The following is an 85,628-nucleotide window of genomic DNA, read 5'->3' as shown; positions in this document are numbered from 1 at the left end:
AAAGGCCCGCCTCTCTTTGCTTGTCCGGATGGCTGTGCCGGCGCCGCGTTCGGCGTCGCACAACAACTGCCGCAAAATAGCACTTGGCTACCGGTGCCTCTTCACGCGATTCTCGAAGGAAAAATTGGGACGGGAATTGATTCGCGGGGACGTGGGACATGCTGGATGCCATCCAGATCAGCTTGGCACTTTGGGCTATGATTGTTTGTGGGGGGATCAAGATGGGGCAGGTGATGCACTGCCTGCTTTAGCTCACGATCCCGGCGGCAAGCCTTGCTCGGGAAAGCGCCTTGCTCGTGACCAGGCCAGTTGCCTTCCGTCAAGCCACGAGCCAGTTGAAGAACGCCAACGCGCCCCAGACCAGGCCGGTAAGCCAGGCCAGCATCACGATGCCGATGGTCCCGAGATAGGCAATTCCCAGCAGATCGATTCTCAGAATGATCCTTGGCCGTCGCGTCGGGACGTTTGCTGAGGCTGCTGCTTGTTGTGCCATGACGGAAACCAACCATCGATGCGATCGCGCTCCCTGACGCGTCGAGACATGGTCTAACCGAGATGCCAGGCCAACACTGTGACGCCATTCACAGATTGGCTGAATGCGGCCAGCCTCACGGCTTCGTCATTGTTGCATGCTTGTAGTGAGGGTGGTGCCGCGGGGGGCAGGCGTCACCCCGCAATCATACGGACGAAATTGCCATTCCCTTGTCCAGATGGCGGGCTAGGGTCCGCCGCATGTGTACCAAGTACGATCCACAGCGTGAGGCCGAGGCCGCAATGAAGCAGGCCGCGGCATCGGAAGGCGCCGACCGGCAGCGCCTGATCCAGCTCGCTTTGGCCTGGCACGAACTGGCTCGCGACCGGCGCAATGTGCAGACGGACTGAAAACCTTCTCCAAGACAATTGGCGGCACGGCTTAGCCCGGCCTGCATGAGAAAGCCCCGTGCTCGGGGGACAAGCACGGGGCCTTTCAAAGCCGATCGGGGCTGGCTGATCGGCACCACTCGATTTCATGCCAACAACGCACCGGTCGCGATCTCGTTCCGCTCGGATGAGCGGGCGTTGCGCGGGGCGGCGCGCTTCGATCGCGCTGACATAGGAACCTCCGTTCCCTTCGGGGCGTTGGTCGGCCATGACCGACCCCGAGTTACGCGCACAGTCTTTCGAGATTGCCTGGAAATATCTCGACCGCTCGGGTCTGCTGACGGGCGAGCCCAGGGAGTCAGCCCGCTTCATCCTGAACAGGATAGATCGCATGATGCTGCGAGGAGAGCGGCGCAGACTGCTGCTGTCGAACGCTGCGATCGACGCGTACCGGTTACGGCCGGTGCTCGTGACGGTCAGCGCCTGAACAAACTGGATGGAGGAAACGCCACATTAAGAAAAGCGCCGTGTTGATTTCTCCGGTTGCGATTCGTGCTTTGCGAACGAAGCGGAGTCGGACCGTGAACAAACGAAAGGCCCCCAAGGGGCCTCGCTTGTCAGATAGCCCGGAAGGACGACTTGATCAGTCGACCGCCAGGCAATGCTCCACAACGGGCTTTTCGTGGGTTTCGTTGTTGGCGTGGCTGGGACGCGCCCACTCCTGAACGGCGAAGGCAAGGTGATGCTGGCCCATCGCAGCGCCAACGATCGAGGCCTGAGCCACCTTGATGGGCTTCGTGACCACATTGGTGTTCACCACGCCTGCGTCGATGGCCAAATAAGACATCGCACCGATCGCCACCACGGAGGCGATCGCCATTCTGGTCAATTCGGATTGCTGCATCAAGAAACCTGTCGGGCGCAATTCGCCCGCCGCATAGATAGGGCTGATCGGCGCCGGTCAAAGGCCGGCGTATGGCTACCCACGCGTTCGTGAAGGCGGTTGATCGGCGAATGCGACTGGCGATCCCGGCAGGAATCGAACCTGCAACCCTCAGAGTAGAAATCTGATGCTCTATCCAGTTGAGCTACGGGACCGTCTTTTGCCGCCCCGGTTTGGGGGCCGGCTGGTCATCTATCATGCCAATAGGAAAAATATCGTCTTTCGCCAAGCCTGAACCGAACCGTTTTGCTGAATGCAGCGACAAAGCGAGACGGTGGCATGTCAGGGTGCCGGGTTGAGCGGCAGCGGACTGGACGATGGATCACATCGCCGGGAACGCTGGCCAGCTTCCGGGACGTGGCCGTCGGTCGACGGGTCGGGTATTGCTGCGCCATCAGGACGGCGTGTGCGGCGGTATCTTGATCGGTCTCCTCTGGGCTTGCCTTTCCATGGCGAATGCGACGATTTGCACCTTTGGTTCCATCGCCTTGAGTCCGTCACCTTTCCGCGCATTTCATGCTGCCTGCGGGCGGCTGTCCGCGATTTCCGGGAGTCCATCATGATCGGTCTTGTTCGCGCCGTCACAATCTGCGCCGCGCTGGCGCTCGGCCTCAGCTCAGCGCAAGCTGCCGACAAGGCGTTCAAGCGCGACGATCTCGCCGATTCCGCGACCAAGCTGGAAGCGCAGATCAAGAGCGAGGCGGGGCCGGTCGCCAAGACCAACGCGACCCTGAAGACGGACGCCGACGCCGCGTTCCGGCGCAATGATTTCCGCACCGGCCTGTCGGTGCTCGGCCAGATCGCGGCGACCACGCCGGAGGATACCGGCAACTGGCTGCGGCTGGCGAAGGTCATCTTCCAGATCTCGCCGAAGAGCTCGAGCGAGCAAACCTTCCTGCTGGAGCGCGCCTCGACCGCGGCCTACATCGCCTACCAGCGTGCCGGCAATCCGGGCGAGGAGGCCGAGGCGCTCGCCGTGCTCGGCAAGTCGCTGGCCGAACGCAAGCTGTGGCGGCCGGCGCTGGATGCGCTGCGGCTGTCGCTCGACATGCGCGAGGTCGCCGACGTCCGCGGCCAATACGAGAAGATGCGCGATGAGCACGGCTTCCGGCTGCTCGATTACACCGTGGACTCGGATTCGGCGAGCCCGCGGGCCTGCTTCCAGTTCTCGGAGGAATTGGCCAAACGCACCGACTTTGCGCCATTCCTGGCGCTGGCGGGCCAGGACAAGCCGGCGCTCTCGGCCGAGGGCAAGCAGCTCTGCGTCGACGGGCTGAAGCACGGCGAGCGCTACAACATCAATTTGCGCGCCGGCCTGCCGTCCACAGTAAAGGAGGGGCTGCCGAAATCGGCCGAGTTCAACATCTATGTGCGCGACCGCAAGCCGTTCGTGCGCTTCACCAGCCGCGCCTATGTGCTGCCCCGGACCGGCCAGCGCGGCATTCCCGTGGTCAGCGTCAACACGCCCGCGGTCAACATCAACGTGTTCCGGATCGGCGACCGCAACCTGATCAACACGGTGGTCGACAGCGACTTCCAGAAGACGCTGTCGAAATACCAGCTCAGCGACCTCGGCGACGAGCGCGGCGTCAAGGTCTGGACCGGCGAGCTCGCGACCGCGATGACGCTGAATCAGGACGTCACCACGGCATTCCCGGTCGACCAGGCGCTCGGCGAGCTTCAGCCCGGCGTCTACGTGATGACGGCCGCCGCCAAGGGCCCGGGCTCAGACGACGAGTACCAGCTCGCGACGCAATGGTTCATCGTCTCCGATCTCGGCGTCACCGCCTATTCCGGCAATGACGGCATCCACGTGTTCGTCAATTCGCTGGCCTCGACCGATCCGGTCGGCAAGGCCGAGGTGCGGCTGGTTGCCCGCAACAACGAGATCCTGGCAACCCGCAAGACCGATGATTCCGGCCACGTGCTGTTCGAGGCGGGCCTTGCGCGCGGCGAGGGCGGCCTGTCGCCGGCGATGCTGACGGTCACCGGTGAGAAGGCCGATTATGCCTTCCTCAGCCTGAAGACCTCCGCCTTCGACCTGTCCGACCGCGGCGTCTCCGGCCGCGCAGTGCCTGCGGGCGCCGATGCCTTCGTCTATGCCGAGCGCGGCGTCTATCGCTCCAGCGAGACCGTCTACCTCACCGCCCTCCTGCGCGACGGGCAGGGTAACGCCGTGACCGGCGGCCCGATGACCCTGGTGATCGAGCGCCCCGACGGCGTCGAATTCCGCCGCGCCGTGCTGTCCGACCAGGGCGCCGGCGGCCGCACGCTGGCCGTGCCGCTCAATTCGGCCGTGCCGACCGGGACCTGGCGGGTACGCGCCTTCACCGACCCGAAGGGCTCTTCGGTCGGCGAGACCACCTTCATGGTCGAGGATTACGTCCCTGACAGGATCGAATTCGACTTGTCCGCCAAGGACAAGCTGATCAAAGCTAACGCTCCTGTGGAGCTTAAGGCGGACGGCCATTTCCTCTATGGCGCGCCGGCCTCGGGTCTTGCACTCGAAGGCGACATGCTGATCGCGCCCGCGACTGAGCGTCCCGGCTTTGCCGGCTACCAGTTCGGCGTCGCCGACGAGGAGACCAACTCGAACGAGCGCACGCCGCTGGAGAACCTGCCCGAGGCCGACGCCAATGGTGTCGCGACCTTCCCGGTGACGCTGGACAAGCAGCCGACCTCGACCCGTCCGCAGGAGGCGCAGATCTTCGTCCGCATGGTCGAGACTGGCGGCCGCGCGGTCGAGCGCAAGATCGTGCTGCCGGTCGCGCCCAGCGTGGCACAGATCGGCATCAAGCCGCTGTTTGGCGACAAGAACGTCGCGGAGGGCGACAAGGCCGAGTTCGACGTCGTGTTCGTGTCGCCCGAGGGCGAGAAGCTGCGCCGCGACGGCCTGCGCTACGAGCTCCTGAAGATGGAGTCACGCTATCAATGGTATCGTCAGAACAATTACTGGGAGTACGAGCCGGTCAAGTCGACCTCGCGCATCGCCGACGGTGACGTGACCATTGCCGCCGACAAGCCGGCGCGGATTTCGCTGAGCCCCCAACCCGGCCGCTACCGGCTCGATGTGAAGTCGAACGACGCCGATGGCCCCGTGACCTCGGTGCAGTTCGACGTCGGCTGGTATTCCGACGGCAGCGCCGACACGCCGGACCTGTTGGAGACCTCGATCGACAAGCCGCAATACGCTTCCGGCGACACCATGACGGTGTCGGTCAACGTCCGCAGTGCCGGCAAGCTCACCATCAACGTGCTCGGCGACCGCTTGCTGACGACGCAGACCATCGACGTCAAGGAAGGCACCGCGCAGGTGAAGCTCCCGGTCGGCAAGGACTGGGGCACCGGCGCTTACGTGGTGGCGACGCTGCGCCGGCCGCTCGATGCGGCGGCCCAGCGCATGCCGGGCCGCGCGATCGGCCTGAAATGGTTCGGCATCGACAAGCAGACCCGCACCTTGCAGGTGAAGTTGTCCCCGCCGCCGCTGGTCCGTCCGAATTCGACGCTGAAGATCCCGGTCAAGCTCGAAGGGCTCAATCCGGGCGAGGACGCCAAGATCGTCATTGCCGCGGTCGACGTCGGCATTCTCAATCTCACCAACTACAAGCCGCCGGCGCCGGACGATTATTATCTTGGCCAGCGCCGCCTGAGCGCGGAGATCCGCGACCTCTATGGGCAATTGATCGACGGCATGTCCGGCACGCGCGGCCAGATCAAGTCCGGCGGCGACGCCGGGGCCGCCGAGCTGCAGGGCTCGCCGCCCACGCAAAAGCCGCTCGCGCTCTACTCGGGCATCGTCACGGTCGGCGCCGACGGCACAGCCGAGGTGGACTTCGACATGCCGGAGTTCGCCGGCACGGCGCGGGTGATGGCGGTGGCGTGGACCGCGACCAAGCTCGGCCGCGCCAACACCGATGTCGTGATCCGCGACCCCGTGGTGCTGACCACGACCCTGCCGCGCTTCCTGCTCAATGGCGACCACGGCACGGTCAACCTCGAGATCGACAATGTCGAAGGCCAGGCCGGCGATTACGTCATCAACGTGAAGACGGGCGGGCCGGTGAAGATGACCGGCAACCCCGCGACCACGGTCAAGCTCGCCGCCAAGCAGCGCAACTCGTTCTCGCTTGCGGTCGATGCGACCGCAGCGGGGCAGGCGACGCTCGACGTCGACATCAAGGGGCCGAACGGCCTGACGCTGGCGCGGCACTACGCGTTCGACGTCAAGGCGGCGACGCAGGTGCTGGCGCGGCGCTCGATCCGGACGCTGGCGAAGGGCGAGAGCCTGACGCTGACCTCGGACATGTTCTCCGACCTCGTGCCGGGCACCGGCAGCGTTTCGGTCTCGGCGAGCCTGTCGACTGCGCTCGATGCCGCGACCATCCTCAAAGCGCTCGACCGCTACCCCTATGGCTGCTCTGAGCAGATCACGAGCCGCGCGATGCCGCTGCTCTATGTCAACGAGCTCGCGGCGGGCGCGCACCTGGCCATGGACACCGAGGTCGACCAGCGCATCCGCGATGCGATCGAGCGGCTCCTGGCGCGTCAGGGCTCGAACGGGTCGTTCGGCCTGTGGTCGGCGGGCGGTGACGACGCCTGGCTCGATGCCTATGTGACGGACTTCCTCACCCGCGCCCGCGAAAAGGGCTTTGTGGTGCCGGACGTGCTGTTCAAGAACGCACTCGACCGCGTCAGAAACTCCGTCGTCAACGGCAACGAGCCGGAGAAGGACGGCGGGCGCGATCTCGCCTACGGCCTCTACGTGCTCGCCCGCAACGGCGCGGCGCCGATCGGCGATCTCCGCTATCTCGCCGACACCAAGCTGAACAACCTCGCGACCCCGATCGCGAAGTCCCAGCTCGCCGCGGCGCTCGCTCTGGTCGGCGACCGCAACCGTGCCGAGCGGGTCTACGGCGCCGCGCTCGACAGCCTCGCGCCGAAGCCGGTGCTGGAGTTCGGCCGCACCGACTACGGCTCGCAGCTCCGCGATGCCGCGGCTCTGGTCTCGCTCGCCAGCGAAGGCAACGCGCCGAAGGCGACGCTGACGCAGGCCGTGAGCCGGGTCGAGACCGCGCGTGGGCTCACCCCCTACACCTCCACGCAGGAGAATGCGTGGCTGGTGCTGGCGGCGCGGGCGCTGGCCAAGGAGAACCTGTCCATGGAAGTGGACGGCCAACCGGTCAAGACCGCGCTCTATCGCAGCTACAAGGCCGCGACGCTGGATGGCAAGCCGCTGAAGATCACCAACACCGGCGATGCGCCGGTGCAGGCGGTGGTCTCGGTGTCGGGCTCGCCGGTGACGCCGGAGCCGGCGGCATCGAACGGCTTCAAGATCGAGCGCAACTACTTCACGCTCGACGGCAAGCCCGCCGACATCAGCAAGGTCAAGCAGAACCAGCGCTTTGCGGTGGTGCTGAAGATCACTGAGGCCAAGCCCGAGTACGGCCACATCATGGTGTCGGACTATCTGCCGGCCGGCCTCGAGATCGACAACCCGAAGCTGGTCTCGTCCGGCGACAGCGGCACGCTGGACTGGATCGAGGATGGCGAGGAGCCTGAAAACACCGAGTTCCGCGACGACCGCTTCACCGCGGCCGTCGACCGCGCCTCGGATTCCAAGGCGGTCTTCACCGTCGCCTATGTCGTGCGCGTGGTCTCGCCCGGCAAATACGTGCTGCCGCAGGCCTATGTCGAGGACATGTACAATCCCTCGCGGTACGGGCGGACGGGCACGGGAACGGTCGAGGTGCGGGCGGCGAAGTGAGTGACATGAGCGAGATCGCGCCCCAAACTCCGTCGTCATGCCCGGGCTCGTCCCGGGCATCCACGGACTTTGCTGCCGCGACGAAGAACGTCGATGGCCGGGACGAGCCCGGCCATGACGGAGCAAGGGGTGGGGGCCTTCGCGTCCTCTCAGCCGCCGCCTTCATCCTCATCCTCGCCATCATCGGCTTCGTCGGCTGGGTCTACTCGCTCGGTCCGCTCCCGCTCGACGAAGCCCGCCAGGTCTCCACCACCATCGTCGACCGCAACGGCAAGCTGCTGCGGGCCTATGCGATGGCCGACGGCCGTTGGCGGCTGCCGGTCGACGCCAAAGCCAACGTCGACCCGACCTATCTGAAGCTGCTGCTCGCTTATGAAGACCAGCGCTTCTATGCCCATGACGGCATCGACCCGCTGGCGCTGGGGCGGGCCGCCTTGCAGCTCGCAACGCGCGGCCACATCGTGTCGGGCGGCTCGACCATCAGCATGCAGCTCGCGCGGTTGATGGAGCCGCGGCGGCAGCGCTCGCTGTACGCAAAACTGCGGCAGATGGTGCGCGCCATCGAGATCGAGCGGACCCTGAGCAAGGAGCAGATCCTCGATCTCTATCTCGCGCTGGCGCCTTACGGCGGCAATCTCGAAGGCATCCGCTCCGCCTCGATCGGCTACCTCGGCAAGGAACCGAAGCGCCTGTCGTTGGCCGAAGCCGCGCTCCTGGTGGCGCTGCCGCAATCGCCGGAGACGCGCCGGCTCGACCGCCATCCCGAGGCCGCGCGCAAGGCGCGCGACCGCGTGCTCGACCGCATGGTCGAGGAGCAAGTGGTCAGCGCAGACGACGCAAAGCTGGCCAAGGCCGTGCCCGTGCCAAAGCTGCGCAAGCCGATGCCGATCCTGGCGCCACATGCGTCCGACACCGCGCTGTCGACGGTGAAGGATAAGCCGGTCATCAAGCTCACGCTCGATGCGAATTTGCAGAAGGTGCTGGAGCCGCTGGCGCGCGACCGCGCCATTGCGCTCGGACCCAACATTTCGGTCGGCATCATCGTGGTCGATAACGAGAGCGGGGATGTGCTCGCCCGCGTCGGTTCAGCCGATTATTTCGACGAGAGCCGGGCAGGGCAGGTCGACATGACCCGCGCGATCCGCTCGCCGGGCTCGACGCTGAAACCCTTCATCTACGGGCTCGCCTTCGAGGACGGCTTCGTTCATCCGGAAAGCCTGATCGACGATCGTCCCGTTCGCTTCGGCTCCTACGCGCCGGAAAATTTCGACATGACCTTCCAGGGCACGGTGCCGGTGAGGAAGGCGCTGCAATTATCCCTGAACGTGCCGGCGATCGTGCTACTCGACCGCGTCGGCTCGAGCCGGCTGGCCTCGCGGCTGCGCCAGGCCGGCGGCAATCTGGTTCTGCCCAAGGACGAAGCGCCGGGGCTCGCCATGGGTCTCGGCGGCGTCGGCGTGACGCTGCAGGATCTCGCCCAGCTCTACACCGGCTTCGCCCGCCTCGGCACCACCAAGCCTTTGCGCGAGGTCATGGCGGACAAGGACGACCGCGAGCCGCTCCGGCTGCTGGATCAGGTCGCGGCCTGGCAGGTCGGCAACGTGCTTTTGGGCACGCCGCCGCCGGAGAACGCCGCTCACAACCGCATCGCCTTCAAGACCGGGACCTCCTACGGCTATCGTGACGCCTGGTCGGTCGGGTTCGACGGCCGGATGACGATCGGCGTCTGGGTTGGCCGGCCCGACGGCGCGCCGGTTCCCGGCCTGATCGGGCGCGTCGCCGCCGCACCGATCCTGTTCGATGCCTTCGCCCGCACCGGCAAGACGCTGGCTCCCTTGCCGAAGCCGCCGAGGGGAACCCTGGTCGCCAGCAACGCCAAGCTGCCGTTGCCGCTGAAGCGGTTCCGCCCCGTCGGCGAGCTGGTGCGGACCGGCCGCGAGCAGGCGCTGCATATCCAGTTTCCGCTGAACGGCTCGCGGATCGATGTCGATCGCTCCGGGGGGCAGGAGAGTGCAGCGATGCCGGTCAAGGTCGCCGGCGGCGTGCTGCCCATGACCGTCATGGTTAACGGCATGGCGCTTGGCGAGATCGACGGCCGCCGCCAGCGCCTGATCAATCCACCTGGTCCCGGCTTTGCGCGGCTCACCGTGATCGACGCTACGGGCACCGCGGACACAGTCGTCATTCGAATTCAATGACCTTGGCCTTAACCGGTTGTCGGAATGGCGGTTTCAGCGTAAGCGGAACCAATGGCCGAGACCTATCCCAGCCCCCGTTTTGGAGCGCCCCGCGAGCCGAAATCGCCCGTAAATCCGGGCAGCCGACTCGTGAGCATGCTCGACATCGTCACGGCCAGCCATGCCCGCGCCGTTGCCTTCCTGCTGCTGTGTGCGCTGCTGTTGTTCCTGCCGGGCTTCTTCACGATCCCGCCTGTTGATCGCGACGAGGCGCGGTTCGCCCAGGCCACCAAGCAGATGGTCGAGAGCGGCGACTATGTCGATATCCGCTTCCAGGAGGACGTCCGCTACAAGAAGCCGGTCGGCATCTACTGGTTGCAATCGGTTGCGGTTGAAGCTGCCTCGGCGCTGAAGCTGCCGAAGGCTGAATTGCGCATCTGGGTTTACCGGCTGCCGTCGCTGATCGGGGCGATCGGCGCAGTGCTCATGACCTATTGGGCCGCGCTCGGCTTCGTCACGCGGCGCGCCGCGGTGCTGTCCGCACTCCTGATGTGCGCCTCCGTGCTGCTCGGCGTCGAGGCGCGGCTCGCCAAGACCGACGCCATGCTGCTGTTCTGCGTGACAGCCGCCATGGGCGCGATGGCGCGGGCTTACCTCTCCTGGCAGCGCGCCGAGGACGAGACGCATCCGCCCTGGAGCTGGCCCGCGATCTTCTGGACGGCGCTTGCGGTCGGCATCCTGATCAAGGGGCCGCTGATCCTGATGTTCGCAGGGCTGACCATCGTTGCGCTCGCGATCCAGGACCGCGATGCCTCCTGGCTGTGGAAGCTGCGCCCGGTCTGGGGCCTGATGTGGATGCTGGTGCTGGTGCTGCCCTGGTTCGTCGCGATCTTCTGGCGCGCGGGCGATGCCTTCTTTGCGGACTCCGTCGGCGGCGACATGCTGAGCAAGTTAGGCGCCCAGGAATCCCACGGCGCGCCGCCCGGCATGTATCTGGCGCTGTTCTGGATCACGTTCTGGCCGGGCGCGCCGCTCGCGGCGATGGCGGCGCCCGCGGTGTGGCGGGCGCGGCGCGAGCCCGGTGCACAGTTCCTGCTCGCCTGGCTGATCCCGTCATGGATCGTGTTCGAGGCGGTGCTGACCAAGCTGCCGCATTACGTGCTGCCGCTCTATCCGGCCGTCGCCATTCTCACCGCCGGCGCGGTGGAGCGGCGCGTGCTGTCGCGCTCCTGGCTGATGCGCGGTTCGGCCTGGTGGTTCGCAATTCCGGCGGCCGCCTCGATCATCGCGGTGGTCGGCGCGGTGATGTTGACGCGGCAGCCGGCCTTCGTGGCCTGGCCGTTCATCGCGGCCTCGCTGATCTTCGGCCTGTTCGCGTGGTGGCTCTACGACAACAACCGCGCCGAGCGCTCGCTGCTCAACGCGCTGGTCGCCGCGCTGATGCTGGCGGTGACGGTGTACGGCATCGTGCTGCCGTCACTGACGCCGCTATTCCCAAGCATCGAGGTCGCACGCGCGCTTCGCAACGTCACGTGCGTCGGGCCGAAGGCGGCTGCTGCCGGCTATCACGAGCCGAGCCTCGTGTTCCTGACGGGCACGCAGACGCTGCTCACCGACGGCTCGGGCGCGGCGGATTTCCTGCGGCAGGGAAGCTGCCGCTTCGCACTGGTCGAGCAGCGCTCGGAGCGCAGCTTCGTGCAGCGCGCCGAGGCGATCGGGCTGCGCTACAAGGTCGGCACCCGCATCGAGGGCTACAATTTCTCGCAGGGACGCGCGATCTCGATCTCGATCTTCCGGTCGGAAGGCACCGAGTAGAATGTCGGCCTTGAGCAGACCCGCCCCGCGTCCGGGCTATCCTACGCAATTGCTCGCCGTGTCGCGCCGCGCGCTGGCGCAGCTGGTTCGCACGCCCTCGCATTCGCGCCGCGCCGAGGCCGCCCGAAAGCTGGCGCGGCATTCACTGTGGCTCAGCGCGGCGGGTGCGGCCCTCGTCATCGTGCTGATGGTCGCCTTCGACCAGACCGAGATCCAGCTGATGCCGGCGCGCGGCACGCCGAGCCTGTGGCCGATCCGCATCCTCACCGATTTCGGCAAGGACGAGTATCTGCTCATCGCGCTGGGAGCTGCGCTTGTGGTGCTGGCGCTCGTTGCGGCAGGGCTGCACGGCACACGACGCGCGCTGCTGCTCGGGCTCGGCACGCGGCTGCAGTTCGTGTTTCTGTCGATTGCCGTATCGGCATTCGTTGCCGAGATCTTGAAATATGTCATCGGTCGCGGACGTCCGTTCGTTGGTGGCAAGCCCAATCCGTTCAACTTCGTACCGTTCGAGGGATCCGGGGCCTATGCCAGTCTGCCGTCGGGCCATGCCGTGGCAGCGTTCGCCCTGGCGTTTGCGGTATCGGCATTGTGGCCGCGCCTGCGCATGTTCATGTTCACTTACGCAATCGTGATCTTGCTGACGCGGCTGGTGCTGGTTGCGCATCACCCGAGCGACGTCGTGGCCGGCGCCCTGGTCGGCATGGTCGGCGCCATGGCAGTCCGCTACTGGTTCGCGGCTAGGCGGCTCGGCTTTGCCATCCGTGCCGACGGCACCATCGTGCCGCTTCCGGGGGCGGTCTCGGGCCGCCTCAAAAGGGTTGCCCACGGGGCATCCGCCCCATAAAAGCGGCTGCCTGCCGTGGCCCTTGGTTCCCCAGGGGCAGGCCAATGCCAACCACGAGCCTTGATTTGTCGACGTCCCAGCCGGTTTCCCCGCCTTCGGTTTCCATCGTCGTTCCCGTGCGCAACGAAGCCGACAACATCGCGCCGCTGATCGCGGAGATCGACGCGGCACTCGATGGGCGCTGGGCTTATGAGATCATCTACGTCAACGACGGCTCGACCGATGCAACCGGCGAACGGCTTGCGGCCATCATGGCGCAGCGGAGCAATCTGCGTCAGCTCCGCCATGCCCGATCGGGCGGCCAATCCGCGGCCGTGCGCAGCGGCGTGCGCGCCGCGCGCGGGGTGATCGTGGCGACCCTCGACGGCGACGGCCAGAACAATCCGGCCTTTCTGCCCGACCTGATCTCCGCGGTCGAGAAGGGAGCAGGGCGCGTCGGCCTCGCAGCGGGGCAGCGTGTGGGACGCAAGGATACCGGCTTCAAGAAATTCCAGTCGCGCGTGGCGAACGGCGTCCGTAACGCCATCCTGAAGGACGGCACGCGGGATACCGGCTGCGGGCTGAAGGCATTCCGGCGCGAGGTCTTCCTGATGATGCCCTATTTCGACGGGCTGCATCGCTTCCTGCCGGCGCTGGTCCGCCGCGAAGGCTACGACATCGCCTATGTCGACGTGATCGACCGGCCGCGCCATTCCGGCGTCTCGAACTACGGCTTCTTCGACCGGCTGTGGATCGGAATCATGGATCTTGTCGGCGTGTGGTGGCTGATCCGCCGCAAGAAGCCGACGCCAGAAGTGACCGAGGTGAACGCATGATCATCCAATACGGTCAGGCGCTGAGCAACTATCTCTACGACGTCTTCGTCGCCAAGTTCGATTTCTGGCTGGCATTCGGCCTCGTCGCGCAGCTGTTCTTCACCGCGCGCTTCCTGGTGCAGTGGATCGCGAGCGAGCGCGCCGGCAACAGCGTGGTGCCGATGGCTTTCTGGTTCTGCTCGATGGGCGGCGGCCTGATGACGCTGGTCTACGGCGTCGTGAAGCGCGAGCCGGTCATCATCCTCGGACAATCGCTGGCGACGGTGATCTACATCCGCAACATCATGCTGATCCTCAAGAACCGCGGCAAGGCCTCGAAGACGCTGGATCGTTGAGCCGCGGTAGCAAGACGCAGGCCTCTCAAGGTCCTCTCGAACCTGCTCCAAGAATGATGCTTGCCATTTAAAGACCGATCGGTTCATATATAGGCATGCACCAGCAATCCCGAGTGCAATTGCCCCGCGGGCGGCCCCGAGCTTTCGACGTGGAGGCTGCGGTCGAGCGTGCGATGGATGTGTTCTGGTCGCGCGGCTATCACGGCACGGCGCTGCCGGACCTGCTTCGGGCGACGAAACTCTCGCGCGGCAGCCTTTATGCGGCATTCGGCGACAAGCATTCGCTCTTCCTGCGTGCGCTTGATCGCTACATTGCCGATGCCCTGGCGCGGATTGACTTCGAGTTCGACCCGCGCAAAGACCCGGTCGACGGCCTCAGGACTCATCTTGCCGGCTATGTCGAGCGTACCAGCGGGGCCAATGGCCGGCGCGGCTGCCTGTTGGTGGCCACCGCCATGGAACTGGCCGGCAAGGATGCGGAAGTCTGCCGTCGCGTCGCGAGCTTCTTCAAGGCGATGGAGGGCAGGGTGGCGGATGCGCTCTCCCGCGCGAAGGCTGCGGGGAAGCTGGCCGATGGTGTCGAGCCCGCGAGCGCCGCGCGCATTCTCGTTTGCTTCGTCGAAGGGCTGCGAGTGACCGGCAAGACGGCGCCGGCACGGGCCGCGTCGCAAGCGACTGCCGATGCGCTTCTCGATTGCTTCATCAGATGAGCAATTTCATGGACGCGTCCGTTCCTTGGCGCGTCTATATCTGGACTGTTTGGTCTTGAAGGGAGCTGAAAGCGATGTCTGCCATCCAGATCGTCTGCGCCGTCGCCGTTCCCTTGCTCTGGGGCTACCAGTTCGTCGCGATCAAGGTCGGCGTGAGCGAGTTTCCGCCGCTGTTCTTTCTCGCGCTGCGCTTCCTGGTCATCGCCCTGCTGCTGGTACCGTTCGTCGCAAGGCCCACGCGTCAGCAGCTTGGGCCGATCACGGCGATTTCGCTGTTCCTGGGCGGGCTGAACTTCGGACTGTTCTATGTCGGTCTTGGGCTCGGCTCGGGCAGCATGTCGGCCGTTGCCTACCAACTCGCCACGCCCTTCACCGTGCTGCTGGCCTGGCCGCTGCTCGCGGAGAGGCCGTCTCTCGTCACGTCGGGTGGCGTGGTGCTGGCCTTCGTCGGCGTCGTCGTGCTGGCGGCAGGGCCCGGGCTTTCGGGAGATGCGTTGCCGTTGCTGCTCGTGGTCGGGGCAGCATTCGCGTTCGCGGTGTCCAATGTCCTGACGAAGCGTTATGGGCCGTTCGATCCCCTGATGTTGATGGGCTGGTCGTCGTTACTCACCGTCCCGCAAGTCTTGGTGATGTCGTTGCTGCTCGAATACGGGCAGATGGCGAGCCTCGTCACCGCAGACGGACGTGGCTGGCTGGCGCTCGCCTACACGATCTTCATCGGCGGTATCGTCGGGTTCAGCCTGTGGTTCTGGCTGATCGCTCGCTGCTCGATGGGGCGCGTCGCCCCCTTCGGCCTGCTGCTCCCGGTGTTTGCGCTGATGTCGAGCGTGTTGTTCCTGGGCGAGCGCATGACGCCGAAGCTGATCGTCGGCGGGCTGCTTGCGATCTCCGGTGTCGCGCTCACGCAGATCAAGCCGCGCACGCGGCCGGCTTGATTGCCTCAGCGCGGCATTGCCGAGGCCGTGCCAGATGCGGGCACGGCGGCCGTCTCCGCCTCGGTCCGGCGATAAGGCACGCCGGCCGCATCCAGCACGGGGTAGGCGACCGAGCAGATGTGCGAATGGATGCGCCTGAGGTCACGCAGCACGTCGAGATGCAGTGAGGTGGTTTCGATGGTTTCGGGACGGCCCTCGCGCAGGCGATCGAGATGCCGCTCCACCGCGGCGAGCTCGGTGTTGCGCAGCGCCGTCTTCTCCACCAGCAGCTTGCGCGCCTCGTTGGCATCGCCCGACATGAACACGCCGAACGCGATCCGCAGCGAGTCCATCGTGCGCTTGTGGAAGGCAGCGAGCTCGTCGGCCCCTTCCGCCGAGAACTGGAAGCGCCGCTTGATCTTCTTGGTGGCGAGCTCGCTCAGGCTCTTGTCGATGATGTCGCCGATATGCTCGAGGTTGATGGCGAAGGAGATGATCTCCATCGCGCGCCGTCCTTCGCTCTCGTCGAGGCTGCCCCGCATCAGCTTGGTCACGTAAAGCTTGATGGCCTCGTCGAGACCGTCGACGAGATTGTCCATCTTCGAGACCTGGTCGACCAGCGCACGGTCGCCCGTCATCATCGCGGCCATCACCTTGCGCAGCATGACCTCGACGAGATCGCCCATGCGCAGCGTCTCGCGGGCGGCGTCGGCGAGCGCCAGCGACGGTGTTTCCAGCGCGGTCTCGTCGAGATAGCGCGGCCGGGCCGGGTCGGCCTCCTGCACGCGATCCGGCAAGAGGCGGGTGAGCAGGCGCGACATGGTGTCGAGCAGGCCGATGAAGACGACGGCGGTGCCGACATTGAAGGCGATGTGGAAAGCTGCCGTCATCCTGGCGAGATCGGGCTGCCAGGCATGCATGTGCTCGGCGATGGTGCTCAGGAAGGGCAGGACGAGCGCAATCCCGACGACGCGGTTGACGAGGTTGCCGACCGGCAGGCGATAGCTCGCGGGATCGTCGCGCTTGGCGCCCTCGAACACCGGATTGATGGCGCTGCCGAGATTGGCCCCGAGCACCAGCGCCAGCGCCGCGTAGGGCGTGATGAACTGCGAATAGGCCAGCGACATGATCAAGAGCACGCTGGCGACGCTCGAATGCACGGCCCAGGTGACGAGGGCGGCGATGACGATGCACAGGACCGGATCGCCCGTGATGGCCGACATCACGACGCGCACGCCGGGCGCGTTCTCGGCCGGCGCCAGCGTGTCGAGCAGGATGTGCAGCGAGAGGAGCATCAGGCCGAGGCCGATGCAGACGCGGCCGATGTCCTTGATCCGCGAGCGCGGGCCGGAGCGAAACGCGACGAGGCCGAGCACGAACAGGACCGGCGCAACGGCCGCGATGTTGAACGACAGCACCTGCACGATCAGCGTCGTGCCGACATTGGCCCCGAGCATGATGGCGAGCGCGGCGGCGAGGCTGACAAGACCCTCTGCCGCGAACGAGCTGGTGATCAGGGCGGTCGCCGTGCTGCTCTGGAGCAGGGCGGTGAGCCCGAGGCCGGCGGCGAAGGCGCTGACGCGGTTGCTCAGCGCCTTGCCGAGCAGCCGCCTGAGGTCGGGACCGAAGGCGCGCAGAATCCCGCTGTGGACCATGTGCAGGCCCCACAGCAACAGCGCCACGCCGCCCATCAGATCGAGCAGTACCAACGTTCCCATGCTCCGTGTCCGGACGAGAGTCGATTGGTGAGGCTAGCGCCAAATGCTTGAGGATCAAACCTTTTGTTGGCGCGTCGGCGTTAACGTCTACAGGTGGCTCACGTTCCCCCGGCGCACACGCGCGTCCCCGGGCGCGCGGTGGCGCGTGCGCAGGCGCAATGCCCTGTGAGCAGGCTCACATTGCCGCTTTGAGGGCAGCAAAGCCGCGATCGAGGTCGGCCTTGAGGTCGTCGGTGCTCTCGAGCCCGATGTGCAGGCGCAGGGTCGGGCCACCCGGCGACCACTTGGTCGCCGTACGATAGGCGTCACAATCGAAGGGAATCGCAAGGCTCTCGAAGCCGCCCCAGGAGAAGCCCATGCCGAACAGCTTGAGCGTGTTGAGCATGGTGTCGACGGCCTTCTGCGGCGCCGGCTTCAGCACGATGCTGAACAGGCCGGATGCGCCGGTGAAGTCGCGCTTCCAGATGGCGTGACCGGGATCGGTCTCCAGGCCCGGATGCAGCACGCGTGCGACCTCGGGTCTAGCAGCGAGCCAGCGCGCCATGTCGAGGCCGGAGCGATGATGCTGCGCCAGCCGTACCGACAGCGTGCGCAGGCCGCGGAGCGCGAGAAAGACGTCGTCGGGACCGGCGCAGACGCCGAGCAGACGGATGCCTTCGGCGACTGTCGGCCAGGTCTTGGCATTGGCGGAGATGGTGCCGAACATGATGTCGGAATGGCCGCCGATATATTTAGTGGCGGCCTGCATGCTGATGTCGACGCCCTGTTCAAGCGAGCGGTGATAGAGCGGCGTCGCCCAGGTGTTGTCGTCGATGACGAGCGCGCCGCGCGCATGCGCGACGGCGGCGATGACGCGAATGTCCGGCATCTCGAATGACTGTGAGCCCGGCGCCTCCACCAGCACCGCGCGGGTGTTCGGCTTGAACAGCTTGTCGATGCCGGCGCCGATCAGCGGGTCGAAATAGGTGGTCTCGACGCCGTAGCGGGCGAGCATGCCGTTGCAGAAATTGCGCGAGGGCCGGTAGATGTTGTCGACGACCAGAATGTGGTCGCCCGTCTTCAGGACGGAGAGCAGGGTGGTGGAGATGGCCGACAGCCCCGAGGGGACGATGCCGACGCCGGCGCATTGCGGCCCCTCCAGCGCCATCAGCGTCTCCTGGAACGCCTTGGTGGTGGGGGAACCGTGGCGGCCGTAGGTGAACTCGCCGCGATGGGCGTGCAGGTCCTCGGCGGTCGGATAGAGTACGGTCGAGCCATGGAACACCGGCGGATTGACGAACCCCTTCTGCGCCTTGGTGTCGCGGCCCGAGGTGACCAGGCGGGTTTCGGCGTGCTGCTCTTGGGGGTGCGAGGAATCCATGCGTCTGCTTTCAAAACCGCGTTTCCGCCTGACGCGGAAGGCGCCCTGCAGGCCGGCCGATGGCCGTTGTCGTTAATAACAGAACACAGAAGAGTCCCGTCAACCCCTTGACCCGGCACGCCAGTCGTTCTGTGATGCGCAGGTGCTATTCAGTCGCCGCATGTTGAGGGGCCTGCCGCGACCTTCGATCCATCGTCTGACCGAACCTTGCGCCACAGCCAAAACAAGAGGGCGGGCGCCAGCGGCGGGGATTAAGGTATGGCCTCTCGGGATCGGCGAGTGTTCGGCAAGGTTTTTCAGCATGACTCTTGCAGGGCTGGCGCCCATACGCCTGGCCCGGCAGGGATGATCCTGAGACAACGTTCCTTGAGATGACTTTGAAAGGCCCAAAGCCCATGAAACGCGTAACCCTGGCTCTCACCCTTGCTATCGCCGCCGGCCTCTCCGCCCAAGCCGCCGATGCGCAAACGCTCAAGACCGTCAAGGACCGGGGCATGCTGTCCTGCGGCGTCAGCCAGGGCCTGCCGGGCTTCTCCTCGCCCGACGACAAGGGCAACTGGACCGGCCTCGACGTCGACGTCTGCAAGGCAATCGCCGGCGCGATCTTCAACGATCCGAGCAAGGTCAAGTACGTGCCGCTGTCCGCCAAGGACCGCTTCACCGCGCTGCAATCCGGCGAGATCGACGTGCTCTCGCGCAACACCACCTGGACCATCTCGCGCGATACCTCGCTCGGCGCCAACTTCACCGGCGTGACCTATTATGACGGGCAGGGCTTCATGGTGAAGAAGTCGCTCAAGGTGAATTCGGCGCTCGAGCTCAACAGCGCCTCGGTCTGCGTGCAGACCGGCACCACCACCGAGCAGAATCTCGCCGACTACTTCAAGGCCAACAACATGAAGTACGAGGTGATCGCGTTCGGCACCAACGACGAGACCGTCAAGGCCTATGAAGCCGGGCGCTGCGACGTCTTCACCACCGACCAGTCCGGCCTCTACGCCAACCGCCTGAAGCTCGCCAATCCCAACGACCACATGGTGCTGCCCGAGATCATCTCGAAGGAGCCGCTTGGCCCGATGGTGCGCCATGGCGACGACCAGTGGTTCGACATCGTGAAATGGACGCTGTTCGCGATGCTCACCGCCGAAGAACTCGGCGTGACCTCGAAGAACGTCGACGAGAAGGCGAAGCTGGAAAATCCCGAGTTGAAGCGCGTTCTCGGCACCGACGGCAATTTCGGCGAACAGCTCGGCCTGACCAAGGACTGGGTGGTGCGGATCGTGAAGGCGGTCGGCAATTACGGCGAAGTGTTCGATCGCAATGTCGGCGCGGGCTCGCCGCTCGGCATCAACCGCGGTCTCAACAATCTCTGGAACAAGGGCGGTCTCCAGTACGCGCCGCCGATCCGCTGATCGCCCTGATCCGCTGGCGGCGGCATGAGCACCGAGGCCCGAAAACCGCCGCCCCAGATCGCGCTGAAGATCAGGCGCATTCTGGGCGGCAAGGCAGGCTGGAACGGCGTCGCCGTCCAGCTTGCCTTTGCGGCGATCCTGGGCTGGATCGGCTATGAGATCGTCTCCAATGCCCGCGCCAACCTTGAAAACCAGCATATCGCGGCCGGCTTCGGCTTCCTCAGGAACAATGCCGGCTTCGACGTCAACCAGACCCTGATCTCCTATACCGGGTCGGACACGTTCCTGCGCGTGTTCGTGGTGGGGCTGCTGAACACGCTCGTGGTCTCGGTGGTGGGCATCGTCTTCGCCACGCTGATCGGCTTCATCGTCGCGCTGTGCCGGCTGTCGCCAAACTGGCTGTTGTCGCGTGTCGGCGAGATCTATGTCGAGATCATCCGTAACCTGCCGGTGCTGTTCCAGATCCTGTTCTGGTACCTCGCGGTTCTCGCGGCCTTGCCCAATCCGCGCCAGAGCATCTCCCTGCTCGGGATCGCCTTCATCAGCAATCGCGGCCTCGTCATTCCAAGCCCGATCGGCGGCAGCGGCCTGGCGCCATTCCTGGTGGTGCTGGCGTTCGGCATCGTCGCGGCGCTGGCCCTGCGTTTTCATGCCCGGCGCGCGTTGTTTCAGCGGGGGCAGGTGATCCGGATCTGGCCCTATGTGCTGGGTCTGCTCGTTGGCCTGCCGCTCGCCACCATGCTGGTGTTCGGCTTGCCGTTCACCTTCGAGCTTCCCCAGCTCAAGGGTTTCAACTTCGCCGGCGGCTCCCGGATCATCCCGGAATTCGTGGCGCTGACGCTGGCGCTGTCGACCTATACCGCTGCCTTCATCGCCGAGATCGTGCGCGCCGGAATCCTGTCGGTCCACAAGGGGCAGATGGAGGCAGGGGCCTCGCTCGGTCTCAGCCGCGGCGCCACGCTCCGGCTGGTCGTCGTGCCGCAGGCCATGCGCGTCATCGTGCCGCCGTTGACCAACCAGTACCTCAATCTCACCAAGAACTCGTCGCTGGCGGTCGCGATCGGCTATCCCGACCTCGTCTCGGTGTTCGCCGGCACGTCGCTGAGCCAGACCGGGCAGGCGATCGAGATCATCGCCATGACGATGGGCATCTATCTCCTGATCTCGCTGCTCACCAGCGCGATCATGAGCGTCTACGGTTGGCGCGTCAGCCGGAGTCTGGGCGCATGAACGATATCGCCTCGAGCAGCTTCGTCCGCCGGGACCTTCTCGCCGAGCGTCCCGCGCCGGTGAAGACCACGGGCTTCGTCGGGCTGATGCGCACGCGCCTGTTCAACTCGCCGACCAACATCCTGCTCACCGTCCTGGGCGCCTTGCTGCTGTGGTTCACCATCGTTCCCTCGGTCAGGTTCCTGATGGTCGATGCGGTCTGGAGCGGCAAGGACCGCGCAGCATGCCTCACGGAGAACGTCGGCTTTGCGGTCGGCGCCTGCTGGCCCTACATCCAGGCCAAGCTGCCGCAATTGATCTACGGCTTCTATCCCGAGGCCGAGCGCTGGCGGGTCAACCTCACATTCGTCCTCGCGGTGGTCCTGCTGGTGCCGCTGCTCGTGCCGCGTCTGCCGGCGAAGGGACTGAACGCCAGCCTGTTCTTCGTCGCCTTTCCTGTGGTCGCGTTCTTCCTGCTGCACGGCGGCGGCATCAAGGGCTTTGGCCTCAGCTGGACGGCCGGTCTGCTGGAATTGTTCGACGACAGCATCATCGGTGCCGGGCAGGCCCTGCTCGATCTCAGCAAGACGTCGGCCGTCGGACCGCTGTTGTGGGTGGTCGGGAATTTCGTCGTGCTGATCGGCACGGCAATCCATTGGCTGATCCTGCCGCTGACCTGGCTGCGCGATCAGATCCAGGCAGCGGGTCAATCGGTCTGGGCCGATTTCGCCGTCACGGCCGTGATCGTCTCCCTGATCGCCTTCGGCCTCGGCGGCGGCTTGCGCACAGGTTGGCGCGCTCTTGCCTCCAGCATCGTTGCCTTCGTCGCCATCGCCGCCGTGATCAAGCTGATGGGGCTCGATAGCGGCGGCCTGCCGGTCGTGGCGACGAATTTGTGGGGCGGCCTGCTGGTGACGCTGGTGGTCTCCGTCACCGGCATCGTCACCTCGCTGCCGATCGGCATTGCGCTGGCGCTCGGCCGCCGCTCCACCATTCCCCTGATCCGGATCTTCTCGATCGCCTTCATCGAGTTCTGGCGCGGCGTGCCGCTGATCACCGTGCTGTTCTTCGCCACCTACATGCTGCCGCTGTTCCTGCCGGGCAATTTCACCGTCGACGGCCTCGTCCGCGCGCTGATCGGCATCGCGCTGTTCACGGGCGCCTACCAGGCCGAGAACGTCCGCGGCGGGCTTGCTGCGATCCAGCGCGGGCAGGGCGAGGCGGCGGCGGCCCTGGGGCTGTCCTGGTGGAAGACGACCTCGCTGATCGTGCTGCCGCAGGCCCTGCGCCACGTCATTCCGAATCTCGTCAACAGCTTCATCTCGCTGTTCAAGGACACGTCGCTGGTCTCGATCGTGGCGCTGTTCGATCTGCTGGGCTCGCTCAGGGCATCGTTCTCGGACCCGAAATGGTCGACGCCCTCGACCGCGTTCACCGGCTTCGCCTTTGCCGGGATCATCTACTTCATCTTCTGCTTCGGAATGTCGCGCTACTCGCTGTTCGTCGAGCACCGCCTCAACGCCCATCGTCGCAACTGATCGAGGTCCCCATGTCCGACCCCATCGTCAAGATTTCCGGACTCAACAAATGGTACGGCGACTTTCACGTGTTGCGCGACATCGACCTCGATGTCCGCAAGGGCGAGCGCATCGTCATCTGCGGGCCCTCCGGCTCCGGCAAATCGACGCTGATCCGCTGCATCAACGCACTCGAGGAATTCCAGGAGGGCGAGATCGTCGTCGACGGCATCGAGCTAGGGCCCAACCTCAAGCATGTCGACGCGGTCCGCCGCGAGGTCGGCATGGTGTTCCAGAGCTTCAACCTGTTTCCGCATCTCACCGTGCTCGACAATTGCACGCTGGCGCCGATCTGGGTGCGCAACATCCCGAAGAAGGATGCCGAGGCGGCGGCGATGAAATTCCTGGAGCGGGTCAAGATCCCGCACCAGGCCAACAAGTTTCCGGGGCAGATGTCCGGCGGCCAGCAGCAGCGCGTCGCGATCGCGCGGGCCCTGACCATGAACCCGAAGGTCATGCTGTTCGACGAGCCGACCTCGGCGCTCGATCCCGAGATGGTCAAGGAGGTGCTGGACACCATGGTGGACCTCGCCGAGGAGGGCATGACCATGCTGGTCGTCACCCACGAGATGGGCTTTGCCCGCGAGGTCGCCAACCGCGTCGTGTTCATGGACGCCGGCCAGATCATCGAGGCCAACACCCCGAACGAATTCTTTGCGGCACCCCAGCATGCCCGCACGAAACTGTTCCTGAGCCAGATCCTGCGCTGAGCAGCTGCAATCCGGGGGCTACGCCGGCCTGACCGAGCCGCCAGCCTGGCACCAGCGAATCAGCTTTGCCTCTTTTCGGGCGATTCCCCGGAGAGAGACCTTGCAGAGCAGTGTCGGCGCGCGCGCGTACCAGAATGCGCGATTGCAGAAGAAGTTGAGGAAGCAGGCGGACGCCGTCATGTCCTTCGCGATCGAGGCGCTCGGGCAGGGCAGAGTCGCCGAGGCCGAGACACTCTGCCGCGAGATCCTGAAGGAGGTTCCGGATCATTTCCACGCCACGCACCTGCTCGGCCTGCGCGCCTATGAGTGCGGGCGGCTGGAGGAGGCGCAGCAGCTGTTCGAACGCGCGATCGCGCTCGATCCGCGTTCGCCCGATGCTCATGGCAATCTCGGCGCCGTGTATTTCGATCTCCAGAAATTCCAGGACGCCCGCGCAAGCCAGGAGAAGGCCATTGCGCTGAAGCCGAATTGTCCGATCACCCTGACCAATCTCGGCAATACGCTGCTCAACATCGGCCTCGGCGAGCAGGCGATCGGAGTTCACGAACGCGCCATCCGGCTGCGGCCGGACTATGCCGATGCATTCTGCAACCGCGGCATGGCGGAGCTGATGATCGGCCGGCCCGAGCCAGCCAAGGAGAGTTTCGACCGCGCCCTCGCATTCCAGCCGCGGCACGCCGAGGCGCTCGCCGGCAAGGGCATGGTATGCATCGAGCTCCGGCACTACGAGGAGGCGGAAGCTGCCCTCGCAGCAGGGCTCGCGATCAAGCCGGGCTCTCCGCGGATTCTGGCGCAGCGCGGACGGCTCAACTTCGATCTCTACCGGCTGGAGCAGGCGGCGGCGGACTTCGACGCGGCGCTGGCGCAATCGCCGCGGCTCGAGCTCGCGCTCCGCGGGAAAGCGCAAGTCAACCTTCTGTTGGGCAACACGACGCAGGCGATCGCGGCCGTCAAGACCCTGCTCGAGGACCATCCGCGATCCGACTACGCCATCGTGCTTCTCGGCGCCTGCTATGCCAACCAGGGAGATGTCGCGACGGCGCTCGAGCATCTCGACGCGGCGCTCGAGATCTCGCCGGATTATGCGGATGCCATCGCACGCAAGATCTTCATCCTGGATTATTGGCCGGAGGCTGATTTCGCGGTCCAGCAGGCGGCGCGAAAATCCTGGTGGGAGGCGATCGGCGCCAGACTGCCGCAACGGACATTGCCGCCCCGGCAGCTCGACCCGGACCGGCGGATCGTCGTCGGCTATGTCGCGTCGGAATTCAGGAACCATTCGGCAGCGTTCGCGCTGTTGCCGGTGCTGCGTCACCACGATCATTCGAGGTTCGAGATCGTCTGTTATTCCTGTTGGCCGTTGCAGGACGAGGTCACGGAGCGGTTCAAGCCTCTGGCGGACGTCTGGGTGGAGGCCGCACAGCTTTCGGACGACGAGCTGGCCGATCGCATCCAGGCCGACAGGATCGATATTCTGATCGACGTATCCGGGCATACAGCCGGCAACAGGCTTGGCGTATTCGCCCGCAAGCCGGCCCCGATCCAGGTCACGGGCTTCGGACATGCCACGGGCACGGGCCTTCAGACCATGGACTACGTGCTCGCAGATCCCATCTTCATTCCGCCTTCGGCGCGTCCCTTGCTGGCCGAGAAGGTCCATGATCTGCCGTGCCTGATCACGATCGATCCCATCCGGGATGTTCCGCCCTCGGAGCTCCCCATGCTCCGCAACGGTCACGTGACCTTCGGCGTCTTCAACCGCATCTACAAGATCTCCGATGAGGCGATCCGGGTGTGGTCGAAGGTGATGTGCGAGGTGGCTGGCTCGAAGATCATCATCAAGCACGGGCTGCTCGACGATCCCCTTCTGCGTGATGGCCTGATCGCGCGGTTTGTGGCCCATGGCGTCGCCGAAGATAATATCACCTGCCTGGGCTCGACCTCGCGCCATGACCATCTGTTGGCGTTTGCCAAGGTCGATATTTCCCTCGACCCGTTCCCGCAGAATGGCGGCATCAGCACCTGGGAATCCCTCTATGCGGGCGTTCCGGTCGTCGCCAAGCTCGGCCTCGGCGCCTCCTCGCGCGCCGGCGGCTCGATCGTGGCGGCGGTGGGCCTGGACGACTGGGTCGCCGAGGATGACGACGGCTATGCCGCGATCGCGAGCAGATACGCGGCGCAGCCCGCGCATCTGGCGAGGTTGCGCGCGGAGCTGCCGGCCCGGATCGCGGCCTCGCCCGCCGGCAATGTCGAACGGTACACCCGAGAGGTCGAGGCGGCCTATCGCCGGTTCTGGCACGACCATTGTGCCGACGCTTCGGGCATGGAGCCGTAGCCGGATGTTGCGCCGAGCCCCGGAAAACCCCGGGGCCGGTGGCGGTCGGCGAGGCTCGCGAATCAGTTAGACTCTTGCGAGGGCATCCTCCGGAGAGATCACCTTGCAGAAGAGCGGCGGCGGCGCGCGTGCATTCCAGAACGCGCGATTGCAGAAGAAATTGATGAAGCAGGCCGACGCCGTGATGGCCGCTGCGGCGAACGCCTATGGCCAGGGCCGATACACCGAGACCGAGGCGCTGTGCCGGGAGATCCTGAAAGCCCTTCCGGATCATGTCGACGCCCTGCACCTGCTTGGCATGTGCGCCCATGATGGCCGGCGCCTTGAGGAGGCGAAAGAGCTGATCGAGCGCGTGATTGCGCTCGATCCGCGCCTGCACGATGCCCATAACAACCTCGCGACCGTGTACTTCGACCTCGGCAACTACGAAGAGGCACGGCGCTGCCAGGAGAGGGCGATCGCGCTGAAGCCGAATTTCGCCGTTGCGCTGACCAATCTCGGCAACACGCTGATGCATATGGGGCTGTACGAGCAGGCGCTCGAGATGCACGAGCGTGCCATCAAGATCAAACCGGATTATGCCGACGCGCTCTGCAATCGGGGCATGGTCGAGATCGTGCTCGGGCAGATCACGCGCGCCAAGGAGAGTTTCGATCGCGCCTTGCTGTTTCAGCCGCGTCACGCCGAGGCCATCGTCGGCAGCGGCATGGTCAGCATGGAGCTGCGGCACCACGAGGAGGCCGCAGCCAAGTTCGCCCAGGCGCTCGCGATCAAGCCGGGCGCGCCGCGCATCCTGGCGCAGCGCGGGCGGCTCAGCTACGAGCTGCAGCGCCTGCACGAGGCCCTTGCGGATTTCGATGCGGCGCTTGCGATTTCGCCCAAGCTCGAACTGGCGCTGCGGGGCAAGGCGCAAGTCTGCCTCGTCATGGGAAAGACCGCGCAGGCGATGGCGGCCGCGACGACCTTGATCGAGCGCAACCCGCGCTCCGAGATCGGGTTGGCGCTGCTGGGCTTCGCTTATTCGAACCAGGGAGAGATGGAATCTGCGATCGAATATCTCGATCGTGCGCTGGCGCTCCGACCGGACTATGGCGACGCGATCAGAGGCAAGATCTTCCTGCTGGACTACCTTGCGGAGGCGGATTTCGCGGTCCAGCAGGCTGTACGAAAGTCCTGGTGGGATGCGATCGGCTCTAGGATTCCGCAAAGGACGCTGCCGAAGCGGCCGCTGGATCCGGACAAGCGCATCGTGGTCGGATATGTCGCCGCGGAATTCCGGCAGCACTCGGCGGGACTCACCTTGCTGCCCGTGTTGCGCCATCATGATCACGCCAAGTTCAAGATCATCTGCTATTACTCTTGGCCGGGGGCGGACGAGTACACCGCCATGTTCAAGCAGATGGCGGACGTCTGGGTCGACGCTTGGCAGATGTCGGACGACGAACTCGCCGATCGTATTCAGGCCGACAATGTCGACATCCTGATCGACGTTTCCGGCCATACGACCGGCAACCGGCTGCAATGCTTCGCTCGGAAGCCGGCTCCGATCCAGGCCACCGGCTTCGGACACGCGACGGGCACGGGCATGCCGACCATGGATTACGTGCTCGCCGATCCCATCTTCATTCCGCCATCGGCGCGGCATTTGTTTCCGGAAAAGATCCACGATCTGCCGTGCCTGATCACGATGGAGCCGGTGACCAATCTGCAGCCTTCCGAGCTGCCGATGCTCCGCAACGGCTACGTCACCTTCGGCGTGTTCAACCGCATCTACAAGATCTCGGACGACGCGATCCGCGTGTGGTCGCGCATCATGCGGGAGGTGCCGGGATCGAAGATCGTCCTCAAGCATGGTTTGCTCGATGATCCCTTGCTGCGCGACAGCCTGGTCGCACGCCTCATCGCGCAGGGCATTGCGGAGGAGCGCATCACGTGCCTCGGCACCACCTCGCGCGAGGATCATCTGAAGGCCTTTGATCAGATCGACATTTCCCTCGACACGTTCCCGCAAAACGGGGGCATCAGCACCTGGGAGTCGCTCTACAAGGGCGTTCCCGTCGTCGCCAAGCTCGGCATTGGAGCCTCTTCGCGTGCCGGCGCCTCCATCGTGGGCGCCGTCGGTCTTGGCGACTGGGTCGCAGAGGATGACGACGGCTATGTCGAGATCGCCCGCAAATTTGCGTCGCAGCCCGAGTATCTGGCGAAATTGCGCGCGGGCTTGCCGGCCCAGATCGCAGCCTCGCCCGCCGGCAATGTCGAGATCTACACGCGCGAGCTCGAAGCGGGGTATCGCCAGTTCTGGCGCGATTACTGCAGCACGGCCTCGTGAAGCGGCGAGACTGCTGTCCGCGGGGCGGACGCACCTCGCGGTTCCTCAGCCGGATCTGGCGGTAGGCCCCCGGGGTACTCCGGATGGATTTGCCACCCCGCCGGTCGGCTGCGCGAATCAGCTAGACTCGCGGTGGGCCATCTTCCGGAGAGACATCTTGCAGAGCAGCGCCGGCGCGCGCGCATTCCAGAATGCGCGATTGCAGAAGAAACTGAAGAAGCAGGCCGACGCCATCATCTCCGCCGCGGCGAGTGCCTATGGCCAGGGTCGATATGCGGAGAGCGAGGCGCTTTGCCTTCAGATTGTGCAAGCCGTTCCGGATCATTTCGACGCCATGCATTTTCTCGGCCTCAGCGTGCAACAGCTCGGGCGCCTCGATGAGGCCCAGCGGCTGCTCGAGCGCGCCATCGCGATCGAGCCGCGTTCGCACGAGGCCCACAACAATCTCGCAGGCGTGCATCTGGCCCTTCAGAAATTCGACGCCGCCCGCGTCCATCTGGAAAAGGCGATCGCGCTGAAGCCAAACTTCGCGCCGGCCCTGGCCGGCCTCGGCAATACCTTGCTTCAGATGAACCTGCCTGAACAGGCCATCGAGCTGTACGACCGCGCCACCGCTCTGAAGCCCGACAATGCCGATGCACTCTGCAATCGTGGCCTGGCCGAGCTTGGGCTGCGCCAGCTTGATCGCGCCAGGCAGAGTTTCGAACGCGCGCTGTTGTTCCAGCCGCGAAACGTGGAGGCGCTCGTCGGCAAGGGTTTGGTCAATATCGAGCTCAAGAACTTCGACGAGGCAACGGGCGCGCTCGAGGCCGCGCTCGCGCTCAGGCCGGGTTCCGCGAAGATTCTGGCGAACCGCGGACGGCTCAATTTTGAGACGTCGAGGTTGGAACAGGCGATGGCGAATTTTGACGCGGCGCTTGCGATTTCGCCTCGGCTCGAGCTGGCATTGGAGGGGAAGGCGCAAGTCTCGCTCGCCATGGGAAATACGGCGCAGGCGATCCTGGCCTGCACCACTTTGCTGGAGGTAAATCCGGGCTCCGCGGTCGCGATGGCGCTGATGAGCGCTTGTTTTGCGAACCAGGGAGAGATCGCATCGGCCATCGAGCTGCTCGACGCTGCGCTGGCCATCGTGCCCGATGCCAGCTTGATCGGGCGAAAGATATTCTTCCTGGATTATCTCTCTGACGCCGATTTCGCGGTTCAGCAGGCCGCGCGAAAGCAGTGGTGGGACGCAATCGGCGCCAAATTGCCGCAAAGAAAGCTCGCACCCCGGCAGCTCGATCCCGACCGGCGGATCGTGATCGGCTATGTCGCGGCCGAGTTCTGGTACCACTCGGCGGGCTTCACGCTGTTGCCGGTGCTTGCCCATCACGACCACAACAAATTCCAGATCGTCTGCTATTCGTGCTCACCGGTCCGGGACGCGATGACCGCCAAATTCGAATCGCTGGCGGATGTCTGGGTCGAGGCCGGGCGGCTCACGGACGACCAGTTGGCCGATCGTATCGAGGCGGACAAGGTTGATATCCTGATCGACGTCTCCGGCCACACGACCGGCAACAGGCTCCATGTCTTCGCGCGCAAGCCGGCCCCCATTCAGGGCTCGGGTTTCGGACACGCGACCGGCACGGGCCTCAGGACCATGGACCATTTGCTCGCGGATCCGGTCTTCATTCCGGGATCGGCCCGGCATCTGTTCGCCGAAAAGGTCCACGATCTGCCGTGCCTGATCACGATCGATCCGATCCGGGACGTCCCGCCATCGGAGCTGCCGATGCTGCGCAACGGCTACGTCACCTTCGGCGTGTTCAACCGCATCTACAAGATTTCGGACGAGGCAATCCGGGTGTGGGCGCGCATCATGCGCGAATTGCCGGGATCGAGGATCGTCGTCAAGCATACCCTGCTCGACGATCCGCTGCTGCGCGATGGTTTGATTGCGCGCTTCGTGGCGCAGGGCATCGCGGAAGAGACCGTCACCTGCCTGGGCTCGACCCCGCGCCACGAGCATCTGCGCGCCTTTGCAGGGGTCGATATCTCCCTCGATACGTTCCCCCAAAACGGCGGCATCAGTACCTGGGAATCGCTCTATGCGGGCGTTCCGGTCGTGGCCAAGCTCGGCCACGGAGCCTCCTCACGTGCCGGCGGCTCCATCGTCGCAGCCGTCGGCCTCGGCGACTGGGTCGCTGAGAATGACGACGGCTATGTCGAGATTGCCCGCAAGTTTGCCTCGCAGCCCGAGCATCTGGCGAGCTTGCGCGCGGGCTTGCCGGCCCGGATCGCAGCCTCGGCGGCCGGCAATGTCGAGACTTACACGCGGGAGCTCGAAGCGGGTTACCGCCAATTCTGGCGCGACTATTGTGCCGCGGCCTCGGACCGCGGCGACGCGTGTTGAGCCGGATCAACCGGGCCGAGCCCGCAGCCCGGTGACGATCACACGAACGGCGGCTTGATGTTGCTGCGTTTCTCCAGCCATTCCGGCACCGGCAGGTTCTTGGCGCGCATGAAGTCCACGTTGAACAGTTTCGACTGATAGCGGCTGCCGGAATCGCACAGCACCGTGACGATCGTCTTGCCAGGCCCGAGTTGCTTGGCGAGACGCATCGCACCGACGATGTTGATGCCCGTCGAGCCGCCAAGGCAGAGACCTTCATGCTGGAGCAGCTCGTAGATCACGCTGACGGCGTCAGCGTCGGGAATGAGATAGGCGTCATCCACCTTCGCGGTCTCGACGATGGCGGTCGCACGGTTGAGGCCGATGCCTTCGGTGATCGAGCCGCCGGGCGTCGCCTTGGCATCGCCGGTCCTGAAATATTCGTACATGCCGGCGCCGTGCGGGTCGGCACAGGCGATCCGTACGTTCTTGTTCTTCTCCTTCAGGTAGCGGCTGGTACCGGCGAGCGTGCCGCCGCTGCCGACCGAGCAGACGAAACCGTCGATCTTGCCGCCGGTCTGCTCCCAGATCTCCGGCCCCGTGGATTCGTAATGCGCCTTGGCATTGTCGAGGTTGTTCCACTGGTCGGCGAACAGCACGCCGTTCGGCTCGGTCTTGCGCAGCTCGTCCGCAAGACGGCGGCCGACATGCTGGTAGTTGTTGGGATTGGCGTAAGGAAGGGCCGGCACCTCGATCAGCTCGGCGCCACACAGCTTCAGGAAGTCCTTCTTCTCCTGGCTCTGCGTCTCCGGGATCACGATCAGGGTGCGGTAGCCGCGCGCGCTGGCGACAACGGCAAGGCCGATGCCGGTGTTGCCGGCGGTCGCTTCCACCACGAGGCCGCCGGGCTTGAGCTCGCCGCGCTTCTCGGCCTCCAGGATCATCCATTTGCCGGCGCGGTCCTTGACCGACTGGCCGGGGTTCATGAACTCGGCCTTTCCGAGAATGGTGCAGCCGGTCAGTTCCGAGGCGCGCTTGAGCTTGATCAGCGGGGTGTTGCCGATGGCTTCGACAACGTCGTTTCGAATGGTCATGTCGGGGAAATCGCTTACCAAGGGGGTTGATCCGGTTGGCCAGAACCTAGTGCTTGGGACGCTAAAGGGGAAGGCTTTTGCGCTGCGGCGAAACCGACTGAAGCGCCTGTCCGACCAGCGATATTCTTGGAAAGCGCGACCGGCGATGATGCGCTCGGCCGCGAGGCGGGGTATCAGTAGGAGGAAATGACTGAACTCCGTCAGAGCACGGAAGATGATGGTCGTCGCCAGCCACTTCGCGACCGCTTTTTTCCAAGCAACGGTCGGGACGAGATCCGGAACGTGGATGGCTTCCTCTCGGCCATTGACGGCTTTGTGAGACGGCTCGGCCATCGGGAGCCGAAGGCGCGCCGAGCGTAATGTGGCGGGATGGAAGGCCCAGGTGCCGGTGTGGCAGCAATATCACATGAAATCTTGGTAAGCTTGCTTACGTCTCCCGGCGTTTTCAGAATGAGAGAAATATCTGCGAGACAAGCACCTTTTGAATTCTCGACCAACCGTTTCAGGTTCGCTGGCTTGGCCATCTCGCAACTGCGGCACTGTCCGGCAGTTCGGCACCCGGCTAGTATCAATGTCGAAGTTCCGCAGAAAGCATCACCACGGTGAACGCGTTGTCCAAAGCCCCCCGATCGTCCCGCCGCGAATCGGTTAATCCGGCTGCGCGGCGGCGGCTGGATCTGCCCGGCGGGGGGTGGATGTGACACAGCATGTTCCGGCGATCGCCATGCGGCGGTCTGTGGGGTCTGCATCCCGGACGCTGCGCGCGGCGCGCTGGCTTGCGGTGTTGTGCCTCGCCGCCGGGTCGGGTGCCTGCGTGCTGACCCAGGATCTTCCTGATCCCGCGCTCGACGTTCCCACGCAGTACAAATACGCCGGCAAGGGCGATGCGCCGCCGTCGCTGGATTGGTGGCGCGGCTTCCGGTCCAGGGAGCTGACGCAGCTGATGGAAGAGGCCCAGACCGTCAACCTCGACATCGCCGCCGCCGTCGCGCGCATCGTCCAGGCCGACGCGCAGGCGCGGCAGGCGGGCGCGGCGCTACTGCCGACCTTGTCCGGCACCGGGCAGGAGACCTATTCGCGCACCTCCGGCTCCTCCGCTTCAGGGCTCACCAATGGTGGCCGCGAGGTCGTCAACTACCAGGCATCGCTGAGCGCGAGCTACCAGCTCGACTTCTGGGGTCAGAACCGCGATGCGCTGCAGACGGCCGAGGAGACTGCGAACGCCAACCGCTTCGATCGCGACACCGTCGCGCTGACGACGCTCGCCAGCGTCGCCAATGCCTATTTCCAGGTGCTGGCCGCGCAGGACCGCATCAGGACCTCGCAGCGGAACATCGCGAGCGCGCAGCGCATCCTCGATGCCGTGAGGGAACGCCGCAAGGCCGGTACCGGCACCGATCTCGACGTTGCCCAGCAGGAGAGCGTGCTTGCCAATCAGAAGGCTCTGGTGCCGCCGCTGCGCCAGACGCTCGACCAGAACAGGAATGCGCTCGCCGTGCTGGTGTCGCGGCCGCCGGAAAGCGTGCGCATCGACGGCGGCTCGCTGAACAACGTGGCCATCCCGCGCGTCACGCCCGGCCTGCCGTCGGAGATATTGACGCAGCGGCCCGACATCCGCCGGCAGGAAGCGCAGCTCGCCTCGGCGACCGCGAACATCGGCAATGCCCGCGCACAGTTCTTTCCGACCATTCAGCTCACCGGCAACGGCGGCTACCAGAGTTCGGCGCTGGTGTCGCTGTTCCAGCCGCATGCGGCGTTCTTCCAACTCGTCGGCAGCGCGACGCAGCCGATCTTCGACGGCGGCAAGATCCTCGGCAATTTCGAGTTCGCCAAGGCGCGGCAGGACGAGTTGCTCCAGACCTACCGCAAGACCATCGTCCAGGCGTTCACCGACGTCGACAATGCGCTGTTCTCGATCAGGCAGACCACGATCAAGCTGCAATTGCAGCGCGATGTGCTCAACGCCTCGAGGCGCGCCTTCGATCTGTCCGAGCAGCAATTGCGGGCCGGCACCGCCGACATCGTGACCGTGCTCAACACCCAGCTCACCCTGTTCACGGCGGAGGATGCGCTGTCGCAGGCCCAACTCGCACGGCTTCTCGCCATCGTCAGCCTGTATCAGGCGCTCGGCGGCGGCTGGGAGCCGCGTATGGAGAAACCGGTCAATGCTCTTTAAGCCGGATAGCAAGCAAGGCGCGGAAGAGGGGACGGCGAGAAAGTCGCGCGGCCGCGGCTTCATCATGACCGTGATCACGCTGGCGATCCTCGGCGGCCTGTTCTATCTCGGCTGGACCGTCACGCATCAGCAGCAGGCGAACAACCGCAACAACCAGCGGCTCGATCTGCCGGTGCCCGTGCTGGCGGCAAGCCCGCGGGTGCAGGACGTTCCGGTCTATCTCGACGGCGTCGGCGCGATCCGCGCGCTCAATACCGTGACCGTCCGCTCGCAGGTCGACGGCAAGCTGATCGCCGTGAACTTCACGGAAGGCCAGGACGTCAAGAAGGGCGACGTGCTCGGCGAGATCGATCCGGCACTCTACCAAGCCACTTATGATCAGGCCGTCGCCAAGAAGGCGCAGGATCAGGCCCAGCTCGCCAACCAGCGCATCGACCTGACGCGCTACGAGCAGCTCGCTGCCTCCAACGCCGGCTCCAAGCAGCAGGCCGATACCCAGCGCGCGCTGGTCGCGCAGACCGAGGCGCTGGTCAAGGCCGATCAGGCTGCCATCGACAACGCGGCGGCGACGCTGAGCTACACCAAGATCGTTGCGCCGATCTCGGGGCGCGCCGGCCTGCGCCAGGTCGACCAGGGCAACATCATCCACGCCTCCGACACCACGGGGCTCGTGGTGATCACGCAATTGCAGCCGATCGCGGTGTGGTTCAGCCTGCCGCAGCAGCAGATCATGCGCGTCAATGCGGCCGCGGCGAAGGGCGCGCTCGCGGTCGACGTGTTCGGCAATGACGGCGTCACGGTGGTCGACACCGGCAAGCTCACCGGCATCGACAATCAGGTCGACCAGACCACCGGCACGCTCAGGCTCAAGGCGGAATTTCCCAACGCCAATTACCAGCTCTGGCCCGGCCAGTTCGTCAATGTTCGCCTCAAGGTCGAGACCCTGACGCAGGCGCTGGTGGTGCCGACATCGGCCGTGCAGCGCGGTCCGATCGGGACCTTCAGCTATGTCATCGGCGAGGACAATATCGTCTCGGCCAAGCCCGTGACGGTGACCCAGCAGAACGAGCATGACGCCGTCATCGCCAGCGGCCTATCGGCGAGCGACAGGGTCGTCACCACGGGCTTTGCCAATCTGTCCGACGGCTCCAAGGTCATCATCGGCCGCGACGACCAGACCCCGTCGGCCGATCTTGCCCCGCGCAAACGCTCCCGCGGGCCGGACGCCCAGAAGAAGGATGGCGCCAAGGACGGTCAGAAGGACGGCCAGAAAGACGGGCAGGGCGGGGCTGGCGAGTTCCGCGCCAAGCGGAGCGGCATCGAGGGCGACCAGAAGGGACAGACCGGGCCGGCTGCAGGACCTTCCCCAGCACCGGCCGCGGGCAGTGGAGCCAAGCAGCCATGATCCCGACAACAGCCGCTTGATGCGGCAGGCATAACCCATGGGTGTCTCCGAACCCTTCATCCGCCGCCCGATCGCGACCTCGCTGCTCGGGATCGCGCTTCTGATCGGCGGCCTGCTGGGCTATTTCGCGCTGCCGGTCTCGGCGCTGCCGCAGGTCGATTTCCCGACCGTGCAGGTGACGACGCAGCTTCCGGGCGCGAGCCCCGACGTGATCGCCTCGCTGATCACCGCGCCGCTGGAGCGGCAGCTCGGCCAGATCCCGTCGCTGTCGGCGATGAACTCGACGAGCTCGTTCGGTGTCAGCCAGATATCGCTGCAGTTCGATCTCAACCGCGACATCGACGGCGCCACCCAGGACGTGCAGGCCGCGATCAATGCCGCGGCGGGCGTGCTGCCCAAGACGCTGCCTTATCCGCCGACCTACGCCAAGGTGAACCCGGCCGATGCGCCGGTCATGACGCTGGCGCTGCGCTCCGACACCATCTCGCTGCGGGTGATGAGCGACATCGCAGACACCATCCTGGCGCAACGCCTCAGCCAGATTTCCGGCGTCGGACGCGTCGCGGTGCTCGGCGGCCTGAAGCCGGCCGTACGCATCCAGGCCGATCTGGCGCGGCTCGCCGCCTACGGCATCGCCATGGAGGATTTGCGCACCGCGATCGCCAACGCCAACGTCTCGGGTCCGAAGGGCTCGCTCGATGGCGCGCAGCAATCCTACATCATCGCGGCCAACGACCAGATCGCTGCGGCCGAGGCCTACAAGCCCGTCATCATCGCCTATCGCAACGGTTCGCCCGTCACTATCGCCGACGTCGCCCAGATCGTCGATGGCCTGGAGAACGACCGTACCGGCGGCTGGTACCAGGGCACGCCGGCCGTCATCATCGACATCCAGCGCCAGCCCGGCGCCAATGTGATCGACGTCGTCAGTCAGATCCGTGCCGAAATCCCCAAGCTGCAGCGCGCGATTCCGGCAGGGGTGAACCTCACCATCGTCTCCGACCGCACCGTGACGATCCGTGCCTCGGTTCACGACGTGCAGTTCACGCTGGTCCTTGCCGTCGTGCTGGTGACCTTGGTGGTGCTGCTGTTCCTGCGCTCGATCCGCGCCACCATAATCGCGGGCGTGGCGCTGCCGCTGTCGCTGATCACCAGCTTCGGCATCATGTATTTCGCCGGTTTCAGCCTCGACAATCTGTCGCTGATGGCGCTGACGATCGGCACCGGCTTCGTCGTCGACGACGCCATCGTCATGATCGAGAACATCGTGCGCCATATGGAGAACGGCGACGGCCCGATGGAAGCCTCGCTGAAGGGCGCCAGCGAGATCGGCTTCACCGTGATCTCGCTCACGGTGTCGCTGATCGCGGTCTTCATCCCGCTGCTGTTCATGTCGGGACTCGTGGGGCGCATGTTCCGCGAGTTCGCGCTCACACTGACGATCGCGGTCGTGACCTCGGCCGTGGTCTCGCTGACGCTGACGCCGATGATGTGCTCGCGCCTGCTCAAGCACGCCCATGAGGAGCTGGCGGTGCCGGGACTGGCTGCGATCAGCCGCTTCATCGACCGCACTGTCGAAGCGTACCACCGCACGCTGCTGGTGGTTTTGCAGCACCAGCGCACCACGCTGGTCGTGACCTTCGCGACGCTGATCGCGACGCTCGTTCTCTACGTCGTCGCGCCAAAGGGCTTCCTGCCGCTGCAGGACACCGCCTCGATCACGGCGGTGACGGAGGCGGGGCCGGACGTGTCGTTCGCGGAGATGCAGAAACGACAGGCCGAGGCGGCGGGCGCCATCAAGGCCGATCCCGACGTGGTCGGCGTGGTCTCGGTGATCGGTGCAGGCTCGGTCAATCCGACCACCAATGTCGGCCGGCTCGTCATGACCTTGAAACCGCGCGGCGAGCGGCGTGACGATGTCGCGGCCGTCATTGTCAGGCTGAAGGAGCGGGTCTCGGGCATCCCCGGCATGACCGTCTATTTCCAGCCGGTGCAGGACGTGCAGATCTCGACCCAGTCGAGCCGCTCGCAATACCAGTACACGCTGACCGGCACCGATGCGGCGCTGGTGTCGGAGTGGGCCCGCAAGCTGATTGCGGAGATGCGACGCGATCCCCTGTTCCGCGACGTCTCCTCGGAGGCGCAGGAGGGCGGATTGCGGGCGCAGCTCGACGTCGACCGCACCCGCGCCGGCCAGCTCGGTGTGAGCCTGCAAGGCATCACCGACACGCTCAACGACGCCTTTGCGCAGCGCCAGATTTCGACCATCTACGGCCAGGCCAACCAGTACCGCGTGGTGCTGGAGGCGCTGCCGATGTATCAGCGCGATCCCTCGATCCTGTCGAAGCTGTATTTGCCGGGGGCGGCGAGCGCGACCGCCGGCGCACCCAACGCACAGGTGCCATTGTCGGCCGTGGCGACGCTCAAGCGCACCACGGCGCCGCTCGCGATCTCGCACCAGGCGCAATTCCCGTCGGTGTCGCTCAGCTTCAATCTCGCGCCGGGCGCCGCGCTCGGCGATGCCGTCGACGCCGTGAAGACGATCGAGACGCGGATCGGCATGCCCAACAACATCGTCGGCGTCTATGCCGGCGACGCCGCCGAATTCGCCAAGGCGTTGGCCGGCCAGCCCTGGCTTCTGCTCGCAGCCGTGATCACGATCTACATCGTGCTCGGGGTGCTCTACGAGAGCTACATCCACCCGATCACCATCCTGTCGACGCTGCCCTCGGCCGGCGTCGGCGCCATCCTGGCGCTGGTGCTGTGCGGGCAGGACCTCTCGGTCATCGGCCTGATCGGCATCATCCTCTTGATGGGCATCGTCAAGAAGAACGCGATCATGATGATCGACTTCGCGCTGGAGGCCGAGCGCCGGCAGGGCATGTCGCCCAACGATGCCATCGTACAGGCCTGCCTGCTGCGCTTCCGCCCGATCATGATGACGACGCTGGCGGCGCTGTTCGGCGCGCTGCCGCTCGCGATCGAGAGCGGCACCGGCGCCGAGCTGCGCTTTCCGCTCGGCATCTCCATCATCGGCGGCCTGCTGCTGAGTCAGCTGCTGACGCTCTACACCACGCCTGTGATCTATCTCGCGCTCGACCGCATCAACCGCCGGCTCGAGCAGGCGCTGCCGCCGGCCGAATCCGGTGGCCCGCCAGTAGCCGGCGCGACCGAGGGGATGCAGTGATGGCATCGATCTCGGAGCCCTTCATCCGCCGCCCGGTCGCAACCACGCTGCTGTCGATCGGGTTGTTCCTGCTGGGTGTGGTCGCCTACGAGTTCCTGCCCGTCGCTTCGGTCCCGAACGTCGACTTCCCCGCCATCTTCGTCTCGGCCAGCCGGCCCGGCGCCGACCCCTCGGTGATGGCGGCGACGGTGGCGTCCCCGCTGGAGCGGCGTCTCGGCGAGATATCAGGCATCAACCAGATCACCTCGACCTCGACGCTCGGCAACACCAGCATCCAGCTCCAGTTCGACATCGGCCGCAACATCGACAAGGCCGCGCGCGACGTGCAGGCGGCGATCAATGCCGCGATGGTCGACCTGCCGAGCGACCTGCCGACGCTGCCGCGCTTCCGCAAGGCCAATACGGCCGGCGCGCCGATCTACGTGCTGGCGTTGACCTCCAAGACGATCTCTTCGGCCGCGATCTACGACGTCGCCGACAGCGTGCTGGCGCAACGCATCTCGCAGGTGCCGGGGGTCGGCAACGTGGCGATCTCCGGCGCCGACCAGCCGGCCGTGCGGGTCCAGCTCAATCCCGTCGCGCTGTCCAACGCCGGTATCGCCACCGACGACGTGCGGACCGCCATCATCAACGCCAATCCCCTCGGCCCGGTCGGCATCTTCAATGGCGAGCGCCAGAGCGAGACGCTGTCGCTGAACAAGCAGATGCGCAGCGCGAAAGAGTTCCGCGACATCGTCATCAAGAGCTCGAACGGCAATTTCGTGCGGCTGTCGGACGTCGCCGAGATCGAGGATTCCGTCCGCAACGCCCGGTCGATCGCCTGGTTCAACAAGCAGCCTGCCGTGCTGATCCAGATCACCAAGCAGGGCGATGCCAACGTCATCGACGTCGTCGACCGGGTGAAGGCGCTGATCCCCGAGCTGAAGCAGTGGATTCCGGCCGGCGTCGAGATCTCGACCCTGGTCGACCGCACCGGCACGATCCGCGCCAGCGTGCTCGACATGCAATGGACATTGCTGGCGACCGCGGTCCTGGTGATGGTCGTGGTGTTCGTGTTCCTGCGCAGGCTGACGCCGACGATCGCGGCCGGCATCTCGGTGCCGCTGGCGCTCGCCGGCACCTGCGCCGGCATGTGGGTCGCGGGCTTTTCCATCGACAATCTGTCGCTGATGGCGCTTGCGATCTCCGTCGGCTTCGTGGTCGACGACGCCATCGTCATGATCGAGAACATGTACCGCAATCTCGAGCATGGCATGCGGCCGTTCCAGGCGGCGCTGGAGGGTGCGAAGCAGATCGGCTTCACCGTGGTCTCGATCAGCCTGTCGCTGATCGCAGCATTCACGCCGCTGATCTTCATGGACGGAATCGTCGGGCGTCTCTTGCGCGAATTCTCGCTGACGCTGACCTTCGCCATCCTGGTCTCGACGCTGGTGTCGCTCACGGTCACACCGATGATCTGCGCGCACTACATCCACCAGGCCACGTCCGGAACGGCGACGCTGTTCGATCGCATCGTCGAGGGTTCGCTGTCGCGCATCGTCTCCTTCTACGCGAGAACCTTGCGCACCGTGCTGGACTACCCGCTGGCGACGCTGCTGGTGTTCTTCGCCACCATCGGCCTCACCGTGACGCTCTACATCAAGGTCCCCAAGGGCTATTTCCCGACCGACGATTCCGGCTTCGTGATCGGGGCGACGCGCGCCTCGGCCGACATCTCGTTCCAGTCGATGCTCGGTCTCCAGCAACGGCTCGCCGACATCGTGATGAAGGATCCGGCGGTGGCCGGCATCGGCTCGACCGTCGGCGCCGGAGGCGGGCCGGGGGGAGCGACCTCGAACCGCGGTATCATGTACATCAGCTTGAAGCCGCCGGAGGAGCGCGACCACGTCTCGACCGAGGTCGTGATCGATCGTCTGCGGCGCGCGCTGTATCCGGTGGCCGGCATCCGCCTCTTCATGTTCGCCGCCCAGGACGTCCGTGCCGGCGGCCGGCAGAGCGATTCAGACTACCAGTACACGCTGACCAGCACCGACCTCAGTCTGCTGCAGAAATGGGCGCCGATCGTCGCCAAGCGCATGGAGAGCGTCGAGGGCATCACCGACATCTCCAGCGACCGCGACCCCGGCGGGCTTCAGCTCACCCTGAACATCGATCGCCAGAAGGCGTCGGCACTCGGCGTCCGGGTTCAGGACATCGACAATGCGCTGAACAACGCCTTCTCGCAGCGGCAGATCTCGATCATCTACACCCAGCGCAACCAGTACATGACCGTGCTGGAGATCGACCCGAAATTCCAGGTCGATCCCTCAAACCTCGATCGCATCTATGTCGCGGGCGCGGGCGACGCGCAGGTGCCGCTGTCGGCCGTGGTGCATGCGAGCCGCGGACTCGCCGCGCTTGCGGTCTATCACTCGCAATCGTTCCCCTCGACCACAGTGTCGTTCAACCTCATACCGAACGTGCAGCTTCAGGCGGCGACGCAGAACATCCAGCGGGCGGTCGAGGAACTGCACATGCCCGAAGGCATCCGCGGCAGCTTCGACGGCAATGCCGGCGACTTCGCCAAGACCAGCGGCCGCCAGCCGCTGCTGATTCTCGGCGCGCTGGTGGCGATGTATATCGTGCTCGGCGTGCTCTATGAGAGCCTCGCCCATCCGCTCACGATCATCTCGACACTGCCGTCGGCCGGATTAGGCGCGCTGCTCGCCTTGCAGCTCACCAACACGCCGCTGACGGTGATCGCCTTCGTCGGCATCATCCTCCTGATCGGCATCGTCAAGAAGAACGGCATCATGATGGTGGATTTCGCGCTCGAGGCCGAACGCCAGCGCGGCCTGTCGTCGGCGGAGGCGATCTTCGAGGCCTGCCAGGCACGCTTCCGCCCGATCCTGATGACGACCATGGCGGCGCTGTTCGCCGGCATCCCGCTGGTGGTGGCAACCGGCCCCGGCACGGAGCTGCGGCGTCCGCTCGGCATCACCATCATCGGTGGCCTGTTCGTCTCGCAGATCCTGACCCTCTACACCACGCCGGTCATCTACCTCCTGATCGACCGCCTGCGGCGGCGGCCGGCGCCGCGTCCGCTACCGGCACCGGCGGAATAGGTTGTTGAAGCCGCGCTTCGAGCGTATAGCGGCGCCCATGTCGAACCCGCCAGAAACCGCCGCCGTCGCCGATCCGATCCCGGAGTGCCCTCACTGCCAGAAGCCGATGCCGCTGTGCATCTGCGACAGCGTCACGCCGATCGAAAACCGGCTGTCGCTGCTGATCCTCCAGCACCCGCAGGAGCAGGACAGGGCGCTCGGCACCGCGCGCCTGCTCGCCCGGCATTTCGCCGACGCCACCGTGCGGGTCGGCTTGTCCTGGCCGAGCCTGTCCAAGGCGCTGGGACGCCCGGTCGAAAATGCCGCGCGCTGGGCCGTGCTCTATCTCGGCTCGGCACGCGCCGCCGACCTCGAGGCGGAAGCCGAGATCATCGCGCTCAACCGCAAGGGCGAGATCGCGGAGAACCAGCGCGCGATCCTCGGCAAGCTCGAAGGCGTCGTGCTGCTCGACGGCACCTGGAGCCAGGCCAAGGCGCTGTGGTGGCGCAATCCCTGGATGCTCAAATGCCAGCGCGTCATCCTCAACCCCGCGCACCCTTCGCGCTATGGGCGTCTGCGCAAGGAGCCGCGCCGCGACGGGCTCTCGACCATCGAGGCCGCGGCAACTGTCCTGGCCGGCCTCGAGCGGCGTCCCGATATCGCCGAGACGCTGCATGCGAGTTTTGAACGGCTGTTAACACGCTATCGCGAGGTTCAGGCCGAGATGCCGGAACTCGCGCCGAAGCCTGCCCCAAAGGGCCGGCGCGACTTCCGACGACGCAAACGAGCCTGACTTCGGCCCAACTCGTCCGTACGGTCGATTGCGCCGCAAGGCGCGGGCGTCTAGAGACCATCGGCCGGTCGTGGCCGATCTGCTGTCCTGGTGCGGCATCGGCGCGTGGCAACCGAAGGGGCAGTCGAATTCAGCTCGCAGTGAAGGAAATTCTGACGCAGGCGGCGCGGCCCGATCGTTGGGGCACGCTCGCGCTGATGGACATTTCGCTGCGTTATCGGCGGACCGTGATCGGCCCGCTCTGGATCACGCTGACGCTCGCCGCCACGATCGCAAGCGTCGGCACGGTCTATGCCGCATTGTTCAAGCAGGACATCGCGACCTTCCTGCCGTCCTTCGCGGTCGGCCTGATCGTCTGGACCCTGATCGCGACGACGCTCCAGGAGGGGTCCAACATCTTCGTGGCATCCGGTCATCTCATCAAAGCGGTGCCGGCACCACTGATCGTTCACGTCCTGCAGATGATCACGCGCAACGTCCTCATCTTCGCGCATCATTTGGTGATTGTCGCGCTGCTTTACGTCGTGATGCCCTGGCCGCTGCACTGGAGCATGCTGGTCGTGGTGCCCGGCTTTGCGATCTTGTTTCTCGCGCTGCTCGGTGGCGCGGTCGTGCTCGGCATGCTGTGCGCGCGTTTTCGCGACATCGGTTCGGCGATCGTCAGCGGGCTGCAATTCGTCTTCTTCCTCACCCCGATCATTTGGACCGAGGACAGCGTGCGCGGCACCTCGTTTCACTGGCTGACATCGGTCAATCCGTTCGCGACGCTGCTCGATCTCGTACGCCGTCCGCTGCTGTCGCAGCCGACCGATGCGCAGCAATGGCTGCTCGGGATGGTCTACGCGATCGCCTTGGTCGCCATCGCATTCTGCTGCTACGCAAAATATCGCCATCGCGTGGCGTATTGGCTGTGATGCGCGCATGACGGCCACGGCCCACATCGTACTTCGCGACGTCTCGGTCACGTTCCCGGTGCTGACGTTCCGCGACCGATCGCTGCGCAGCCGGTTCGTCAGTGCCGTGACGCTGCGCCGGAAGCCGGCGGTCTCGCACATCGTCACGGCGCTGAACGGGATCAGTCTCGATATCCGCGCCGGCGATCGCCTCGCCATCATTGGCGCCAACGGCGCCGGCAAGACCACGCTGCTGCGGGTTCTCGCCGGCATCTACCACCCGACGGCCGGGAGCATCGACGTGCTCGGCCGCTGCCTGTCGCTGTTCGACCTGTCGGCCGGGTTCGATGAGGAAGCGACCGGCTACGAGAACATCATGCGGCGGGGCCTCGTGATCGGCGCGCGGCGTGCCGAGATCGACGCGCGGCGCGCCGAGATCGCCGAATTCACCGAGCTCGGCGACCGGCTCGACCTGCCGCTGCGCACCTATTCCAGCGGGATGATGTTGCGCCTGATCTTCGCGGTCGCAACCGCGGTCGAAGGCGAGATCGTGCTGCTCGACGAATGGATCGGCGTCGGCGACCAGCGATTCCGCAAGAAGGCGCGGCAGCGGCTGGACGAGATCGTCGCCCGCGCCGGCATCCTGGTGCTTGCCTCACATGACATCGAGCTGATCCAGAGCACCTGCAACCGGGCGATCCTGCTGGAGCAGGGCAGGATCATCGCGGCCGGCGCAACCGATGCGATTCTCGCGCAATATCTGGCGGGGTCCGGCGCGAAGAAGGCGTAGCGGTTCGAAGGATCCCCCGGACCGGGCAGGCTCCAGCCAAAATCGGCGAAGGCGGTTGCCTAACCCGTTGATCCCCTATATTGGTCCGCCCTTACGGGGCCACGTGGCGGAGTGGTTACGCGCCGGTCTGCAAAACCGTTTACTCGGGTTCGAGTCCCGACGTGGCCTCCATCATAAATATCTGATTTTTCAACGAAATTAGATTCCGGGCGTCTTCCGATGGGCGCGCCGGCGAGGCTCGCCGCGTGGTGCCCCCCGGGTTTGCCCGGGGCTGGCTGGAAACCCCCGATTCACGCCCGTTGGCATACACTTCGCATCTGCGAAGTGATGCGACTGACATCAACAAGCGCTGGAGCACCCGTGGGCGACATCGTCCGATTTGTCCCGAAGTCCGAGCTGGAGCGGGCTCGCCTCATCCGCGAGGCCCGTGCGATCTATGACAGCATCTTTCCATCGGCCGTACCCGACCGGGTGCCGCAGGATGGCGAGGAACGCGCCAAGACCTGATTGTCGCGGCGCCGGGTTTCACACAGCGCCTACGGCAAAACGCCGGAGAGGCGGGCGCTACGGCTCACCGTGAAAGCGGCCTCAGCTGGCCGCGTACCAGCCATCGGGGAACGGCAGGAGGGGCCAGGCGCCCTCGTTGTCATTGGCGGCCTTGGGCGTCGCGTCAAAACTCCACGAGCGGGGCACGAATTCCTCCTCCGGCGCGGGAGCCAAGTCTTCAATGACCATGGCGTCCCGGACGGCATCCAGCAGCAGATTGAATTCGGCTTCGCTTCTCATCGCACCCTCGCAGAACGCAGACGGCGCAATGTCGCAAGGCCGGTTTGTTACCCGGTTGAGCCGATCGTTCGCATTTTAGCGATCCGGCGATCGGGTCCCGATTGGTTAGCGATTTCTAAAGAAGTCCCGTCGGGAACCTACATTCGGGGCGAGCATCCCGAGTGTGAAAGAGATCACATCCTCGGCGGTTTATTTCTCTTAACTCCTTCGCACACCGGCCCAATGCAGGCCGGAGCGGGCAGGGCGGAACGGGAGACTGGTCATGAAGACGAGGTTCTTGCGGTTTGCGGGAGTGAAGAGCCGGGCGCGCCGCGCCTCCACGGTCGGGCTGTTCCTGACGCTGTTTGCCTCCGCCGCCCACGGGCAGGGGACAGCCGAACAGCGCCGGGCCTGCACACCCGACGTCTACCGGCTCTGCGCCGGCGAAATCCCCAATGTCCGCGCCATCACGGCCTGCCTGCGCCGTAACCGGTCGAGCTTGAGCGAGGCTTGCCGCAGCGTGTTCGATCAGGCCGGCGGCTGACATACCGGCTCTGTGCATTTGTGCGCAGCAAGTGCCTCGTGAGGCCAAGCGAATCCGGCATAGTCGGCCTGTGGATATGCTGCGGACAGGCTGTGGATATCGCGGCGTCGGCGGGTAGATGCGTCCACCGCCCGTCATATCTTCGTCAAGCGGCCTCACTGAGTGAGGCTTTGATCGTGCAGATATCTCTCCCAATCGAAACCATTTGATTCCTCCGAATTCGCCAATTGCGTATCACGCCAATTCGCGCCCGAGCAGTTTTTGGGCAGCCGCCTGCCCAAATCGCAGGCCCCCTCCATCCAATTTTTTGTACGTCCGCGGACAAGCTTTCCCGTCGGCTCTCCCCCTAGGCTCGCTTTCGAGATCTGGAACATGGCCTTTGCCATGACAATTCGAAGGAGCGGGACATGGAGAGACGGGTATTGCCCCAGGCGCGGCGGGGAACGGCGCGCGCAACGTCTTGGCGCAAGCTCGCGCTCGGCGCCAGCATCGCCCTTGGCCTGGTTGCCGCAGCACCGCTGAGCGCACAGGCCGCGGCGCCCTCCGCCTGTGCCGCGCTGCAGGAGAAATATCCGGACTGGAAGGGTAAGACGCTCGTCAACGCCATCAACCCGCACACGCCGGGCTACGAGACCATCGATCCCAAGGATCCCAGCAAATACATCGGCTTCGACATCGATCTCGGCGAAGCCATCGGTGAATGCCTCGGCTTCAAGCTGACCTACAAGCCGGTGACGTTCGCGGCGCTGCTGACCACACTGGCCGCGGGCCAGGCCGACATCGTCATCTCCGACATCTACGCCACCAAGGAGCGTGCCAAGGCGGCCGACTTCATCACCTATTCGAAGGTGTTCGACGGCGTGCTGGTCGCGAAGGGCAATCCGAAGGGCATCAACGGCATCAATATTTCGATGTGCGGCGCGGCTGCCGCGGAAAACACCGGCTATGTCGAGGTGCCCCTGATCCAGGCCCTGATCCCCGAGTGCAAGAAGGCGGGCAAGCCCGAGCCGACCATCCAGCTCTACGACAACAACGCCAACTGCATCCAGGCGATCCTCGCCGGTCGCGCCGACACCTATATCAACGACGTCAACACGGTCGACAGCGCGGTGAAGGCCTATCCGGACAAGCTCGAAAAGGCGATCGCGGTGACGATCCCGTATTCCGTCGGCATCGCCGTGCCCAAGGACAAGCCGAAATTCCGCGACGCCGTGCTGGCTGCGCTGATCGAGGTGCAGAAGGCCGGTACGCATATGGAGCTTCTGAAGAAGCATGGGCTCGACGTGAACAACTTCAAGGAGCCGGACATCCTGACCGCCGACTGAGTGCGGCTTACTTCTCCCGACGAGGACAGGTTGGCGCGAAGCGCCGGGTGAGGGGGCACCGCGAACTCCGGAGCAAGCGTACCCCCTCACCCGGATCGCGTCGGACGATGCGATCCGACCTGTCCCCAAGGGAGAGGTGATCAGCCCATCCACCGCCTTCGACCAAATTTGATCCCGCTCTCATGACGGCTGGCTGATGTCGCTGTTCCTTCACTATCTGAGCATGCCGTATCTGCTCGAGGGCATCGAGCTCACCCTCGAGGTGACCGCCCTCGGGCTCGGCGGCGGATTGATCCTCGGATTGATCCTCGCAGGGATGCAGCTCTCGCGCTTCTGGCTCCTTGCGGCAATCGCCAGGGCGTATACCGTGATCTTCCGCGGCACGCCGCTGATCCTGCAGATGGTGTTCGCCTACGACGCGCTGCCGCATATCGGCATCAAGCTGCCGGCGGTGCTGGCAGCCGGCCTCGCGCTCGCCTGCAACGAGGCGCCGTTCATAGCCGAGATGCTGCGCGCCGGCGTGCTCGGCGTGGATCGCGGCCAGCTGACGGCTGGCCAGGCGCTCGGCATGACACCGTCCGTCCTGATGCGCCGGGTGATCGCGCCGCAGGCCATCCGCACCATGATCCCGGCCTTCGGCAACGAGGCCGTCAGCGCCCTGAAGAATTCATCGCTCGCCTCTGTCGTCGCGGTGCAGGAGCTGACCCTGCGCTCGACGCAGCTGGCGTCCTCGACCTTCGATTTCTTCTCGATCTTCTTCGCGTCGGGTCTGCTCTATCTCGTGCTGACCGCGACCATCAGTGTGATCCAGCTCTTCGTCGAATGGCTGCTCGATCTCGACCGTACCACGCGCCGCGAGCGCAAGCTCGCCGACTATCTGCCCTGGCGCCGCGTCGATCTCGCCACCAAGCTCGAACTTGCCGATGCGACCGTCGCCGATCCAGATCCCGCAGAGCTTGCTGACACCCCGCCGCTGGCCCTGACGCGGGAGGAGCGTGCCCGCCGGGCCACGACCATCGCGCGCAACAATATCGCGGTGGAAGCAAAGGACCTCACCAAAAGCTACGGCCCGCAAAAGGTCCTGGACGGTCTCGACCTCACGGTGCGCGTCGGCGAGGTCGTTGCGCTGCTCGGTCCCAGCGGCTCCGGCAAGAGCACGCTGCTTCGCTGTATCAACCATCTCGAAAACTGGGACGCCGGCACACTGCGCGTCGGCGGACGCCGCCTCGGCTTCGACGAGAACGGCAAGCGGCTGTCGCCGCGCGCCATTGCCAATGAGCGCGCCAGCGTCGGCGTCGGCATGGTGTTCCAGCAGTTCAATCTGTTCGCGCATCTGTCGGCGAAGGAGAACGTCGCCGGCCCCCTGCGCTGGGTGCACGGCATGACCCGCATCGATGCCGACCGCCGTGCCACCGAATTGCTCGACCGCGTCGGTCTCTCGCATCGCGCCGACGCGCTGCCGCGGCATCTCTCCGGCGGCCAGCAGCAGCGCGTCGCCATCGCGCGCGCGCTGGCACCGAACCCGAGCGTGCTGTTGCTCGACGAGCCGACCTCCGCGCTCGATCCCGAGCTCGTCAACGAAGTGCTGGAGGTGATCCGCCGCCTTGCCATCGACGACGGCCTCACCATGATCATCTCGACGCACCAGATCCGCTTCGCCGACGAGGTCGCCGACCGCGTCGCGTTCCTGAGCGGGGGCGCGATCATCGAGGAGGGACCGGCGCACGAGGTGCTCACCAATCCCCGCAATCCGCTGACGGCGCGCTTCCTCAGTGTGATGGAAGCCGACAAGACGCCGGAGGCGGTGCGATGAGCGCCGTCGCCGCAGGATTCGAGACTCCCGAAGAGCCAGGTCAGAAGAGTTGAAGTCATGAAGCATGTCACGCTGCCGGTTTCGCCGAAGACCGTTCACTGGGGCTATTTCTCCAAGGCGGTCGCACCGGCCCTGACGCTGCGTTCCGGAGATCGCGCCACGATCGAGACGCTCACGCATCATGCGAATGACGATTACGAGCGCATGATCCAGGGCGATCCCGGCGCCGAGAGCGTGTTCCAGTGGACCCGGGAGCACAAGGCGGTGGCGCGCCGCGGCTCCGGCCCCGTCGAGGGCCCGTTCATCCGCGGCGCAGGCGAGGGGATCGGCGTGCATCTCCTCACCGGTCCGGTCGCAATCGAAGGCGCCGAGCCCGGTGACATTCTCGAAGTGCGCATTCTCGACGTCCGGCCGCGGCCGAGCTGCAGCGCCTGCCATGCCGGCCGCTGCTTCGGCTCCAACGTCGCGGCGAACTGGGGCTTCCACTACCACGATCTCATCGAGGAGCCGAAGCCGCGCGAGGTCGTCACCATCTTCGAGCTCGATACCTCCGGCGAGCCCTACGCGAAGGCCGTCTATAATTACGTCTGGACGCCGCAGACCGACCCCGACGGCATCGTGCATCCGACCATCGACTATCCCGGCGTGCGCGTCGATCACGCCACCATCAGGAAGCGCGAGAACATCCTCTCCAGCGTAAAGGTGCCTGCACGATTGCACTTCGGCACCATGGGCCTCGCGCCATCGGAAGCCGATTTCGTCAGCTCGATCCCGCCGAGCTATACCGGCGGCAATATCGACGACTGGCGCATCGGCAAGGGCGCGCGAATGTTCTATCCGGTCGCCGTATCAGGCGCCTATTTCTCGGTCGGCGATCCCCATGCCGCGCAAGGCGACAGCGAGCTCGGCGGCACCGCGATCGAGACCTCGCTGACCGGCGATTTCGAATTCATCCTGCACAAGAAGGCCGATCTGGCCGGCACCAATCTCGAAGGCCTCGACCACCCCATGCTCGAAACCGATCATGCCTGGTCGTTCTACGGCTTTACCTATCCGAACTACCTGGCCGCGCTCGGTGCAGATGCGCAAACCGAGATTGCCAATCACTCGAGTCTCGACCGTGCGATGCGCGATGCGTTCAGAAAACTCCGCCGGTTTCTGATGACAGTGCACGGTCTCAGCGAGGACGAGGCGATCTCGCTGCTGTCGGTCGGCGCCGATTTCGGCGTCACCCAGGTGGTCGACGCCAATTGGGGCGTCCACGGCACGATCCGCAAGAACATTTTTCGGTGCGACTAATGCGTTGAAGCGCATTCGCTATTCGGGATGAGCGCGTGAAGGAGAACCCGCATTTGCGGCCCGTCGCTGCGACGGATGACCGCGCGCGTCTGGCACAGAGGTTGCTTCGATCCACTGCAATCTGGGTCGAACCGATGAGCTTCCGTCCGTTCACGAGCGAGTCCTACGCGCAAGACGACCGCCCCGAGGCCTGGCGGGACGTGCTGGCCGCGGTTGGCCTGCAGCCGGCGGGTGGTCACGGCCTCTTCGACGGACACGCGACCGCCTCGCACCGGCACGCCGCAGGCGTCGCGTTGACGCGCATGGCTGCGGGCGCGCAGAGCGTCGGTCCGCTCTCGCGAGCGAACGAGGACCTGCCCATCGCTCTGATGCCGGTCGAGGACGGCATGGTGCTGAAGAGCGCCGGCAGTCATCGTATCGTTCCCGTCGGCCACCTCGTGCTGCTGCCGCGCAGCGGCGATTGGAGCATCGTGTTCCAGCGCGACATGCGCGCCATCGTGCTGTCGGTGACCTCGGAAGCGCTGCACGGGCGCCTTTCGGGCAAGCCGCGGCTCGGCGAGCCCCGGGTCGTGCCGACCACCGGCTTTGCCGACGTGTTCTCGCGTCTGCTGGATGCGGCCGCGCGCACGCTCGACACGTTGAGTGACGCCGAATGGAATTCGCTCGCGCAGTCGCTCGTCGATCTTCTCCTGACGCTCGCGCATCAGCTGGCGGCGTCGACCTCCGATGCCGGATCCAGTGCGGCGCAGGCCGCGCTGCTGCACCGGATCTGCCAGACCATCGAGCGTCGCCTCGACGATCCCGACCTGGTGCCGGCCCGCGTGGCGCAAGCCGAGGGCATTTCCGAACGCTATCTGCAAAAACTGTTCGAGACGGTCGGCGACAATTTCACTCACTACGTTCGCGAGCGACGGCTTCAGCGTGCCTGGGCCGACCTGTCCAATCCGACCGAGGCGCATCGTTCGATCTCGGAGATCGCCTACGCCTATGGCTTTGGCGATTCCGCGCATTTCAGCCGCGCCTTCCGCCACCGCTTCGGCCTGCCGCCGCGCGAGTTTCGCCAGCAGGAGGCCGAGCGCGCGACGTTGCAGCACGGAACCATCGGTCAGCGCGGCTGGCCGCAGGACGCGCTGGCACAGCTCCGCGCGCATCAGACCGGTACGGAGGCGCGCAGCAATGTCTGCCTCGCCGACTTCGATGAGCCGAGAGCTGAGGGTCGCAAGCACCATCATCTCCCGATCGAAGCCAACCGTGTTCACTGGGGCTATTTCAGCCGTTCGCTGCAGCCGCAGCTCGAGATCGCCTCGGGCGATACCATCACCATCGAGACGCTGACCCAGCATGCATCCGACGACCCCGAGCTGATGATCGCGGGCGATGCCGCCGCTGAAAGCGTGTTCGGCTGGACCAAGGCCAGGAAGAACGTGGATCGTCGCGGCGCGGGTCCGATGGATGCCAGCGTGTTCGGACGCGGTGCCGGCGAAGGCTTTGGCGTGCACATCTGCACGGGTCCCGTGGCGGTGAAGGACGCCCAGCCCGGCGACGTGCTGGAGGTGCGGATCCTCGACATCGTGCCGCGCGCAAGCCGTCATCCCGAACATTCAGGCCGCGTGTTCGGCTCCTCCGTCGCAGCCTGGTGGGGCTATCACTACAACGAGTTTCTCGCGGGTCCGAAGCCACGCGAGGTCGTGACGATCTACGAGATCTTCGACGACACCGACGCGCCGCACGCCCGCGCGCTCTATTCCTACCGCTGGGAGCCGCAAACCGATCCGTTCGGGGTGGTGCACGCGGCCTATGATTATCCCGGAGTTCCAGTGGCGCCCGGCACGGTCAAGCGCCGGCATGCCGTGCTCGACGGCATCAAGATTCCCTTGCGGCCGCATTTCGGCGTGATCGCGGTGGCGCCGCGCGAGGTCGATTTCATCGACTCGGTGCCACCGTCCTATTTCGGCGGCAATCTCGACAATTGGCGGCTGGGGAAGGGGGCAACGGTCTATCTCCCTGTTTCGGTCCCCGGCGCGCTGTTGTCGGTCGGCGATCCCCACGCCACGCAAGGCGACGGCGAGTTGAGCGGCACCGCGATCGAATGCTCGATGACCGGCACCTTCGAGGTGATCCTGCACAAGAAGGCCGATCTTGCCGGCCAGCCCTTCGCCGATCTCTCTTATCCCCTGATCGAGACTGCGACCGATTGGGTGCTGACCGGCTTCAGCCATCCGAACTACCTCGCGGAGTTCGGCGCCAAGGGGCAGAGCGAGGTCTACGCAAAGTCGTCGCTCGATCTCGCCATGAAGGACGCGTTCCGCAAGATGCGGCGCTTCCTGATGAACGTCAAAGGCCTCAGCGAGGACGAGGCGATCGCGCTGATGTCCGCCGCCGTCGATTTCGGCGTCACGCAAGTCGTCGACGGCAATTGGGGCGTGCACGCCATCCTCAGCAAGCGCCTGTTTCAGGACGCACCTTAACAAGGACATTCTCGGTGAAATTCCACATGATCAGCGGCGGCCCGAAGCCGGTCGCACCCTTCAGCCACGCCGTGGAGACCGACGGCTTCGTCTTCGTCACCGGCCAGATGCCGGACACGCCGCAAGCGCCGGGCGTACTGCCCGACGGCATCGTCGCGCAGACCCGCGCGGTGATGGAGAACTTGAAGATTGTTCTGGCGGGGCTCGATCTCGGCTTCGATCACGTCGTGATGACACGGATCTATCTGACGCGCTTCAAGGAAGATTATGCGGCGATGAACGAGACCTATCGCACGTACTTTCCGACGGACCGCCTGCCAGCCCGCACCTGCGTCGGTGTCACTGGCTTGGCGTACGACGCCTTGATCGAGATCGATCTGGTCTGCCGGCGGCCGTAAGAGCAGCGTAGGGCGTTAGCGAAGCTTAATCCGCGCCATCCTCGCCGCGGAGGTGAATGCTGCGGATGACTCTTCGGCCAATCCGCCCTACGTCCTCCTACGGCGCCTGCGTTCCAACTTCGCGCGAACTTTCGCTAAAATTGCAACCCGCGCGTGCAAGAAGTCTTGATCGGCGGTGATCTAGAGGTGATAGCCCGCATTTGAACGCGGCCCCGGGCGACAGCGACCAATCCCTGGAGTGCACAAGGATCAGTGGAACGTGATCGTACCCTCTCTTCCTAAAGCACTAAAATGGTGCTTTAGTGCTTTCCATGAGCCAGTCGCCCCGAAACGCGCCGTCTGCGCTGCGTTACAGGCTTGCCCCTGACCCGGCCGCTAAGGCCGCCCTGGAGGCGACGTTTGAGGCCTATGACCGCATGATGGAGATCCTCGATGAGGTCGCGCGGAGCCACAATGTCGGCTCCAACGTCGTGCTGCTCCATGCCCACGCCTATGAGCCGATCCGCAAGGCAACGGCGCTGCCGTCGCGCCTGGTGACGCTGGGCCTGCGCGACCGCGCCGAATATCGCGCGGCGCAGGGCCGTCGTCTACCGCTCGACGACAAGCTCGCCAAGATCAAGGGCCCGGCCACCATTTCGATTGCGACCGTGCAAGGGCGCTTCAGCGTGCCCTTCGATTACGCCGGCTACGCCGAGGGCTGGGGGCAGAGCGTGCCCGCACGCCTCATCCGCACCGACGATGGCTTCGAAGTTCACTACGGCGTCACGCCGAACACTCTGCCAGAGGAGGAGAACGCTATGGATACCATCGCTGCCGCCCCCGACAATTTCCTGTCCCGGGTCGGACGTCTGATCGCCGGCATCGCCTATGACGCGATCGAGCAGGCGGAGGGCAAGAACAAGCTGAAAGTGGTCGGCCAGGCCATCCGCGAGATCGAGCACGCCGAGAGCGAGGCGCGCGACGCGCTCGCCGCTGCGCGTGCCGAGGAATACCGCCTCAACGCGCGCCGCACCGAGATCGAGCGCGAGATGGCCGATCTCGCGACCAAGATCGAAGGGGCGATCACCGACGGGCGCGATGACCTCGCCCGCGCCGGCATCGCGCGGCAGATGGATCTGGAGGCGCAATTCGAGGTGCTCTCTCGTGCCATCGACGAGAACAACGAGAAGATCGAGCAATGCGTCACCTCGCTGCGTGCGGTGCTGTCAGCGCTCCAGGACGCCGAGCAACGCCGCGCCGATCTCGAAAAGAGCGAGACTGCCGCAAGCCATCAGGCCTCGACGTCGTCCCGCAAGCGGGGCGGCAGCTCCGCGGCCGCGAAGGCGCTGCGCGCGGGCAGGGCAGTGGCGCGGGCCACCGGGGTGCCACCCGGAATCCCATATTCGAGCGACATCGACGAGCTCAGCGCGCTTCATCGCGACAAGGAAATTGCGGCGAGGCTGGCGCGGCTGAAGTCGCGCTCCTGAGTGCCGTGTCATGAGCGCCCTGCTCGAACACGTCATGATGCCGGAGGTGCGGCCGTTCGCAATCGCGGCGGCCATGATCCTCATCGTTGGCTCGATCGAGGTGGTCTCGATGCTGGTCGGGGCCTCCTTGAGCGAGATGCTCGGCACCAACATCGATTTCGGTCATCCCAGCGACAATGGCGTCATCAACGCGATCTCCTGGATCAATGTCGGCGGCGTGCCGCTCTTGATCTTCCTGCTGCTGTTGCTCGGCGCCTTCTCAATCACCGGCTTCCTGATCCAGGACGTCGCGCGGATGGTGGCGGGGCCCTTGCCGGCGACGGCCGCCTCGGTCGGGGCCCTCGGGGTCTCGGTTCCCCTGGTCCGCGCCGCCAGCCGAGCCATCGCGCGGATCATTCCGAAGGACGAAAGCTACGCCGTCGGCCTTGGGGACCTCGTCGGCCGCATCGGCGAGGTGGTCATCGGCCCGCTCGACCAGGGGCCGCCCGGCAAGGTCAGCGTCGCCGACATCCACGGCAACCGCCATTTCGTCTGGGCGGTCGCCGCGCCGTCATCATCGCCCCTGCCGCAGGGAACCATGGTCCTGCTGGTCGATCGCGACGGCACCCGCTTCGTCGCGGTGAAGGCCGACGATGAACTCAAACCGTCCAAGCCCACTCTAAGCAGCTAGCAAGCCATTATTGGAGAAAGTCATGTTCGACATCGCAGTCCCGGCCATGATCGGCGTCGCGCTGATCGTCGTTCTCGGGATCGTCTTCACCATCCTCTACAAGCGCGCCACGCGAGACGAGGCCTTCGTGCGCACCGGCCTCGGCGGCAAGAAGGTCGTGCTCGACGGCGGCGCCATGATCCTGCCGATCTTCCACTCCTATGCCAGCGTCAATCTGAAGACCTTGCGCCTCACCGTCGAGCGCAAGGAGCGGGAATCCCTGATCACCAAGGACCGCCTGCGCGTCGACATCGTCGCCGAGTTTTACGTCCGCGTCCGCCCGGACGAGGAAAGCATTGCGCTGGCCAGCCAGACGCTGGGCGCGCTGACCAACGACGCCGAGGCGCTGCGCAACCAGGTCGAAGCAAAGTTCGTCGACGGCCTGCGCTCCGTCGCTGCGACCATGACCATCCTCGAGCTTCAGGAGAAACGTTCGGACTTCGTCAAGCACGTCCAGTCCACGGTCGAGTCCGACGTGAAATCGAACGGCCTCGAGCTGGAGTCGGTGTCGCTCACCAAGCTCGACCAGACCGACGTCAAATTCTTCAATCCGGAAAACTTCTTCGACGCCGAAGGTCTCACCCAACTGAAGACGGTCACTGAGACCCGCCGCCGCGACCGCAACTCGATCGTGCGCGACAATGAAGTGGCGATAGCGCAAAAGGATCTCGAGGCGCGCCAGCAGACGCTGACCATCGAACGCACCAAGAAGGAAGCGGAGCTGTCGCAGGAGCGCGACATCGCCAACAAGACCGCGAGCACGCGGGCCGAGGTCGCGACCGCCACGCAAACAGCGCGCCTGACCGAGGAGAACGCCCGTATCGATACCGACCGGGCCGTCGCCGAGAAGGAGGCGGGCGCCAAGCAGGTGAAGGAAACGGCCGTCATCGAGTCCGATCTGGCGATCAACAAGCGCAAGACCGACGCGCAGCGCGAGATCCAGATCGCCACGCAGGAGAACGAGATCCAGATCGCCTCCAAGAGCAAGCAGACCTCGGAGGCCGTTGCCGAAGCCAAGGCGGCCGAAGCGCTCGCCGTTTCCGCGGAGGAAAAGGTCGTCACCGCGCGCGCCGTCGAGGTCGCCGACCGTGCCCGTCTCACCCAAGTGCTGGCCGCTCGCACCGAGGCCGAACGCAAATCGACCGAAGTGATCGTGGCGGCCGAAGCCGAGAAGAAGGCAGCGCTCGATCGCGCCGAGGCCACCAAGACGCTGGCGACGGCGGAAGCCGAGTCCAACAAGATCAAGGCGGTCGGCGTCAGGAACATCGGCGAGGCCGAGGCCGCCATCATCACGCTCAAGAACGAGGCGCAGAACAAGCTCGGCGCCAACGTGATCGACTTCGAGCTCGCCAAGAAGCGGATCGAGACGATGCCGTCGGCGCTGGCCGAGATGGTCAAGCCGATCGCCAACCTCAAGGACGTCCGTATCCTGCACACCGGCGGTGCGTTCGGCGGCAACGGCGCCGGTGGAGGCAATGTCGGCTTCGGCGAAGGGCTCGCCGGCGAGCTGCTCAAGGTGCACGCGCTGCGTCCGATGATCGACGAGATCCTGCGCCAGAGCGGCTTTGCGCCGGGCGATGATCCCGTGAAGGCGCTGGTCGGCGCCGTGACCGGCAAGAGCAACGGCGCCGCGGTGCCGGCGCCTGCGGAGAAGACAAACTCTGCCGACCTATGAATGCCGGTTCATTGCTGCGGAGAATTCGAAACGATAAAAAGGCTGGGCGCGTCTCGCGTCGCGCAAGCGTCCTGGAGTGCCGGTCGATCGTGTCCTGAACCCATCGATCGCGCTCCGGACGTGTCTTGAGGCAACGCTTTTCGTTGCCGCGGCGCCTGCGCCGATCGACGCGGGGCGCCGAGGCCTGTTTCGATCGGAGGATTTTCACATGAAATATTTTCTGTCCGGATTGATCGCGGTCGGTCTTTCGATCGCCGCCATGCCATCGTTCGCAGCCGACGCACGCAACGTCACGGTCGTCAACGAGACCGGCTATGCCATCAAATTCCTCGGCTTCAACGCACCGGACGATGGCCTGGACGAATGGGATAACGAGCTCGACAAGGTCTTGCAGAACCAGACCAGCACCTATGTCGAGTTCGACGAGGACGACGAGGGATGTGTCTGGAACATCCGCGTCGACTGGCAGAACTACGACGAGTCCGTGCTGTGGAAGAACGTCAACCTGTGCAAGATGACCGCGCTTCGGCTGCGCTACGATCCCGGCACCAAGACGACCTCGTTCCTCGCGGAATAGCGGCCGGCCAATATTGCCCGGAGACGATGGCCCGGAGGAGGGGCCGCTCAGGCCCTTCCTCAAGTACGTTCGGATGGTGACGAATTCGTCCTTTGCAAGCGCAAGCGGCTTTGTTATACGCAGCCCCGCGCGAACGAATGGTTCGCCTTTTCCTCGGTAGCTCAGCGGTAGAGCATCCGACTGTTAATCGGATGGTCGCTGGTTCGAATCCAGCCCGGGGAGCCAAATCTTGCCGCAAATTCAATGATTTATGGTCGCGCCCTCATGTGGCGCGAGACGTCGTTGCATTGCTTTCTGAGCAGCGCCTTTACGAAGGCCGCCCGGAATCATCTTCAAGAGGATGTGTGCACGGGCGCCGTCGGGCCATGAGGGCGGCGCCAAATCGACTCAATTGAAATCGAGGCTTGGGTTTGCCGGATCTTTACGGAGCTGATTCCCATGCGAGACATCCAGGTCGACCGTTCGCACATGGCCCCTTCGATTCTCCCGGCTGACGTTCCCGCACTGAGCGACGACGAATGCCTCGCCTGTCTGGCCCGTGCGGTCGAGACGCCCGATTCGGCAAGGCTGGATGAGGTCGCCGCTCTGATCGGCCGCCTCGCGGTGGCGATCGAATAATCCTTCCGGTCTCTGAAGCGGTAAGATGCGGAAGCCTTAGCCCGCAGGCGAACGGCCGTGTTGCGTTTTGGCCGTGCATGCTCCAAAGATGCCGCGAATTTCGTCCGCGGCTTCGTCCGCATTGCAGGGTCCGCAAATGTCCGGTTTCTCGACCGCGCGCCTCAAAATGGTCGATGGCCAGGTGCGCACCAATGACGTCACCGACCGTCGTGTTCTCGATGCCATGCTCACGGTTCCGCGCGAGGCCTTCGTGCCGGCCGGCAGGCAGGCGCTGGCTTATCTGGACCTCGACCTCGACGTGAGCGAGGGCACCGCCAAGCGCTTCCTGATCAAGCCGCAGCTGACTGGCAAGCTGTTGCAGGCCGCCGAAATCGGCGAGGGCGACAACGTGCTGGTGGTCGGCTGCGCCACGGGATACCTCGCCGCGCTGGCAGCCAGGCTGGCGCGGCAGGTCACCGCCACGGAATGCGATTCGGCTCTGGTCGCGAAGGCCAGGGATGCCTTCGCGTCCCTGGGGCTTGCCAACGTCACCTGCAAGGCTGCTGCCTGCACCGAGGGCGATCCTGCCGGCGCTCCCTATGACGTGATCATCCTCAATGGCGCTGCCGAGGTGAAGCCGGAGGCGTTGCTCGAGCAGCTGAAAGAGGGCGGGCGTCTGGTGGGGGTCTCAGCCGAATCCAAGCCGCCGCGGGCCATGATCATGACCCGTACCCACGGTGAGTTAGGCCATCGAACCTTGTTCGATGCCGCAGCCCCGGTCCTTCCCGGGCTCGAACGAGCGGCCGCCTTCGTCTTCTGACGGCCCAAATCCCGTTAAAATCCCGTTCTGAATCAGAAGTGTGGCCGGGATGCTGCACGTGAAGAGTTTCCACCGGGAACTACGCTGAGGTAGTTCCGTCGCGCCAATCCGCATCCTATGTTGCGGCGGGGCAACGACTCCACTCAGTAGACGGTAACCCAGCTCGCGGGCACGAGTTGGGCGTTAGAATGAACGGAATTTTTGGGATGCATGGGGTGAAGCTCTTCACCGGAGCTGCGGTTTCGGTCCTGCTGCTCGCGCTTGCCGGGCCGACGCCTGCCTTGGCGGACACGATCGAGGCGGCACTGGTGCGCGCCTATCAGAACAATCCGCAACTCAACGCACAGCGTGCCCAGGTGCGATCGACCGACGAAGGTGTGCCGCAGGCGCTGTCGGGATATCGCCCGAAGGTCAATGTGACTCTCGGCAGCGGGTATAATTATCAGGACGTCCAGACCTCACAGAAGGGTGCCGCCTTCAATGTCCCCCTTCAGCCCAACAGCGCGAGCCTGACCGTCAACCAGACCCTCTACAACGGCAACCAGACCGCCAACAAGACGCGCGCGGCGGAGAGCCAGGTGTCCGGTCAACGTGAAGCACTGCGCAGCGTCGAGCAGGCCGTGCTGCTTCTTGCTGCCACGACTTATATGGATTATCTGCGCGACGCCGCCACGCTCGAGGTTCAACGGAGCAACGTGCGTGTGCTCGAACAAACGCTGAAACAGACCCGTGATCGCTTCAACGTCGGCGAAGTGACGCGTACCGACGTTGCGCAATCCGAGGCACAGCTGGCGGCGGGCAAGACCCAGGCGCTGACCGCGGAAGCAACGCTCACCACGACGCGCGCCAAGTTCCGTCAAGTCATTGGCAACGAGCCGACGAACCTTGCGCCCGGCTCCCCTGTGGACCGGTTCCTGCCGGCAACGCTCGCTTCGGCTGTTGACCTGTCTCTGGTCGAATATCCCGACATCTTGGCGGCGCTCTATGGCGTCGACGTCAACTATCTGCAGGTCAAGATTGCTGAGGGAGCGTTGCTGCCAACGGTGGCGGTCCAGGCTACCGTCAGCACCGGCTACCAGCAGACCGTGAGTGCCTTTCGAACGAATACCGCGTCTGCCATCGCGACGGCCACGGTGCCGATCTATCAGGGCGGCGCTGAATATTCGCTGATCCGCCAGTCCAAGGAAAACTTGGCGCAGCAGCGCCTCAATGTCGAAAAAACGCGGGACCAGATTCGCGCGAGTGTTGTTCAGTGGTGGGGTAATTTGCAGGCCGGCAAGGCACAGGTGCAGTCCGCACAAGCACAGGTCACGGCATCAGAGATCGCGCTGAACGGCGTTCGCGAAGAGGCCAAGGCCGGACAGCGCACGACGCTCGATGTGCTCAATGCGCAGCAGGCCCTGGTCAATGCGCGGGTGGCGCTGGTCAACGCGCAGCACGATCGGGTCGTGGCATCCTACAACGTTCTCAACTTCGTCGGCCGCCTCGCGCCGCAGGTGCTCGGCCTTAACACCACCGTTTACGATTCGAGCGTCCACTATCAGCAGGTCCGCGACAGCTGGGCCGGCGTGCGCACGCCCGACGGGCGCTGATTCCCGTAGGTACCCGGTTGGCCTCGCGAATAGCCGAGGCCGACCGGTGCTTTGCTTGCAATCGTCAAAATCCCTGACATAGCCTTGCCAAGATGATGCGAGTCGATTCGCCTCGCATTGATGCCGTGTGCGTAAAGCTTGAGTGCCGGGGGCAGGGGCGCACCGCCGCACGTTGAGCCGTGATCTGGGGACAAGTCGGGCTGCCGCGACGAAAATGTCAGGCCACTCGTTGCGGAACCGGCCAATCCCGCCCTGCTTGGTGTAAAACAACGCATGCGAGGGCGTTGATGATGTGGAGTCGGAGATGACGCAGCCTGCAAAGGTCACAGAACCCTCGATGGAGGAGATTCTGGCCTCGATCCGGCGCATCATTGCCGACGATGAGGCCAAGCCGCCGCCGGCCGAGACTGCCAAGCCGGAGAAAGCTGCGGCACCCGCCGCGCCGGCAAAGCCGCAGGCGATGAACGACATTCCGCCATCCAAGGTCGCACCGGCCAAGCCAGCCGCCGAGAAGCCTGCGCCGGCCCCGGCCGCCAAGCCGGCTCCGCCGCCCGCACCTGCGGCGGATGCATCGCCGAACAGCCAGGACGACATCGACGCGCTGCTGGCGGGGCTCGATGCGGCCACGCCTGCGCCCGAGGTCCGCGCGCCTGAGCCCGAGCCCGAGCCGGAGCCTGAACCCGACGTGCTCGAATTGACCGACGACATGGCGATGGATCCCACGCCGCCTCCGCCGCCGCCGAGCTTCCGCAAGGTCGAGCCGCGCGACGATCTCGAATTCGCCGAAGCCCCGCCGCCGCGTCCGACGCCGCCGCCGTCTTACGCGCCGGTCGATTTCGATGCCCCGCCGCTGCCGCCGCAGCAGCCGATGCTGGCGCAATCGACGGTCTCGGCCGTCGAATCCGCCTTCAACTCCCTGGCCCATACGGTGCTCAGCAGCAACGCTCGGACGCTGGAGGATCTGGTCAAGGAGATGCTGCGTCCGATGCTGAAATCCTGGCTCGACGACAATTTGCCGGCCATGGTGGAACGCATTGTGAAGGCCGAGATCGAGCGGGTTTCGCGCGGCGGCCGCTGACCCGCCCCTGCGGCCCCGATAAAGCCCTGCTCCTGCGGCATATTCGGCCTGCGGATCAGGCCGGAAAGCCGTTGCCGCTGAGCTTCCCGTTGACTTGACCCGCACACGCGGCTTTCTAGCGCCCATGATCGAGAAAAATCACCAGCCCGCCGATATCGAAGCCCGCATGTCCGTGGTGTGGGAGGACAGCCTTGCCTTCAAGGCCGGCCGTCCCGACCGCCGCGACGCCGTGCCCTTTACCATCGTGATCCCGCCGCCGAACGTGACGGGCTCGCTGCATATGGGGCACGCCCTCAACAACACGCTCCAGGACATCCTGTGCCGGTTCGAGCGCATGCGCGGCCGCGACGTGCTGTGGCAGCCCGGCACCGACCATGCCGGCATCGCCACCCAGATGGTGGTCGAGCGGCAGCTGATGGAACGCCAGCAGCCCGGCCGCCGCGAGATGGGCCGTGAGAAATTCCTGGAGCGGGTCTGGCAGTGGAAGGCCGAGAGCGGCGACACCATCATCAACCAGCTCAAGCGCCTCGGCGCCTCCTGCGACTGGTCGCGCGAGCGCTTCACCATGGACGAGGGCCTGTCGAAGGCCGTCGTCAAGGTGTTCGTCGAGCTGCACCGCGATGGGCTGATCTACAAGGACAAGCGGCTGGTGAACTGGGACACCAAGCTGCTCACCGCGATCTCCGATCTCGAGGTGCAACAGACCGAGGTGAAGGGTCACCTCTGGTATCTGCGCTATCCGATCGAGGGCAAGATTTTCAGCCCCGAGGATCCCTCGAGCTTCATCGTCGTCGCCACCACGCGCCCCGAGACCATGCTCGGCGATACCGGCGTTGCCGTGCATCCGGAGGACGAGCGCTATCAGAAGCTCGTCGGCAAAAACGTGATCCTGCCGCTGGTCGGCCGCAAGATCAAAATCGTCGCCGACGACTATTCCGATCCTGAGAAGGGATCGGGCGCGGTGAAGGTGACGCCGGCGCACGACTTCAACGATTTCGAGGTCGGCAACCGCCACGGCCTCGCCCGCATCAGCGTGATCGACAGGGAAGGTTGTCTCGATCTCGTCGACAACGAGGACTATCTGCGCGACCTGCCTGAGGGCGCCGCGCAATTCGCCGGGGAATTCCACAAGGTCGACCGCTTTGTCGCGCGCAAGCGCATCGTCGAGCGGCTGGAATCGTTCGGCTTCGTCGAGCGGATCGAGCCGCACACCCACATGGTGCCGCATGGCGACCGCTCCGGTACGGTGATCGAGCCCTACCTGACCGACCAATGGTACGTCGACGCCAAGACGCTGGCAAAACCAGCGATCGCGGCGGTGCGTTCGGGCGAGACGTCGTTCGTGCCGAAAAACTGGGAAAAGACCTATTTCGACTGGATGGAGAACATCCAGCCCTGGTGCATCTCGCGCCAGCTGTGGTGGGGCCACCAGATCCCGGCCTGGTACGGGCCGGACGGCAAGGTGTTCGTCGCCGAGACCGAGGAGGAGGCGATCAGCCACGCGCTCGGCTATTACGTCGAGCAGGAGGTCATCACGGCCGAACAGGGCCGCGAGATGGCGCTCGACCGCAACAAGCGCGAAGGCTTCATCACGCGCGACGAGGACGTGCTCGACACCTGGTTCTCCTCGGCGCTGTGGCCGTTCTCGACGCTCGGCTGGCCCGACGACACGCCGGAGGTGCAGCGCTATTATCCGACCAACGCGCTGGTGACCGGCTTCGACATCATCTTCTTCTGGGTCGCCCGCATGATGATGATGGGCCTGCACTTCATGAAGGAGGTGCCGTTCTCGACCGTCTACATCCACGCCCTCGTCCGCGACGAAAAGGGCGCCAAGATGTCGAAGTCGAAGGGCAACGTCATCGATCCGCTCAACCTGATCGACGAATATGGCGCGGACGCGCTGCGCTTCACGCTGGCCGCGATGGCCGCGCAGGGCCGCGACATCAAGCTCGCCACCAGCCGCGTCGAGGGCTACCGCAATTTCGCGACCAAGCTCTGGAACGCCTCCCGCTTCGCCGAGATGAACAACTGCGCCGTGCCCGACGGTTTCGAGCCGGCGAAGGCGACGGGAACGCTGAACCGCTGGATCGCGCATGAGTGTGCGCACACCACGCGCGAGGTGACCGAGGCGATCGAGGCCTATCGCTTCAACGATGCGGCGGGCAGCATCTACCGCTTCGTCTGGAACGTCTATTGCGACTGGTATGTCGAGCTCGCCAAGCCCGTGCTGCTCGGCCCGGACAGCCCGGCCAAGGACGAGACCCGCGCCATGGTCGCCTGGGCGCGCGACGAGATCCTCAAGCTGCTGCACCCCTTCATGCCCTTCATCACCGAAGAGCTTTGGGAGGTGACAGCCAAGCGCGACGGGCTCCTTGCGCTGGCTCCGTGGCCGCTGAAGCCGACCGAGCCGACGCCGGAACAGCTGGCGATGCTCGCCGCGGCGGCCGGGCCGACCGATCCGCTGGTGTCTCCGATGCTGGTCATGCCGATCTTCGACCACTCCGACTTCAGCGATCCCAAGGCGGAGGCCGAGATCGGCTGGGTGATCGACCTCGTTACGCAGATCCGTTCGGTGCGCGCCGAGATGAACATCCCGCCAGCGACGCTCACGGCGCTGGTGCTTGCGGGCGCCTCGGCCGAGACCCGCGAGCGCGCGCCGCGCTGGACCGACGTCATCAAGCGCATGGCCCGCCTGTCCGACATCTCCTTCGCCGACAGCGCGCCCGACGGCGCGGTGCAGTTGCTCGTGCGCGGCGAGGTGGCCGCACTGCCGCTCAAGGGCGTGATCGACGTCGCCGCCGAGCGGTCGCGTCTCGACAAGGAAATCGGCAAGGCCGATGCCGACATCAAGCGCGCCGAATCGAAGCTGGCGAACGAGAAATTCGTCGCCAACGCGGCGGAAGAGGTCGTCGAGGAGGAGCGCGAGAAGCGCGAGGCCGCGCTCGCGCGCAAGGCCAAGCTGCTGGAGGCACTGGAGCGTCTGAAGCAGGCGTCCTAGCCTCGGTGTCATTCCGGGGCGGCTCAGAGAGCCGAACCCGGAATCTCGAGATTCCGGGTCCGATGCTGCGCATCGCCCCGGAATGACAGTCACTTCGGAAACGGCTTGCTCAAAAACTTCGAGCCCCTGACGCCATAGCGCCAGGGCAGTTCGACGGCCTTGGTGATGCCGATCCGGATGCCGGTAGCGACCTCGACGTCCCCGGTCCGCGCATGCAGTGCGAACGGCGGCCGGTCCAGCGGCAGGGTGTTGTGCGCGATGGTGATGCCGAGCGCCTCGGTCAACTTGCCCGGACCCGAGCACAGCGCGTGCAGATCCTGGAGATGACGGCGGCGGCGCATCGCGGCCAGGCCATGGGTCGGCTCCAGTGCGCGGATCAAGACGGCGCTGGCCGAGCCTTCCTCCTCGCAGACGAAATTGACGCACCAATGGATGCCGTAGGAGCGGTAGACATAGGCATAGCCGGGCGGGCCGAACATCACCTGGTTCCGCGGCGTCGGACCGTTGTAGGAGTGCGCCGCCGGCTCGGTATGATGATAGGCCTCGACCTCCACGATGATCCCGCCGACGCCGTCGACCAGCAGGGTCGCCCCGATCAGGTCGTGGGCGACCTCGCGGACGTCGCGCGCGAAAAAGCCACGCTTCAGGGCCTTGCCAAGCCGGGGTGTGGAAGGTTTCGAGACTGGAGCCATTCGAGGTGAGAATCGCCTGAGAACAGAGCAGGATATTGCCCATATCTGCCATGTTCCCTGAAGCCGTGCGAGCCGGGTTGCGATGCCGGGCCAGACCGACTAGGTAGGACCTGAACAGACCGGACGGACCATGGTCGTTATTGTCGATACCATCTCGAACCCGCTGCGCCCGCGCCACCCCGAAAAGGTGAATCGCCCTGACTCCGCTTCGCCGCCGAAGCCGGACTGGATTCGCGTGCGCGCGCCCAACACCCGCGGCTATGCCGACACCCGCAACATCGTGCGGTCGAACGGCCTGCATACGGTGTGCGAGGAGGCGGGCTGTCCGAATATCGGCGAGTGCTGGGACAAGAAGCACGCCACCTTCATGATCATGGGTGACACCTGCACCCGGGCCTGCGCCTTCTGCAACGTCAAGACCGGCCTGCCCAATGCGCTGGATGCGGCCGAGCCTGCGAATGTCGCCGAGGCCGTAGCCAAGCTCGGCCTTGCCCACGTCGTCATCACCTCGGTCGACCGCGACGATCTCACCGACGGCGGCGCCGAGCATTTTGCAAAGACCATCCGCGCCATCCGGGCCGCGTGTCCCTCGACCACGATCGAGATCCTGACGCCGGACTTCCTGCGCAAGGAGGGGGCGCTCGAGGTCGTCGTTGCCGCCAAGCCCGACGTGTTCAACCACAATCTCGAGACCGTGCCGTCGCGCTACCTGACTGTGCGGCCCGGCGCGCGCTACTTCCATTCGATCCGGCTGCTGCAGCGGGTCAAGGAGCTCGATCCCACCATCTTCACCAAGTCCGGCATCATGGTCGGCCTCGGCGAGGAGCGCCACGAGGTGCAGCAGGTGATGGACGATCTGCGCTCCGCCGACGTCGATTTCCTGACCATCGGGCAATATCTGCAGCCGACCCGCAAGCACCACGCGGTGATGCGCTACGTGCCGCCGGACGAGTTTTCGTCCTACGAGAAGATTGCCTACACCAAGGGCTTCCTGATGGTGTCGGCGAGCCCGTTGACCCGCTCGTCGCATCATGCCGGCGAGGATTTTGCGAGACTGAAGGCCGCGCGGGCAGCTAGCGCCCGCTGAATCGCCATGCCCAAATTTTCGAGCAAGCGCCGTGTCAATCACAGCGCCTCCGAGATGTTCGATCTGGTCGCCGACGTCGAGCGCTACCCGGAATTCGTGCCGCTCTGCAGCGCGCTCAAGGTGCGGCAGCGGATGGCGAAGCCCGACGGAACCGAGGTGCTGGTCGCCGACATGACGGTGTCGTTCAAGCTGGTCAGGGAATCCTTCACCAGCCGCGTGACGCTCGACCGCGCCAATCTGAAGATCTTGGTCGAATATCTGCAAGGCCCGTTCAGCAACCTCGAAAACCGCTGGACGTTCGAGCCCAAAGGTGAGGGCGTCTGCGACGTCGGTTTCTTCCTCGCCTATGAATTCAAGAGCCGCATGCTGGCGATGCTGATGGGCTCGATGTTCGATGCCGCATTCGCGCGGTTCTCCGCCGCGTTCGAGAAGCGGGCGGATGTGATCTACGGCCGGCCGAAGCTGGCGCAGACGTAGGTAACTCTCGTGTCCCGGACGCGCTGCAACGCCCTTCGCGTTGCTGCGCAGAGCCGGGACCCACGCGCACGAGCGTCTCGGAGAGATGGGCCCCGGCTCTGCAGCGCACCGCTGAAGCAGCGCTGCGCTTCGTCCGGGGCACGGGGCCTTCCTCAATCCACCGCCTTCACCACGTCCGGAGGCTGCGAGGCGTAATACGCCGCGGCCGCCTCGATCTCCTGCGCCGTCATCGCGCGCGCGATGTTGCGCATCTGCTGGCTGATGTCGTTGCGGCGCTCACTGGTCGCGAAGGCCTGGAGCTGCGCCTTCATGTAGGCTTCCGACTGTCCTTCCAGCCACGGGCTGCCGGTCTTGTTGTCGAGGCTGCCATGGCAGGCGCCGCAGGGCGCGATGCCGCGCATCGGCGCGCCGTAGATGACGATGTTGGGTTTCGGCAGTTGCGGCGTCGGGTGATAGGCCGGCAGCCGCGGCAGGTAGGCGTAATAGTTGGAGAGATCGGCGATCTCCTGGTCGGTCAGGTTGACCGCGAACGGCGACATCACGGCATTGCTGCGCGCGCCCGAGCGGAAATCGTGAAGCTGCTTGTAGATCACGGCGGCATACTGACCGGCGAGATTGGGCGAGTCCGCGCGGCTGACGCCGGTCGGGCCGTGGCAGATCGCGCAGCGCTGCGCCAGCGTGGCGCCGCGGCCGATCGCCTCCTGGCTCGGGCGCGACAGCGTGTTCGAGGTCAGCACGACCTCGGACAAGCGCTTTGCCTGTTGGGGCGCCGTGACATCGGGCGCGCGCTGCGTCACGCCGGCAGCAGAGCAGATCGCGTCCCAGACATTGGCGAACTGAACCCAGGGCTGCGCGAAGGGCAGCACGATGAAGCCGGCAATCGCCGTCACGATCAGGATCGCGGCGGTGATGCCGACGCCAATCCTGAAATGAGTGTTACGGAGGGTGAACAGGTCGCGCGTGCTCATCACTGCGCTCCCACATAGACGGCCGGCACCGAGGTGCCCGAGCTCAGCGCCAGGTTCAGGATCGGATAGCCGTAATTGGTCAGCGTGAGGCCGATCATCAGCGCCACCCACAGCGCATGGGTGTTGAGCGCGACGGGCACCGTCTTCGGCTGATGCACGGCCAGCGCGAAGCGATAGGGCCCGGCGTCAATTTGAGGTGCGCGCATGCCACGCGCCAGGATGACGATGAACATGATGCCCGACGCCAGCAGGATGAAGCCGCCGATCGCAGACAGGATGACGGAGAGCGCCTGCGGCGCGATGGCGGGATCGCCGAAATCGAAATAGGCCATGCGGCGCGGCATGCCCAAGATGCCGACCCAGTGCCACGGGAAGGTGGTGACGATCATGCCGACGAACCACAGCCAGAGCTGGGTGCGGATCAGCCTGACATCGATCAGCTCGCGTCCTGTCAGGTGCGGCCACAGATCGTAGGCGATCGCGAAATACATGATCACGATGGCGCCGCCGAAGATCAGGTGGAAATGGCCGGTGATCCACTGCGTGTTGTGGATGGAGGCATCGAGCTGGTAGCTCATGTTGATGAGGCCGCCGGCGCCGCCGAAGCCGAGCATGACGAACGAGAACGCCAGCGCCAGCATCATCGGATTGTCCCAGGGCAGGGCGCTGATCCAGCCGAACATGCCGCGCCCGCCGCGCAGCCGCGCAGCGATCTCGACCGAGGCGCAGATCGTGAACACGGTCAGCAGCGTCGGCAGCGCCACCAGCGCCGTGAAGGCCGAATGGATGAACTTGAAGCCGGCCCCTACTTGCGGATCGGCAAAGGTGTGGTGCATGCCGATCGGCATCGCCACCACCAGGAACAGGATGAAGGAAATCCGCGCCATGCTGTCGGAATAGATCCGGCCGCCGATCGCGCGCGGCACGATGGTGTAATAGGCGATGTAGGTCGGCATCAGCCAGAAATAGACGATGGCGTGCAGCGTCCACGAGAAGAACACGCGGGCGAGGCCCGCATCGATGGTCGCCTTCAGGCCTGCCGCGACCGGAATGATCTGGAGCAGCAGCTCGAGCGCGGCACCGACCGCGGTCCAGGCCCACAGATAGGAGCCCGCGACATTGGCGAACATCGCCAGCGGCACCGGCGCCCCGGGATTGGCCTTGCGCCAGACGCGCAAGTTCACCGACATCAGCGCGACCCAGATCCACGAGCCGACCACGACCAGCACGACGCCGAGATAGTAGAAGACGTTGCCGATCAGCGGCGGGTAAAACGTGTAGAGCACCGAGGCGCGGCCGAGCGCGATCGGGATCACCGCCATGATGCTGCCGGCCACGATCAGCCAGAAGCCGGCCCAGGCCCAGCGCACGCCGACCAGGCGCTGCTGCAGCGCGGCTTCGCTGATGGCATAGCCGAAACCCATCGCAACCAGCGTCGGGAAGACGTAGCCCATCACCGTGCCGTGCGCGGTCAGGGAGCGATAATAGAGCTCGGGATTGGACAGCCAGGTGCCGATCGGACTGCGGATGAACATCTGCCAGGCGCCGAGCGTCAGCGCGACGCCGAACACCGCGAAGGCCAGCCAGAAATGGGCGAGGATGAGCTTCCTATTGACCAACACAGCTCAGCCTCCCGCCGCCCTTCGCGCGGTTTGCAAACTCGGTCTTGTCGATCACCTTGACCTTGCCCCACATGCCCTCGTGACCGAAGGAGCAGAACTCCTGGCAGGGCATCAGATAGTCGCCCGTTTTCGTAAAGCGCATCAGCTGCTCGGAGATGTAGCCGGGCACCAGCATGGTGTTGACGTTGGTAGCCTGGATCAGGATGCCATGCACGACGTCGGCGCTGGTGGCCCGCAGCGTGATCGGCGTGTCGGCGGGAACCAGGATGCAGGCCGGTGTAAAGGAATATTGCTGGCCGATCGCGCGCACGGTGACGGTGCCGTTGGCCTCGAGCACGCTGCCGAGATTGCTCTCGACGAACTCGCCCGAGAGATGAATGCGCGACGGGTCGATGGTCTCGACGCGCGGCTGCGGCATGGTCGCGCGATGGATGCCGGCGAAGGCCGCGAGCCCCGCCATCATCACGACGATGATCACGGCGATGGTGGCCCAGCGCCGCTCGACGCGGGCCGCGACCTCGGTGCTGGCGTGATGCGTTTCCTCCGCGCTCATTGCAGCGATCCGCGCGGCAGGAACACGAACAGATAGAAGGCGAACCACATCGCGACCACGCAGGCGGTGGCGATGCCGGCGAGCACGATCGCGCCGGACGGGCCCTGCGCGACGACCTCCTCGACGGCCTGGTCGGCGGTGGCCGGGCTGGTCGGCGGATCGGAGTTGAACATGCGGCCTCTCAGTTCAGCGGTGCGGAGCGCAGCTCGTTGGCCTCGCGCGCCGAGACCGGTGTGCCGCGATTGCCCCATGCCGTGCGGATGTAGGAGACGACGGCGGCGATCTCGTTGTCGGAGAGCAGACCGGCGAACGGCGGCATGCCGTAGGGCATCGGATTGCCCTTGGTGCCCGGCGGATAGCCGCCATTGAGCACCATGCGGATCGGATTGACCGCGGACTGCATCTCGATCGACTGGTTGTTGGCGAGCGGCGGCCAGTGCGGCGGCTTGCCTTCGCCCTGCGTGCCGTGACAGCTCGCGCAATGCCTGTCGTAGACGGTCTTGCCGAGACTGATCAGCAGGCTGGTTTCGGTGGTCGGCAGGGCCGTAGCTGCCGGTGGCGGCGACGAGCCCTCGGCGATACCCTTGAGGTACACCGCCATGGCGCGCGTATCCTCGTCATTGAGGTATTGCAGGCTGTTGTGCACCACCTCGGCCATCGGGCCGTAGACCACGCCGCGCATGGAGACGCCGGTCTGGAGCAGATCGGTGATGTCCTTGATGCTCCAGTCGCCGAGGCCGGCTTCGCGGTTGGAGGTGAGGGAGGGTGCGTACCAGTTCTGCATCGGAATCAGGCCGCCCTTGAAGGCGTCCGATTGCGAGGTGCCGCCGAGCGCGTTGATCGGCGAATGGCACATGCCGCAATGGCCGAGGCCTTCGACCAGATAGGCGCCACGATTCCATTCCGCCGACTTCTTCGGATCGGGCTTGAACTCGCCCTCGGTGAAGAACAGCGTGCGCCAGCCGAGAATGAGCTGGCGGTTGTCATAGGGAAAGCGCAGCTCGTGCGGCTTGTTCTTCTGGCTCACCGGCGCAATCGCGCGCAAATACGCGTAGATCGCGTCGCTGTCGGCGCGCGTCACCTTGGTGTAGGACGCGAACGGCATCGCCGGATAGATCAGCCCGCCGTCCGGGAAACGGCCGCTGTGCATGGTCTTGTAGAAATCGTCGGCGCTCCACTTGCCGATTCCCGTGTCGGGATCCGGCGTGATGTTGGAGGTGTAGAGCGTGCCGAACGGCGTCGGCATGGCGCGGCCTCCGGCGAACAGGCGGCCCTCCGGCGCGGTGTGGCACGCCGTGCAATCGCCGGCACGGGCCAGATATTCGCCGCGCGCGATGATGTCATTGGTATTGCTCTGGCTCTTGTCCTGCGCCTGCGCGGCCGTCGTGAGCGCGGCGAGGGCGAGCAGAGTGATCGACAGTTTCGAGCCCATCACCGCCTCGTCAGTTCGGCTGGCTGCCGCAGCCGAAGGGCAGCGCGTAGGTGCCCTTCGGGGCGGGAGCAGGATTGGCCGGAGCCGGGCGTGTCGCAAGCCAGGCTGCGACTGCGGTGACGTCCGCCTCGGTCAGATGGCCGGCGACAACTTGCATGCAGTCGGGCGATTTCGCCGTGCGGGTGCCGTAGCGCCAGGCGCCGAGCTGGGCGCTGATATAGGCGGCGCGCAAGCCGAGCAGGCCGGGGATGCCGGGCTGCATGCCGGCCAAAGCCGGGCCGTGGCAGCTCACGCAGGCCGGAATGTTGCGGCTGGCATCACCGCTCGTGGCGAGCAGCTCGCCCTGCGCGAGGACCTCCTTGCTGACCTCGCTGGGCGCCGGCTGCGGCAGCGGCGGATGCTCGCCGGCGAAATATTCCGCCATCGCTTCCAGATACGGATCGGGCAGAAACTCCAGCAGATAGTTCATCGGCGGATATTTGCGCCGGCCGCTGCGGAAGGCGAGGAGCTGGTTGTAGAGATAGCCGGCAGGCTTGCCGGCGAGGCGCGGGAAATAGACGTCGCTGGTGCCTTCGCCCTTGTTGCCGTGACAGGGCGTGCAGGCCTCGACCCGCGCCGCCATCGTGTCCGGCGGCTGATTGGCCGTCTGCGCGGCCGCACCATCAAAGACGGCCAAGGTGAAGATCACAGCGACTGAAGCCGCGGTGCGAGCGAACAATTTCGTCGCCCTCCATAAGGCTGGCCCGGTTGATTCCGGATCACAACGTAGAGCAGCATTATTGCGGCAATATTTTTCCGCGCAAGCTCCGAAGCGCGTGATGACGTTTGGTCGCGCCGTCTGCGTTCGCGATTTCGATCGAATTCGACAAATTTACGTGCTTTGTGAAAACCCGACATAACGCAGCAGCCTCGCGGCAGTTCCTGCCCGAGTTTTGCCTGGTCACATCGCCTCCCTTGTCAGGGGGCGCAGGGAAGACCGGGTGCCTGCTGGCACCCGCGGTCCACTGTGCGAATCCTGCGTGACAAGAAGCTGCACAGCGGCATACAGGTGTAGCCAGGACAACCCGGCCTTCCCTGCGCAGTGGTTTGACGGCTTATGCCGAGCTCTCCCCGGGGAGCGATGCACTATTGCCCCCGTCGCCTTGCAGATGACTGATGCGCGTGTCCGGTTGGACCGCCACATCACCACAAGACTTGACGCACAGACCCCGGGCGTCAGGACGACACGGTTTTGCCGTACGCCAATCACACCGGTCGTATGCGCGACGGTTTTCGCTCACGGTTGCCCGCCCTGCGAACCTTTCGCGCCGATGTGACATGCGTCCACCGCAGCTCACCCCACGTTCGTGACGATCGCGATACGCCCCTCTGACAAGGGATGAGGTGCGCGGAGAATGCGACAAAACAGAAATTCTGTAAAGGCGAATATTTTCGTTGCGGGTGGTTGACCGGCCGCTTGTGTGTTTTGCCCGTCGGGCAGCGCAAGATCTCGTAGGTTGATTAGCGGCGACGACGTCGAGGTCGCCGGCAAGGCGGGCAAGGTGCAGCCGTTGTCGTTGTCCATGACCGAGCTGGTCACGGCCGACAACACGCAGATCCTCCTGCCGAACGGCCGGGTGTGGGGCGCGGCCAATACGCGCGCGGATCGCATCCTGAAGGAGCTTGCGCAACGACTCCCGCATCGATGCTCAGGTGCAACCTACCGTCTCCGTCACGAAGGTCCTCGATGTCGGCAATCCCGCGGCACCGATCCTGGAATTGACGGTCAGCGCGAAGGCGAGACCCTCGGAGGCCGGTGCTGTCAAGCAGTGTGTACTCGACCACGCGAGTGCGCTGCTTGCGGCGGCGTGAGCCACTTCAGCCCCGCGGCGTCCGGCGTTTGGCCGCATGCCGGCGCGGCGAGCGCGTCACGCGGGGGCGCAGGCGGGTGACCGCGGCGGCCCGTTTCGGCTTGGCCGCGACTTGCGGGCCGCGCGCCAGGTCCATCAGCATGCGCAGCGCCTCGACCACCGAGCGCTGACGCACGGCGCTGCGGCCGATCGCGCCGAAGCGGTGCTCGCGGTGGACGATCCGGCCGTCGCGCGCGGCGGCAGCAAAATGCACGAGGCCGACCGGCTTGCCGGGCGTCGCGCCGCCGGGACCTGCAATGCCGGTAATGGCGACGGCGAGATCGACATCGGCCCGCTCCAGCGCGCCGATTGCCATGGCGGTTGCGGTCTCCTTGCTGACCGCGCCGAAATTGGCGAGCGTGCCCGCCTCGACCCCGAGCATCGCGCGCTTGGCATCGTTGGAATAGGTGACGAAGCCGCGATCGATGACGTCAGACGAGCCCGGGATGTCGGTCAGCGCAGCCGCGACGAGACCGCCGGTGCAGGACTCCGCCGTCGCGATCGTCAGCTTGCGCATCCGGCACAGATCGAGCAGCGAGCGGGAGAGGGCGCGTGCGTCGCTGCCGCCCATGGCTTACACGCTCCAGGGAAGACGAATGGTGGCACTCGCGGTGGCCGCGATGCCTTCCTCACGGCCGGTGAAGCCGAGCCGCTCGCTGGTGGTCGCCTTCACCGCGACGCGCGAGATGTCGACGCCGGAGATCTCGGCGATGCTCGCGCGCATGGTGTCGCGCAGAGGTCCGATCTTCGGCCGCTCGCAGATCATGGTGACATCGAGATTGGCAACGCGGCCGCCGCGCGCCGTGACGCGCTCGATGGCGTATTTCAGGAACTGATCGGACGAGGCGCCCTTCCACTTCGCATCGCTCGGCGGGAAGTGCGAGCCGATGTCGCCGTCGGCGAGCGCGCCGAGAATGGCATCGACCAGCGCATGCAGGCCGACATCGCCGTCGGAATGGGCGAGAAAACCCCTGGTGTGCGGCACGCGCACACCGCAGAGCATGACGTGGTCGCCTTCGCCGAAGGCGTGCACGTCGTAGCCCGTGCCGGTCCTGATGTCGCCGAGCTGGGCCGCCAGGCGCGCTTCCTCGCGCACGAAATCTTCGGGAGTGGTGAGCTTCATGTTGGCAACATCGCCCTCAAAGGTTGCAACCGTCAATCCCGCCCATTCGGCAATGGCGGCATCGTCGGTGAAATCCGAGCGTCCGTCCCTGGCCGCGCGACGATGCGCCTCGAGGATGACGTCGAAACGAAAGGATTGCGGCGTCTGCGCGATTCGCAAGGAGGCGCGATCCGGCGTGCCCTCGACGTTGCCGCTTTCGCCGGTGACCTTGATCGTGTCGGTGACGGGAACGACGGGGATCGCGGCACCGGTGCGGGTTGCGGCCTCGATCGCGCGCGAGATGACGCCGGCCGAGACGAAGGGCCGGGCAGCGTCGTGGATCAGCACGATATCGGGCTTGTGCTTGGCGAGCGCCTCGAGGCCGGCAAGCACCGAAGCCTGCCGCGTCGCGCCGCCGTTGGCCGGCGGCTCGTGCTCGAGCCCGGCGACTGCAGCCGTGAACATGGCGCTATCGTCGGGATTCACCACGGGCTGCACCGCAAGCACGTCGGCGTGGCGGCTGAAGGCTTCCATGGCGCGGTAGATCACGGGCACGCCGCCGATCTCGCGATATTGCTTCGGCCCGCCGGCGCCTGCACGCAGTCCACGCCCGGCTGCGACGAGGACGACCGCGGTGCGCTGTGATTTCGCCATAGGACTCGATTACTCAATTGGTGATGGAGAGTCGGGGAGTGGGGTGATTGCCGCATGCCTCTAGCACGGCAGGCCCGCAAAAAAAGGGGGTTTCCCCGGATTGTTCGAAACAGCATTTTGCTGCACTGCACTTGAAAGATTTACGGACTTGTCTAAACTGTAGGCATGACGCTTGACTGCACAAGAATTGTGCGCAAGATAGGTCATGGCAGGCGCGATGAAGCCCTGTCCAGGCAACGAGACCCCCGTGACCGGTTCGGCAACATTCGGCTCTAAGCCGTTGAAAATTGGCGATATTGGCGTCGCCACCCCGGTCTTCCTGGCGCCGATGTCGGGGGTGACGGACTCGCCCGTTCGCCGGCTGGCGGCCGAGCTTGGGGCCGGTCTCGTCGTGTCCGAAATGACCGCCAGCGATGAGCTCGCCAACGGCCACCGGATGTCCCGGTTGCGCTGCGAAGCCACAGGAGTTGGCCCGCACGTGGTCCAGCTCGCCGGCTGCGAGGCCCATTGGATGGCCGAGGGCGCCCGGATCGCCGAGGCCGAGGGCGCCGATATCATCGACATCAACATGGGCTGTCCGGCCCGGCACGTCACCGGCGGTCAGTCCGGCTCGGCCTTGATGCGCGACCTCGACCATGCCGTCAGCCTGATCGACGCGACCATCGCGACGGTGAAGGTGCCGGTGACGCTGAAGATGCGGCTCGGCTGGGACGATCGCACGCGCAATGCCCCGGAGCTGGCGCACCGCGCCGAAGCGGCCGGCGTCAAGCTCGTCACGGTCCATGGCCGCACCCGCAGCCAGTTCTACAAGGGCGAGGCCGATTGGGATGCGATCCGCGCCGTGCGCGAGGCGATCTCGATTCCGCTCGTCGTCAATGGCGACATCACCTCCTACGAGAAGGCGCTCGCGGCGCTCGAGGCCTCCGGCGCCGATGCCGTGATGATCGGCCGCGGCGCGCAGGGCCAGCCCTGGCTGCCCGGCCAGATCGGCCGCCGCCTCAAGGGCGGGGCTGAGGAGGCGGTGCCCTCGCTGGAAACGCAGCTGCATTATGTCCGCACGCTCTATGAGGGCGTCTGCGCGCTCTATGGTCTCCGCATCGGCCTCAGGCATGCCCGCAAGCATCTGGGCTGGGCCCTCGATGTCGCAGCGCAGGCGAGCCGGGCGCCGGCCGAGAAGCTGAGATCCTGGCGCCAGGCCATCCTCACCTCGGAGGATCCGGGCCGCGTCCACCAATCACTGCAAGACGCCTTCGACGACTTCGCATGGAGCGCTGCTGCATGAGCTCAGCTGCTGAACATCGTCGCCCGCTTCCGTCCGACAGCGACGCGATTCTGGACGCCTTGCCCAATCCGGTGCTGCTGATCGGGCCGGACGGCAAGATCGTCGGCGCCAACATCGCGACCGAGGCCTTCTTCGATATCTCGACGCAGTTCCTGAAGCGGCAGTCGCTGAAGGAGCTGGTGCCGTTCGGCAGCCCGTTGCTGGCGCTGATCGACCAGGTGCGCTCGTCGAACGCGCCGGTCAACGAATACAAGGTCGATCTCGGCACGCCGCGCATGGGCGGCGATCGCCAAGTCGATCTTCACGTCGCGCCGCTGACCGAGCGGCCCGGCCATATCGTGGTGATGCTGCAGGAGCGCTCCATTGCCGACAAGATGGACCGGCAGCTCACCCACCGCAGCGCGGCGCGCTCGGTGATCGCGCTGGCCGCGATGCTGGCGCACGAGATCAAGAATCCGCTCTCCGGCATCCGCGGCGCGGCGCAGCTTCTCGAGCAGCAGGCCTCGTCCGAGGACCGCATGCTGACGCGGCTGATCTGCGACGAGGCCGACCGTATCGTGACGCTGGTCGATCGCATGGAGGTGTTCGGCGACGAGCGCCCCGTGGTGCGCGGCCCCGTCAACATCCATTCCGTGCTCGACCACGTGAAGCGGCTGGCGCAGTCCGGCTTTGCCCGCAACATCCGCTTCATCGAGGATTACGACCCGTCGCTGCCGCCGGTGCTGGCGAACCAGGACCAGCTGATCCAGGTATTCCTCAATCTCGTGAAGAACGCCGCGGAGGCCCTGATCGACGTCCCCGACGCCGAGATCCAGCTCACCACCGCGTTCCGCCCCGGCGTGCGCCTGTCAGTCCCCGGTCAAAAATCCCGGGTATCTCTGCCGCTCGAGTTCTGCGTGAAAGACAACGGACCAGGGGTGCCGGACGATCTTCTGCCCAATTTGTTCGACCCCTTCGTGACCACCAAGCAGACCGGCTCGGGGCTCGGTCTGGCGCTGGTCGCCAAGATCGTCGGCGATCACGGGGGCATCATCGAATGCGAATCTCAGCCGCGCAAAACCACCTTCCGCGTGCTGATGCCGATGTATTCCACATCGGCGAAACATGCCGATCAAAGCAGTCGCGCCGACTCTGCCGGGAAGCCGTCGTCTGCATCACAGGGGGCAAAATGAGGATTAACAATGCCCGCAGGTAGCATTCTCGTTGCAGATGACGATACCGCCATCCGCACCGTTCTCAATCAGGCTCTATCCCGCGCCGGCTACGAAGTCAGGCTCACCGGCAATGCCGCAACGCTATGGCGCTGGGTCAGCCAGGGCGAGGGCGATCTCGTCATCACCGACGTGGTGATGCCCGACGAGAACGCGTTCGACCTGTTGCCGCGGATCAAGAAGATGCGGCCGAATCTGCCCGTCATCGTCATGAGCGCGCAAAACACCTTCATGACCGCGATCCGCGCCTCCGAGCGCGGGGCGTATGAATATCTGCCAAAGCCCTTCGACCTGAAGGAGCTGATCGCCATCGTCGGGCGCGCGCTGGCCGAGCCGAAGGAGCGGGTCTCGACGCCGGACGAGGACGCCGAGATGGAGGCGATCCCGCTGGTCGGCCGCTCGCCGGCGATGCAGGAAATTTACCGCGTGCTGGCGCGCCTGATGCAGACCGACCTCACCGTGATGATCACGGGCGAGTCCGGCACCGGCAAGGAGCTGGTGGCGCGCGCGCTGCACGATTACGGCAAGCGCCGCAACGGCCCGTTCGTCGCGGTCAACATGGCGGCGATTCCGCGGGACCTCATCGAGTCCGAGTTGTTCGGCCATGAGCGCGGCGCCTTCACCGGCGCCAACACCCGCGCCTCCGGCCGGTTCGAGCAGGCCGAGGGCGGCACGCTGTTCCTGGACGAGATCGGCGACATGCCGATGGAGGCACAGACCCGTCTGCTGCGCGTCCTGCAGCAGGGCGAATACACCACGGTCGGCGGCCGCACCCCGATCAAGACCGACGTGCGAATCGTCGCGGCCTCCAACAAGGATCTGCGCGTGCTGATCCAGCAGGGCCTGTTCCGCGAAGACCTGTTCTTCCGCCTCAACGTCGTGCCGCTGCGGCTGCCCCCGTTGCGCGAGCGCATCGAGGATCTGCCCGATCTCATCCGGCACTTCTTCGCGCTGGCCGAGAAGGACGGCTTGCCGCCGAAGAAGCTCGACGCGCTGGCGCTGGAGCGGCTGAAGCAGCACCGCTGGCCCGGCAACGTGCGCGAGCTGGAGAACCTCGCCCGGCGTCTTGCCGCACTCTATCCGCAGGACGTGATCACGGCCTCCGTCATCGACGGCGAGCTGGCGCCGCCCTCGGTCAGCCCGGGCGCCGCGGTTCAGCAGGGTGTCGACAACCTCGGCGGGGCAGTGGAGGCCTATCTGTCCTCGCACTTCCAGGGCTTCCCGAACGGCGTGCCGCCGCCCGGCCTCTATCACCGCATCCTCAAGGAGATCGAGGTGCCGCTGCTGACGGCCGCGCTCGCCGCCACCCGCGGCAACCAGATCCGCGCCGCAGATTTGCTCGGCCTCAACCGCAACACGCTGCGCAAGAAGATCCGGGATCTCGACATCCAGGTCTATCGAAGCGGGGGCTAGCTAGCTCTCGCGACAAACGCCAGGCGCATTTGCGCGCGCGACAAACGCTGAAGTGCGTTTGCGCGGAGGTGGCTCAGCTCCCCCTACCAAGGCAGAGCTGAGCCTGTCCGGATCGCGCTGGCCGTTGTGGCTGACGCGGTGAGCAGAAGTCGGTGTGGGCCCGAAATGTTCCGCCGGCCCATCCAAATTGGGCATACGGCCGCAGCGCGCGGCGTCGCTTCTATCGGACCAGGTGGCCTGATGCCGGCATGAGGCTGGCGACATTCGCCGGCGACTCCTGCCGAACCGGGCCATTGACCAGCAGGTCGGAGGCCACGATCAGCACCAGCACGGCCGAAGCCATTATCGCGAGAAAGAGTCTGTCCATGCCGGGTCAAGCCGGAACAGCCGGATTCTGTTCCCGCTGATCCGCCATTGCCCTGTGGATGCGCCGCTCCGCCGCGCCGGGGGCGCCGCGGAATTGTCGCAATTCGGCAACAATGTGGTACGAATACATCAGTATCCGCCCCGTCGCGGACCCGCTTTCAGCACCACCATTGCCGGAATGACCAGCGCAGAGACCTCGGCCGCACATTTTGACACGGCCCCAGCAGAAGAGCCCCGGCGTTGGTCGGTACGGCGCTGGCTGGCACCCTTTGCCGTGGCGCTGGCGCTGGGGTCGGCGCTCCTGACCTTCCTGGTCCTGACCGGCCTCACCACGATCGAGCCGACGCCCAAGGTGGTCCGCTCGTTCTACCTTCTCAACGCGGCCACCATCCTGCTGCTGGTCGGCATCATCATCCGCGAGCTCTGGCAACTGATCCTGGCGCGGCGACGGGGCAGGGCGGCGGCGCGCCTCCATGTCCAGATCGTCAGCCTGTTCTCGATCGTGGCGGTGCTGCCGGCGGTGCTGGTTGCGGTCGTTGCCAACGTCACCATCGAGCGCGGCCTCGACCGGTTGTTCTCCGGACCGACCAAGGAGGTGATCCAGAATTCGCTGACGATCGCGCGCGCCTATATGCAGGATCATGCGCAGCTGATCCGCGGCGACATTCTCGGCATGGCCAACGACATCGCGCACGCCCGACCGCTCTACGACCAGGATCGCCGTTCGTTCCGCGAGATGCTAACCGCCAGCGCCGGCTCGCGCAATCTGCCGGGCGCGATGATCATCGACAAGAACACCAACATCCTGGAGTCCGCCGATACCGGCATGCGGCTCGCTTATTCGCCGCCGGCGCCCGACTTCCTCAGCAACGTCAACGAGAGCGAGCCCGAGATCGCGGTGCTGCCGGACGCGAGCTTCGTCGCCGCGGTGATCCGCCTGCGCGCCTTCAGCGACACCTTCCTCTACGTCGCGCGCCCCCTTGATCCGAATGTCGTTGCCCAGCTCAAGCAGACCGAGGTCAGCGTCGCCGAGTACGCCCAGATCGAGTCGCGCCGGCTCGGCATTCAGGTCGCCTTCGCGCTGATGTTCGCCGTGATCGCGCTGACCATCCTGATGGCCTCGGTGCTGATCGGCCTCAACTTCGCCAATTCGCTGGTGTCGCCGATCCGGCGCCTGATGAACGCGGCCCACACGGTTTCGACCGGCGACCTCCACGTCCAGGTGCCCGTGCACCAGTCGGAAGGCGATCTCGCCCAGCTCGGCGAGACCTTCAACAAGATGACGCAGGAATTGCGCAGCCAGCGCGACGAGCTCGTCAACGCCAGCGACCTCATCGACAGCCGCCGCCGCTTCATCGAGGCGGTGCTGTCCTCGGCGAGCGCCGGCATCATCGGCGTCGATGCCTCCGGCAGCGTCGGCATCTTGAACCGCTCCGCCGAGAAGCTGATCGGGCACGCCGAATCCGAGACGCTCGGCCATCCGCTCTCCGACGTGCTGCCCGAGCTCGACGAGATGATGAAGGCGGCGCGGGAAGGGACCCAGCGTCTGGTGCAGGGCCAGATCACGATCACCCGCGACGGCACCGAGCGCAACCTCTCGGTCCGCGTCAGCGCCGAGAAGAACCAGCCGCACGACAGCTACATCATCACGCTCGACGACATCACCGAGCTGGTTTCGGCGCAGCGCACCTCGGCCTGGGGCGACGTTGCGCGCCGCATCGCCCACGAGATCAAGAACCCCCTGACGCCGATCCAGCTGTCGGCCGAGCGCATCCGCCGCAAGTTCGGCAAGGACATCACCGAGGCCAAGGACAAGCAGATCTTCGAGCAGTGCACCGACACCATCGTGCGCCAGGTCGACGATATCCGCCGCATGGTCGACGAGTTCTCGCGCTTTGCCCGGATGCCGAAGCCCGTGATGGAAGGCGAGGACGTCGCCGACACGGTGCGGCAGGCCGTGTTCCTGATGAAGGTCGCCCATCCCGAGATCGACATCGAGGCCGAGTTCAAGCAGGACCCGCTGCGGGCCCAGTTCGACCGGCGGCTGATCTCCCAGGCCGTCACCAACATCGTCAAGAACGCCACCGAGGCGATCGAGCAGGTGCCGCCGGAGGAGCTCGGCAAAGGCCGCATCGACGTCGTCGTGTCGCGCGAGGGCGAGGACGTGCTGATCGACGTGATCGACAACGGCATCGGCCTGCCCAAGGTCGCGCGTTCGCGGCTGCTCGAACCCTATGTGACGACGCGGGCCAAGGGCACCGGCCTCGGCCTTGCGATCGTCGGCCGCGTGCTGGAAGACCATGGCGGGCGGATCGAGCTGAAGGACGCCTCCGACTTCCGCGAGGGCCAGCGCGGTGCCTGGATGCGGATGCGCTTTGCGATCTCCGGGCAACCCGCGAAAGCCGAGGGAGCCGAGCTGGCGCCGATCGCCAAGGACACCACGAAGGAAGCTGTGACGGAGCCTGCGAAGGACGCGGCGCCGGAAACAAAAGAGCCTGCGGCCGAAACCAAAGAGGCCGCTGAAAAGACCAATGATTCAACGAAGATCGAAGCCTCGACAGGCATCTGACAAGACAGGCGCAACCCATGGCTAGTGAAATTCTGATTGTCGATGACGAGGCCGATATTCGGGATCTCGTCGCAGGCATTCTCGAGGACGAGGGTTTTGTCACGCGCACCGCGCGCGACAGCGACTCCGCGCTGGCTGAAATCGCCAACCGGCGGCCGCATCTGGTGTTCCTCGACATCTGGCTGCAGGGCTCCAAGCTCGACGGTTTGCAGCTCCTGGAGCAGGTCAAGAAGGACAATGCCGACCTGCCGGTGGTGATGATCTCCGGCCACGGCAACATCGAGACCGCGGTCGCCGCGATCAAGCGCGGCGCCTATGACTTCATCGAGAAGCCGTTCAAGGCCGATCGCCTGATCCTGGTCGCGACCAGGGCCTTGGAGAACTCGCGGCTCAAGCGCGAGGTCAAGGAGCTGAAGCAACTCGCACCCAGCGCAAGCTCGCTCGTTGGCCGCTCGCCCAGCATGAACCAGCTGCGCCAGACCATCGAGCGCGCGGCCAAGGCCAACAGCCGCATCCTGATCGTCGGCCCCGCCGGCGCCGGCAAGGAATTGACCGCACGCACGCTGCACGCGGCCTCGGGCCGCGCCGACGGTCCCTTCGTCGTCATCAACGCTGCCGCGATCACGCCCGAGCGCATGGAGCACGAGCTGTTCGGCGTCGAGCAGTCCAACGGCGAGCAGCCGCGCAAGTCCGGCGCGCTCGAGGAAGCTCATGGCGGCACGCTGTTCATCGACGAGATCGCGGATATGCCGCGCGAGACCCAGAACAAGATCCTGCGCGTGCTGGTGGAGCAGTCGTTCCAGCGCGTCGGCGGCACCGCCAAGGTGCAGGTCGACGTGCGCATCATCTCCTCGACCGCGCGCAATCTCGAAGAGGAGATCGCGGCGGGCCATTTCCGCGAGGACCTCTATCATCGGCTCTCGGTGGTGCCGATCCGCGTGCCCGCGCTTTCGGAACGGCGCGAGGACATCCCGGAACTGATCGACTATTTCATGGAGCAGATCTCGGCCGGCAGCGGCCTGCCCAAGCGGCAGATCGGGCAGGACGCGATGGCGGTGCTGCAATCGCATGTCTGGCCGGGCAACGTGCGTCAGCTCCGCAACAATGTTGAAAGAGTCATGATTCTCGCGGCGGGCGGTCCGGAGGTGATCATCACTGCAGACATGTTGCCGCAGGACGTCGGCTCGATGGTGCCGGCGATGCCGACAAGCAACAATGGCGAGCACATCATGGGCCTGCCGCTGCGTGAGGCGCGCGAAGTGTTCGAACGCGACTATTTGATTGCACAGATCAGCCGTTTTTCAGGAAATATTTCTCGTACGGCCGAGTTCGTTGGCATGGAACGGTCGGCGTTGCACCGAAAGCTGAAGGCGCTCGGTGTCGGCTAGCGCCTTCGCGCGCGGAAAGGACCCGGTGTCGCGTCAAGAAAGAGACGTTAAAACAAGACTCTAACGCCACGTCGGCGCAGCGCGATCTCGTGGGCAGAGCGAGAATAATGCTCGATTTCCGTAGTTTTTCGGGGCATTACCGCCGGGGCTGCCGCGTGAAGCGGCTTGCCTAATAAGTCCACCTGTCCTCTAATCGCACAGCTGTTCCTTCCGAGGGGGATCTCATGAAGGAGCGGCAACCGGGAGAGGCCCCGAACTCCACAAAGAGGGCCGCAACCGGCGCAATAAAAAGAAACTCAAAGCGAGAAAAAAACAATGGCGGCAGACCGCGCACAAAACCTACAGGACACCTTCCTTAATCACGTTCGCAAAACCAAGACGCCACTGACGATCTTTCTGGTCAACGGAGTGAAGCTCCAGGGCATCGTGACCTGGTTCGACAATTTCTGTTTGCTGCTTCGGCGCGACGGTCATTCGCAGCTGGTCTACAAGCATGCGATCTCGACCATCATGCCGGGCGCTCCGATCCAGCTGTTCGAAGGCGGCGAGGATCAGCCGGCTTGAGAGTGATCTGATTGGAACCCCGGAATTTCGGCGGGGATGCCGACCGTCCGCGGCCGGCAGGGGCTAAGCAAACGGGGCGGGTGCTTGTCGTCGGCCCCTATTTGCGGGTGCGCGCCGGCAGTGCCGACGCGCAATTGGAGAGCCATGCCCTTCCCAATCATGTTCAGCGTGACGCCGAGGCCCGGCTCGACGAAGCCGCGGGCCTCGCGCGCGCGATCGATCTCGTCGTTGCCGGCGCCATCATCGCACCGATCAGCCAGATCAGGCCCGCGACCTACATCGGCAAGGGCAAGGTCGAGGAGATCGCCGCGCTGGCCAAGAGCCTCGACGTCGAGCTCGTGGTGATGGATTGCGCGCTGGCGCCGATCCAGCAGCGCAATCTCGAGAAGGAATTGCAGGCCAAGGTGCTCGATCGCACCGGCCTCATCCTGGAAATCTTTGGCCGACGCGCCAAGACCAAGGAAGGCGCGCTCCAGGTCGAGCTCGCGCATCTCAACTACCAGCGCTCGCGCCTCGTGCGCTCATGGACCCATCTGGAGCGCCAGCGCGGCGGTTTCGGCTTCATGGGCGGTCCCGGCGAGACCCAGATCGAGGCCGACCGCCGCCTCATCCAGGAGCGCATCACCAAGCTCGAGAGCGAGCTGAAGAAGGTCCAGGCGACGCGGCGGCTGCATCGCGCCGGCCGCCAGCGTGTGCCATATCGGGTCGTGGCGCTGGTCGGTTACACCAATGCCGGCAAGTCGACGCTGTTCAACCGCCTGACCCGCGCCGACGTGCAAGCGGCGGATATGCTTTTCGCGACACTCGATCCGACCTTGCGCGCCCTCAACCTGCCGCATGGCGGCAAGGCGATGCTGTCGGACACGGTCGGGTTCATCTCCAACCTGCCGACCCAGCTCGTCGCCGCCTTCCGCGCCACGCTGGAGGAAGTGCTGGAAGCGGACGTCATCCTGCATGTGCGCGACATCTCTCATGAGGACGCCGAGGCGCAGCAGAGCGACGTCGACGCGGTGCTGCGCCAGCTCGGCATCAACCCCGATGATTCAGGCCGCATCATCGAGGTCTGGAACAAGATCGACCGTTACGACGCCGAACAGCGCGAAGAGCTGCTGAACATCGCGGCGCGCCGGCCGGAGGATCATCCGGCGATGCTGGTGTCCGCCGTGACAGGCGAGGGGGTCGATGCGCTGCTCGCCGCGATCGAGGAGCGCTTGGCTGCCAAGCGCCACACGCTCGATCTCTCCATCGACGCCGCCGACGGCGCCGGCATCTCCTGGCTGCATCGCAATTCCGAGGTGCTGGCGAAGGAATTGCACGACGGCCGCTTCGACATGACGGTGCGGGTGGACGAAACCAAGCGGGATATCGTGGTGTCGAGGTTCGACGCCGTGCCGCATCTGTCTGCGTGACGACCTCGCGTAGGCGATGAGTCGCGCCAGACGCCTCCCCAAGCAATACTGTCGTCCCGGACAAGCGTAAGCGCAGATCCGGGACCCGTAATCACAGGACGTCGTTTGGTGAAGACTCGTGGCTATCAGATCGCCGCGACAACTTCTCCCTGGGAGTATGGGTCCCGGATCTGTGCGCGCTTGAGGCGCGCTTGTCCGGGACGACAGCGGGGTTAGCGGCGCGCTTCCTTGTGTCCTTGTGAGGTCGGCGTCTCTTCGCCCTTGGCCGCATTCCACAGCGCGTCCATCTCCGCCAGCGACGCCTGCTCCAGCGTCCGGCCCTGCGCCTCCAGCGCGCGCTCGATATAGCCGAACCGCCGCTCAAACTTCGCATTCGTCGCGCGCAATGCGGCTTCCGGATCGGCGTCGACATGGCGGGCAAGGTTGACGAGGGCGAACATCAGGTCGCCGGTCTCTTCCGCGATCTCCTGCTTGTCGTTACGATCCAGCGCCGCCTCGATCTCGTCGGTTTCCTCGCGGATCTTTTGCAGCACCGCGCGCGGGTCGTTCCAGTCGAAGCCGACGGTCGAGGCCTTGCGCTGCAGCTCCATCGCACGCGTCAGCGCGGGCTGGCCGGCCTTGACGCCCGACAGCAGCGATTGATGCGGCGGCGTCGTCTCCGGCGGCCGGCGCGCGGCGCGCTCGGCCTTCTCCTCGGCCTTGATGCGGTCCCAGACTTCCTTGACATGAGAGGAGGCGAGATTGCCGTCCTTGTCGGCGAAGACGTGGGGATGACGCCGGATCATTTTTCGCGTGATGGCCTCGACCACGTCGCCGAAGGCGAACGCGTTCTGCTCGGACGCCATCTGGGCGTGGAAGACGACCTGGAGCAGGAGATCGCCGAGCTCTTCGCGGAGATCGTCGAGATCGCCGCGGTCGATGGCGTCGACCACCTCATAGGCTTCCTCGATCGTGTAGGGCGCGATCGTCGCAAAGTTCTGCTCGAGGTCCCAGGGGCAGCCGGTGACCGGCGTGCGCAGCGCCGCCATGATCTCGATCAGGCGGGAAATGTCGCGGGAAGGGGTCATTGCGGGGCCGTTCTCCTGGGTCCAAAGCCTTATGCCAAAAGCGGGCCGCCGATCCCAGAGCAGGCAGCCGGAACAGGCCGATTTCCACCGATTGGCTGAGACGTTCCGCGGTGCTAAAGCGCGGTCATGA

Annotated in this window: 66 protein-coding genes, 3 tRNA genes and 1 pseudogene (1 of these 70 cut by a window edge); 52 read left to right on the top strand and 18 right to left on the bottom strand. The window is 65.3% G+C overall.

Features of this window, described 5'->3' with window-relative positions; all coding sequences use genetic code 11:
- Positions 1 to 319: 319 nt before the first annotated feature.
- Complete coding sequence (locus TSA1_RS39740) at positions 320 to 493, bottom strand: hypothetical protein (protein WP_100177507.1); 174 nt, start codon at positions 491 to 493, stop codon at positions 320 to 322.
- A 636-nt stretch (positions 494 to 1,129) separates the two neighbouring features.
- Here TSA1_RS39740 and TSA1_RS17875 point away from each other — a divergent pair.
- Entirely contained in the window at positions 1,130 to 1,348 is a 219-nt protein-coding gene (locus TSA1_RS17875; RefSeq protein ID WP_100177506.1) for a hypothetical protein, read from the top strand.
- Positions 1,349 to 1,504: 156 nt separating this feature from the next.
- Here TSA1_RS17875 and TSA1_RS17870 read toward each other — a convergent pair whose 3' ends face one another.
- Together TSA1_RS17870 and TSA1_RS17865 are read right to left on the bottom strand one after the other, a co-directional pair.
- Complete coding sequence (locus TSA1_RS17870; protein ID WP_245448331.1) at positions 1,505 to 1,741, bottom strand: hypothetical protein; 237 nt, start codon at positions 1,739 to 1,741, stop codon at positions 1,505 to 1,507.
- 141 nt (positions 1,742 to 1,882) lie between these two features.
- Positions 1,883 to 1,959 (bottom strand) — tRNA-Arg (locus TSA1_RS17865).
- A 404-nt stretch (positions 1,960 to 2,363) separates the two neighbouring features.
- On the opposite strand from TSA1_RS17865, the gene TSA1_RS17860 reads away from it, so the two are divergent.
- The 8 genes from TSA1_RS17860 to TSA1_RS17825 all read left to right on the top strand — a co-directional run bounded on the left by TSA1_RS17860 (position 2,364) and on the right by TSA1_RS17825 (position 15,202).
- Positions 2,364 to 7,568 carry an alpha-2-macroglobulin family protein gene (locus TSA1_RS17860; protein WP_100177504.1) on the top strand — a complete coding sequence of 1,735 codons (5,205 nt, stop codon included), beginning with the start codon at positions 2,364 to 2,366 and terminating at the stop codon, positions 7,566 to 7,568.
- Between the two features lie 5 nt (positions 7,569 to 7,573).
- Positions 7,574 to 9,766 (top strand): penicillin-binding protein 1C, encoded by a 2,193-nt coding sequence (gene pbpC / locus TSA1_RS17855; protein ID WP_100177503.1) that lies wholly within the window; start codon positions 7,574 to 7,576, stop codon positions 9,764 to 9,766.
- A gap of 51 nt (positions 9,767 to 9,817) precedes the next feature.
- Entirely contained in the window at positions 9,818 to 11,560 is a 1,743-nt protein-coding gene (locus tag TSA1_RS17850; RefSeq protein ID WP_100177502.1) for an ArnT family glycosyltransferase, read from the top strand.
- Position 11,561: 1 nt separating this feature from the next.
- Positions 11,562 to 12,407, top strand: a complete 846-nt coding sequence (locus TSA1_RS17845) for a phosphatase PAP2 family protein (RefSeq protein WP_100177501.1) — start codon at positions 11,562 to 11,564, stop codon at positions 12,405 to 12,407.
- Positions 12,408 to 12,451: 44 nt separating this feature from the next.
- Positions 12,452 to 13,222 (top strand): glycosyltransferase family 2 protein, encoded by a 771-nt coding sequence (locus tag TSA1_RS17840; RefSeq protein ID WP_174718955.1) that lies wholly within the window; start codon positions 12,452 to 12,454, stop codon positions 13,220 to 13,222.
- Complete coding sequence (locus TSA1_RS17835; RefSeq protein ID WP_100177500.1) at positions 13,219 to 13,557, top strand: lipid-A-disaccharide synthase N-terminal domain-containing protein; 339 nt, start codon at positions 13,219 to 13,221, stop codon at positions 13,555 to 13,557. Before TSA1_RS17840 ends, TSA1_RS17835 begins: the two co-directional genes overlap by 4 nt.
- Before the next feature lie 149 nt (positions 13,558 to 13,706).
- A complete protein-coding gene (locus TSA1_RS17830) occupies positions 13,707 to 14,267 on the top strand; it encodes a TetR/AcrR family transcriptional regulator (RefSeq protein WP_488226045.1) in 561 nt (186 codons plus the stop codon).
- A gap of 74 nt (positions 14,268 to 14,341) precedes the next feature.
- Positions 14,342 to 15,202 (top strand): DMT family transporter, encoded by an 861-nt coding sequence (locus TSA1_RS17825; protein WP_100177499.1) that lies wholly within the window; start codon positions 14,342 to 14,344, stop codon positions 15,200 to 15,202.
- Positions 15,203 to 15,207: 5 nt separating this feature from the next.
- Here TSA1_RS17825 and TSA1_RS17820 read toward each other — a convergent pair whose 3' ends face one another.
- Both TSA1_RS17820 and metC read right to left on the bottom strand, forming a co-directional pair.
- On the bottom strand, positions 15,208 to 16,899 hold the full coding sequence (locus tag TSA1_RS17820) for a Na/Pi cotransporter family protein (protein WP_100177498.1): 1,692 nt from the start codon (positions 16,897 to 16,899) through the stop codon (positions 15,208 to 15,210).
- Positions 16,900 to 17,074: 175 nt separating this feature from the next.
- Positions 17,075 to 18,259 (bottom strand): cystathionine beta-lyase, encoded by a 1,185-nt coding sequence (gene metC / locus TSA1_RS17815; protein ID WP_100177497.1) that lies wholly within the window; start codon positions 18,257 to 18,259, stop codon positions 17,075 to 17,077.
- A 395-nt stretch (positions 18,260 to 18,654) separates the two neighbouring features.
- Between metC and TSA1_RS17810 the strand changes: the two genes are divergently transcribed.
- The 7 genes from TSA1_RS17810 to TSA1_RS17780 all read left to right on the top strand — a co-directional run bounded on the left by TSA1_RS17810 (position 18,655) and on the right by TSA1_RS17780 (position 30,226).
- A complete protein-coding gene (locus TSA1_RS17810) occupies positions 18,655 to 19,671 on the top strand; it encodes an amino acid ABC transporter substrate-binding protein (protein ID WP_100177496.1) in 1,017 nt (338 codons plus the stop codon).
- A gap of 24 nt (positions 19,672 to 19,695) precedes the next feature.
- Positions 19,696 to 20,901, top strand: coding sequence for an amino acid ABC transporter permease (locus TSA1_RS17805; RefSeq protein ID WP_100177495.1), 1,206 nt, complete (start codon positions 19,696 to 19,698; stop codon positions 20,899 to 20,901).
- Positions 20,898 to 22,418: an amino acid ABC transporter permease gene (locus TSA1_RS17800; protein WP_100177494.1), complete on the top strand. Its 1,521-nt coding sequence runs from the start codon at positions 20,898 to 20,900 to the stop codon at positions 22,416 to 22,418. Before TSA1_RS17805 ends, TSA1_RS17800 begins: the two co-directional genes overlap by 4 nt.
- Positions 22,419 to 22,429: 11 nt before the next feature.
- The gene (locus TSA1_RS17795) at positions 22,430 to 23,167 is read left to right on the top strand and encodes an amino acid ABC transporter ATP-binding protein (protein WP_100177493.1); all 738 of its coding nucleotides are present in this window, start codon (positions 22,430 to 22,432) and stop codon (positions 23,165 to 23,167) included.
- A 100-nt stretch (positions 23,168 to 23,267) separates the two neighbouring features.
- Positions 23,268 to 25,502: an O-linked N-acetylglucosamine transferase, SPINDLY family protein gene (locus TSA1_RS17790; RefSeq protein WP_174718953.1), complete on the top strand. Its 2,235-nt coding sequence runs from the start codon at positions 23,268 to 23,270 to the stop codon at positions 25,500 to 25,502.
- A gap of 103 nt (positions 25,503 to 25,605) precedes the next feature.
- A complete protein-coding gene (locus TSA1_RS17785) occupies positions 25,606 to 27,831 on the top strand; it encodes an O-linked N-acetylglucosamine transferase family protein (protein ID WP_174718952.1) in 2,226 nt (741 codons plus the stop codon).
- Positions 27,832 to 27,988: 157 nt separating this feature from the next.
- On the top strand, positions 27,989 to 30,226 hold the full coding sequence (locus TSA1_RS17780; protein WP_161497241.1) for an O-linked N-acetylglucosamine transferase, SPINDLY family protein: 2,238 nt from the start codon (positions 27,989 to 27,991) through the stop codon (positions 30,224 to 30,226).
- A 38-nt stretch (positions 30,227 to 30,264) separates the two neighbouring features.
- Here the strand turns inward: TSA1_RS17780 and TSA1_RS17775 are convergent, their stop codons facing one another.
- Positions 30,265 to 31,299, bottom strand: coding sequence for a cysteine synthase A (locus TSA1_RS17775; protein ID WP_100177492.1), 1,035 nt, complete (start codon positions 31,297 to 31,299; stop codon positions 30,265 to 30,267).
- 724 nt (positions 31,300 to 32,023) lie between these two features.
- Here TSA1_RS17775 and TSA1_RS17770 point away from each other — a divergent pair.
- The 9 genes and pseudogenes from TSA1_RS17770 (at position 32,024) to TSA1_RS39735 (ending at position 44,133) form a co-directional block, all read left to right on the top strand.
- Positions 32,024 to 33,475, top strand: coding sequence for an efflux transporter outer membrane subunit (locus TSA1_RS17770; RefSeq protein ID WP_245448327.1), 1,452 nt, complete (start codon positions 32,024 to 32,026; stop codon positions 33,473 to 33,475).
- Positions 33,465 to 34,880 carry an efflux RND transporter periplasmic adaptor subunit gene (locus TSA1_RS17765; RefSeq protein WP_100177490.1) on the top strand — a complete coding sequence of 472 codons (1,416 nt, stop codon included), beginning with the start codon at positions 33,465 to 33,467 and terminating at the stop codon, positions 34,878 to 34,880. The genes TSA1_RS17770 and TSA1_RS17765 overlap by 11 nt, the downstream gene beginning before the upstream one ends.
- A gap of 37 nt (positions 34,881 to 34,917) precedes the next feature.
- Entirely contained in the window at positions 34,918 to 38,067 is a 3,150-nt protein-coding gene (locus TSA1_RS17760) for an efflux RND transporter permease subunit (RefSeq protein ID WP_100177489.1), read from the top strand.
- Complete coding sequence (locus tag TSA1_RS17755) at positions 38,067 to 41,171, top strand: efflux RND transporter permease subunit (RefSeq protein WP_100177488.1); 3,105 nt, start codon at positions 38,067 to 38,069, stop codon at positions 41,169 to 41,171. The genes TSA1_RS17760 and TSA1_RS17755 overlap by 1 nt, the downstream gene beginning before the upstream one ends.
- Before the next feature lie 37 nt (positions 41,172 to 41,208).
- Positions 41,209 to 41,943: a tRNA-uridine aminocarboxypropyltransferase gene (locus tag TSA1_RS17750; protein WP_100177487.1), complete on the top strand. Its 735-nt coding sequence runs from the start codon at positions 41,209 to 41,211 to the stop codon at positions 41,941 to 41,943.
- Between the two features lie 140 nt (positions 41,944 to 42,083).
- Positions 42,084 to 42,857, top strand: coding sequence for an ABC transporter permease (locus TSA1_RS17745; RefSeq protein WP_245448325.1), 774 nt, complete (start codon positions 42,084 to 42,086; stop codon positions 42,855 to 42,857).
- A 163-nt stretch (positions 42,858 to 43,020) separates the two neighbouring features.
- Positions 43,021 to 43,626, top strand: a pseudogene (locus tag TSA1_RS17740) (ABC transporter ATP-binding protein); the annotation flags it as partial.
- A 97-nt stretch (positions 43,627 to 43,723) separates the two neighbouring features.
- Positions 43,724 to 43,797: transfer RNA gene (locus TSA1_RS17735), tRNA-Cys, on the top strand.
- A gap of 189 nt (positions 43,798 to 43,986) precedes the next feature.
- Positions 43,987 to 44,133 (top strand): hypothetical protein, encoded by a 147-nt coding sequence (locus TSA1_RS39735; RefSeq protein ID WP_174718951.1) that lies wholly within the window; start codon positions 43,987 to 43,989, stop codon positions 44,131 to 44,133.
- Positions 44,134 to 44,214: 81 nt separating this feature from the next.
- On the opposite strand, the gene TSA1_RS17730 is transcribed toward TSA1_RS39735, so the two are convergent.
- On the bottom strand, positions 44,215 to 44,412 hold the full coding sequence (locus TSA1_RS17730) for a hypothetical protein (RefSeq protein ID WP_100177484.1): 198 nt from the start codon (positions 44,410 to 44,412) through the stop codon (positions 44,215 to 44,217).
- A gap of 262 nt (positions 44,413 to 44,674) precedes the next feature.
- On the opposite strand from TSA1_RS17730, the gene TSA1_RS17725 reads away from it, so the two are divergent.
- The 16 genes from TSA1_RS17725 to TSA1_RS17650 all read left to right on the top strand — a co-directional run bounded on the left by TSA1_RS17725 (position 44,675) and on the right by TSA1_RS17650 (position 63,753).
- Entirely contained in the window at positions 44,675 to 44,935 is a 261-nt protein-coding gene (locus tag TSA1_RS17725) for a hypothetical protein (protein WP_100177483.1), read from the top strand.
- A gap of 407 nt (positions 44,936 to 45,342) precedes the next feature.
- Positions 45,343 to 46,260: an ABC transporter substrate-binding protein gene (locus tag TSA1_RS17720; protein WP_100177482.1), complete on the top strand. Its 918-nt coding sequence runs from the start codon at positions 45,343 to 45,345 to the stop codon at positions 46,258 to 46,260.
- Positions 46,261 to 46,456: 196 nt separating this feature from the next.
- The gene (locus TSA1_RS17715) at positions 46,457 to 48,073 is read left to right on the top strand and encodes an amino acid ABC transporter permease/ATP-binding protein (protein ID WP_100177481.1); all 1,617 of its coding nucleotides are present in this window, start codon (positions 46,457 to 46,459) and stop codon (positions 48,071 to 48,073) included.
- 57 nt (positions 48,074 to 48,130) lie between these two features.
- Positions 48,131 to 49,372, top strand: coding sequence for an acetamidase/formamidase family protein (locus TSA1_RS17710; protein ID WP_100177480.1), 1,242 nt, complete (start codon positions 48,131 to 48,133; stop codon positions 49,370 to 49,372).
- 134 nt (positions 49,373 to 49,506) lie between these two features.
- Positions 49,507 to 51,840 carry an acetamidase/formamidase family protein gene (locus TSA1_RS17705; RefSeq protein ID WP_174718950.1) on the top strand — a complete coding sequence of 778 codons (2,334 nt, stop codon included), beginning with the start codon at positions 49,507 to 49,509 and terminating at the stop codon, positions 51,838 to 51,840.
- Positions 51,841 to 51,854: 14 nt separating this feature from the next.
- Positions 51,855 to 52,238 carry a RidA family protein gene (locus TSA1_RS17700; protein ID WP_100177478.1) on the top strand — a complete coding sequence of 128 codons (384 nt, stop codon included), beginning with the start codon at positions 51,855 to 51,857 and terminating at the stop codon, positions 52,236 to 52,238.
- Positions 52,239 to 52,540: 302 nt separating this feature from the next.
- Positions 52,541 to 53,704 (top strand): PspA/IM30 family protein, encoded by a 1,164-nt coding sequence (locus tag TSA1_RS17695; RefSeq protein ID WP_100177477.1) that lies wholly within the window; start codon positions 52,541 to 52,543, stop codon positions 53,702 to 53,704.
- 10 nt (positions 53,705 to 53,714) lie between these two features.
- Positions 53,715 to 54,374 (top strand): OB-fold-containig protein, encoded by a 660-nt coding sequence (locus tag TSA1_RS17690; RefSeq protein ID WP_100177476.1) that lies wholly within the window; start codon positions 53,715 to 53,717, stop codon positions 54,372 to 54,374.
- Between the two features lie 22 nt (positions 54,375 to 54,396).
- Positions 54,397 to 56,088, top strand: coding sequence for a flotillin family protein (locus tag TSA1_RS17685; protein WP_100177475.1), 1,692 nt, complete (start codon positions 54,397 to 54,399; stop codon positions 56,086 to 56,088).
- Between the two features lie 208 nt (positions 56,089 to 56,296).
- Positions 56,297 to 56,665 carry a hypothetical protein gene (locus tag TSA1_RS17680; RefSeq protein ID WP_100177474.1) on the top strand — a complete coding sequence of 123 codons (369 nt, stop codon included), beginning with the start codon at positions 56,297 to 56,299 and terminating at the stop codon, positions 56,663 to 56,665.
- 150 nt (positions 56,666 to 56,815) lie between these two features.
- Positions 56,816 to 56,890 (top strand) — tRNA-Asn (locus tag TSA1_RS17675).
- A gap of 213 nt (positions 56,891 to 57,103) precedes the next feature.
- Positions 57,104 to 57,283 (top strand): hypothetical protein, encoded by a 180-nt coding sequence (locus TSA1_RS17670; RefSeq protein ID WP_100177473.1) that lies wholly within the window; start codon positions 57,104 to 57,106, stop codon positions 57,281 to 57,283.
- A gap of 136 nt (positions 57,284 to 57,419) precedes the next feature.
- Entirely contained in the window at positions 57,420 to 58,082 is a 663-nt protein-coding gene (locus TSA1_RS17665; protein ID WP_100177472.1) for a protein-L-isoaspartate O-methyltransferase family protein, read from the top strand.
- A 206-nt stretch (positions 58,083 to 58,288) separates the two neighbouring features.
- Positions 58,289 to 59,674, top strand: a complete 1,386-nt coding sequence (locus TSA1_RS17660) for a TolC family outer membrane protein (RefSeq protein WP_100177471.1) — start codon at positions 58,289 to 58,291, stop codon at positions 59,672 to 59,674.
- A 304-nt stretch (positions 59,675 to 59,978) separates the two neighbouring features.
- Complete coding sequence (locus TSA1_RS17655; RefSeq protein WP_174718949.1) at positions 59,979 to 60,752, top strand: PopZ family protein; 774 nt, start codon at positions 59,979 to 59,981, stop codon at positions 60,750 to 60,752.
- A gap of 124 nt (positions 60,753 to 60,876) precedes the next feature.
- Complete coding sequence (locus TSA1_RS17650; RefSeq protein WP_100177469.1) at positions 60,877 to 63,753, top strand: valine--tRNA ligase; 2,877 nt, start codon at positions 60,877 to 60,879, stop codon at positions 63,751 to 63,753.
- 89 nt (positions 63,754 to 63,842) lie between these two features.
- On the opposite strand, the gene TSA1_RS17645 is transcribed toward TSA1_RS17650, so the two are convergent.
- The gene (locus TSA1_RS17645; RefSeq protein WP_100177468.1) at positions 63,843 to 64,445 is read right to left on the bottom strand and encodes a DNA-3-methyladenine glycosylase; all 603 of its coding nucleotides are present in this window, start codon (positions 64,443 to 64,445) and stop codon (positions 63,843 to 63,845) included.
- Positions 64,446 to 64,575: 130 nt separating this feature from the next.
- Here TSA1_RS17645 and lipA point away from each other — a divergent pair, with 130 nt between their 5' ends.
- Positions 64,576 to 65,532, top strand: coding sequence for a lipoyl synthase (gene lipA, locus TSA1_RS17640; RefSeq protein WP_100177467.1), 957 nt, complete (start codon positions 64,576 to 64,578; stop codon positions 65,530 to 65,532).
- 6 nt (positions 65,533 to 65,538) lie between these two features.
- Positions 65,539 to 66,009: a type II toxin-antitoxin system RatA family toxin gene (locus TSA1_RS17635; RefSeq protein WP_100177466.1), complete on the top strand. Its 471-nt coding sequence runs from the start codon at positions 65,539 to 65,541 to the stop codon at positions 66,007 to 66,009.
- A 152-nt stretch (positions 66,010 to 66,161) separates the two neighbouring features.
- On the opposite strand, the gene TSA1_RS17630 is transcribed toward TSA1_RS17635, so the two are convergent.
- From TSA1_RS17630 to TSA1_RS17610, 6 genes are read right to left on the bottom strand one after another with little or no spacing between them, the layout of a single operon-like run.
- Positions 66,162 to 66,977, bottom strand: coding sequence for a c-type cytochrome (locus TSA1_RS17630; protein WP_174718948.1), 816 nt, complete (start codon positions 66,975 to 66,977; stop codon positions 66,162 to 66,164).
- On the bottom strand, positions 66,977 to 68,599 hold the full coding sequence (locus TSA1_RS17625; RefSeq protein ID WP_100177464.1) for a b(o/a)3-type cytochrome-c oxidase subunit 1: 1,623 nt from the start codon (positions 68,597 to 68,599) through the stop codon (positions 66,977 to 66,979). Before TSA1_RS17625 ends, TSA1_RS17630 begins: the two co-directional genes overlap by 1 nt.
- On the bottom strand, positions 68,586 to 69,152 hold the full coding sequence (locus TSA1_RS17620; protein WP_100177463.1) for a cupredoxin domain-containing protein: 567 nt from the start codon (positions 69,150 to 69,152) through the stop codon (positions 68,586 to 68,588). Before TSA1_RS17620 ends, TSA1_RS17625 begins: the two co-directional genes overlap by 14 nt.
- Positions 69,149 to 69,325: a hypothetical protein gene (locus TSA1_RS39730; RefSeq protein WP_162848654.1), complete on the bottom strand. Its 177-nt coding sequence runs from the start codon at positions 69,323 to 69,325 to the stop codon at positions 69,149 to 69,151. The genes TSA1_RS17620 and TSA1_RS39730 overlap by 4 nt, the downstream gene beginning before the upstream one ends.
- 8 nt (positions 69,326 to 69,333) lie before the next feature.
- Positions 69,334 to 70,584 carry a c-type cytochrome gene (locus TSA1_RS17615; RefSeq protein WP_174718947.1) on the bottom strand — a complete coding sequence of 417 codons (1,251 nt, stop codon included), beginning with the start codon at positions 70,582 to 70,584 and terminating at the stop codon, positions 69,334 to 69,336.
- A 10-nt stretch (positions 70,585 to 70,594) separates the two neighbouring features.
- Positions 70,595 to 71,302 carry a c-type cytochrome gene (locus tag TSA1_RS17610; RefSeq protein WP_100177461.1) on the bottom strand — a complete coding sequence of 236 codons (708 nt, stop codon included), beginning with the start codon at positions 71,300 to 71,302 and terminating at the stop codon, positions 70,595 to 70,597.
- Between the two features lie 742 nt (positions 71,303 to 72,044).
- Here TSA1_RS17610 and TSA1_RS41055 point away from each other — a divergent pair.
- Positions 72,045 to 72,515, top strand: a complete 471-nt coding sequence (locus TSA1_RS41055; RefSeq protein ID WP_347338552.1) for a mechanosensitive ion channel domain-containing protein — start codon at positions 72,045 to 72,047, stop codon at positions 72,513 to 72,515.
- Here TSA1_RS41055 and TSA1_RS17595 read toward each other — a convergent pair.
- Both TSA1_RS17595 and TSA1_RS17590 read right to left on the bottom strand, forming a co-directional pair.
- Entirely contained in the window at positions 72,442 to 73,044 is a 603-nt protein-coding gene (locus tag TSA1_RS17595) for a CinA family protein (protein ID WP_100177460.1), read from the bottom strand. The two genes, TSA1_RS41055 and TSA1_RS17595, sit on opposite strands and share 74 nt — an antisense overlap.
- Before the next feature lie 3 nt (positions 73,045 to 73,047).
- On the bottom strand, positions 73,048 to 74,229 hold the full coding sequence (locus TSA1_RS17590) for a bifunctional 2-C-methyl-D-erythritol 4-phosphate cytidylyltransferase/2-C-methyl-D-erythritol 2,4-cyclodiphosphate synthase (protein WP_100177459.1): 1,182 nt from the start codon (positions 74,227 to 74,229) through the stop codon (positions 73,048 to 73,050).
- Between the two features lie 280 nt (positions 74,230 to 74,509).
- On the opposite strand from TSA1_RS17590, the gene dusB reads away from it, so the two are divergent.
- Genes dusB through ntrC form a run of 3 tightly spaced genes read left to right on the top strand, consistent with a single transcriptional unit; the run spans position 74,510 to position 78,135 of the window.
- A complete protein-coding gene (gene dusB / locus TSA1_RS17585; RefSeq protein WP_174719313.1) occupies positions 74,510 to 75,511 on the top strand; it encodes a tRNA dihydrouridine synthase DusB in 1,002 nt (333 codons plus the stop codon).
- Positions 75,508 to 76,683, top strand: a complete 1,176-nt coding sequence (locus tag TSA1_RS17580) for a two-component system sensor histidine kinase NtrB (RefSeq protein WP_100181184.1) — start codon at positions 75,508 to 75,510, stop codon at positions 76,681 to 76,683. Before dusB ends, TSA1_RS17580 begins: the two co-directional genes overlap by 4 nt.
- 9 nt (positions 76,684 to 76,692) lie before the next feature.
- A complete protein-coding gene (ntrC, locus tag TSA1_RS17575; RefSeq protein ID WP_097662565.1) occupies positions 76,693 to 78,135 on the top strand; it encodes a nitrogen regulation protein NR(I) in 1,443 nt (480 codons plus the stop codon).
- A gap of 220 nt (positions 78,136 to 78,355) precedes the next feature.
- On the opposite strand, the gene TSA1_RS39720 is transcribed toward ntrC, so the two are convergent.
- Positions 78,356 to 78,502, bottom strand: coding sequence for a hypothetical protein (locus TSA1_RS39720; RefSeq protein ID WP_174718945.1), 147 nt, complete (start codon positions 78,500 to 78,502; stop codon positions 78,356 to 78,358).
- Positions 78,503 to 78,679: 177 nt separating this feature from the next.
- On the opposite strand from TSA1_RS39720, the gene TSA1_RS17565 reads away from it, so the two are divergent.
- The 4 genes from TSA1_RS17565 (at position 78,680) to hflX (ending at position 84,431) form a co-directional block, all read left to right on the top strand.
- Positions 78,680 to 81,070, top strand: a complete 2,391-nt coding sequence (locus tag TSA1_RS17565; protein ID WP_100177458.1) for a sensor histidine kinase — start codon at positions 78,680 to 78,682, stop codon at positions 81,068 to 81,070.
- Positions 81,071 to 81,087: 17 nt separating this feature from the next.
- Positions 81,088 to 82,458, top strand: a complete 1,371-nt coding sequence (ntrX, locus tag TSA1_RS17560; protein WP_100177457.1) for a nitrogen assimilation response regulator NtrX — start codon at positions 81,088 to 81,090, stop codon at positions 82,456 to 82,458.
- Positions 82,459 to 82,773: 315 nt separating this feature from the next.
- Positions 82,774 to 83,022, top strand: a complete 249-nt coding sequence (gene hfq, locus TSA1_RS17555; protein WP_007591126.1) for an RNA chaperone Hfq — start codon at positions 82,774 to 82,776, stop codon at positions 83,020 to 83,022.
- An 11-nt stretch (positions 83,023 to 83,033) separates the two neighbouring features.
- Positions 83,034 to 84,431, top strand: a complete 1,398-nt coding sequence (gene hflX / locus TSA1_RS17550) for a GTPase HflX (RefSeq protein WP_174718944.1) — start codon at positions 83,034 to 83,036, stop codon at positions 84,429 to 84,431.
- A 212-nt stretch (positions 84,432 to 84,643) separates the two neighbouring features.
- Here the strand turns inward: hflX and mazG are convergent, their stop codons facing one another.
- Positions 84,644 to 85,498, bottom strand: a complete 855-nt coding sequence (mazG, locus tag TSA1_RS17545; RefSeq protein WP_100177455.1) for a nucleoside triphosphate pyrophosphohydrolase — start codon at positions 85,496 to 85,498, stop codon at positions 84,644 to 84,646.
- 126 nt (positions 85,499 to 85,624) lie between these two features.
- On the opposite strand from mazG, the gene queC reads away from it, so the two are divergent.
- Positions 85,625 to 85,628, top strand: partial view of a 7-cyano-7-deazaguanine synthase QueC gene (queC, locus tag TSA1_RS17540; RefSeq protein ID WP_100177454.1) — the beginning only. 710 nt of this gene lie beyond the right edge of the window; only the first 4 of its 714 coding nucleotides appear in the window; the start codon lies at positions 85,625 to 85,627; the stop codon falls past the right edge of the window.

Origin of the sequence: Bradyrhizobium nitroreducens, from assembly GCF_002776695.1 — a bacterium.
GTDB classification, from domain to species: domain Bacteria; phylum Pseudomonadota; class Alphaproteobacteria; order Rhizobiales; family Xanthobacteraceae; genus Bradyrhizobium; species Bradyrhizobium nitroreducens.
This window is presented reverse-complemented; position numbering and strand designations above follow the sequence as displayed.

Coding starts and splice junctions, on each gene's coding strand:
- TSA1_RS17805 (WP_100177495.1), top strand. CDS start 19,696: ATGAGCACCGAGGCCCGAAAACCGCCGCCCCAGATCGCGCTGAAGATC.
- TSA1_RS17715 (WP_100177481.1), top strand. CDS start 46,457: ATGTCGCTGTTCCTTCACTATCTGAGCATGCCGTATCTGCTCGAGGGC.
- TSA1_RS17775 (WP_100177492.1), bottom strand. CDS start 31,299: ATGACCATTCGAAACGACGTTGTCGAAGCCATCGGCAACACCCCGCTG.
- TSA1_RS17820 (WP_100177498.1), bottom strand. CDS start 16,899: ATGGGAACGTTGGTACTGCTCGATCTGATGGGCGGCGTGGCGCTGTTG.
- TSA1_RS17860 (WP_100177504.1), top strand. CDS start 2,364: ATGATCGGTCTTGTTCGCGCCGTCACAATCTGCGCCGCGCTGGCGCTC.
- TSA1_RS17635 (WP_100177466.1), top strand. CDS start 65,539: ATGCCCAAATTTTCGAGCAAGCGCCGTGTCAATCACAGCGCCTCCGAG.
- pbpC (WP_100177503.1), top strand. CDS start 7,574: ATGAGCGAGATCGCGCCCCAAACTCCGTCGTCATGCCCGGGCTCGTCC.
- TSA1_RS17725 (WP_100177483.1), top strand. CDS start 44,675: ATGAAGACGAGGTTCTTGCGGTTTGCGGGAGTGAAGAGCCGGGCGCGC.
- TSA1_RS17690 (WP_100177476.1), top strand. CDS start 53,715: ATGAGCGCCCTGCTCGAACACGTCATGATGCCGGAGGTGCGGCCGTTC.
- metC (WP_100177497.1), bottom strand. CDS start 18,259: ATGGATTCCTCGCACCCCCAAGAGCAGCACGCCGAAACCCGCCTGGTC.
- TSA1_RS17590 (WP_100177459.1), bottom strand. CDS start 74,229: ATGGCGAAATCACAGCGCACCGCGGTCGTCCTCGTCGCAGCCGGGCGT.
- TSA1_RS17665 (WP_100177472.1), top strand. CDS start 57,420: ATGTCCGGTTTCTCGACCGCGCGCCTCAAAATGGTCGATGGCCAGGTG.
- TSA1_RS17765 (WP_100177490.1), top strand. CDS start 33,465: ATGCTCTTTAAGCCGGATAGCAAGCAAGGCGCGGAAGAGGGGACGGCG.
- mazG (WP_100177455.1), bottom strand. CDS start 85,498: ATGACCCCTTCCCGCGACATTTCCCGCCTGATCGAGATCATGGCGGCG.
- TSA1_RS17710 (WP_100177480.1), top strand. CDS start 48,131: ATGAAGCATGTCACGCTGCCGGTTTCGCCGAAGACCGTTCACTGGGGC.
- TSA1_RS17615 (WP_174718947.1), bottom strand. CDS start 70,584: ATGGGCTCGAAACTGTCGATCACTCTGCTCGCCCTCGCCGCGCTCACG.
- TSA1_RS39720 (WP_174718945.1), bottom strand. CDS start 78,502: ATGGACAGACTCTTTCTCGCGATAATGGCTTCGGCCGTGCTGGTGCTG.
- TSA1_RS17840 (WP_174718955.1), top strand. CDS start 12,452: ATGCCAACCACGAGCCTTGATTTGTCGACGTCCCAGCCGGTTTCCCCG.
- TSA1_RS17750 (WP_100177487.1), top strand. CDS start 41,209: ATGTCGAACCCGCCAGAAACCGCCGCCGTCGCCGATCCGATCCCGGAG.
- TSA1_RS17845 (WP_100177501.1), top strand. CDS start 11,562: ATGTCGGCCTTGAGCAGACCCGCCCCGCGTCCGGGCTATCCTACGCAA.
- TSA1_RS17850 (WP_100177502.1), top strand. CDS start 9,818: ATGGCCGAGACCTATCCCAGCCCCCGTTTTGGAGCGCCCCGCGAGCCG.
- TSA1_RS17705 (WP_174718950.1), top strand. CDS start 49,507: ATGAGCTTCCGTCCGTTCACGAGCGAGTCCTACGCGCAAGACGACCGC.
- ntrC (WP_097662565.1), top strand. CDS start 76,693: ATGCCCGCAGGTAGCATTCTCGTTGCAGATGACGATACCGCCATCCGC.
- TSA1_RS39730 (WP_162848654.1), bottom strand. CDS start 69,325: ATGTTCAACTCCGATCCGCCGACCAGCCCGGCCACCGCCGACCAGGCC.
- TSA1_RS17795 (WP_100177493.1), top strand. CDS start 22,430: ATGTCCGACCCCATCGTCAAGATTTCCGGACTCAACAAATGGTACGGC.
- TSA1_RS39740 (WP_100177507.1), bottom strand. CDS start 493: ATGGCACAACAAGCAGCAGCCTCAGCAAACGTCCCGACGCGACGGCCA.
- TSA1_RS17650 (WP_100177469.1), top strand. CDS start 60,877: ATGATCGAGAAAAATCACCAGCCCGCCGATATCGAAGCCCGCATGTCC.
- TSA1_RS17645 (WP_100177468.1), bottom strand. CDS start 64,445: ATGGCTCCAGTCTCGAAACCTTCCACACCCCGGCTTGGCAAGGCCCTG.
- TSA1_RS17620 (WP_100177463.1), bottom strand. CDS start 69,152: ATGAGCGCGGAGGAAACGCATCACGCCAGCACCGAGGTCGCGGCCCGC.
- TSA1_RS17680 (WP_100177474.1), top strand. CDS start 56,297: ATGAAATATTTTCTGTCCGGATTGATCGCGGTCGGTCTTTCGATCGCC.
- TSA1_RS17685 (WP_100177475.1), top strand. CDS start 54,397: ATGTTCGACATCGCAGTCCCGGCCATGATCGGCGTCGCGCTGATCGTC.
- TSA1_RS17580 (WP_100181184.1), top strand. CDS start 75,508: ATGAGCTCAGCTGCTGAACATCGTCGCCCGCTTCCGTCCGACAGCGAC.
- TSA1_RS17770 (WP_245448327.1), top strand. CDS start 32,024: ATGCGGCGGTCTGTGGGGTCTGCATCCCGGACGCTGCGCGCGGCGCGC.
- TSA1_RS17730 (WP_100177484.1), bottom strand. CDS start 44,412: ATGAGAAGCGAAGCCGAATTCAATCTGCTGCTGGATGCCGTCCGGGAC.
- TSA1_RS17800 (WP_100177494.1), top strand. CDS start 20,898: ATGAACGATATCGCCTCGAGCAGCTTCGTCCGCCGGGACCTTCTCGCC.
- TSA1_RS17870 (WP_245448331.1), bottom strand. CDS start 1,741: ATGGCGATCGCCTCCGTGGTGGCGATCGGTGCGATGTCTTATTTGGCC.
- ntrX (WP_100177457.1), top strand. CDS start 81,088: ATGGCTAGTGAAATTCTGATTGTCGATGACGAGGCCGATATTCGGGAT.
- TSA1_RS17720 (WP_100177482.1), top strand. CDS start 45,343: ATGGAGAGACGGGTATTGCCCCAGGCGCGGCGGGGAACGGCGCGCGCA.
- TSA1_RS17835 (WP_100177500.1), top strand. CDS start 13,219: ATGATCATCCAATACGGTCAGGCGCTGAGCAACTATCTCTACGACGTC.
- hfq (WP_007591126.1), top strand. CDS start 82,774: ATGGCGGCAGACCGCGCACAAAACCTACAGGACACCTTCCTTAATCAC.
- TSA1_RS17595 (WP_100177460.1), bottom strand. CDS start 73,044: ATGGGCGGCAGCGACGCACGCGCCCTCTCCCGCTCGCTGCTCGATCTG.
- TSA1_RS17660 (WP_100177471.1), top strand. CDS start 58,289: ATGCATGGGGTGAAGCTCTTCACCGGAGCTGCGGTTTCGGTCCTGCTG.
- TSA1_RS17810 (WP_100177496.1), top strand. CDS start 18,655: ATGAAACGCGTAACCCTGGCTCTCACCCTTGCTATCGCCGCCGGCCTC.
- TSA1_RS17655 (WP_174718949.1), top strand. CDS start 59,979: ATGACGCAGCCTGCAAAGGTCACAGAACCCTCGATGGAGGAGATTCTG.
- TSA1_RS17825 (WP_100177499.1), top strand. CDS start 14,342: ATGTCTGCCATCCAGATCGTCTGCGCCGTCGCCGTTCCCTTGCTCTGG.
- TSA1_RS17875 (WP_100177506.1), top strand. CDS start 1,130: ATGACCGACCCCGAGTTACGCGCACAGTCTTTCGAGATTGCCTGGAAA.
- TSA1_RS17760 (WP_100177489.1), top strand. CDS start 34,918: ATGGGTGTCTCCGAACCCTTCATCCGCCGCCCGATCGCGACCTCGCTG.
- lipA (WP_100177467.1), top strand. CDS start 64,576: ATGGTCGTTATTGTCGATACCATCTCGAACCCGCTGCGCCCGCGCCAC.
- TSA1_RS17630 (WP_174718948.1), bottom strand. CDS start 66,977: ATGAGCACGCGCGACCTGTTCACCCTCCGTAACACTCATTTCAGGATT.
- TSA1_RS17670 (WP_100177473.1), top strand. CDS start 57,104: ATGCGAGACATCCAGGTCGACCGTTCGCACATGGCCCCTTCGATTCTC.
- TSA1_RS17565 (WP_100177458.1), top strand. CDS start 78,680: ATGACCAGCGCAGAGACCTCGGCCGCACATTTTGACACGGCCCCAGCA.
- TSA1_RS17755 (WP_100177488.1), top strand. CDS start 38,067: ATGGCATCGATCTCGGAGCCCTTCATCCGCCGCCCGGTCGCAACCACG.